Origin of the sequence: Rufibacter psychrotolerans (genome assembly GCF_016924645.1) — a bacterium.
Taxonomy (GTDB): Bacteria; Bacteroidota; Bacteroidia; order Cytophagales; family Hymenobacteraceae; genus Nibribacter; species Nibribacter psychrotolerans.
Map to the genome: position 1 here is coordinate 173,014 of NZ_JAFFJV010000003.1, position 115,343 is coordinate 288,356.

At 54.0% G+C, this 115,343-nt stretch carries 96 protein-coding genes, 1 tRNA gene and 1 pseudogene (1 of these 98 running past the window's edge); 47 read left to right on the forward strand and 51 right to left on the reverse strand.

Annotated features, from left to right (window positions below):
• Nucleotides 1-520: 520 nt before the first annotated feature.
• From JT718_RS03570 to JT718_RS03580, 3 genes are all read left to right on the forward strand, one after another.
• On the forward strand, nucleotides 521-1,354 hold the full coding sequence (locus JT718_RS03570; RefSeq protein WP_205500497.1) for a DUF8692 domain-containing protein: 834 nt from the start codon (nucleotides 521-523) through the stop codon (nucleotides 1,352-1,354).
• Nucleotides 1,355-1,534: 180 nt separating this feature from the next.
• A complete protein-coding gene (locus JT718_RS03575) occupies nucleotides 1,535-1,996 on the forward strand; it encodes a GNAT family N-acetyltransferase (RefSeq protein WP_205500498.1) in 462 nt (153 codons plus the stop codon).
• 72 nt (nucleotides 1,997-2,068) lie between these two features.
• The gene (locus JT718_RS03580; RefSeq protein ID WP_205500499.1) at nucleotides 2,069-2,644 is read left to right on the forward strand and encodes a DUF4252 domain-containing protein; all 576 of its coding nucleotides are present in this window, start codon (nucleotides 2,069-2,071) and stop codon (nucleotides 2,642-2,644) included.
• Between the two features lie 131 nt (nucleotides 2,645-2,775).
• Here the strand turns inward: JT718_RS03580 and JT718_RS03585 are convergent, their stop codons facing one another.
• Together JT718_RS03585 and JT718_RS03590 are read right to left on the reverse strand one after the other, a co-directional pair.
• On the reverse strand, nucleotides 2,776-5,685 hold the full coding sequence (locus JT718_RS03585) for a CHASE domain-containing protein (RefSeq protein ID WP_205500500.1): 2,910 nt from the start codon (nucleotides 5,683-5,685) through the stop codon (nucleotides 2,776-2,778).
• 119 nt (nucleotides 5,686-5,804) lie between these two features.
• Nucleotides 5,805-7,154 (reverse strand): FAD-dependent oxidoreductase, encoded by a 1,350-nt coding sequence (locus JT718_RS03590; RefSeq protein WP_205500501.1) that lies wholly within the window; start codon nucleotides 7,152-7,154, stop codon nucleotides 5,805-5,807.
• 106 nt (nucleotides 7,155-7,260) lie between these two features.
• Between JT718_RS03590 and JT718_RS03595 the strand changes: the two genes are divergently transcribed.
• On the forward strand, nucleotides 7,261-7,764 hold the full coding sequence (locus JT718_RS03595; protein WP_205500502.1) for a methylated-DNA--[protein]-cysteine S-methyltransferase: 504 nt from the start codon (nucleotides 7,261-7,263) through the stop codon (nucleotides 7,762-7,764).
• Nucleotides 7,765-8,028: 264 nt separating this feature from the next.
• Here JT718_RS03595 and JT718_RS03600 read toward each other — a convergent pair whose 3' ends face one another.
• The 4 genes from JT718_RS03600 to JT718_RS03615 form a co-directional block, all read right to left on the reverse strand.
• On the reverse strand, nucleotides 8,029-8,649 hold the full coding sequence (locus JT718_RS03600) for an alpha-ketoglutarate-dependent dioxygenase AlkB family protein (protein WP_205500503.1): 621 nt from the start codon (nucleotides 8,647-8,649) through the stop codon (nucleotides 8,029-8,031).
• Nucleotides 8,650-8,673: 24 nt separating this feature from the next.
• On the reverse strand, nucleotides 8,674-9,972 hold the full coding sequence (locus JT718_RS03605) for a cation:proton antiporter (RefSeq protein WP_205500504.1): 1,299 nt from the start codon (nucleotides 9,970-9,972) through the stop codon (nucleotides 8,674-8,676).
• Nucleotides 9,973-10,222: 250 nt separating this feature from the next.
• Nucleotides 10,223-11,494, reverse strand: a complete 1,272-nt coding sequence (kynU, locus tag JT718_RS03610; RefSeq protein WP_205500505.1) for a kynureninase — start codon at nucleotides 11,492-11,494, stop codon at nucleotides 10,223-10,225.
• Nucleotides 11,495-11,638: 144 nt separating this feature from the next.
• Nucleotides 11,639-12,688: an amidohydrolase family protein gene (locus JT718_RS03615; protein ID WP_205500506.1), complete on the reverse strand. Its 1,050-nt coding sequence runs from the start codon at nucleotides 12,686-12,688 to the stop codon at nucleotides 11,639-11,641.
• A 225-nt stretch (nucleotides 12,689-12,913) separates the two neighbouring features.
• Here JT718_RS03615 and JT718_RS03620 point away from each other — a divergent pair, with 225 nt between their 5' ends.
• From JT718_RS03620 to JT718_RS03630, 3 genes are all read left to right on the forward strand, one after another.
• Nucleotides 12,914-13,306 carry a RidA family protein gene (locus tag JT718_RS03620; protein WP_205500507.1) on the forward strand — a complete coding sequence of 131 codons (393 nt, stop codon included), beginning with the start codon at nucleotides 12,914-12,916 and terminating at the stop codon, nucleotides 13,304-13,306.
• A gap of 214 nt (nucleotides 13,307-13,520) precedes the next feature.
• The gene (locus JT718_RS03625) at nucleotides 13,521-14,378 is read left to right on the forward strand and encodes an SDR family oxidoreductase (protein WP_205500508.1); all 858 of its coding nucleotides are present in this window, start codon (nucleotides 13,521-13,523) and stop codon (nucleotides 14,376-14,378) included.
• 62 nt (nucleotides 14,379-14,440) lie between these two features.
• Nucleotides 14,441-15,172, forward strand: coding sequence for a YebC/PmpR family DNA-binding transcriptional regulator (locus JT718_RS03630; protein ID WP_205500509.1), 732 nt, complete (start codon nucleotides 14,441-14,443; stop codon nucleotides 15,170-15,172).
• A gap of 109 nt (nucleotides 15,173-15,281) precedes the next feature.
• Here JT718_RS03630 and JT718_RS03635 read toward each other — a convergent pair whose 3' ends face one another.
• Both JT718_RS03635 and JT718_RS03640 read right to left on the reverse strand, forming a co-directional pair.
• On the reverse strand, nucleotides 15,282-19,835 hold the full coding sequence (locus JT718_RS03635) for an alpha-amylase family protein (protein WP_205500510.1): 4,554 nt from the start codon (nucleotides 19,833-19,835) through the stop codon (nucleotides 15,282-15,284).
• A 441-nt stretch (nucleotides 19,836-20,276) separates the two neighbouring features.
• Nucleotides 20,277-20,804 carry a 3-hydroxyanthranilate 3,4-dioxygenase gene (locus tag JT718_RS03640; protein ID WP_205500511.1) on the reverse strand — a complete coding sequence of 176 codons (528 nt, stop codon included), beginning with the start codon at nucleotides 20,802-20,804 and terminating at the stop codon, nucleotides 20,277-20,279.
• Nucleotides 20,805-21,138: 334 nt separating this feature from the next.
• On the opposite strand from JT718_RS03640, the gene JT718_RS03645 reads away from it, so the two are divergent.
• From JT718_RS03645 to JT718_RS03660, 4 genes are all read left to right on the forward strand, one after another.
• Nucleotides 21,139-21,927: an SDR family oxidoreductase gene (locus JT718_RS03645; RefSeq protein WP_205500512.1), complete on the forward strand. Its 789-nt coding sequence runs from the start codon at nucleotides 21,139-21,141 to the stop codon at nucleotides 21,925-21,927.
• A 35-nt stretch (nucleotides 21,928-21,962) separates the two neighbouring features.
• Entirely contained in the window at nucleotides 21,963-22,400 is a 438-nt protein-coding gene (locus JT718_RS03650) for a hypothetical protein (RefSeq protein ID WP_205500513.1), read from the forward strand.
• Nucleotides 22,401-22,438: 38 nt separating this feature from the next.
• Nucleotides 22,439-23,881, forward strand: a complete 1,443-nt coding sequence (locus JT718_RS03655) for an aldehyde dehydrogenase (protein WP_205500514.1) — start codon at nucleotides 22,439-22,441, stop codon at nucleotides 23,879-23,881.
• Nucleotides 23,882-24,353: 472 nt separating this feature from the next.
• Nucleotides 24,354-26,552 (forward strand): S9 family peptidase, encoded by a 2,199-nt coding sequence (locus tag JT718_RS03660; protein ID WP_240336897.1) that lies wholly within the window; start codon nucleotides 24,354-24,356, stop codon nucleotides 26,550-26,552.
• 495 nt (nucleotides 26,553-27,047) lie between these two features.
• Here JT718_RS03660 and JT718_RS03665 read toward each other — a convergent pair whose 3' ends face one another.
• The 4 genes from JT718_RS03665 to glmM form a co-directional block, all read right to left on the reverse strand.
• The gene (locus JT718_RS03665) at nucleotides 27,048-28,010 is read right to left on the reverse strand and encodes an L-threonylcarbamoyladenylate synthase (protein WP_205500515.1); all 963 of its coding nucleotides are present in this window, start codon (nucleotides 28,008-28,010) and stop codon (nucleotides 27,048-27,050) included.
• Between the two features lie 176 nt (nucleotides 28,011-28,186).
• On the reverse strand, nucleotides 28,187-28,642 hold the full coding sequence (locus tag JT718_RS03670; RefSeq protein WP_205500516.1) for a hypothetical protein: 456 nt from the start codon (nucleotides 28,640-28,642) through the stop codon (nucleotides 28,187-28,189).
• Between the two features lie 20 nt (nucleotides 28,643-28,662).
• Complete coding sequence (locus JT718_RS03675; protein WP_205500517.1) at nucleotides 28,663-29,805, reverse strand: cysteine desulfurase family protein; 1,143 nt, start codon at nucleotides 29,803-29,805, stop codon at nucleotides 28,663-28,665.
• Between the two features lie 173 nt (nucleotides 29,806-29,978).
• A complete protein-coding gene (gene glmM, locus JT718_RS03680; protein ID WP_205500518.1) occupies nucleotides 29,979-31,373 on the reverse strand; it encodes a phosphoglucosamine mutase in 1,395 nt (464 codons plus the stop codon).
• Between the two features lie 543 nt (nucleotides 31,374-31,916).
• Between glmM and mazG the strand changes: the two genes are divergently transcribed.
• The 8 genes from mazG to JT718_RS03720 all read left to right on the forward strand — a co-directional run bounded on the left by mazG (nucleotide 31,917) and on the right by JT718_RS03720 (nucleotide 38,729).
• Entirely contained in the window at nucleotides 31,917-32,729 is an 813-nt protein-coding gene (gene mazG / locus JT718_RS03685; protein ID WP_205500519.1) for a nucleoside triphosphate pyrophosphohydrolase, read from the forward strand.
• A 267-nt stretch (nucleotides 32,730-32,996) separates the two neighbouring features.
• Nucleotides 32,997-33,854: a MotA/TolQ/ExbB proton channel family protein gene (locus JT718_RS03690; protein ID WP_205500520.1), complete on the forward strand. Its 858-nt coding sequence runs from the start codon at nucleotides 32,997-32,999 to the stop codon at nucleotides 33,852-33,854.
• Between the two features lie 30 nt (nucleotides 33,855-33,884).
• On the forward strand, nucleotides 33,885-34,490 hold the full coding sequence (locus JT718_RS03695) for an ExbD/TolR family protein (RefSeq protein ID WP_205500521.1): 606 nt from the start codon (nucleotides 33,885-33,887) through the stop codon (nucleotides 34,488-34,490).
• Nucleotides 34,491-34,505: 15 nt separating this feature from the next.
• Nucleotides 34,506-35,042 (forward strand): ExbD/TolR family protein, encoded by a 537-nt coding sequence (locus JT718_RS03700; RefSeq protein WP_205500522.1) that lies wholly within the window; start codon nucleotides 34,506-34,508, stop codon nucleotides 35,040-35,042.
• Nucleotides 35,042-35,866: an energy transducer TonB gene (locus JT718_RS03705; RefSeq protein WP_205500523.1), complete on the forward strand. Its 825-nt coding sequence runs from the start codon at nucleotides 35,042-35,044 to the stop codon at nucleotides 35,864-35,866. Before JT718_RS03700 ends, JT718_RS03705 begins: the two co-directional genes overlap by 1 nt.
• A 134-nt stretch (nucleotides 35,867-36,000) precedes the next feature.
• Nucleotides 36,001-36,258 (forward strand): hypothetical protein, encoded by a 258-nt coding sequence (locus JT718_RS03710; RefSeq protein WP_205500524.1) that lies wholly within the window; start codon nucleotides 36,001-36,003, stop codon nucleotides 36,256-36,258.
• Between the two features lie 34 nt (nucleotides 36,259-36,292).
• On the forward strand, nucleotides 36,293-37,192 hold the full coding sequence (locus JT718_RS03715) for a PstS family phosphate ABC transporter substrate-binding protein (protein WP_240336899.1): 900 nt from the start codon (nucleotides 36,293-36,295) through the stop codon (nucleotides 37,190-37,192).
• 37 nt (nucleotides 37,193-37,229) lie between these two features.
• Nucleotides 37,230-38,729 carry a tetratricopeptide repeat protein gene (locus JT718_RS03720; RefSeq protein WP_205500526.1) on the forward strand — a complete coding sequence of 500 codons (1,500 nt, stop codon included), beginning with the start codon at nucleotides 37,230-37,232 and terminating at the stop codon, nucleotides 38,727-38,729.
• A 366-nt stretch (nucleotides 38,730-39,095) separates the two neighbouring features.
• On the opposite strand, the gene JT718_RS03725 is transcribed toward JT718_RS03720, so the two are convergent.
• The 13 genes from JT718_RS03725 to JT718_RS03785 all read right to left on the reverse strand — a co-directional run bounded on the left by JT718_RS03725 (nucleotide 39,096) and on the right by JT718_RS03785 (nucleotide 51,050).
• On the reverse strand, nucleotides 39,096-40,166 hold the full coding sequence (locus JT718_RS03725) for an RluA family pseudouridine synthase (RefSeq protein WP_205500527.1): 1,071 nt from the start codon (nucleotides 40,164-40,166) through the stop codon (nucleotides 39,096-39,098).
• Between the two features lie 91 nt (nucleotides 40,167-40,257).
• Nucleotides 40,258-40,866 (reverse strand): OmpH/Skp family outer membrane protein, encoded by a 609-nt coding sequence (locus JT718_RS03730; RefSeq protein WP_205500528.1) that lies wholly within the window; start codon nucleotides 40,864-40,866, stop codon nucleotides 40,258-40,260.
• A 20-nt stretch (nucleotides 40,867-40,886) separates the two neighbouring features.
• Nucleotides 40,887-41,567, reverse strand: coding sequence for an OmpH/Skp family outer membrane protein (locus tag JT718_RS03735; protein WP_205500529.1), 681 nt, complete (start codon nucleotides 41,565-41,567; stop codon nucleotides 40,887-40,889).
• Between the two features lie 29 nt (nucleotides 41,568-41,596).
• The gene (locus JT718_RS03740; RefSeq protein ID WP_205500530.1) at nucleotides 41,597-44,182 is read right to left on the reverse strand and encodes a BamA/OMP85 family outer membrane protein; all 2,586 of its coding nucleotides are present in this window, start codon (nucleotides 44,180-44,182) and stop codon (nucleotides 41,597-41,599) included.
• Nucleotides 44,182-44,934 carry an undecaprenyl pyrophosphate synthase gene (uppS, locus tag JT718_RS03745; RefSeq protein WP_205500531.1) on the reverse strand — a complete coding sequence of 251 codons (753 nt, stop codon included), beginning with the start codon at nucleotides 44,932-44,934 and terminating at the stop codon, nucleotides 44,182-44,184. The genes JT718_RS03740 and uppS overlap by 1 nt, the downstream gene beginning before the upstream one ends.
• 65 nt (nucleotides 44,935-44,999) lie before the next feature.
• A complete protein-coding gene (gene porG / locus JT718_RS03750) occupies nucleotides 45,000-45,779 on the reverse strand; it encodes a type IX secretion system protein PorG (protein WP_205500532.1) in 780 nt (259 codons plus the stop codon).
• Between the two features lie 27 nt (nucleotides 45,780-45,806).
• The gene (locus tag JT718_RS03755; RefSeq protein WP_317195468.1) at nucleotides 45,807-46,817 is read right to left on the reverse strand and encodes a DUF6089 family protein; all 1,011 of its coding nucleotides are present in this window, start codon (nucleotides 46,815-46,817) and stop codon (nucleotides 45,807-45,809) included.
• Nucleotides 46,818-46,897: 80 nt separating this feature from the next.
• The gene (locus tag JT718_RS03760; protein ID WP_205500534.1) at nucleotides 46,898-47,776 is read right to left on the reverse strand and encodes an NAD kinase; all 879 of its coding nucleotides are present in this window, start codon (nucleotides 47,774-47,776) and stop codon (nucleotides 46,898-46,900) included.
• A gap of 72 nt (nucleotides 47,777-47,848) precedes the next feature.
• Nucleotides 47,849-48,514, reverse strand: coding sequence for a CBS domain-containing protein (locus tag JT718_RS03765; RefSeq protein WP_205500535.1), 666 nt, complete (start codon nucleotides 48,512-48,514; stop codon nucleotides 47,849-47,851).
• Nucleotides 48,511-49,275, reverse strand: a complete 765-nt coding sequence (locus tag JT718_RS03770) for an alpha/beta fold hydrolase (protein WP_205500536.1) — start codon at nucleotides 49,273-49,275, stop codon at nucleotides 48,511-48,513. Before JT718_RS03770 ends, JT718_RS03765 begins: the two co-directional genes overlap by 4 nt.
• A gap of 36 nt (nucleotides 49,276-49,311) precedes the next feature.
• Nucleotides 49,312-49,887, reverse strand: coding sequence for an anthranilate synthase component II (locus JT718_RS03775; protein WP_205500668.1), 576 nt, complete (start codon nucleotides 49,885-49,887; stop codon nucleotides 49,312-49,314).
• 179 nt (nucleotides 49,888-50,066) lie between these two features.
• Nucleotides 50,067-50,576 carry a CvpA family protein gene (locus JT718_RS03780; protein WP_205500537.1) on the reverse strand — a complete coding sequence of 170 codons (510 nt, stop codon included), beginning with the start codon at nucleotides 50,574-50,576 and terminating at the stop codon, nucleotides 50,067-50,069.
• A gap of 12 nt (nucleotides 50,577-50,588) precedes the next feature.
• On the reverse strand, nucleotides 50,589-51,050 hold the full coding sequence (locus JT718_RS03785; protein ID WP_205500538.1) for a GatB/YqeY domain-containing protein: 462 nt from the start codon (nucleotides 51,048-51,050) through the stop codon (nucleotides 50,589-50,591).
• A gap of 117 nt (nucleotides 51,051-51,167) precedes the next feature.
• Here JT718_RS03785 and JT718_RS03790 point away from each other — a divergent pair, with 117 nt between their 5' ends.
• From JT718_RS03790 to JT718_RS03805, 4 genes are all read left to right on the forward strand, one after another.
• Nucleotides 51,168-51,884: a pyridoxine 5'-phosphate synthase gene (locus tag JT718_RS03790; protein ID WP_205500539.1), complete on the forward strand. Its 717-nt coding sequence runs from the start codon at nucleotides 51,168-51,170 to the stop codon at nucleotides 51,882-51,884.
• A 60-nt stretch (nucleotides 51,885-51,944) separates the two neighbouring features.
• A complete protein-coding gene (locus JT718_RS03795; protein WP_205500540.1) occupies nucleotides 51,945-52,523 on the forward strand; it encodes a PH domain-containing protein in 579 nt (192 codons plus the stop codon).
• Between the two features lie 39 nt (nucleotides 52,524-52,562).
• Nucleotides 52,563-53,330: an alpha/beta fold hydrolase gene (locus tag JT718_RS03800; RefSeq protein WP_205500541.1), complete on the forward strand. Its 768-nt coding sequence runs from the start codon at nucleotides 52,563-52,565 to the stop codon at nucleotides 53,328-53,330.
• A gap of 155 nt (nucleotides 53,331-53,485) precedes the next feature.
• Complete coding sequence (locus tag JT718_RS03805; protein WP_205500542.1) at nucleotides 53,486-54,205, forward strand: SAM-dependent methyltransferase; 720 nt, start codon at nucleotides 53,486-53,488, stop codon at nucleotides 54,203-54,205.
• Nucleotides 54,206-54,654: 449 nt separating this feature from the next.
• Here the strand turns inward: JT718_RS03805 and JT718_RS03810 are convergent, their stop codons facing one another.
• From JT718_RS03810 to JT718_RS03840, 7 genes are all read right to left on the reverse strand, one after another.
• Nucleotides 54,655-56,046, reverse strand: a complete 1,392-nt coding sequence (locus tag JT718_RS03810) for a murein hydrolase activator EnvC family protein (RefSeq protein ID WP_205500543.1) — start codon at nucleotides 56,044-56,046, stop codon at nucleotides 54,655-54,657.
• Complete coding sequence (gene lolB1, locus JT718_RS03815) at nucleotides 56,033-56,794, reverse strand: lipoprotein insertase outer membrane protein LolB1 (RefSeq protein ID WP_205500544.1); 762 nt, start codon at nucleotides 56,792-56,794, stop codon at nucleotides 56,033-56,035. The genes JT718_RS03810 and lolB1 overlap by 14 nt, the downstream gene beginning before the upstream one ends.
• Nucleotides 56,787-58,544 carry a tetratricopeptide repeat protein gene (locus JT718_RS03820; protein WP_205500545.1) on the reverse strand — a complete coding sequence of 586 codons (1,758 nt, stop codon included), beginning with the start codon at nucleotides 58,542-58,544 and terminating at the stop codon, nucleotides 56,787-56,789. The genes lolB1 and JT718_RS03820 overlap by 8 nt, the downstream gene beginning before the upstream one ends.
• Nucleotides 58,545-58,561: 17 nt before the next feature.
• Nucleotides 58,562-59,569: a sugar phosphate nucleotidyltransferase gene (locus tag JT718_RS03825; protein WP_205500546.1), complete on the reverse strand. Its 1,008-nt coding sequence runs from the start codon at nucleotides 59,567-59,569 to the stop codon at nucleotides 58,562-58,564.
• A gap of 122 nt (nucleotides 59,570-59,691) precedes the next feature.
• Entirely contained in the window at nucleotides 59,692-60,138 is a 447-nt protein-coding gene (gene dut, locus JT718_RS03830; RefSeq protein WP_205500547.1) for a dUTP diphosphatase, read from the reverse strand.
• Nucleotides 60,139-60,157: 19 nt separating this feature from the next.
• A complete protein-coding gene (locus JT718_RS03835; protein WP_205500548.1) occupies nucleotides 60,158-61,657 on the reverse strand; it encodes a lipopolysaccharide biosynthesis protein in 1,500 nt (499 codons plus the stop codon).
• A gap of 155 nt (nucleotides 61,658-61,812) precedes the next feature.
• Nucleotides 61,813-62,595 (reverse strand): enoyl-CoA hydratase/isomerase family protein, encoded by a 783-nt coding sequence (locus tag JT718_RS03840; RefSeq protein ID WP_205500549.1) that lies wholly within the window; start codon nucleotides 62,593-62,595, stop codon nucleotides 61,813-61,815.
• 236 nt (nucleotides 62,596-62,831) lie between these two features.
• Between JT718_RS03840 and JT718_RS03845 the strand changes: the two genes are divergently transcribed.
• Nucleotides 62,832-63,263, forward strand: coding sequence for a hypothetical protein (locus JT718_RS03845; RefSeq protein WP_205500550.1), 432 nt, complete (start codon nucleotides 62,832-62,834; stop codon nucleotides 63,261-63,263).
• Between the two features lie 244 nt (nucleotides 63,264-63,507).
• Here the strand turns inward: JT718_RS03845 and infB are convergent, their stop codons facing one another.
• The 5 genes from infB to JT718_RS03870 all read right to left on the reverse strand — a co-directional run bounded on the left by infB (nucleotide 63,508) and on the right by JT718_RS03870 (nucleotide 71,385).
• Nucleotides 63,508-66,753: a translation initiation factor IF-2 gene (infB, locus tag JT718_RS03850; RefSeq protein ID WP_205500551.1), complete on the reverse strand. Its 3,246-nt coding sequence runs from the start codon at nucleotides 66,751-66,753 to the stop codon at nucleotides 63,508-63,510.
• Between the two features lie 168 nt (nucleotides 66,754-66,921).
• Nucleotides 66,922-68,178 carry a transcription termination factor NusA gene (nusA, locus tag JT718_RS03855; protein WP_205500552.1) on the reverse strand — a complete coding sequence of 419 codons (1,257 nt, stop codon included), beginning with the start codon at nucleotides 68,176-68,178 and terminating at the stop codon, nucleotides 66,922-66,924.
• Nucleotides 68,179-68,185: 7 nt separating this feature from the next.
• Complete coding sequence (rimP, locus tag JT718_RS03860; protein ID WP_205500553.1) at nucleotides 68,186-68,659, reverse strand: ribosome maturation factor RimP; 474 nt, start codon at nucleotides 68,657-68,659, stop codon at nucleotides 68,186-68,188.
• 326 nt (nucleotides 68,660-68,985) lie between these two features.
• Complete coding sequence (gene feoB / locus JT718_RS03865) at nucleotides 68,986-71,148, reverse strand: ferrous iron transport protein B (RefSeq protein WP_205500554.1); 2,163 nt, start codon at nucleotides 71,146-71,148, stop codon at nucleotides 68,986-68,988.
• Nucleotides 71,149-71,151: 3 nt separating this feature from the next.
• Nucleotides 71,152-71,385 (reverse strand): FeoA family protein, encoded by a 234-nt coding sequence (locus JT718_RS03870; protein WP_205500555.1) that lies wholly within the window; start codon nucleotides 71,383-71,385, stop codon nucleotides 71,152-71,154.
• Between the two features lie 166 nt (nucleotides 71,386-71,551).
• Between JT718_RS03870 and JT718_RS03875 the strand changes: the two genes are divergently transcribed.
• Nucleotides 71,552-72,301, forward strand: coding sequence for a Bax inhibitor-1/YccA family protein (locus JT718_RS03875; protein ID WP_205500556.1), 750 nt, complete (start codon nucleotides 71,552-71,554; stop codon nucleotides 72,299-72,301).
• A 297-nt stretch (nucleotides 72,302-72,598) separates the two neighbouring features.
• Here the strand turns inward: JT718_RS03875 and JT718_RS03880 are convergent, their stop codons facing one another.
• Complete coding sequence (locus JT718_RS03880; RefSeq protein WP_205500557.1) at nucleotides 72,599-75,070, reverse strand: bifunctional UDP-N-acetylmuramoyl-tripeptide:D-alanyl-D-alanine ligase/alanine racemase; 2,472 nt, start codon at nucleotides 75,068-75,070, stop codon at nucleotides 72,599-72,601.
• Nucleotides 75,071-75,305: 235 nt separating this feature from the next.
• Here JT718_RS03880 and JT718_RS20700 point away from each other — a divergent pair, with 235 nt between their 5' ends.
• On the forward strand, nucleotides 75,306-76,211 hold the full coding sequence (locus tag JT718_RS20700; RefSeq protein WP_205500558.1) for an EamA family transporter: 906 nt from the start codon (nucleotides 75,306-75,308) through the stop codon (nucleotides 76,209-76,211).
• 77 nt (nucleotides 76,212-76,288) lie between these two features.
• Complete coding sequence (locus JT718_RS03890) at nucleotides 76,289-76,756, forward strand: hypothetical protein (protein ID WP_205500559.1); 468 nt, start codon at nucleotides 76,289-76,291, stop codon at nucleotides 76,754-76,756.
• 111 nt (nucleotides 76,757-76,867) lie between these two features.
• Here JT718_RS03890 and gloA2 read toward each other — a convergent pair whose 3' ends face one another.
• The 3 genes from gloA2 to JT718_RS03905 all read right to left on the reverse strand — a co-directional run bounded on the left by gloA2 (nucleotide 76,868) and on the right by JT718_RS03905 (nucleotide 80,982).
• Nucleotides 76,868-77,257, reverse strand: coding sequence for an SMU1112c/YaeR family gloxylase I-like metalloprotein (gloA2, locus tag JT718_RS03895; RefSeq protein ID WP_205500560.1), 390 nt, complete (start codon nucleotides 77,255-77,257; stop codon nucleotides 76,868-76,870).
• 39 nt (nucleotides 77,258-77,296) lie between these two features.
• The gene (locus tag JT718_RS03900; protein WP_205500561.1) at nucleotides 77,297-79,927 is read right to left on the reverse strand and encodes a DUF5686 and carboxypeptidase regulatory-like domain-containing protein; all 2,631 of its coding nucleotides are present in this window, start codon (nucleotides 79,925-79,927) and stop codon (nucleotides 77,297-77,299) included.
• 191 nt (nucleotides 79,928-80,118) lie between these two features.
• A complete protein-coding gene (locus tag JT718_RS03905; RefSeq protein ID WP_240336902.1) occupies nucleotides 80,119-80,982 on the reverse strand; it encodes a DMT family transporter in 864 nt (287 codons plus the stop codon).
• Between the two features lie 167 nt (nucleotides 80,983-81,149).
• Between JT718_RS03905 and JT718_RS03910 the strand changes: the two genes are divergently transcribed.
• Nucleotides 81,150-81,635: a regulatory protein RecX gene (locus JT718_RS03910; RefSeq protein WP_205500562.1), complete on the forward strand. Its 486-nt coding sequence runs from the start codon at nucleotides 81,150-81,152 to the stop codon at nucleotides 81,633-81,635.
• A 378-nt stretch (nucleotides 81,636-82,013) separates the two neighbouring features.
• On the opposite strand, the gene JT718_RS03915 is transcribed toward JT718_RS03910, so the two are convergent.
• Complete coding sequence (locus JT718_RS03915; RefSeq protein WP_205500563.1) at nucleotides 82,014-82,652, reverse strand: DUF4230 domain-containing protein; 639 nt, start codon at nucleotides 82,650-82,652, stop codon at nucleotides 82,014-82,016.
• Nucleotides 82,653-82,807: 155 nt separating this feature from the next.
• Here JT718_RS03915 and JT718_RS03920 point away from each other — a divergent pair, with 155 nt between their 5' ends.
• Together JT718_RS03920 and JT718_RS03925 are read left to right on the forward strand one after the other, a co-directional pair.
• Nucleotides 82,808-83,941: a glycosyltransferase family 39 protein gene (locus JT718_RS03920; protein ID WP_205500564.1), complete on the forward strand. Its 1,134-nt coding sequence runs from the start codon at nucleotides 82,808-82,810 to the stop codon at nucleotides 83,939-83,941.
• Complete coding sequence (locus tag JT718_RS03925; RefSeq protein ID WP_205500565.1) at nucleotides 83,931-85,136, forward strand: hypothetical protein; 1,206 nt, start codon at nucleotides 83,931-83,933, stop codon at nucleotides 85,134-85,136. Before JT718_RS03920 ends, JT718_RS03925 begins: the two co-directional genes overlap by 11 nt.
• Here the strand turns inward: JT718_RS03925 and JT718_RS03930 are convergent.
• The 3 genes from JT718_RS03930 to JT718_RS03940 form a co-directional block, all read right to left on the reverse strand.
• Nucleotides 85,133-86,050, reverse strand: coding sequence for a 1-aminocyclopropane-1-carboxylate deaminase/D-cysteine desulfhydrase (locus JT718_RS03930; protein ID WP_317195470.1), 918 nt, complete (start codon nucleotides 86,048-86,050; stop codon nucleotides 85,133-85,135). The two genes, JT718_RS03925 and JT718_RS03930, sit on opposite strands and share 4 nt — an antisense overlap.
• A gap of 9 nt (nucleotides 86,051-86,059) precedes the next feature.
• Entirely contained in the window at nucleotides 86,060-86,860 is an 801-nt protein-coding gene (locus JT718_RS03935; RefSeq protein WP_205500566.1) for a cation efflux transmembrane domain-containing protein, read from the reverse strand.
• A gap of 119 nt (nucleotides 86,861-86,979) precedes the next feature.
• The gene (locus JT718_RS03940; RefSeq protein ID WP_205500567.1) at nucleotides 86,980-89,400 is read right to left on the reverse strand and encodes a YfhO family protein; all 2,421 of its coding nucleotides are present in this window, start codon (nucleotides 89,398-89,400) and stop codon (nucleotides 86,980-86,982) included.
• Here JT718_RS03940 and JT718_RS20830 point away from each other — a divergent pair.
• Nucleotides 89,372-89,449: pseudogene (locus JT718_RS20830) on the forward strand (hypothetical protein); the annotation flags it as partial. The gene JT718_RS03940 and the pseudogene JT718_RS20830 overlap by 29 nt on opposite strands.
• A gap of 12 nt (nucleotides 89,450-89,461) precedes the next feature.
• Here JT718_RS20830 and JT718_RS03945 read toward each other — a convergent pair.
• Both JT718_RS03945 and JT718_RS03950 read right to left on the reverse strand, forming a co-directional pair.
• On the reverse strand, nucleotides 89,462-89,758 hold the full coding sequence (locus JT718_RS03945) for a DUF4834 family protein (RefSeq protein WP_205500568.1): 297 nt from the start codon (nucleotides 89,756-89,758) through the stop codon (nucleotides 89,462-89,464).
• Entirely contained in the window at nucleotides 89,758-90,528 is a 771-nt protein-coding gene (locus JT718_RS03950) for an FkbM family methyltransferase (protein WP_205500569.1), read from the reverse strand. Before JT718_RS03950 ends, JT718_RS03945 begins: the two co-directional genes overlap by 1 nt.
• A gap of 403 nt (nucleotides 90,529-90,931) precedes the next feature.
• Here JT718_RS03950 and JT718_RS03955 point away from each other — a divergent pair, with 403 nt between their 5' ends.
• The 8 genes from JT718_RS03955 (at nucleotide 90,932) to JT718_RS03990 (ending at nucleotide 98,433) form a co-directional block, all read left to right on the forward strand.
• Entirely contained in the window at nucleotides 90,932-92,041 is a 1,110-nt protein-coding gene (locus JT718_RS03955) for an acyloxyacyl hydrolase (protein ID WP_205500570.1), read from the forward strand.
• A gap of 179 nt (nucleotides 92,042-92,220) precedes the next feature.
• Nucleotides 92,221-93,063, forward strand: coding sequence for a GIY-YIG nuclease family protein (locus tag JT718_RS03960; protein ID WP_205500571.1), 843 nt, complete (start codon nucleotides 92,221-92,223; stop codon nucleotides 93,061-93,063).
• A 156-nt stretch (nucleotides 93,064-93,219) separates the two neighbouring features.
• On the forward strand, nucleotides 93,220-93,450 hold the full coding sequence (locus JT718_RS03965) for a helix-turn-helix transcriptional regulator (protein ID WP_205500572.1): 231 nt from the start codon (nucleotides 93,220-93,222) through the stop codon (nucleotides 93,448-93,450).
• On the forward strand, nucleotides 93,437-93,775 hold the full coding sequence (locus JT718_RS03970; RefSeq protein WP_205500573.1) for a HipA N-terminal domain-containing protein: 339 nt from the start codon (nucleotides 93,437-93,439) through the stop codon (nucleotides 93,773-93,775). Before JT718_RS03965 ends, JT718_RS03970 begins: the two co-directional genes overlap by 14 nt.
• Nucleotides 93,776-93,896: 121 nt before the next feature.
• Nucleotides 93,897-94,724 carry a HipA domain-containing protein gene (locus JT718_RS03975; RefSeq protein ID WP_240336903.1) on the forward strand — a complete coding sequence of 276 codons (828 nt, stop codon included), beginning with the start codon at nucleotides 93,897-93,899 and terminating at the stop codon, nucleotides 94,722-94,724.
• Nucleotides 94,725-94,747: 23 nt separating this feature from the next.
• Nucleotides 94,748-96,298, forward strand: a complete 1,551-nt coding sequence (locus JT718_RS03980) for a glucuronyl esterase domain-containing protein (protein ID WP_205500575.1) — start codon at nucleotides 94,748-94,750, stop codon at nucleotides 96,296-96,298.
• Nucleotides 96,299-96,561: 263 nt separating this feature from the next.
• Complete coding sequence (locus tag JT718_RS03985) at nucleotides 96,562-97,629, forward strand: serine hydrolase domain-containing protein (protein ID WP_317195471.1); 1,068 nt, start codon at nucleotides 96,562-96,564, stop codon at nucleotides 97,627-97,629.
• Between the two features lie 291 nt (nucleotides 97,630-97,920).
• A complete protein-coding gene (locus tag JT718_RS03990) occupies nucleotides 97,921-98,433 on the forward strand; it encodes a GNAT family N-acetyltransferase (protein ID WP_205500577.1) in 513 nt (170 codons plus the stop codon).
• Between the two features lie 341 nt (nucleotides 98,434-98,774).
• Here JT718_RS03990 and JT718_RS03995 read toward each other — a convergent pair whose 3' ends face one another.
• Nucleotides 98,775-99,602, reverse strand: a complete 828-nt coding sequence (locus tag JT718_RS03995) for a hypothetical protein (protein ID WP_205500578.1) — start codon at nucleotides 99,600-99,602, stop codon at nucleotides 98,775-98,777.
• 144 nt (nucleotides 99,603-99,746) lie between these two features.
• Nucleotides 99,747-99,819: transfer RNA gene (locus JT718_RS04000), tRNA-Gly, on the reverse strand.
• 980 nt (nucleotides 99,820-100,799) lie between these two features.
• Here JT718_RS04000 and JT718_RS04005 point away from each other — a divergent pair.
• The 6 genes from JT718_RS04005 (at nucleotide 100,800) to carB (ending at nucleotide 111,275) form a co-directional block, all read left to right on the forward strand.
• Nucleotides 100,800-102,755 (forward strand): LTA synthase family protein, encoded by a 1,956-nt coding sequence (locus tag JT718_RS04005; protein ID WP_205500579.1) that lies wholly within the window; start codon nucleotides 100,800-100,802, stop codon nucleotides 102,753-102,755.
• Between the two features lie 154 nt (nucleotides 102,756-102,909).
• On the forward strand, nucleotides 102,910-103,116 hold the full coding sequence (locus JT718_RS04010) for a hypothetical protein (RefSeq protein ID WP_205500580.1): 207 nt from the start codon (nucleotides 102,910-102,912) through the stop codon (nucleotides 103,114-103,116).
• A gap of 271 nt (nucleotides 103,117-103,387) precedes the next feature.
• A complete protein-coding gene (locus JT718_RS04015) occupies nucleotides 103,388-103,846 on the forward strand; it encodes a MarR family winged helix-turn-helix transcriptional regulator (RefSeq protein WP_205500581.1) in 459 nt (152 codons plus the stop codon).
• A gap of 56 nt (nucleotides 103,847-103,902) precedes the next feature.
• Nucleotides 103,903-105,021, forward strand: a complete 1,119-nt coding sequence (locus JT718_RS04020) for an alkene reductase (protein ID WP_205500582.1) — start codon at nucleotides 103,903-103,905, stop codon at nucleotides 105,019-105,021.
• A gap of 200 nt (nucleotides 105,022-105,221) precedes the next feature.
• Nucleotides 105,222-108,170, forward strand: coding sequence for an ATP-dependent DNA helicase (locus tag JT718_RS04025; RefSeq protein ID WP_205500583.1), 2,949 nt, complete (start codon nucleotides 105,222-105,224; stop codon nucleotides 108,168-108,170).
• 291 nt (nucleotides 108,171-108,461) lie between these two features.
• Nucleotides 108,462-111,275 carry a carbamoyl-phosphate synthase large subunit gene (gene carB, locus JT718_RS04030; RefSeq protein ID WP_205500584.1) on the forward strand — a complete coding sequence of 938 codons (2,814 nt, stop codon included), beginning with the start codon at nucleotides 108,462-108,464 and terminating at the stop codon, nucleotides 111,273-111,275.
• A 596-nt stretch (nucleotides 111,276-111,871) separates the two neighbouring features.
• On the opposite strand, the gene JT718_RS04035 is transcribed toward carB, so the two are convergent.
• Both JT718_RS04035 and JT718_RS04040 read right to left on the reverse strand, forming a co-directional pair.
• Nucleotides 111,872-113,233, reverse strand: coding sequence for an alanine/glycine:cation symporter family protein (locus tag JT718_RS04035; RefSeq protein WP_374729150.1), 1,362 nt, complete (start codon nucleotides 113,231-113,233; stop codon nucleotides 111,872-111,874).
• 185 nt (nucleotides 113,234-113,418) lie between these two features.
• Nucleotides 113,419-113,820 (reverse strand): thiol-disulfide oxidoreductase DCC family protein, encoded by a 402-nt coding sequence (locus JT718_RS04040; protein WP_205500585.1) that lies wholly within the window; start codon nucleotides 113,818-113,820, stop codon nucleotides 113,419-113,421.
• Nucleotides 113,821-114,021: 201 nt separating this feature from the next.
• On the opposite strand from JT718_RS04040, the gene JT718_RS04045 reads away from it, so the two are divergent.
• Entirely contained in the window at nucleotides 114,022-114,435 is a 414-nt protein-coding gene (locus JT718_RS04045) for a hypothetical protein (RefSeq protein WP_205500586.1), read from the forward strand.
• A gap of 102 nt (nucleotides 114,436-114,537) precedes the next feature.
• Nucleotides 114,538-115,343, forward strand: the 5' portion of a protein-coding gene (locus JT718_RS04050) for an HTTM domain-containing protein (RefSeq protein ID WP_205500587.1). 694 nt of this gene lie beyond the right edge of the window; only the first 806 of its 1,500 coding nucleotides appear in the window; the start codon lies at nucleotides 114,538-114,540; the stop codon falls past the right edge of the window.

The window sequence follows — 115,343 nt, forward strand, 5'->3', positions numbered from 1 at the left end:
TACTTAAAGAACAAACTAGTCTTGTTTATAAAGCCAGGCCAGAAACCCTGAGCAAACCACCGCTCCCTTTTACTCTCCCCCGCCACTTTGTATCAAAACAGCTGCCCTGCTCTATTGTAGCACTCTCCTATCTTTTTTCATATAATGAAAATTGCATTCTTCTTTCTCTTTCAAGGCTTGGCAAACTATACCCAGCGCTTCATCTGACATAACTCCAGAATGCTGACTATTATTTAATTCAATTAAACTACCTTTTACACCTGCAAAGAGCCACACCAGACTATTTAAGATTATATTCTTTCCCGAATAAACAGAACCATCCCGGACAAATAGGCTTTTGCTTAAACATAGACTTTCTCCTATATCTTACCCTCTAACTTCAAGTAGGAAAAGTCGTTACCGTAGTATTATATTTATAATATTATTTCATTAAGTTATACCATATTTTTATTCTCCCCCGTTTGGGGAAGGCTATTCCCATAGCGGTTTGTGATCAATTCATTTTATAAAAAGCACCTCTATGAAAAGTTTCTACAAGTTGAAGTCCTACATGGCGCTGAGATTCCTGATTCTGGCTCTACTGGCATTGTTGGTCCTGAATCTGGCCTCTATTTTCATAGAGTATTACTTAAATGAATACACGCACTCCTCTATCACGGCCACGTACACGTTCAAACGCTACGTAACAGAGCTTTTCAACTTTGATGGCGAGCGCAACCTGCCTACCTATTTCTCTACCATGAACCTGTTGATAAGCGCAGTGATCCTGTTTGCCATTGGCAGGCATTTGAAAAGGAGCCATCACCTCACGTATCACAAGCAATGGTTCCTGATGGGCTGGATCTTTGTCTGGCTGGGCGTAGATGAACTCATCTCCATCCATGAATTGCTGGTAAAACCCAGCCGGTCTTTCCTGAAGACATCCCTGCAGCAAGACAACCTGGGGCTGCTGAATTTTGGCTGGTTTGTGCCTTATATTCTGCTGTTCGGCCTTATTGGGCTCTACCTGGTCAAGTTTGTCCTGTCTCTGCCCAGGAAAACGCTGGTCAACTTTGTGGCCGCCGGCGCCATCTTCCTGTTTGGGGCGGTTGGCATGGAGATGGTGGGGGGCCTTTTCATCGCCAACCAGGGCGATGGATTTAGCCTGGCCTATAAGCTGCTGACCTCCTTTGAGGAGATGTTAGAGATGCTGGGCATTATTTTCTTCATCTACTCGCTGGTGAGGTACATAGAGACGCAACAGGAACTGAAGGATCTGGCAATTGTGGCCATTTACGTCAACCCAGAAGAAGAGAAAGCTCCGGCGCCCGTGGCCCGGCAGGAGGAAGCCCTGGCCATCGCCGACGCTTCCTGACCAGTTTCACTGCCAACCTTTTTCCGGCGCAGTTGCCTGCGGCATCGGCCAAGCCATACATCAGACGGAACGGAACGGAGGGGACTAACCTGCCCTGTTCCTTCCCCTCTCTGTATGCCCGCAGGCCACAGGGCACAGCTTTACCAGAAAAGAATCCATCCACCCAACCACTTTTTCGCCATGCCATTCACCACTCCCAGCCCTGAGGTAAACCCAGAGGGGTACTTGCTGAGCTTTGACCCAGATTTACTGCAACTTGACGTTATCCATGACTTTCTGAGCCAGGCGTACTGGTCTGAAGGCATCCCCAAGGCAACGGTGGCCCGGGCCCTTAAGAGTTCGTTGTGCGTGGGCGTCTACTTTGCCCGGGAGCAGGTGGCGTTTGCCCGCCTGGTAACCGATTACACCACCTTCGGGTATCTGTGCGATGTCTTTGTGCTGGAACCCCACCGCGGAAAAGGCTTGGCCAAGTGGATGGTGCAGGCCCTGCAGACCCACCCCGAGCTCCAGGAACTACGCCGCTGGATGCTGGCCACCACCAACGCGCACCCGCTGTACGAGCAACGGGGCTTTAAACCGCTTACCCAGCCAGAGCGGTTCATGCAGCTGCACACACCCAACGTGTACCGCAGGCGTTCGTAGGCCAGGCCCAAGCGCCACCTTAAGCGTTTTTAAGCCCTTTCCCGTAAAAGGGCTTAAAAACAAGAATTAAGTATGCAACACCTACCAACGTCTCGTTTCCGCACACCCCTGCTGCAGCGGCTGCTGTTTTTCATAGGAATGGTTGTTTTAGGCACTGCCCAGGCCTGCAGCAGCACCAGCAAACTGCCGCCGGCCCAGAGCTCCACTGAGTTTTACCAGAAGTACAAGGCGGAGGCAGGCTTTAAGGGCACTACCATTCCGGTGGGCTTGGTGACCCGGCTTTTCGCGAAGGAGATCCAGGACACCACCGTGCGGGCGGCGCTTTCCAACATTACCTCTGTGAGGGCCCTCACCTTCACCCCCACCGACCGCAAAGCCCGGCGCCTGCTGGAGAACGGCCTCACCCAGGAACTGGACCAGGTACTGCAGAAAGAGAACTACACCGCGGTTCCGTTCCTGACCGAAACGCCTGGTGCCCTGCAGTTCAAGATGCGCCAGGCCAATGACCAGGTCCAGGAGATTGTAGGGTATCGAAAGTACGGCAACAACTTCCTGATGCTGCAGATCAACGGCCGTTTCACCCGCGACCAGGTGCAGCAACTGCTCCAGAAGGTTGACCCAGATGTGTTCTTACCGCTGCTGGAATAGACCAGCCGTTTTATATAAAAAGAGCCCGTTTTTGCGGCAGTTTGGCTAAAACACCGCAAAAACGGGCTCTTTTGTTATTATGGATAAGTACTTCTCCCCAAGTTTCTCCTGCAGGAAATCAACCTAAACGCTTACTGCTCAACCGCGGTGTCTAGCACGGGAGGGGCCACGGCGGTTTTCTCGGTTTTGAAGTACACCGTGAAGGTGGTGCCTTGGCCGGGCGTACTGTTCACCTCAATGCGGCCGCCGTTGTTCTCAATGATTCGCTTGACAATGTAGAGCCCAATGCCCGTGCCTTCCACGTGCGAGTGGAACCGGCGGAACATGGTGAAGAGCTTTCCCTGCTGGTCCTGGCGGATGCCCAGGCCGTTGTCCTCTACGGTGAGCACCACGTACTCCTCCTGCCGCTGCGAGGTTACCCGCACCTGCAAGGTCCGGTCTGGGTCGCGGTACTTCACGGCGTTGGAAACCAGGTTGTACAGAATGCTCCTCAGGTTCTTGCGGGCGTAGCGGATTTGCTGCACCTTGAACCGTGCGTCAATGGTAGCCCCAGCCTCCCTGATCATGGGCGCAATGTCTTCCTCCACGCCGGCCAGCACCTCGGCAAAGGTGAGCACCTCGGCCTGCGCCTCCAGGTCCTTTTGCACCTTCGTGATCTCGGTCAGGTCCTGGATGGTGCCCTTGAGCTTGGCAATGGAAGAGGCCACCATCTGGAGCAGCAGGAATTCCTCGCTTTCCTCTTTGCCCTGCACCGTTTCCTGCAGGGCGGTGGTAAGCCCCTCCAGGTTGGCCAGCGGCGACCGCAGGTCATGGGAAGCGGTGTAGACGAAGTTGTCCAGGTCATTGTTGATCCTGATGAGCTCCTGGTTCTTCTCGTTCAGCTCTTCGTTGATGGTGGAAAGCTGCCGGCGGCTGACTACCTGTTCAGTTACCTCCACCGCAAACATCAGCACCGACTCCACCTCGCCCCTGCTGTTGCGGATGGGCTCATACACAATGTTGAAGAACCGTGGCGCAGCGCTTTCCGCCGGGGAATCATAAAACTGCACGGGCACCTCCTGCCCCACAAACGGCTCGCCGGTTTCTTCAATTTGCTTGATAATGGCCTGGAACGGCTCCCGCTGAGAGGCCGGTAGCGTGTCGGTCGCGATGGTTCCTACCTGGGCTTTGCCGTCATAGAGCCTGCTCAGGTAAGAGTTGACCAGGGTGTACTCCAGGTCCCGGGTTCTTACCAGCCCCACAATGGCGGGCACCTGCATGAAGATTTTTTGCAGGGTCTCGGCGCTTTCTTTGAGCCTAATCTCCATCTCAATGCGGTCACTGATGTCAATGGCAGAGCCAATGTAGCCCAGGAACTGCTCTTCGGCATTGAACCGGGGCGAGCCGGTGGTCACTACCCAGCGGTACTCTCCGTTGCCACGCTTAAGCCGGTACTCCACCTTGAATTCCTGCTGGGCCTGCTGGGCCGCCGAGTACACCTTACTGGCCGCTTCCCGGTCTTCTGGGTGGCAAAACTGCAGCCAGCCCAGCCCCAGGTTATCTTCCAGGCCGGAGCCGGTAAACTGGAGCCATTGGCGGTTTACGTACGTGCACTCATTTTCCTGGTCGGTGAGCCAGATCATTACCGGGGCACTGTCGGCCATGTTGCGGAAGCGGGCCTCGCTCTCCAGCAGCGCCTGCTGGGCCTTTTTCTCCTCGGTAATGTCCCGCACCTCCAGAATGTGGCCCACCACCTGCCCGCCCTGCTTCACAAAGCGGGTGGCGCAGGCCACCGGAATCCGGTTCCCGTTCCGGCAGAGGAAAACATCTTCAAAGAGAAAGGCCTTTTGCGAGGCCAGTTCTGGCGCCAGGTTGCCGGGGGCTTTGTTTTGGTGCACCAACTCATATAGGGGCATGCTGTTAAGCTCCGCCAGGGAGTACCCCAACAGGCGCTCTCCCGCCGGGTTCTGGAAAGTGCAGCGCCCCTGCTCGTCTAGCATGAACAGGCCTGCGGTGGTGTTTCTGGTGATGAGTTCGGTTAACTGGTTAGAGCGCAGGTAGCGCTGCAGCGACCACACCACAAAGAAGATCAGCAAGCTGATGATGATGCCGGCCAGCAAGATGAGGTGGTGCTGGTCTAGCCCGGCGCTTTCAGTGAAGGCCTTGGTGGCTTTGTACTGCAGGGTCCAGGTGCGGCCCGCAATGCGCACCACGTCATTGGACACCAGCACACTGTCTGCACTTTCCGCCTGCTCCAGTTTGGCGTTGTTTCTGTACAGCAGCGCCTCTTCCTTCACGTGCTTACCGTCATAGATGGAGATGCTGATGTCTGAGTAGTCTTTCCCAATGGTGTTGGTGAACAGATCGGCCGCCCTGAACGGGGCGTACACAAAGCCCATGAGCTTGCTTCTGCGCTCCAGCAGGTCTACCGGGTCCTGGCCGCCGTGGTACACGGGAATGTAAATCAACAAGCCCGGCTGCACGTCCTTTTGCCCCTCCTGCACCAGCGTTACCTTGGCCGTCATGGCCGGTTCGTTGTTGTCCCGGGCGGCTTCCATGGCCTCGCGCCGGGTGGGCTCATTGAACATGTCAAATCCTATGGCCCGCCGGTTTTTCACGTCCAGGGGCTCCAGGAAAATAATGGAGGAGTATTCAGTGCGGGGCCCCGGGGGAGTTACCTTGAAGTCGGGGAACCCTTCGGCGCGCATGCGGTCCTCCAGGGCGGGCACCTGCTCTGGACTGACCATGGCCGCGAAGCCAATTCCCTGCACGCCGGGGTAGTTGCTTCCTACCTGCAGCGTGGCCAGGTACCGTTTGAAGTCATCGCGGGTAACTGAGTCTGAGGCCGCGTACAGGCCGCTTGCTCCCTTCAAGATCTGCAGGTAATAGCCCATGCGCCGCTCCAGCGTGCTCTTGATCTGCACCTTCGCGATCTCAAACTGCTGGGCATCCTCGGCCTTGTCTGTGGTCTTGGACACGTAGTAGGCGTACAACGTAATCCCCAGCACCAGCACAAAGGACCCAATGGCCAGGTAATAGTCTTTTAAGCGGGAAAATATCATGTGTGGTTCATTCACTAAATGCCGTGCATTGCTCAGGCAAGGCCATACCTCTTGGCCAGAAAGTGCACCTGCATGGGGGAGGCTGCCGGTTTACTTTCTGGAATATCACCAAAGGCCTGCTAGGCTAGCTGCGCCTGCAGCAATTGCTGCACCTCTGGTTTGTTGTAATCTTCTTCGGTCTGGATATACTCCATTAACTGGCGCATGATCTCCTCTTGCCGCCTTCCGTTGGCCAGTGCCTCGGCATACGGCAAATCGGGTGAAAAGGTGACCATGGAATATAAAGGAAGCCAATTATCTGGATATTGCGCCGAGATTTTTGCCTCTATTTTCTTCTGCAGCAAAAACCGCGGATCGGCCACCTTGTCACGCATCTCAATAAAGTTATAAACCGCCAGATCTGCAATAGCATCGGTGTTGGGTTTGCGCAATTCTTGGAAGGTCTGGAAGATGGTTTCCCAGTCGCCGGGGTGTTTTTCCAGCAGGCCCCGCAGCACGGTGCAGTCCTCAAAACCGGCGTTCATGCCCTGCCCGTAGAAAGGCACAATGGCATGGGCCGCATCGCCCAGCAGCAAGATGTTGCCGTTGTGGTGCCAGGGCAGGCACTTGATGGTGACCAGTGAGCCGGTGGGGTTCTCAAAAAACTCATTCTCCAGGTCGGGCATCAGGGCGGCGGCGTCTGGGAAAGTCTCCCGGAAGAACTGCTGCACCTGCGCCGGGGTTTGCAGCGACTGGAAGGAGGGCTCCCCCTCATAGGGGAAGAACAGCGTGCAGGTAAAGGAGCCGTCCAGGTTGGGCAGGGCAATCATCATGTACTGTCCCCGGGGCCAGATGTGCAGCGCATTCTTCTCCAGCTGCCACTCACCGCCGGCGGTGGGCGGAATGGTCAATTCTTTGTAGCCGTAGTCCAGGTAGCTCTGCTCATAGTTGAACCGGTCTGTCTTCTGCAGGGAGAGCCGCACCATAGAATATGCTCCGTCGGCGGCAAATACCACGTCTGGGTTGATCTGGTACGCCTGGCCGGAGGGGTTGTCCAGCAGGGTGACCCGGTTGGTGGCCACCTCTACCTCCAGCACCTGCTGCTGAAAGTGCAGCGAGATGCCCGGCTCGGCTTCGGCCAGGTCCAGCAGGGCCTGGTTGAGCCCGCCCCTGGACACCGAGTAGATGGCCTGGCCCTCTTTCCCGTAGGGCTGAAACGACAGGTTGCCGCCTTTGTCATGCATGACCCGCCGGTACATGGGAATGGCCACTTTCCTGATTTCCGCGGCAATGCCAATGGTTTCCAGGGCGCGCCAGCCTCGGTCGCTCAAGGCCAGGTTGATGGACCGGCCGCCCTCTATATCGGTGCGGCGCAGGTCTGGCCGCCGCTCATACACATCCACCCGGTATCCTTGCTTGGCGAGGTACAAAGACAGCAGGCAGCCTACCAGGCCCCCGCCCATCACACTGAGTTGGGTGGTTTTCTCCATGTATTGAGTGAAAATTCTTGTCTGGGGCGGTTAAAAAAGGCGCCGGTTACTGCTTTCTACGGAAAGAAGCGGTAAACTTGGTTAATTTTCATGAAAAAGCCTTGCCATGCCTACTCCTTCGCCGCTCTTTGTGCTGCATGTCGCCACGCCCTTGGGCACCATGCAGCTCAGCTCCACGGAAAGCCACCTGTTTAAGGCCTGTTTTCTGGAAACCGGCCCCGAAACGGACAGCCCCGCCCCATCCGACTGCCTGCGCCAGGCCGCCACGCAGCTGAACGAGTACTTCGCGGGCCAGCGCCAGACGTTTGAGGTCCCCCTCTACCCCCAGGGCACCCCTTTTCAGCAGCAGGTGTGGCAAGCCCTGCAGCGCATTCCCGCCGGCCAAACCGACCATTACCTGGCCTTGGCGAAGCGCATGGGCAACGCCGGCGCAGTGCGGGCTGTGGGCGTGGCCAACGGCGCTAACCCCTGGATGATCCTGGTGCCCTGCCACCGCGTGGTGGGCGCCCAAGGCCAACTGGTAGGCTACGCCGGCGGCCTGTGGCGCAAGCAATGGCTCCTGCAGCACGAAGCCAAAATGAGCGGCACGTACCAGATGGGACTTTTTTGATTTGGAGATTTGCAGATTTGGAAATTTGGAGATGGAGGGATGTGAAGAAGTAGGGATGTGAAGATTTGGAAATGTGCAGATGCTTTTTGTATCCATGGCGCGGAAGTTACTTCCGTGCCTTTTATAGCATCCGGAAGGCACGGAAGTAACTTCCGCGCCATAGATGGCCATAGAAGCCATAGGAGGACCTCATCTCCACATTTCTAGATTTTCAAATTTACAAATCTCCCAATCTTTAAATTTCCAAATCTTCAAATCTCCAAATCATGAATAGATAAACCGGAACGTGAGGTTGATTCTGGGTTGCTGTGGTTTGGTGGTTTTGGGGAGTTGGTGGTGCCAGAAGTGCTGGGTGGGGCCGGCCATGAGCAACAGGCTGCCCGAAGGTAAAACCAGTTGGTGTTTCAATTCTTTTTGCTGCCGGTGCCGGAAGGCGAACGTGCGCTCCTGCCCCAGACTGAGCGAGGCGATGATGGAGTTCTGTCCCAGTTCTGGCTCATCGTCGGCGTGCCAGCCCATGCTGTCTTGCCCGTGCCGGTACAGGTTCAGCAAAACGCTGTTGAAGGCGGCTCCGGTTGCAGATTCCAGGCGGGTCCTCAGCTCCGTCAATTCCGGGAGCCACGGCAGGGGCTGCCAGGTGAGGCCGGAGTACGTGTAGGCCTTGCCGGCATCGGCGTACCAAGCGGTGAGGCGGGGTTGGTCTACCTGGCGGCCAAACATCCTGATCTTTTCCTGGCGCCAGGCAACGTTCACATCCAGCGCCTGCTGTAAAGCGGACCGGTCCTCTTTCGGGATAAACTCAGGGAGCAGGTATACCTCTGCGTCTGGCAGGGGCAGCCGAAAGCCCCCAAACCGCTCCAAGAATTCTGGGGAGAGTTGCTGCATTGCTTTGGTTTACGGTTACGCCCTTCAGGCCGCAGCCTCGCCGGGCTTTTTCTCTCCCAGGTCCTGGCTGGCTTTGTCTGGTTCTATGAAATGGTGCGGCTTGCGGGTACGGTCAAGATGGCGCATGACGGGCGTGGCCAACACCCCGTGCACAAAAATAGAAAGCAGGATGGTGAAACCCACCACCGCCCACATTTCCTGCGGATTCTCAAACGAGGCCTCGCTCAACCCGAAAGCCAGGTAGAAGATAGAACCGATGCCCCTGATCCCGAAGAAGCTGATGGCCCATTTTTCGCGGGTTCTCACCGGCACCCCTAACAGGCCAATGTAGCCGGCCAGGGGCCGCACCACCAGCACAAACCCCAGGCTTACCAATGCGCCTTGCCACGTAAGGGCATCTAAAAGCCCCCGGGCTATGCTACCGCCCACCAGTATCAACACCACCACTACCAACAGCCGCTCAATCTGATCAGTGAAGTCATGCAACTCGCGGTGGTACTTTTCATCTTTTTCCTGGTTTTTGATGGTGAGCCCCGCCACAAACACGGCAATAAAGCCGTAGCCGTGCACCATCTCAGTGAGGCCGTACACCAGCAAGGTAGCCGAGATGGCCACAAAGCCGTCGTTGGTTTTAGGGATCTTGCCTTTTTTGGGCAGTTCAAACAAAAGAAAGCTCAAACCACGCCCCAGCAGGTAGCCCACCGCCACGCCTAACCCAATGCGGTACAGCAGGTCATAGGACAGCCAATGGGTGAGCCAGTTTTCAGGAGCCAGCCCTTTGGTGGCCAGGGCCACGGCCAGCCAGGTAAACGGAAAGGCCATGCCATCGTTCAGGCCCGCCTCGGCGGTGAGGGAAAAGCGAGGAGCATCTTCCACTTCCTGGCTGGGCGGGCCCACCTGCACATCAGAAGCCAAGACGGGGTCTGTAGGGGCCAGGGCAGCGGCCAGCAGCACCGCCGAGGCCACCGGAAAGCCCAGGAACTCCCACCCCATCCAGGCCAGAACGCCAATGCACAGCAGCATGGTCCAGCTTACCAGCCGGAGGGGCACCAGCCAGCTGTAGAAGGAAAACCGGCGGTTAATCTTAATGCCCGTGCCCATAAGCGTGACAATGACGCACAGCTCAGAAAGGCGTAGGGCCAGTTCGTTCTCGCGGAGCGGGTCTGGCTCTGGGAGGCCCAGCGGCAGTTTATACAGCAAGTAACCCACTGCCACAAACAGGATGGTGTAGGAGAAGGGCACTTCTTTGAGCCAGGTGGGCAACCAGGTCATGGCCAGCGCGGCGGCCCCAATGACCACGAACGAGATCAGGTAGGCATCCATGGGCGCGGCGCTTTACGGAAAAGGAGAAACATAGGCATCGTATAAATACCCATGTTCATACGAAAAAACGACTACTGGTTTCTACCTTATTTTCCAGAAAATAGCAGGAAACCAGCAGAATAAGCAAGCCCTCTCTGCCAACGGGTCCAGACACGCAGGCAGAGAGGGCTCATTGCCTTGAACGCTCCTGTTTCAGGGCTGTTTCCTGAAAAACTGCCCTGAAACGGAGCTTCGGCTGGCGGCGCAGCCGTTATTGGGTGAAGTGCGCCGCCAGGAACTGCCCAAACCGGTACACGTCTTCAAAGGTGTTGTACAGCGGCGTGGGCGCCACGCGGATCACATTGGGTTCGCGCCAGTCCAGGATAAAGCCGTTGGCCATGAGCGTCTCAAACAACTGCCGTCCGTTCTGGTGCACCAGTAGGGACAATTGGCACCCTCGGGCCGAAGGCTCCTGCGGCGTGATCACTTCCAGGGCTTCCTTGGGCTGGTTCAGTTCTTTGATCAGGAACTCCAGGTAGCCGGTGAGTTGCTCGCTCTTGGTCCGCAGCCGGTCCATGCCGGCCTCGTCAAAAATCTGCAGCGAGGCTTTGTGCACGGCCATGGGCAGGATCTGGCTGTTGGAGAGTTGCCAGCCTTCGGCCCCGGCCATGGGAAGAAAGCCTTTCTGCATCTGGAACCGCACGCGCTGGTCATGGCCCCACCACCCGGCAAAGCGGGGCAGGTCTGCATTCTGCGCGTGGCGCTCGTGCACAAACACCCCAGACGTTCCGCCCGGCCCCGAGTTCAGGTATTTATAGGTGCACCACACGGCAAAGTCCACGCCCCAGTCGTGGAGGCGCAGAGGCACGTTGCCGGCGGCGTGGGCCAGGTCAAACCCGCAGGTGGCCCCCACCGCATGCGCCGCCTGCGTGATGGCCGCCATATCAAACACCTGCCCCGTGTAGTAATGCAGGCCGCCCATGAGCACCAAGGCAAGCTGATCGCCGTTCTCCTCAATGGCCTGCAGAATGTCCTCGGTACGCCAGGTGTGCTCGCCGGGGCGCGGGGCAATCTCAATAATGGCGTCTTCGGGCGCGTAGCCGTGAAACTTCACCTGGCTCTCCAGGGCGTACTGGTCTGAGGGGAAAGCCCCGGCCTCAGTTAAAATTTTGTAACGCTGGCCCTGCGGCCGATAGAACGAAACCAGCATGAGGTGCAGGTTCACGGTGAGTTGGTTCATGACCACCACCTCCAGGGGCTTGGCGCCCACCAGCCGCGCGGTAGGCTCGGCCAGGGTGGCATGGTACGTAAACCAGGGGTCGTCGCCCACAAAGTGGCCTTCCACGCCCAGCTCGGCCCATTTAGTCATTTCGGCCTCTACTGCCGCGCGGGCCGCCTTGGGCTGCAGGCCCAGCGAGTTGCCGCAGAGGTACACGGTGTCTTGCCCCTTGTGCTGCGGAATGTGGAAATGCTCCCGGAAATAGCGGAGTTCATCTGCGTGGTCTTGCTCCTGGGCGAAGGCGAGGGTATTATGAAACTGCATGAAAGCGATGTAAAAAGTAAAGAGTGGTTGCGGGACTAAATTACCTAACAGGCGTTAGAGAACCATAATTATTTTCCCCATGCCGAGGCTGGGGTTCCCCGTTGGTTTCAAGGCCGATTTCTGAAAAAGAGGCGCAAAACAGGCTTAGTGAGCGCACGTGCTGGATATCTGGGACAAGAACCGCTCTTTGCCCAGGCCCAGCCACTGCAGGGCCGAGCCGCCCAGCAAGAGTTCCTTCACCTCCGGCGAGTAGTCCATGGATTCAATGAGCTTGCCCGGCTCCAGCTCGCCCAGCGGGAAAGGATAGTCTGAGCCCAGGGCTATCTTCTCGGGCCCGAACTGCTTCACTACGTAATCCAGGGTATTCTTGCAGTGCACCAGCGAGTCTATCCAGAACTTGCCCACGTAGTTTTCGGGCGGCACTGGGTTGTCTACGGCGCAAAGGTCGGGGCGCACGTCAAAGCCGTGCTGAATGCGGCCCAAGGTGAACGGAAAAGATCCGCCACCGTGCGCGAAGGCCAGCCGCAGATGGGGTAGGCGCTCCAACACGCCCCCAAAGATGAGCGAACAAATGGCGCGGGAGGTTTCGGCGGGCATGCTCACCAGCCAGGGCAGCCAGTACTTGCGCATCTTCTTTTCGCCCATCATGTCCCAAGGGTGCACAAAGATGGCGGCACCCAGGTCGGCGGCGGCCTCAAAGATGGGGAACAGTGCCGCATCGTCCAGGTTCATGTCGTTCACGTTGGAGCCAATCTGCACGCCGGCCAGCCCCAGCTCTTTCATGCAGCGCTCCAGCTCTTTGATGGCTAACGTGGTGTCTTGCATGGGCAGGGTGCCCAGGCCCACAAACCGGTCTGGGTAAGCGGCCACCACCCCAGCAATATGGTCGTTCAGGATCTTGGACAGATCCCAGGTGTGTTCGGGCTTGGCCCAGTAGCTGAACATAACGGGCACCGTGCTCAAGACCTGCACGTGCACGCCGTGTTGGGCACACTCGCGCAGGCGCACGGCGGGGTCCCAGCTGTTGTCCTGGATTTCGCGGAAGAAGCGGTCGTCCAGCATCATGCGGGCGCAGCAGGGCTTGTGGTGCTCCAGCCGGATAAACCCACCGTAGCCGTAGCGTTCCCGCAGGTCGGGCCACTTCTCCGGCAGAATGTGGGTGTGGATGTCTATTTTCAACGGGTGCGGCGCCATGGAAGCTGTCTGGTAAAACCTTCTGCTGCCCAACTTACGAAAACTCCCGCACATAGGCTGCCTAAAAGCCCAAACTCCGTTTTACGCCCGGTTTCGCCCAAACAGGCCCAAAACGGCAAACGGCACCCACTTACAGAAATGCCCCTGTATTTAGCACGCGTTTGCTGGCAGATTTGCCGCGGGTTCTGTAATCTTGCCTTGCATCATTCCAAACCCAAGCAAACCATGACTCGGCAATTATTCTCCTCCGGCGCTCCCTGGGAAGACAGCATTGGCTACTCCCGCGCGGTAAAAGTGGGTCCTATCATTGAAGTGGCTGGCACCACCGCCGTGGAAAACGGCCAAGTAGTGGCCCCGCATGACGCCTACGCCCAAACCAAATACATTCTGCAGAAGATTGAGCGGGTCTTGCAAGAGGCCGGTGCCTCGCTGGAGCAGGTTACCCGCACCCGTATGTTCGTGACGGACATCAGCCAATGGCAGGAAATTGGCCGCGCCCACGGCGAGTTTTTCAAAGCTATAAAACCGGTCACCACCATGGTAGAGGTAACTGCCCTCATTGACCCGGCCCTGGTGGTAGAGATTGAGGCTACCGCCTACTGCCCTGCGCCGGTTTAGGGGCTGATTTTGCCGAAACTGGCCCTAAACGCCGCTCTCCGCGACCAGCCCGCCAGATCTGCCCGGCCGGCGCAGGCTGCTTGCTTTTCGGCTACAACACCGGCTGGACTTTGAAAGATTGGCAAACCCTTGCGGGCCTATTTGCTAAAAAGGCAAAAAACAGGTAGATTAGACTACGGAGAAACCTCTTCACCCCCCAAACCTCTCCCGCTCTATGAAAACTGTCCTTGTTTTAGGAAGCACCGGCAGCCTGGGGTCCAGTATCCTGGAAGTGCTTCGGCAGCAGGGCTACCGGGTTCGCGCCACGGCCCGCACGCCCCTGAAAGCCGAACAGCTACAGCCCTCGGTTGATGAGGTGGTGGTCTGCGACCCTACCCAGCCCGACACGCTCTCGCCGGCCCTGGTGCGGGGAGTGACGTACATCATTTCTGCCCTGGGCAAGAGCCTCAGCCTTCAAGATACCAGCCGCACCTCTTTCTATGAGGTCAACGTGAAGGGCAACCTGAACGTGCTGGAGCTGGCCCAGCAGCACGGGCAAGTGGCCAAGTTTGTGTACGTGGGGGCGTTCAGCGGCGAAAGGCACCCCCGGGTAGATTACTTCAAAGCCCATGAGACCTTTGCCCGAGCCCTGCAGCAGAGCGGTATTCCGGCCACCATCATCAAACCCCCGGCCCTTTTCTCGGCGTTTCTGGACTTGCTGCCCATGGCCCGCAAGGGCCGGTTGGCGGCGCTGGGCCAGGGAGACCGCATCACCAACCCCATTCATGAACTGGAGGTAGCCGAAGCTTGCGTGCAGGCCCTCACCAATCCGGCTGCGGTGCTTGAGCTGGGCGGCCCGGTGACGTATTCCCGGCTGGAGCTGGTGCAACTGCTTGGCAAAGCGGTGGGCAAGCCGGGGGCAATCCGCAGGGTGCCGTACTGGCTGGCGCACTCGTTTCTGCCCATGGTGCGTCTGGTGAACCGTTCGCTCTATGAGAAAGCCGCCTTCTTTGTGGAAGTCACCAAGCAAGACTGCGTGGCTCCCGCCAAAGGCCGGCGCCGGCTGGAAGATTATTTAGCCGAACATGTGTAGCAACCTGCTTGGGGCATCCGCCGTTTTTCCCGATATTTGCCTACTTCGTTTAGACTAACCACATGGGAAGAGCATTTGAATTCCGGAAAGCCCGGAAAATGAAACGCTGGGACAGGATGTCCAAGCAGTTCACCCGCATAGGGAAAGAGATTGTGATGGCCGTGAAATCTGGAGGCCCAGACCCCACCACCAACGCTCGTTTGCGGGTGTGTATCCAGAACGCCAAAGGGGTGAACATGCCCAAAGACCGCGTGGATGCCGCCATTAAACGCGCCCAGGGCAAAGACGAAGCCGATTACCAGGAAGTAGTATATGAGGGCTACGGCCCGCACGGCGTGGCTGTTCTGGTAGAAACCGCTACCGACAACGTGAACCGTACCGTGGCCAACGTGCGCATGCACTTTAACCGCACCGGCGGCGAGCTGGGCCGCACCGGCCAGTTTGACTTTATCTTTGAGCGCAAAGGCGTGTTCCACCTGGATGCCGAGGGCCTGGACATGGAAGAACTGGAGCTGGACCTGATTGACTTCGGGCTGGAGAGCATTGACAAAGACGAAGAGGAAAACGAGATCATCATCCAAACCTCGTTCGCTGATTTCGGGGCCATGCAGAAAGCCCTGGAAGAGCGCGGCCTCAACGTGAAAAGCTCAGAACTGCAGCGCTACCCCACCGTTCTGAAGGAGCTGACGCCCGAGCAGCAAGAAGACATGGAAAAACTCATCGACCGCCTGGAGGAAGACGATGACGTGCAAGCCGTGTTCCACAACATGAAAGAAGACGCTGGCGACGAATAAGCCTGTTTTAGGCTTACATTCTCAAAATAGCCGTTAAACGCACAAAAAAGACAGCCCCTGCTTTCTTTGGAGAAAGCAGGGGCTGTCTTTTTTGTGCGTTTCAAGATCTCTATTCTACCAAAAGCTTCCTCACTGTTCTGGTATCTCCGCTACTAATGTGCAGATAATAGACACCTTTGGTCAGCGCTCCCCCAAACTGCAACCTGTACACATCACTGCCCCCTTCATGAAGTACATCCTGGGCGAACACCTCCTGCCCAAGGCCGTTGAAAAGGCGGATGGAGTAGGCACCTGCCAACTGACTGTTCATATGTAATGTCAGGTTACCGCCTTTCACTGGGTTGGGATAGAGCTTGATTTCTCGTAGATTATCAAACTTCGCGTACACAGTCTTGCTGTATTTGAAATGACCGCTATTCTCAATGGATTTGACACGGTAGTAATTACTTCCATTGTGGGGCTTTCTATCCAGTAAACGGTAAGTATACGCATCATTGTTAGTGCCGGCTCGGGCTGATACTTCTCCAACTACCTCAAAGTTTCTACCATCAGCGGAACGCTCTACCTCATAGCGGTCCATCTCGCTCTCTGAGTACACCATCCACTCTATTTGTACCACCTGTTCTTTTTGGTAAGCTTTTACTTTAGCGATAGTAACGGGCAAAGTGCCCGGATTGAGTAATACCATAAACCTACTCTCTAAGCTAGAGGCTGGACCATCTGTCACTGTGAATGGCACTGAGGTAACTTCCTCTACGCCTATGGGAGTAACACTTCCGGTAAGTTTATCCACCAAGGTAATCTGAAGGGCAGGTGAAAGGTTTTCTGCCTGGAACTTGAGTACATAGTTATTGGAAGGCAACTGAAACAGGCGCAACGGCAGTGTATCTACCTTAGCACTCAAAGCTGGCCGTCCTTCAATACTGAGGTTTGTTTTACTCCTAAGAATAGAGAGGTTTTCTTGCAGGTTAGCTACTTTCAACGCATCATCGCTCCCCACAGCCGCATCATTCCTGTCAGAGAAGTAGGCTACAGCGCCATCCAGCACTTTCCCTCCATCTGCAGGGGCCGCAAACAATGCCATGTTGAATCTCTGCGGGGTGTTTTCGGCCGGAGGGCCTTCAGAGGCTGCACTAACCTTATGGCTCTCCTGAAGCGAGAAGGAGGGAGAGGTTACGGTCCTTTTGGTTCTGAGCAAGAAGGCCTGCCCCATCTGTATGTTATCCTGCCCCGCTCCTCCCAGAAAATCAGCACTGATGCTCTTGGTGCCATCTGCTTTCACGCTCACAAATGCCCCCTTCTCACCCGCCTTGGGCTCCATATAGGTGTAGTAATCTTCAAAAGAGGCAGAATTAGAGCCGTGCGCCGCAGCCCAGTCTAAAGGAGCTACATAAGGATTGGTCACTAAACTTAGTCGTTGGCTGCCCACCTCCCCGCCGCTGCTTTCTAGGCCAGCAAAGCTATAGTCACCTACCACCAATGGGCCAGTGGCAGTTAGTTTAGTGTTACTGGAGGCACCTGAGGTTAGGTTCTCTTGCTTACGGTCGCCCCGCACATATGCTAAGTACCCCTGCGAAACAGATAAAGTCATGGCATTGGTGTTGGGAACTGGTTCCCAGGTTTGTTTCGCGACATTGAAGGTATAAACTGAAGCCTCACCAATGGCATCAAAGCCCTGGCTTGTGCTTTGCCCTGCCCCCCCAGTGATGTGCATGCCTAATCCCGGAACATTGGCTCCCCCATTCTGCCACGTGTCATACAAGGTACCTCCGGTGACGGAAGCTCCCAACAACCGATATGCTTGATTATTGTTAGCTGGTATGAAACGCTCTACCAGCACGTTGCCTACCACATTACCTCCTGAGGCTACCGGGGCTACTATGGCCGAAGTTCCTTCCTCTGATTTCAGCACTAAGTGTCCGTTAGTAGAAAGGGTGCCGGTATTTACTGTTAACTGCCCGGTTAGCGCCAAAGCACCTCCTAAAGACACACCTGCGGCATTCCCGATAGTTAAGTCCCTGATGGTGTTACCCAGAAAAGTATTCGCTGCAATCATTTGTGGCTCAGTTCCCAGCAATTCAACCTTGCCGTTTTGCGCATCTATGGTCCCGCTATTTTGAAGAGCACCGAATACTTTAAGTGAAGCGTTTTGCAAAGTCACCGAAGCCCCCTCTTCCACTATAAAGCTTTTCACCACCAGGTCTGCGGCAATGATAGGTGAGGGTGAAGAATACGCCGGAATAACAACATTCGTATTCTGATCAGGAGACTTTCCTTCTTCCCAGTTTCCGCAGTCCGTAACATCTGTAGTGCCTTTATTGCCCGTCCAGATGGCTACCCTGGTACTGGCCTCTGCATCTGCAGAGCGCGTGTCTAAAGTAGCTGGTGCCGTATAGGTGGCATTTACCCAAACTTTTTGCCCCCATTGCGTTGCGGTAGAATTCCGGACTTTCATAACAAGCCAACCTGTAGCAGCCGGAGCGTAATTTAAGGTTACCGGAGCACTGGAAGTAGACACACCCGCTGCCTCCCCTACCCTGCTCCCTTGCAAGTTCCACAAAGAAACTGTCACATTACGGTCATTAAACTCAGGATACACCTTCACGATTACCGGCTTACCTGCCTCCACAAAGATCTTTCCGGCTACGCGTTGGTTAGTGCTGTTGTCGGGCAAACGGCCACCTTGGCCTAATGACTGGCAGTGACTATCTCCTAGGTCGTCGGCCATTTCCCACTCCTGCGTTGTTTCTCTATTACGCGGGGGGGCGTAGGTAGCCAGATAGTTGTAGATGTCCTGCACAGAATTAAAAGTCACGCCCGCCGGGGCCGGGGCCCAGATAGAGTACCCATGCCCTCTGGCTCCGGCAATAACATGGCCTACCGGCGCAGTTTTAATCAGCACCCTGGAATCGTTGTAAACCTCTGTGGTGGAAATTCCGTGGGCTCCTGAGTAATCGTACAACAGCTTGCCATTCCAGGAAGGATCTACCGTCACATACACTTCCTGATCCTGGGAGTTATCTCCTACGGAGGCGTAGGCATCTGTAATGCCTATGATGGCTTTGCCTTTTCGTTCAATTACCAAATGATCTCCAGCGTGTCCCTTCCCATAGTGCGGATTACCGCTATCCGTGGGCACTGCGTACTCACCATCTTTGAAGCCCAGTTTCTGGTGCGCTTGCAATAGATTCAACAAATCAGTGCGGGTGGGTAAGTCTGCAGTATTGGTGGGGTCATGGGACCAGCGCTTTCCGGTAGTGCCTACATCAAAAAAGTCTTCAAAGTAGAAGGATGGATTTCCGTCTACGGCAACGGCTACCGCGTATGCAGCCGCTAACCTAGGCTCGCGCGGGTCCAGGTGTTTTCCGTTCCCTCCTACTTCATCCCCAATATTCCAACCGCCTTCCTCCCCTAAATTTCCCTGGAAGTTTCCGTTACCCTGTAGTTTAGGCCTGAACGTATCATGGCTGTTCACGAAGGGCACAGTACGGTATACCCGCTTGCCCCCGTAATCATGGTAGCGCTCTCCTTGCTGTTCTCCCGGAATAGCTTGCATGTTATAGCCGCCGTTGCCAAGGACCATGCTGTAAAGCCCCCCGTTAGGTCCATACCCCCTCAGCGCGAAGTCAAAAGTACCCGTATGTTTCTCATTGCCGCTCTTCACAGCGTTGACATAGTTGTCTATGGCCCCTTTGTCGCCAATCCACTCACCCACGTTGAACATGTCTTCGCCCCCCTTTACCCAAGCAGGAAGAAGGTACTTGGTGTTGTAGATGTAGTCTTCCTGTACCTCTATTGGAAAATGCTTGACGGCATCCCAGCGCCAGCCATCACTACCCGTCTGCTTTTTGAACCACATGATCCATTCCCGTCCTTTGTCTCGCATGTAGTTTTCTCTCTGCGCCGGGTTGTAGTATGGCCTAATAACATTACCTAATGTGGCGCTTCCCAGCGTTGGGATGTTGCTGCTTTGCCCATATGCCTGGTGTTGGTAGGAAATATCCGGCCCAAACAATGGGTTGTACAAATCGCCCTCAATGGTGTTATTGAATTGATTAGGATGGAAATTAGGGTAGTTCTTGGCCCATCTTCCGCTTCTAGTCCAGTAATCATCCTGCGAATCATCAATCAAAGGAGTCGCATAGCTGGTAAACCTAAAGTTTTTATATCCACCATTACTGCGCATGGACATCTCAGCAGGGTCTTGCCCGCCTGCTCCATTGTTGGCCCCGGCTCCGTCATTGTGGTTTAAAACCACATCTTGAATCACCTCAATGCCGTTGGCGTGCATCACGGCAATCATGCGTAGCAACTCATCTTTAGATCCCACCCTGGTACGCACGGTTACTCCATCACCGCCTTTCTGAAACTTATCCCCCAGGTCATATACGTCAAAGGGACTGTATCCTACGCTGCCAGTACTGGCATTCTTGTACACCGGAGGAATCCAGACTGCATCAAAGCCGGCCGCTTTCAACCTTGGAGCTAGTTCAGTCAGGTAATTAGCCCACCCATTTGGGAAGTTACTGTTCCAATAATCCCACCAGTAGGCTTGAAAAATCGTTTTCTTAACTCGCTGCTGCGCCTGTGCCCATGGCAAGACAAACAGAAGCAGAAAGAAAATAAAAAGTCTTATCAACTTAGGAGTAGGTGTCCAATTCATACACAAGAGCCTAGTTATAGTGAATATATTTTAGATTTAGACAGGTTACACCTTCTATTCAGAACAGATGAGTACAATTTTAAATTAAATTTAAACAAAAAATAAGCTTAGTAGGGCACACTTTTTAAATTTATTTTAAGCGAAAATCGATTTCCTTTGTGCATCTAACAAAAAACACAACTTGAATCATTAGGAAAATACCATATAAAGAAACAAAAGAGGTACTCTGCATAACTAGTCCAATGTTAGCAGGTACCACTTAAAACAAAAGCAATCATTATGATGAGAGAAGAGGAGTAAGCAGAGGCCTGTTGTAAACTCAAAGACAATTGGGCTGCCCCCCAAGAACCAGTATTAAAAAGATAGCCTAACATAAAAGGGCCGCTTTTTTAGAAAGCGGCCCTTTTATGTTAGGCTCAAATATAGCAAGCCTTTGGATTTCTACTGCACCGGAGCCGGTTTGGCCAAGACCTCGCCGCAGTTGGAGCAGGTGCGTTTCTCCTCAGATTCCCAGAAGGCATTCATCACCACCGGCAGTTGCCCCACGATGTCTGAAACCGGGATAAACTCTTCATACAGCTTGGTGTTGCAGTTCTCGCAGTACCACTGGAAACCGTCCATTTCGCTTTCGTTGCGGTAGCGCTCCATCACCAGACCCACGGTATTGGGGCCGCGACGCGGGGAGTGCGGCACGTTGGGCGGCAGCAGGAAAATATCGCCTTCCTGGATGTGGATATCTTTGAACTCGCCGTTGTCGATGACCTTGAGTACGATGTCGCCTTCCAGTTGGAAGAAGAACTCCTCGCCGTTGTTGATGTGGTAGTCTTTGCGGGAATTGGGGCCGCCCACCACCATCACAATGAAATCTTTGTTGTCTTTGTACACCTGTTGATTGCCCACCGGCGGCTTGAGCAGGTGGCGGTGTTCGTCTATCCATTTCTTGAAATTGAAGGCAGGTTGTAAGGCCATGGTTCTAGCGGTTGAGTAAAGAAAATATCTTCGGCGTTAGCCCTGAGACTGCTCCAAGGTACGAAACCTGATGCACAAAAGATAGATGCCGTTCTGGAGCCCTTTTCTAAAAAGCAGGCCCGAAACGGGAAGTGTAAAGCAGAGAAACACGAGCCCTCTTCCGGTCATCCTAAAAGGATTTTGTTCGCGAACTTAGGAGCGTTTTCGGCGGCGCTTCTGCCGCTGGCCCACAAGATCTTTCCAAGATGACAGCCGGACAGGAAGCAGATCATCCCATAATTTCCTAATTTGTCTACGCATGACTCAGAACTTAAGACTCAGAACTCCCCCCATCATGGATTTAAATTTACAGCACAAGCACGCCGTGGTATGCGGTAGCACGCAGGGCATAGGAAAAGCCGTGGCGCTGGAGTTGGCGCAGTTGGGCGCTACCGTCACGCTGGTGGCCCGCAACGAGGAACGCCTGCAGGAAACCTTGCAAGAACTGTCTACCCAGGCAAGTCAGCAGCACTCCTATGTAGTCGCCGATTTCACCCAGCCCCAGGAAGTACAGCAACGCATAGAAGCGCACCTGAAGCAAGTTGGTCAGGCGCACATTCTGGTGAACAACACCGGCGGACCAGCGGGCGGACCAGCCCTTGATGCCGCCGTAGAGGAGTTTGAAAAAGCCTTCGCGGCGCACCTCATCAGCAGCCACGTGCTGGTGCAGGCCGTGACGCCGTACATGAAGGAAGCGCAGTACGGGCGCATCATCAACATCATCTCCACCTCGGTAAAACAGCCGATCAAAGGGTTGGGCGTGTCCAACACCATCCGGGGAGCCGTGGCTAACTGGGCGAAGACTCTTTCCTTTGAGTTGGCTCCGTTTGGGATCACCGTGAACAATGTGCTGCCCGGCGCCACTGTCACGGCTCGGCACCACTCCCTGATTGAAATCCGCATGCAGAAAACCGGCTTGAGCCGTCAGGAAATTGAGAAAGAAATCCTGGCCGGCATCCCGGCCAATCGCTTCGCGGAGCCCGAGGAAGTGGCGGCCGCCGCAGCGTTTCTGGCCTCGCCGGCCGCCGGGTACATCAACGGCATCAACGTGCCGGTAGACGGCGGAAGGTTAGGCAACCTCTAACAAGAAAGAAGAAAAAGACCCTTAAATCCACGGCAGTGAAACAGCAGAAACTCAACTTCTACTTAAGCCTGTACCAAGCCGTTGGGTTTTCCCTCGCTTCCATCGTTTTGACCATTCTTTTCATAAGAGAGGGAGGCATGGCCATACTGGTCCTCTTCTTCATGGCGCTGCTTTTTCTGCCGTTTCTGTTGCTGTCCATCTCAGAACTGCTCAAACCTTTGCTGGGGAGCCAGAACCTCAAGCTGTGCATCTACCTCTCGCTGGCCTTTCTGGTGATTCCCGCTCTGGCGTTACCCATCTTCTTTGAGCTGGGTGGATTTCTGATCGCGTTGTTCAGCCTTTCCTTCGCCGGATTGGTCTGGCTGCTGAAAGACTGGCACCATAAACTATTAGCAATGAATATCTTGGGAGGCCTGGTCCTTTCGTCTATTCTTCTGTATCTTTTTTGGAGTATCGCCCACTACATGAGCTGAACTTTCACAATTGCTGCCTAAAAACGAACCGAAGCCCTATGCTCCACCTCCAGAACTACATCAACAGAGCTTTTGTCGCTCCTGCTTCCGGCTCTTATCTGCCCAACATCAATCCGGCTACCGGCGAGGTGTATTCCCAGATTCCTGATTCTGACGAGCGTGACGTACAGGCAGCCGTAGAAGCGGCGCAGGCAGCGTTCCCGGCTTGGTCTGCCCTATCTGCTGAGAAACGGGGCCGTTTTCTGATAAAGCTCTCCGAACTGATCGACCAGAATTTGGAGCGCCTCGCCGAGGCCGAGACCACGGACAACGGCAAACCGCTCTCCCTCTCCAGAACCGTGGACATCCCGAGGGCCAGCAGCAACCTGTATTTCTTTGGGACGGGCGTGCAGCACTTCGCCTCCGAGGCCCACACCATGGAAGGCGTGGCCGTGAACTACACCGTGCGCAAACCGTTGGGCGTGGTGGCTTGCATTTCCCCGTGGAACCTACCGCTTTACCTGTTCACCTGGAAGATTGCCCCTGCCCTGGCCGCCGGAAACTGCGTGGTGGCCAAACCCTCTGAGATTACTCCCTACACCGCCCATCTGCTGGCCGAACTCTGTCTGGAGGCCGGACTTCCCGCGGGTGTGCTGAACATCGTGCACGGCACCGGCCCCAAAGTAGGCGCGGTCCTATGCGAGCACCCTGAGGTAAAAGCCATCTCGTTCACCGGCGGCACCCAAACCGGCAAAGTCATAGCCCGTACGGCGGCCCCCATGTTCAAGAAACTGTCTTTGGAACTGGGCGGCAAGAACGCCACCGTCATTTTCGCGGATTGTGACTTTGAGCGCACCGTGAACACCGCCGTGCAGGCCGCCTTCTCCAACCAGGGCCAGATTTGCCTCTGCGGCTCGCGCATCCTGGTGGAGCGCTCGCTGTATGACCGTTTCAAGGCCGCTTTTCTGGAAAGGGTCGAAAACCTGACCGTAGGCGACCCAATGGAGGTTGGTTCTAAAATGGGCGCCCTCGTTTCTAAGCCACATTTGCAGAAAGTGCTCCAATACATCGCCTTGGCGCAGGAAGAAGGCGGCACGCTGCTTACCGGCGGGGAACGGGTGCATTTAGAAGGTAGGTGTGCCGAGGGTTATTTTCTGCAACCCACCGTCTTTGAAGGCCTTCCCCACACCTGCCGCACCAACACCGAGGAAATCTTCGGGCCGGTGGTCACGCTCCTGCCCTTTGACACTGAGGAAGAAGCGCTTACCTACGCCAACTACACCCAATACGGCTTGGCCGCCTCCGTCTGGACCCAGGACCTCACCCGCGCCCACCGGTTGGCGCACGCGCTGCAAGCGGGTATTGTATGGGTGAACACCTGGCTGCTTCGGGATTTGCGCACGCCCTTTGGCGGCATGAAGCAAAGCGGCGTAGGCCGGGAAGGCGGCTGGGAAGCGTTACGGTTCTTCACCGAGCCGCAGAATGTGTGCGTGAAGCTGTAAGAAGCAGGATTTTCAAGATTTAGGTGATTTTCAGGATGCGCAGTGGCGGAGACACTCGTAGGAGATGCGCACATTACGAGGTCAAGCAGTAGTCCTGAGTCTTGAGTGCTAAGTCCTGAGTTTAAATAGTAGAAGAGAACTGGCGCGAGACTGAAGTCTCGTGCCCTGGGATAAAGCGAGTCTCCAGACTCGCTGGAAACCACCAACCGGAACTCGGGAGTCCGGAGACTCCATTCATCCTGCGGCACGAGTCTGGAGACTCGCGCCAGTTCATAACCAGAATAGACCTCAGTTGCGGCAACTAAGTTGCCTCAAAAGACCTCGTAGTGTGCGCAGCTCCTACGAGTGTCTCCACCGACTCCGGTTTAAAGTCCCTTTTCCCAAAATCAGCCTTAAAACGAACGTCTTTCTGGCTACTCCCGATCCAAAATAAATGCCTAATTTTAAGGCTACGAACTTTCAAACCAACCTAATGAAACATAGAATGAACCGCTGGTTTGTGGCGGCTTCCTGTCTTTTTTTGGCAGTGACCGCACAGGCGCAGCAAAAGCGTGACTTTGACTTAGATGACATTTTCCGGAAGGGCACGTTCCAGGCCCGCTCCGTTTATGGCGTGAACTGGATGCGAAACGGCCAGTTTTACTCCTCGCAAGTAGCCGACCAAGCCCACCAGGCCGTGGATATTGTGCAGGTAGACGTGACTACCGGTCAGCCGGTGAGCACCATTCTGGAGGGCGAAGACCTGAAAGTAAACGGCCAAACGCTGGAGTATGATGATTATAGCTTCAGCGCGGATGAGACTAAAATTCTGTTTGAAACGGAACACGAGCCTATTTACCGCCGCAGCAGCAAAGGTCATTTCTACGTGTATGATCGTGCCAGCAAAAAACTGCAGAAGCTGAGCCAGGGCGGCAAACAGTCGTACGCCACCTTCTCACCGGATAACAAGTACGTGGCTTTCGTGCGCGACAACAACCTGTTTTACGTGGACCTGTCCACCATGCAGGAGCGCCAGATCACCACTGACGGCAAGTGGAACTTCATCATCAACGGCGGCACTGACTGGGTGTACGAAGAGGAATTCGGGTTTGCGCAGGCCTTCCTCTGGTCGCCGCAGGGCAATCAGATCGCGTTCTACAAGTTTGATGAGAGCCAGGTACCCGAGTACAACATGCAGATCTGGGGCCCGCTGTATCCACAAGATTATAAATTCAAGTACCCCAAGGCCGGCGAGAAAAACGCCACCGTGGCCATCTACACCTTCGACCTGGGCTCCGGTAAAACCGTGAAAATGGAAACCGGCACCGAGCCAGACCAGTACATCCCGCGCATCAACTGGACCAATACGCCTAATCTGCTTTCTATTCGGAGAATGAACCGTTTGCAGAACACCCTGGAGATTCTGCACGCCAACACGCAGACCGGCCAGAGCAAAGTGGTGCTGAAAGAGACCGACAAAGCCTACATTGACATCACCGATGACCTGACCTACCTGGCTAACGGCAAGCAGTTTGTGCACAGCTCAGAGAAAGACGGGTTCAACCACCTGTACCTGTATGACATGAACGGCAAACTGGTGCGCCAGATCACCAAGGGCAAGTGGGAGGTAAGCAATTTCTATGGCGTAGATGAGAAAAACGGAACGGTGTACTTCACCTCCACCGAGGTTTCGCCGCTGGAGCGCCATCTGTACAGCATCGGGTTGAACGGTAAGAACAAGAAAAGCCTTACTCCTGCCCGTGGTACGCACACCATCAACCTGAGCCGCGATTTTAAATACTACCTGGACTACTACTCCACCATCACCACACCGCAAGTGGTGAGCCTGCATACTTCAGACGGAAAGCAGATCAAGGTGTTGGAAAGCAACGAGAACCTGAAGAACACGTTGGCAACCTACAACATGCCTAAGCCCGAATTCTTCCAGTTCAAGACCTCGGAGAACGTGACCCTGAACGGCTACACCATCAAACCCGTTGATTTTGACCCGAACAAGAAATACCCGGTGCTCATGTTCCAATACAGCGGGCCGGGCAGCCAGGAAGTGGTAGACAGCTGGAGAGGCCGCAATTACCTGTGGCATAGTTATCTTACCAAACAAGGTTACATCATTGCCGTGATTGATAACCGGGGTACCGGCGGACGCGGCGCTGATTTCAAGAAAATGACCTACGGCAACCTGGGCCACTATGAAGTTATTGACCAGATTGAAGGCGCGAAGCACTTAGGCAACCTACCTTACGTGGACAAAAGCCGCATAGGAATCTGGGGCTGGAGCTTCGGGGGATACATGAGCTCGCTGGCCATCACCAAAGGCGCCGATGTGTTCAAAGCGGCCATCGCGGTGGCTCCGGTGATTAACTGGCGTTTCTATGATACCATCTACACCGAGCGTTTCCTGAAATTGCCACAGGATAACGCCAAAGGTTACGACGACAACTCCCCGATCACCCACGCGAACAAACTACGCGGCAAGTACCTGCTCATCCACGGCACCGGCGATGACAACGTGCATTTCCAGAATTCCATTGAGATGACCAATGCCCTAGTGAAAGCCAACATTCCGTTTGAGAGCGCCTACTACCCTAACCGGAACCACGGCATCAGCGGCGGCAACACCAGCATCCACCTGTTCACCAAAATGACCGAGTTTATTCAGCGCAACTTGTAGTCTGAACTTACATTAGAATAGAAACGCCAGCCTTTTTGAAGGGTTGGCGTTTTTGTTTTGGGCTTGCTTTTAGGAATTTGGCCTGGAAACAGGATTGGCAGAGACACTCGTAGGAGCAGCGCACGCTACGAGGTATTTGGGATTGGCAATATTGTGGCAGGAGAAATAAAAACTCCTACGCTGGCGCGAGCTTGCAGCTCGTGTCCGCACGTATTGCTGCTCCTCTTCTGCCTGCTATTCGATATCCAGGTATTTCTATCCATCCCAATAGAAACGCTTCTCCTGTTTGTCATCTTGGAAAGATCTTGTGGGCGAACTAAAAAGACGTTGAAAAACGACTCCACCGCTTGTTCACAAGATCCTTTCAGGATGACAAATGAGAGAATGCGTGCGGACACGAGCTGCAAGCTCGCGCCAGCGGAAAAATGCAGTAGAAAGCTCTTCATACGTTTAGAAGCTGGTTTTCTAAAACCAGCTTCTAAACGTGGCTAGCCTCTACCCTTGAAAACTCGCCCGCTGCAGACGGTCATTGATGGCGAGGCCTAAGCCACTTTCCGGCATCGGCTCTGCCAGAATCAGGTCAATGGGTTGAGCATCCAAGGTGCGCAAGGCGGAGAACAGGTTGCGGGCGGCTTCGCTCAGATCACCGGAAGTGGAAAGTTGGATCTGCTGTTCACGTGGAACTTCAGGAAAACTTTGCTGCAGCGAAATCACTCCAACTCGGCCTGGGTCTACTTTTTGCAGGTTTTCAGGAATAGAGCCCAATAACATCTTTTTGCGGGGCGAATAGTGACTGCTCAGCATGCCGGGCGCCGCTGGATTAGAGGCCGAGGTTTTGATGCGGGCCTTGGAGATGTGCACCACTTCTTGCAGTTCCTCCAAAGCCAAACCGCCCAAACGCAGCACTTCCACCTCATCGCCCTCAATCCGGAGGATGGTGGATTCAATGCCTACCTCGCAGGCCCCGCCGTCCAAGATATAAGGGATACGCTCGCCTAACTGGTCCTGCACGTGCTGAGCCGTGGTAGGGCTCACGTACCCGAACGGATTAGCACTAGGGGCCGCCACCGGGAAAGGCAGCTGCCGCAGCAACTCCAGCGTAAGCGGATGACGAGGAATGCGCACGCCCACCGAGTCATGCCCCGAGGTCACCAACAATGGAATATGCTCGGCTTTCGGTAAAATCAAGGTCAGGGGACCGGGCCAGAACCGCTCGGCAAGTTTGTAGGCCACGTCCGGAACCTCGCGGGCAATGTTGCTGATCTCTGACACGGAATGCGTGTGCACAATGAGCGGGTCAAAGGCGGGCCGGTTCTTGGCCTCAAAAATCTTCACCACGGCGGCCTCGTCAAAGGCGTTGGCGGCCAGTCCGTACACAGTTTCCGTTGGGATAGCGACTAACTCGCCTTGGGTAAGATAAGAAGCGGCCTGCTGTAAATCTCTGCCGATGTCTGCCATGATCTGTCAAATGATGCTGCAAAGCTACTACGATGCGCGCTGATTTTAGGCCATGCGTAGGTTAAGTTTCTGTTTACCGCTTGTTTTTCTAAGAACAGCCCGTAAACAGAAGCGCCCGGCCTGGGAGCACGGGCGCTTCTGTTCTATTTGGTGGTGCTGAGCAGGTAGCACCGTTGTTAGTATACCCGATTGTCCTTCTCGGCTTTACGGTCCAGCAGGGTGCCTACCAATAGCCCAAAGCCCACGCCCAGGGGTATGCCTAGTGCAATATTGCCGAAAACAAGCCCCCAGGGCAGACCGAAGCTAATGCCCAACGGCATCCATAGCAGCTTATAAAACCCTTTGGCCACCAGGTTGAAACGCTGGCTTACCTCCGTCTTAAGGGCACTCATCTGTTTTTGCAGCAGGCCAAACTCATCGCTCTTGGGGGCTGGGGTGGCGGGCAGCAGCGCAACCACGTCCTCTATCATGCGCTGCACCGCTTCTACCTCTTGCTCGGTTGCTTCTACGGAAGAAAGTTTTGCCACAAGGTTGCGCAGAGCCGGAACCTGGTAATTGCTTAGCTCCTGCTCAGAATAGGCTTGGGTTCTGGTCTGGATTTCCTGAGTGATTTTCTGCTGCCAAACGTCCATGAGGCGTGTAGAGAGTTGAGCTACACAGCCTCTTTCTGGTACAGTTTGGCCAGGGTAGCCACGGCGTAATCAATCTCCTCAGCGGTGTTGTATTTGCTGAACGAGAAGCGCACGTTGCCCCGCTCCATGTCTGAGCCAATGGCCCGCAGCACGTGCGAACCCAGGTCCACGCCACTGGTGCAGGCGCTTCCGCCCGAGGCGGAGATCTTGGAAATGTCCAGGTTGAAGAGCAGCATCTCGTTCATCTCAGATACTGGCAAACTCACGTTCAGCACCGTGTACAGGCTCTTGTCGGCCTCGGCCGAGAGGCCGTTGAACTGCACGTCTTCCACCTGCTCGCGCAGTTTGGCAATCATGCGGTCTTTCAGGCTTTGGATGTGGCGGTGGTGCTCGTCCATGTCGCGGTAGGCGATTTCCAGGGCTTTGGCCAACCCGATGATGCCGTACACGTTCTCGGTGCCGCCGCGCATGTTGCGCTCCTGCGACCCGCCCTGGATCAGCGGGGGGATTTTCACCGAAGAATCAACGTAGATAAAGCCCACGCCTTTGGGCCCGTGGAACTTATGCGCCGATCCTACCAGAAAATTCACGGCCAGGGTCTGCACATCATGGCGGTAGTGCCCCATAGTCTGCACCGTGTCTGAGTGGAAGATGGCGTTGTACCGCTTGCAGATCTCGGCAATGGCCTGAATGTCGTTGAGGTTGCCCAGTTCATTGTTGGCGTGCATCACTGATACGAAGGTGCGCGGCTGCGCGGCCAGCGTTTCTTCCAGGTGCTGCAGGTCCAGCACGCCGTTGGCATCAACGCGCAGCAGGGTCAGTTCAAGCTCACCGTTTCTCTCCAGCGCCTCCAGCGAGTGCAGCACCGCGTGGTGCTCCAACGGAGATGTGATGGCGTGCTTTAGGCCCAGGCTGCGGATGGTGCTGGTGATGGCCAGGTTGTCGGCCTCGGTACCGCCCGAGGTGAAGAAAATCTCAGACGGGGAAGCATTAATCAACCCTGCCACTGTTTTACGGGCGCCTTCAATGGCGGCCCGCACCTGCCTGCCGTGTGCGTGTATAGAGGATGGGTTTCCGTAGTGCTCCAGCATGAAGGGAGCCATTGCCTCAAAAACTTCTTTATCCAGGGGCGTGGTAGCCGCGTTATCTAAATATACACGCATGTGAATTCTTACTTTTTACAACAACAACAGGTGAAACAGGTCTGGTTCATATTCTACAGGCTTTCCTCAGGTAGGGACTGGGTAGGCAAAGGAAACTCCGCTCTGGGCGAGAGGGATTTGGTAAACCTGTTTAGGGCCCATTTTACGCAAAACAGGCCCTAAACAGGAGGGTTCTACTCTGCTTTCTCAGAGATAATCTCTTTAATATCGCCGATGATTTTGTTGGCCAGGTGGTCGGCGGTAGAGAGGCTGTCTGACTCGGCGTAAATCCGGATGATGGGCTCAGTGTTGGACTTGCGCAGGTGCACCCACTCCTTGTCAAACTCAATCTTAACGCCGTCAATGGTATTGATGGGCTGCTTGGCGTACTGCTTCTGTACCTTGGCCAGCACATCATCTACGTTGATGTCTTTGGTGAGCTCTATCTTGTTCTTGGAGATGTAGTAGTTGGGGTACTGCGCCCGCAGGCGGGTCATGCTCAGGCCAGATTTTGCCAGGTGGGTCAGGAACAGGGCAATTCCCACCAGGGCATCGCGGCCGTAGTGCAGTTCTGGGTAAATGATGCCGCCGTTGCCTTCGCCCCCAATGATGGCGTTCTGGGCTTTCATCATGTTCACCACGTTCACCTCGCCCACGGCGGCGGCAAAGTACTGGCCTCCTGCTTTCTCGGTGACATCACGCAGGGCGCGGGTAGAAGACAGGTTAGACACGGTGTTGCCCACCTGGTTCTGCAGCACGTAGTCTGACACGGCCACCAAAGTATACTCCTCGCCAAACATGGTGCCGTCTTCGTTCACAAGGGCCAGGCGGTCTACGTCTGGGTCTACCACAATGCCCAGGTCATACTTGCCTTTTTCCAGGACGCGGGCAATCTCGCCCAGGTTCTCGGGCAGGGGCTCCGGGTTGTGGGCAAAGTGTCCGGTGGGGTCGCAGTGGAGCTTCTCAATCTGCGTGACGCCCAAGGCCTCCAGGAGCAGGGGCACCGAGATTCCTCCGCTGGAGTTCACGGCGTCTACCACTACCTTGAAGTTTCTGGCTTTGATAGCCTCCACGTCTACCAGGGGCAGGTCCAGGATGGCTTTGATGTGTTTCTTCAGGAATTTATCGCTCTGGGTGTATTTGCCCAGTTTGGTAACCTCGGCAAACTGAAAGGCTTCTTTCTCGGCCAGTTCCAGTACTAGTTTGCCTTCGGTGTCATTGATGAACTCTCCTTTTTGGTTAAGGAGTTTCAGCGCATTCCATTGCTTGGGGTTATGGCTGGCGGTAAGAATGATGCCCCCGCCGGCTTTCTTGGCAGGCACGGCCATTTCTACGGTGGGCGTGGTAGACAGTCCTAAATCAATTACGTTAATGCCCAACCCCTGCAGGGTGGCAGCCACCAGGCGGCTTACCATTTCGCCGGACAGGCGGGCATCACGGCCTATTACTATGGTGTCATTGTTGGTGGTTTGCAGTACCCAGGTCCCAAATGCCGCAGCAAACTTTACTACATCCACGGGGGTGAGGGCCTCTCCTACTTCGCCGCCAATTGTTCCTCTAATTCCTGAAATTGATTTTATAAGTGCCACTGATTCCAAATTTTAAAGATGCAAAAGTAGCAAAAAGGAGTTAACTCAATGCACCTGCGGCACAAAGCTTCGTTCTCCCGGGCTTTCTAGGCTGGGCAGGCACCCCGCTCGCGCTACCATTTTACCCGGGCATTGGCCCCTGAGAGCAGGTTTCTGGCCCACCGGAACGGGCCCATTTAAGCGGAGGCCAATCCTTTGACATAAACAGAAAACGCGTTTTTTCGGCTATTTTTCCAAAACACTCGTAAAACGCCTGCAAATGAATCTGCCTATCCTGCTGGCGGCAGGAAAATTTCTTATATTTTTTCAAAGTGGTTTATGGAATCTGGGCGGGGCGTGCATCTTAGGGTAAAATCGCTCTCCGTTGGGACAAGGTCCTGGCCCAGAACGTACCCGTTTTCAGGGTGTTTTCCCGAAAACACCCTGAAAACGGGTTGGCGACAATCCCTTTAGAGAGGGTAGGTTTCAGTCATTTGTGTTACCAAACCATTAAGAAAAGATGCATAACACATAAAATGTTAGCATTACGTTTATCTTTGCATAATGGAGAACCCTGTAATTCCCCCTTACAAGCGCCAGGACCAGCTCAACGCCTTTAACCGTTTGCTGGACATTCTGGATGATCTTCGCGAGAAATGCCCCTGGGACCGGAAACAAACCATGGAAAGCCTGCGCCACCTCACCATTGAGGAAACGTACGAGCTTTCTGAGGCCATCCTGACCCAGGACATGCCCGAGATCAGGAAAGAACTGGGCGATGTGATGTTACACCTGCTCTTTTATGCCAAGATTGCTTCTGAACAAGGGGCGTTTGACATTGCAGAGGTGCTCAACAGCCAATGCGACAAGTTAATCTTCCGGCACCCGCACATCTACGGGGAAACCAAGGCCGACACGGAGGAAGAGGTGAAAAAGAACTGGGAAAGTTTAAAGCTCAGAGAAGGCAATAAATCTGTGCTGAGCGGCGTTCCTTCATCGCTCCCGTCCATGGTGAAAGCCATGCGAATTCAAGAGAAGGCCCGCGGTGTAGGTTTTGACTGGGATGAACCGTCAAAAGTATGGGAGAAAGTAGAAGAGGAACTGGCTGAGTTCAAGGCTGAGTTTGACAAACCCACCTTAACCGAGGCGGAAAAAGAGAAAGCCACGGCAGAACTGGGCGACGTATTTTTCTCCCTCATCAACTTTGCCCGTTTTCTTGACCTCAACCCAGAAGAAGCGCTGGAGAAGACCAACCTCAAGTTCATCAAACGGTTCCAGTACCTTGAGCAGGCAGCTGCTGCCCAGGGGAAAAAACTCAATGAGATGACCCTGGCTCAGATGGACGTCTTTTGGAACGAAGCAAAGGCCCAACGTTAAGCCAATGTTTGATTATTCAGAATATTGACTATCTTTGATAACGCCTTGTACTTTTACAATAAATTTTCAAAGTTTATTTGATATTTTGCATTTAAATACCTAGGCTTGTATTTAGGTTGTTCCCAAACTTGACAACTCCCTTGCTGAATAACTGCATACAGGGGAATTATTCAGGCAGAAAGAACATTTAACACATTAACAACCAATTATTTATTTTCAACAACTAACACAGTAACACAAACAACTAAACCTAAATTTTAAGAACCGATGGAAAAAAAGAGTGCACCTGCAACTGCAAAACCAGTACAGAAAAGTGAAGGCAAAGCAGGCTCAATGTTTGCAAGCATCGTAATTCCAATAGCAATTATCGCTGCTGTATGTATTTATCTGTTTATTCTTGGTAACCCGGCCAACTTTGAGGGCGGCGACAATGCAAACCACCCACTACCCGGCAACTATCTGGGCCAGGTATACAAAGGGGGCTTCATTGTACCTATCTTGATTGCGATCAACATTCTGGTAATAACTTTCTCTATTGAGCGCTTCCTGACCATCAGCAAAGCCAAAGGTGGCAAAGGCCTTGAAGCTTTCGTACGCAGCGTGCGTCAGAAAATGAACGCCGGTGACGTGAACGGTGCTATCGCCATCTGCGATCAGCAAAAAGGGTCAGTAGGCAACGTGGTGAAAGCTGGTTTGTTGAAATACCAAGAAATGCACAACGAGCACGGCATGACCAAAGATCAGCGTATCCTGGCTATTCAGAAGGAAATTGAAGAAGCTACTGCTCTTGAATTGCCTATCCTGGAGAAAAACCTGGTAATCATCTCTACTATTGCTTCTACTTCTACCCTGGTAGGTCTTATTGGAACAGTATTGGGTATGATTAAAGCGTTCGCGGCTCTTGCAACGGCAAGTGGTGCACCAGATGCTACCCAGCTGGCAAACGGTATCTCTGAGGCCTTGATCAACACAGCCCTTGGTATTACTGGTTCAGCTATCGCTATTGTGGCTTACAACTACTTCACCAGCAAAATTGATGAGTTGACCTACAGCATTGATGAGGCTTCTTACAGCATCATCCAGACGTATGCCGCTCAGCACACTGAAAACAACAGAACTATCTAATTTGAACTTCTTACTTAGAAGGAAAACAAAATGCCAAAAGTAAAACCACATAGAAGCTCTCCATCCCTGGACATGACGCCCATGGTGGACTTGGCATTCCTTCTGGTAACGTTCTTCATGCTTATCTCGAAGTTCGCACCAGAAGAAGTGCTGGTGGTGGATACGCCGTCTGCAACCACAGAAATCAAAGCTCCCGATGCCAACGTTATCACTATTAGCATTGGTAACGACGAGCGGGTTTTCTTTGGAGTAGACGACAAAAACACTAAACTAAGATTGATTGATAAGATCAGCGAGAAATACGGAGTAGCTTTTACAGACGCTGAAAAGCAGACGTTCTCTACCCTGGGCTCCTTTGGAGTTCCTATTGCTCAGCTGAAGTCGTATCTGTCAATGAACCCCGAAGATATGAAGAAGGTAAACCAGCCCGGTATTCCAATTGATTCTACCAGAAACGAGTTAGGTGACTGGGTTCAGTTAGCCCGTTACTCAAACCCCCAGTCGGTGGTAGCTATCAAAGGAGACCAGACAGCCGGTTACCCCATCGCTGGCCGTGTGATTGAGATCTTACAGGATAAGAACATCAACCGTTTCAATCTTGTGACTGACATGGAAGCTAAACCTCGTAACCTATAACGAAAGGGAAAAGAAATGGCAGAAATACAACAGCAAGGCGGCGGCGACGAAGGCGGTAAAAAACGGGCCAAGAAATCGTCCACCAAAGTGGACATGACCCCTATGGTGGACTTGGGCTTCCTGTTACTTACTTTCTTCGTAATGACCACCACCCTGGCTAAGCCGCAGATCATGGAGATCAACATGCCGGTGAAGCCTAAAACCCAAGAGGAGCAGATGGAGTTGAAAGCTTCAAACGCTTTCACCATTCTTCTAGGATCAGATGACCGCATTTTTTTCTACCGTGGCCTGCACCAACCCAACGTAGGTATTATTCCTAACGTGGAAGAGAGCAACTGGTCAGCGAAAGGTATCAGAAAAACGGTGCTGGAGTCTACCCGTGCAAATCCAAACCTGGTAGTTCTGATCAAGGCAGATGAAACCTCTTCCTACAAGAATCTGGTAGATATCTTGGATGAAATGGCCATCACCTCAACTCAGAAGTATGCCATTGTACCGTTGGACAATGCAGATGCTACATTACTTAGAAACGCAGAGAAAGGAGGGCAATAATGGATAATGAACGTTTAGCAACCGCCTCTCTGGATGATATGGTCTTTGAAGGCCGTAACAAAGAGTATGGCGCCTACATGCTGCGTAGAATTTATACGAAGCACGTAAACCGGGCAATCGTTATTGCAATCATCTTGTTTGTTCTCTTCCTGAGCATTCCATTGATTCAATCAATGTTCAAAGAAGAGGAGGAAGTAGTGAAAGCTCCGGTTGTCAAAGTAGTGGACCTGGCCGCACCGCCTTCGGTAGAGAAAGTGGTACCACCGCCGCCCCCACCACCAGATGCCCCGCCACCCCCACCACCCGTACGTTCTACCGTTAAATTCACGCCTCCGGTAGTGAAGAAGGACGAAGAAGTGGTGAAAGAAGAAATTCCGGACGTGAAGGAGCTCCAGAAGACAGATGCAGGTACCGCCACCGTAAAAGGTGACCCAACTGCACCACCAACCCTGGAGGGCATTGAAAACGGTACTGGCCCTGCCGGTCCGGCCCAGGAGGTGTTTGAGGAGAAAGTTTACATTGCGGTAGAGAAAATGCCTGAGTTCCCCGGTGGACAAGCGGCCATGTTCAAATACCTCAGTGATAAATTCCGGATTCCGTCTGCCGCGCAGCGTGCCGGTGCCGAAGGAACCGTAGTTCTCAGCTTCGTGGTAGGCCCAACTGGCGAAATCACCAACATTGAAGTAATGAAAGGCCTTGGTTATGGTCTGGATGAAGAAGCCGTAAGAGTAATCAAGGGCATGCCTAAGTGGAGCCCAGGAGAGCAAAACGGCCGTAAGGTGTCTGTAAAATACACAGTTCCTTACCGCATCGTGATCAAATAATCAACCTTCAGGTTCTTTACCCTAAGAACTCCGAAGACAGACATTCAAAGAATGGACTGTCTTCGGAGTTCTTTTTTACCGCCCTTCTAATTTTTTCCGTACTATCTTTTGCAGCCACTTCAAAAGGAAAAGCTATGAATTACTCCAGAAGGCCTCAGCGCCAGCGCCAGGAAAGCACCTATGGCAACATCATGAAATATGTCTCTTTATTAATGGTGCTGCTATACTTTGGCTTTGGTTTATACGTTTTATTTTCCGGTCCTGAACGGATGCCTTTCCCTAAGGAATATAAAATAATTTTAGGCGGACTGCTCCTTTTCTATGGTTTTATTAGATTTGTGAGAGCGTACCAACAATATTTTAAAAAATCCAGACGCGATGAAGAAGTTTAAGCCCTTAACTTTTCTGATGACTGCCTGTGTAGCCATGGCTGCATTCTCCTGCGGTCAGTCTGGGAATACCCCCACTGAGACTACCACTATTGGCAATATCAAGATCAGTGCAGACGAGTCTTTCTCCCAGATTGTAGATGCCCAGGTTCAGACCTTTGAGGGTCTGTACAAATACGCCAACATAGAGGTGGTGTACAAGCCAGAGGTACAGGTGGTAAAAGACTTGCTGGAAGATACCATCCGGCTGGCCATTATGGCCCGGCAGCTCAATGACCAGGAGAAAGCCGCTTTTGAGAAACTGAAGATCACACCTCGCATACACAAGATTGCCGTTGACGGCATTGCGCTCATCCTTAACAAGGAAAATCAGGATACTACGCTTACCATGCAGCAGGTGCGCGACATCTTCACGGGCCAGACTACTTCCTGGCGACAGTTAGACCCCAACGCGCCGGAAGGCAAGATTACCATTGTGTTTGACAACAGCAGTTCCAGCACAGCCCGGTTCATCCAGGACTCCATTAACCAGAAAAAGCCCCTGCCGCCCAATACGTACGCTACTAACTCCAACTCTAGCCTGGTTGATTACGTAGCTCAGAACCGTAATGCCATTGGGGTAATTGGGGTAAACTGGATCAGTGACCGGCATGATAGTACCGCCATTAGCTTCCTAAAAAAGGTTAATGTGGTGGGTATCAGCGCCAACAACAATCCTACTTCAACAGATGATTACATTCAACCCTACCAAGGATATTTAGCCCAAGGAACTTATCCACTGCGTAGAGAGGTTTTCATCATAAGCAGGGAGGCACGGGCCGGACTTGGCACAGGTTTTGTATCTTTCGTGACAGGAGACAAAGGACAGCGAATAATCCTGAAATCTGGCTTGGTTCCTACCACAATGCCTGTGAGAATAGTAGGGTTTGCAGAGTAAATAAAACAAGTTTCACTAACACTAACAACCATAACCGATGATTAAGAACTGGAAGACGTATGGAGTTTTAGCGGCCGCTTTCTTTTCCGCCGCCGGAGCTTCAGCATACAGCACTGGGCTGCGTTCTGGTAAGATTGAAGAAGCACGTTTAGTTATACAGTCCCCCCAGGAGCAAGTAGCGCTTGCTTCTTACGCAGTACAAGATAACTCCCCCGCCGGCCTGGTAAAGCAAGGGAAAGCCGCGCTTGAGCAAAACAGAGTAGCCGAAGCGCAACAGCTGTTTGACAAAGCCCTGGCCGCCACCAAGAACAAAGACAACAACATCAAGCTACAGATTGGCGAAGCCTACGTAACCTCTGGCGTGAAGGACCTGTCGCAAGCCATCAAGCTTCTGGAAGAAGTGGTGAGCAAAGACACCAAAAACGCCAATGCGTACGTGCTTTTAGGCGATGCCTACCTGAACAACAAAACGGTAGACGGCGGTAAGGCCATGGCCAACTATGACAAGGCAATTGCAGTGGATGGCAAATTCGCGAAAGCGCACCTGCGTAAAGGCCAATTGTACGTGCAGTCCCGTAACTTTACTCAGGCAAAAGAAGCGTTAGATGCCGCTTTGGCCGCAGATCCTAACTATGCTCCTACTTATTTGGAGCTGGCGGAGCTGTACTACCGTGCCGAGCAGTTCCCTAAGAGCTCTGAGTACATCAAGAAGTATGTTTCAATGGCCGAAAACACGCCAGAAACACGTGCCAAGTACGCCTCTATCCTGTACCTGACCAAGGATTACACCAACGCAATGAACGAGATTCAGGCGGTGTTGAAGAGTGATCCTAACAACATTGCCATGAACCGTCTGCTGGCGTACACCTACCATGACACCAAGCAGTATGACAAAGCGTTGGAGGCAATGCAGGCGTATTTCACCAAGTTTGATGAAACCAAGCGTATTCCGTCTGACTACGAGTATTATGCTAACATCCTGGTAGAGAACAAAAAGCCACAGGAAGCGGTTGCCATCATTGAGCAAGGCAAGAAGCTAGACCCGAAGAACCCGTTGTACGATGATCTTTTGGCCAAGCAATACCTAAGCCTTAAAAACTATCCGAAGGCAATTGAGGCGTATAAATCTAAGTTCGCCGTTACTCCGCCAACTAACACTGATCTGTTCTACTACGGCTACACCCACGAGTTGAACGATGATCACAAGACCGCGGATAGCATCTATGCCATCATCACCAAGAACAACCCTACCTACGCGTACGGTCACTTCTGGAGAGCCCGGGCAAATGCGAACCTGGACCCTGAAACCAAAGAAGGCTTGGCGAAACCACACTATGAGGAATTCATCAAGCTGGCTTCAGGCGATAAAGAGAAATACAAGAAAGACCTGATTACGGCCAACAACTACCTTGGCTACTACTATTATCTGAAAAAGGATAAAGCGAACGCCACTAAGCACTGGCAAGAGGTAAAAACGTTAGACCCAACCAACGCTGATGCCGCTAATGGTCTTAATGGCTTGAAAGCCATGAAATAACCAAAATCAACCCATAAAAAAAGGCGCCACCTTCAAGTGGCGCCTTTTTTTATGCCCAATCCACAACGAGTTAACATCCATCAGGCACCAAGGGGAGATGAAACACTGCTAAGCACAAGTACACTCGCTACTCAGCAAGGCACCAAGTGCAATACTGTTTTTAGCCCATTTTACTGAAAGTAGCCTGAAAACAGGCTTCAGTAGATAGGCTCAGAATGGCAATCACAGCCAGATAAGTTTACAGGTAGCCGTTCACTATTTCCCCCAAAGCCAAAGGACATAAAACCCAAAGCTGTTCCAGAGCAGTAAGCTGAATCCAGCATTCCTGAAGGGACAACGGGTTTGGTGAAATAAAAAACAACACGATTATAAGCCAGCTCTGTTTTGTAAGACTTGCCCGTATTGCCGCCAGCGTTCTAAGCCTTCAGCAAAATCGGTGGGTAACTCAGACTCAAACTGGATGAACTGCTGGGTGGTGGGATGGATGAAGCCAAGGGACTTCGCATGGAGAGCCTGCCTTGGCAGCACATCGAACGTATTTTGCACGAAAGCCTTGTAAGAGCCCGTCTGCTGCCCTTTCAGAATCTTATCGCCTCCGTAGGTGGCATCATTAAAGAGCGGATGCCCCAAGTACTTCATATGCGCCCTAATCTGATGGGTACGCCCGGTCTCCAAGTTGCATTTGATAAGACTGCAGTAGGTAAACGATTCGAGCACCTCGTAATGAGTAACAGCCGGCTTGCCGAAATCGCCATCAGGATACACGGCCATTACCTTTCTGTCTTTCAGGCTGCGGCCAATGTGGCCCACAATAGTCCCTTTGGGCTTCTCTGGTACGCCCCACACAATGGCATAGTAGGTGCGCTCAATGCTGTGGTCAAAGAACTGGCGGGCAAGGTGCGCCATGGCCAGCTCTGTCTTGGCAATCACCAACAAGCCGGAGGTATCCTTGTCAATCCGGTGTACGAGTCCAGGTCTGATCTCTCCGTTCCGGGAGGTGGGTAGGTTCTGCAGGTAATACACCAAGCCGTTCACCAGGGTACCAGACCAATTGTTATAAGCAGGATGCACCACCATGCCCGCCGGCTTATTGATCATCATCAATTCCGCATCTTCATACACAATGTTGAGGGGGATGTTCTCCGGCACTACATCGGTATCACGGGGCGGCGTGGTCAGGGTGACGGTAATCACATCCAAGGGCTTTACTTTATAGCTTGCCTTGGTGGCGCTGCCGTTTACCCGCACAGATTCGGCTTTGATGGCGCCCTGCAGTTTGTTGCGGGTCACGTTGGGCAGGCGGTCCATCAGAAACTTATCTAGCCGCAGCAAGGCCTGCCCCTTGTCTACCTGTATGCGGTGGTGCTCATATAGCTCATCTGAGTCAGCACTGGCTACATCATCAAACTCATCCTCTCTTGGGTCAGATAATTGCATGGCGTTTTAGGCTCATTTTTCAAGATTCGGCACAAAAATAAAAAGCCGGTGACGATAACGCCACCGGCTTTTCTACTAAAGGCCTGAAACCTTATTTTTTCTTTTTAGCTGGAGTTGAAGAAGAAACAGACGGTTTGGCAGCAGGAGCTGCAGAAGCAGCCGGTGTGCCAGTGGCGCCCTTAGGAGCAGGAGTAACGCCCAGGTCTTTCAACACCAGTTCAGTGAAAGTGTTTCCATCTTCGGGACCATACAGCAAAGCTTCGGCGGTGAAGATGTGGGTGTATCCGTTCTCTTTGGCCACTTTGTCAATTGACTTCTGAATTTTGTTCATCACAGGCTCCAGAGCGGCTTGCTCTTTCTTCTGAAGGGAAGCATCCGCGTTGCGCTGGAACTCTTCAATAGAGGCCTGCAGGGTAGTTAACTCTTTTTCTCTATCGGCACGAACCACATCAGTCATGGTAGGGGCACCTTTCTTGTAGGCCTCTACTTTCTCCTGATAAGATTTGTACTTGTTCTGAAGTTCTTTCTCTAACTGGCTGCTGTGCGCTTTCAGATCAGACTCAATCTGGCGGCTCTCAGGCAGTTGGCTAATGATGTAATTGGCGTTGGTATAGCCAACCTTAACGGTTCCTGTCTGGGCAAAAGAAGCTACGCTTACTAACAAGAAAGCGGCTACCAACAGAGATTTCAATTTGTTCATTGTAAGTTACTTAGGTTTGTTTAGTTGTTTTTCTTTTTTACTGGCGTTGTCTGGCGCTTGGGCTCAGCTTTTCTGTTTGTAGGATTGGCTGGCGTGGTGGCTCCCTCAGGAAGCGGCGGCACATCTGCCGGGCTGTCTACAATAGCATCTGCCGGGCGGGCACCTGCCGTATTCTGCTCCTTGGAGGCCAATCCTAACTCTTCCAGCACAAACTCTGTGTAATCATGGCGCGGATCTGTGTACAACATCACCACATCGCCAGACTTATCAAACATAAAGTTCAAGCCACGTTGCCTAACAATCTTTTCTACAGCTTCAAACAGTTGGTCCTGCGCAGGCCTGATGAGTTCTTGGCGTCTTTTGAACAAAGCGCCCTCAAAACCAAACATCTTGCGCTGGAACTCTCTTATCTGGCTGTCTTTCCGGTTTATCTCTTCCTGTCGCTTCGCCTTCATGTCAGGCGTAAGCAGGATCTCCTCAGCCTGATAACTCTTTTGGAGCTTATCAAGTTCCGCCCGCATATTTTCTATTTCCTTCTGCCAGGACTCAGACAGCTTTTCCACTTCGGCCTGGGCATTGGCATAAGCGGGCATTTTCTGCAAGATAAAACCAGAATCAATATAGCCAAAGCGCTGTGCAGTGACTTCCTTCCCAAACAGGAGGAAAATTAGCATCAACAGAAAGCACCCTAACTTTTTCATCTCATTACCTTAGTCAAAAACTGTTCCAATTATCTTATTTGCTGGCCTATGATAAAGTGGAACTGTCCGCCACTAGCCCCAGGCAAGCCCGGCACTTTATCAAGTCCCCATCCGTAGTCAAAGCCCAACAAACCGAAGGCCGCCATAAATACCCTGGCTCCTACCCCTACAGAACGATACAGCTTGAATGGATCGTATTCGCGGTAGCTTCCGAAGTTATTGCCGGCCTCAGCAAAACCAAGAACAAAGATGGTGGCAGCCGGGTTCAAAGAGATAGGGTAGCGCAGTTCTGCCACGTATTTGTTGAAGGCAATACCACCTGCGGCGTTAGGCGAGATACTCTCGTCTTCGTAACCTCTCAAGCCAATATAGTCTGTGGCCACAATGAAGGAACCACCCCCTAAACCAGAGCCACCCAGCTTGAAGCGCTCAAACGGCCCAATCTCTTTGCCGGAGCCATACGTACCAATGAACCCGAAGTGTGCCCTGGTGTTAAGCACCAGCTTGCCGTCTCCGCTCAAAGAATGGAACCACGAAGCATCAAACATCCATTTGTGGAACTCAATCCACTGGAAGGTGTTCACGTTGCTCTTGAACAGGGAGTAAGGCGGAGTAAACGTTACGTTCAGCCCAATGGAAGAACCAGAGCGGGTGTACGTTGGGTTGTCAATGCTTGACCGGGCAAAAGAGGTGATGAACGAGATATTGTTCGCATCCCTGATCCGATCGGCCTCAGCGTATCCTCTGAAGATGGTAGAGCCATTGCTCATGTTATACCTGAAGTAAGAGATGGAGTTACTTAAGGTAAAGTAGTCATCTGGCCAACGCAATCTTCTACCTAGGTTCACGCTCGCTCCTGAGATGTCAATAAACGCATCTTTGATCTGCCCAAACTCATCCTGCTCATTGAAGCGCTGGATGGACTTGCTCAAGCTCACCGTCAAGGAATTTGGTCTGCGACCGCCTAACCAAGGCTCTGTGAAAGAAAGCGAGTACGATTGGTATCTCTTCCCGTTCGCCTGAATGTTCAGGGCCAGGCGCTGCCCATCACCGGAAGGCACCGGACGCCACTGCTTCCAGTCGGTGGCTTTGCGCAGCGAGAAGTTGTTCAGCACCAACCCCACAGTACCTACGGCACCCAGGCCACCACCCCAACCACCAGATAAGGTAATCTGGTCGTTTGGCCGTTCCTCCACGGTGTACTGGATGTCTACCGTTCCGTTCTCTGGATTAGGAATAGGGTTCATCCCGATTTTCTCCGGGTCAAAGTACCCCAGGTTGGAAAGCTCGCGCTGTGACCGGATCAAGGCTGAACGGCTGAAGTTCTGGCCTGGCAGGGTACGCAGTTCCCGCAGAATCACGTGGTCGCTGGTCTTGGTGTTTCCAGAAACCGTGATAGCATTGATGGTAGCTTGGGAACCCTCGCTGAGGCGCATTTCAATGTCAATAGAGTCACCCACTACGGCCACTTCAACGGGCTCAATCTGGAAGAACAGGTAACCATCGTCCATGTAGAGCGAGGTAATGTCATTGCCGTTAGGGTTGTAGTTTAGTCGCTTGTCTAGTTCTTCTCTGTTGTAGATATCACCTTTGTCCAGACCCAGGATGCGAGACAGGTAGGCATCATCGTAGAGGTAGTTCCCGCTCCAGGTAATGTTACGGTAGTAGTAGCGTCTTCCTTCATCTACCACCAATTTAACTCCAATCCGGTCATCGCTGATCTTGTAAATAGAGTCAGAGACAATGCTGGCATCGCGGTAGCCTTCTTTGTTATAGAAGTCTATCAAAAGCTTTTTGTCTTCCTCGTACTCAGCTTTGTTAAACTTAGCCCCGGTGAAGATTTTGTAGAATTTCTTCTCTTTGGTTTTCTTCAGCTGACGCTTCAACTTGGTCTCACTGAAAGTCACCTCGTCTTCATCGTCCCCGAAAATGCCCGAAAAGAAGCCGGCAATGCCCGTCTTCTCTATCTTATCTGTGGCAGGGTTGATTCTTTCAATGTCCAGCTCCCCAATGCGTACCTTCTCCCCCTTGTTCACTCTGATCTCAAGGGAAACGCTGTTGGCAATGACTGAATCAGGAATCTGCCTGATCACTACCTGGGTATTCAGATACCCTTTGTCCTGAAAGAACTTCTGCACCGTGGTGCGGGTAGAGTTGAGCACGGCATCGGTGACTACCCTACCTTTGTTGAGGGCAATCTTTTTCTGCAAGTCCTCAGCCTGCGACTTGGTTGTGCCGGCAAAATCAAATCTTGACAGGCGAGGGCGCTCCGTCAAGAAGAAATCCAGGTAGATCTTATCTCCTTCAATTTTGGTGGCACGCACATCCACGCCGCCCAAGATACCCTGGTCCCACAGTTTTTGGATGGCCCGGGCAATGGCATCACCGGGCACATCAATCTGATCTCCTACCCTTAACCCGGTAAGGGAAATAAGCGTAGTAGGGTCCAGGAATTTGGCACCACTTACGGTGATGCCTCCAATTTCGTATTTCCGGGGATTGGCGTAGTCAACGGATGCTGCGGCATTGCCACTTCCAACACCCAGTCTAATTTGTGCTGTGGCAGTTATACCAGAGGTCACTAAGAGGCATAACAGCCAAAAGTACTTACTCATTAAGAATGTGCTTTTTGTAATTGTTCGCTTGTTTTCCCAAAACGACGTTCACGTTGCTGGAAAGCAAGTATGGCTTCGTAAAGATGTTCTTTTCTGAAATCTGGCCATAATAAGTCTGTAATATAGAGCTCCGTGTAGGCCAGTTGCCAAAGTAAGAAATTGCTGATTCGCTGTTCGCCACTGGTTCTGATCAGAAGTTCCGGGTCTGGCATACCCGCGGTAGTCAGACAATTCTGGATAACGGTTTCATTGATGGCAGCAGGCTCCAGCGTTCCCGCTTTCACCATTTCGGCCATTTTCTGCATGGCGTTCACCAGTTCCCATCTGCCGCTATAGCTCAAGGCCAGCACCAGGGTCATGCGGGTGTTCTGGCTGGTAATCTCAATGGCTTCTTCCAATTGCTTTCTACAGGCCACCGGCAAAGCCGATGTATCACCAATAGACTGCAACCTGATATTATTCTTGTTTAACGTTTCGGTTTCCTTACGAATTGTACTCACCAACAATTGCATAAGGGCATCTACCTCATACTTAGGCCTGGACCAGTTTTCAGTAGAGAAAGCGTAGAGAGTCAAAAATTTAACGCCAAGCTCAGCAGCTCCTTCCACCGTGTCGCGCACAGCGGTAATGGCGTTCTGGTGGCCAAAGATCCTAAGGTTCCCCTTCTTCTTTGCCCATCTTCCATTTCCGTCCATGATAACGGCAATATGTTGGGGCAAATTGCCTATGTCTATCTTTTCCTTGAGGCTCATTAAAAAAAAATTTCAATGCAATTTAGGAAAAGGTTAGGACTTTTCACTTACTGTTCTTGAGCCGGCTATTTTCTGGAAGGTTTTATGGGGCAGTTGATCTTGTAGAAAGTGTAGGAAATGCTCACCCCATTGTAGAAGTATAAGTCCCGGTCATACTTGTTCATCACTTGCTCATTCTGAGAACTAAGGTTATCAAACTCATCGGTGAGCAGCACCCGCACGCCGGCTTCAAAGCCCAGGTTCCAGTGCTCAGACAAGGCATACTTCACCCCTGCCCCTACCGGCACCGCCAGCGTGACGGCAGTTCTGTAGGCCTCGTTCTTGCCGCTCCCGGCCGGATAGATGATTTCTGGATTCACGGCGGTAGTTTTGTTGTTATAGAGTACCCCCGCCACGTTTACGGTGAAGTAAGGCGTCCATCTCACCTCGCGCCTGAAATCATAATAGTCCAGGAAGTTGTAATCAATACCACCGCTGAGTTCCAGAACACTGCTGGTGACGGCAGCCTTTCTATAGATAGCCAAAGGCAGATCTTTGGCGAAGGAAGAGGTTTTCTCTTGGGCATCTTCTGCCTTGATGCGCCCTACCAGCAAGCCCACCCGCCATGCCAGTGCATTGGAAATATCTTTCTTGAAGAACAGATTAAGTGCCGGCCTGTTGCTCTGGAGCCGGTAACGGGGGGCTACTTCTCCTTTGTAGACAATGCCTCCAATGCCAATGCCTAGCTCACTGGTAGACCTTGGTTGCCCCGTTTGTTGCTGAGCAGTAGCAGATAACGAAAAAAAAACACTCCCTATTTGTACTAATGTGCAAATAAGGAGTGTGCGTACTTTCTGTAAGATCATGTACTCAAAGTAAAAGGTGTTTCCGGATTAACGGAATTTCGGCCCTCTTCTTGTTGGCGCAAGGATATAATTTAGAGAAAAACCGGTAGAGATAAACCAGTCATCATCTGAAGTATCACCTCTTTGGTCACCTCTGGTGCCGTAACCTGCAATATTTCTGTACTGACCTACAGGCGTATTTTGGGTCATGATGGGGTAATTGCCAGCTCTTGCATTGTCAGCACTTCTATCTGAAAGAATTCGGGCAGCTTCGCTTGGCAGGTCCCCTTTATCTGCGTAGGTCGTGCTCACGTCATCCAGGTAGTCGGTGAAGGTTTTGCGCCAAGTGATTTCAAAGGCTACGTCCCAGGTTCTGGCAAGCTTGTACTTCACGCCCAGCCCGAAAGGAATGGCAAACTGCACTCTTTTGTATGGCTCTGGGTAGCCTTGGTTATTAGAGGCATACTGTCCCTCGGTGCCCAGGGGCTGTAATTCATACCATCCAGCGGCCAGCCTAGGGTCTCTGCCGTCATAGTACGCTTTAGGGTTGTGGTGGAACACGGCCACCCCAGCGAAGGCATACGGCGTGAAATCTGGACGGCGCAGGTAGGTTCTGCGGTTTTCAAACAGGTCCACAATTCCTAACAGGCTCAGCTCTTTGATGTCATTTCTGAAGCTCAGGTTACGCTTGTATCTTGGTTCGTTCTCAGGCTCAGAGAAATCGGCGCTTTTGCTGTCATCTCCCGTGATTCTTCCCCAGGACAGGGCTGCTCTACCATACACTCTGGGCGTAAACTTGCGGGTAAAGTGAACAGAGATGCTGGGACGGGTAGAACCAAGGCGTAAGCTTGTGAAATCTGACTCAGGGGTAACATCACCAAAATAGTTCATGGCGTTTAGGCTAACCCCTACGGAGTTATAAAGACTTCTTCTGGTAAACCGCTGCGCCTCTGCCTCCGGCAAGGCAATCAAAAAGAGAGTAAGCAAAAGAAAAGAAGTAGAGAAGAATTTTTTCATGCCATCAACTATTACTGAATTACGAATCATTTCAAGACGCATTTGTCCTACTGCGGACAAAATTATACCTTTTTTTTATACCACAACCAGGTATATAGGATTTTTTAATATTTTGATTTTACTTATCCATTCCTTTGGTCAAGTCCCCAATGCATTTTTGTCCTAAGCGTCGTCAGGAAGTTCACCTGGTTTAGCTTTATCAATCTTGCGTTAAAGTCCTCCCGCCTAACGGCCAGCTGGATGGTGGCATCCACCGGCCTAGACCTGGAATCCAATGACACAAGGTACCTGGTGCTTCGCCCTTCAATCTCAAATGAAATTACACTTTTATCTGAAACCACCAGGGGGCGCACGTTCAAATTATGTGGGCATACGGGAGAGATCACAAAATTGTTTGTCTGGGGCATCATCACCGGACCGCCGCACGACAGCGAATAACCCGTGGACCCAGTAGGGGTAGCCACTATCAAACCGTCTGCCCAATAGGAGTTTAGGTACTCCCCGTCAATGTAGGTGTGCACCGCAATCATGGAAGAAGTATCGCGCTTTAAAATTGAAAATTCATTCAATCCAAAGTTGATTCCCTCAAATACTTCCTGGTCACTGTCCAGGTGAATGAGGGACCTATCCTCCAGGGTGAAGTGCCCTTTCAGCAGCGAATCCACGGCAAACTCCAGCTGCGCATACGGAACGGAGGCCAGAAATCCCAGACGCCCCATGTTAATGCCCATAATAGGAATCTGCAAAGGCCCCACGTACGTCACCGCATCCAGCAGGGTGCCGTCTCCGCCCAGACTCAGCATGTAAGAAACCTCCTTCAGGTTGGTCTCCCGGTTGAAGACCTCTGTTTGGGCCGGAATTGGCATAACCGGCGCCATAGACTCCACAAAATGCTCTGCCACGGTCACGGTGATCCCTTCCCGGTGCAACAGATCAAATAGACGGCGCACAAAAGGAATCACTTCCTCCTTCACAGGTTTGCCGACTATTGCTATTTTCATGGTAGAATTGGCTCAAGTACAGCTACTACGCTCCTGCCGAAGCACGTGCGTACAGCCAGTAAATATATAGATTTAAATATTTAAATACCGCAAAAGCATGTCCAATCTGTCCTGGTCTTCAGGCGCCGTAGAGGTATCCTGGAACTGGGCAGTAATTTTGTAGCCAAACCGCTCCAGGGTGGCCACAATGCGGGTGAGGTCCATGGTGTTGATCTTTAAGGTGAGCTTCATCTTAAAGATGTCGGTCTCATCTGGCGAGACGTAGGCGCTCAGGATCTTGGCGTTGTTAGACTCCACCAGCCGGCTGATCTCACTCAGGGAGTAATCACGCTCGGCCATGCAGAGCACCAGAATGCCGCCTTGCCCCTGCAGGGCAGACATTTGCCCGAAGGCGGCTATGGTATCATTCACGGTGATCACGCCCAGGTATTCCTGCAAGTCATCCAGCACGGGCACCACCTGCACCTTGTTCTTGATGGCCAGTTCCATCACGTTGTAGAAGTGCTGGTTCTGCTGCACGTGCACGTGCTCAAAGTCAAAGGGAATATTTTCCAGCACCAGATCAGGGTTCTTGGCCTCCAGGACATTCTCCTCGGTCACCAGCCCCAGGTACTTCCTGTTCTTAACCACAGGCAGCTGGTTCAACCTAAACTCATCCATCCACCGTACGGCTTTCTCGCCGGTGTCGGTGAGTTTGAGGGGCGGCACCATCTGGTTTATCAGTTCTTCAGCTATCATACAGAAGCGGTCTTTATCAGAAATCTCTCTAAGATACTGTTAAAGGCGTCCGGATGTTCCATCATGGGGGCATGACAGCAATGATCAATAAAATGCAGTTCTGAATTCTGGATTAATCGGTTGAACTCATGCGCCACCATAGGCGGCGTAATGGTGTCGTTGAGGCCCCAGATGAGCAAGGTAGGCGCAGTGATCTTGCCCAGGTCTTTGCCCAGGTTGTTGCGTTGGGCAGACTTGGCAATGGAGATGATGCGGAGCACCTTGGGGTTGCTGTTGGTAATGTCAAACACCTCGTCTACCAGCTCCTGGGTAGCCACCGCCGGGTCATAGAAGGTGTAGGCCACCCGCTCTTTCACAAACTCATAGTTGCCGCGCTTAGGGAAGGAGCCGCCCATGGAGTCTTCAAACAGGCCAGAGCTGCCCGTCAGTACCAGGCGCTTCACGTGCTCGGGCCGCTTCAAGGCGAACTCCAGGGCCACGTGCCCGCCCAGTGAGTTACCCAGCAACGTAAGGTTGGTGAGGTTTTTATGGGCGATGAATTCTTCCACAAACTCCACCAAGCCCGGCACGCTGGCCTGGGGCAGAGGCATCTCGTACAGGGGCATCAGGGGAATAACCACCCGGTAATTCTTCTGGAAATAAGAAACCACACCTTGCCAGTTACTAAGCGCGCCAAACAGACCGTGCAGGAGCAAAAGCACTTCGCCCTTGCCTTCATCAATGTATTCGAACCCGCTTTCCTTCTTGATTTCCAAGTTCATGTGAGAAAAATCGCTTGTATTGATAGTAAGTAGAAACTAGTATAAGGATGTAATATTAGCAATATTCACCCAATTTCTGAGCATTTGCAGGCCATGTTGCGTCAGGGCAGCCTCTGGGTGAAACTGCAGCGCGTACAGGGGCAGGTGCGCGTGCCGGAACGCCATCAGCTCGCCCTCCTGGGTCTGGGCCAGGGGCACCAGGTCCTGGGGGGCACCCTGCACCACCAGCGAATGGTAGCGCACCACCGGAATCTTGGCGGGCAGCCCGGCAAAGAGCGGGTCTGGCTGACAGTAAATCTCAGAGATCTTGCCGTGCATCGGCCGGAGGCCTTTCACCACCACCGCCCCGAAGAACTGCCCCAGCGCCTGGTGCCCCAGGCAGATGCCCAGCATGGGCAAGCGGTCATGGTAATGCTGGATGACGGCGGGCATGACGCCGGCGTTTTCGGGGGTGCCCGGCCCCGGCGAAAGCACAATGCCCTCCAGCGGAAGGGCTTGTAGCTCTTGCAGGGTCACGTCATTCCTGCGCACCTCCACCTCTACCCCCAACTGCCTGAAATAATCATAGAGGTTGTAGGTAAACGAATCAAAATTATCTAACAGCAACAGCACAGAACAGGAACGCAAAGAAAGCGAAAAGGATATCCCTGTTTTTAGGCCTTTTCTGAGAAAACAGCCCTAAATCATGGGACAGAGAAGCCCAAGATAGGGCAAAAAACCAAAGGTCTGTTTTAGGCCGGTTTTGGGAGAAACCGGCCTAAAACAGCCTTGGACTAAGCTTTAAGAATACCTTACACGAAAGACTCCAGGGCCTCGCGGCCGAAGGGCACAATCCACTGCACAAACGCCCAGGCGCCGGGCGCGGCCTCCAGGTAGTACGGGTACACCTCAGACGCTTTCACGCTCTGGAAGGCAACGTCTAGCCCGGTGGCGTTGGCAAAGTACACCAGCAGGCAAATGGCGAACGCCCACTTGGCCGCCCCAATACCGGACCCAATCAGGTTGTCCATCATCCCGAACGGGGTAAGGTGCACACCTTTCTTCACCACCATGCCAATGGCCCGCACGGCAAAGCCGATGCCGATGAACACCAGCAGAAACGGCAAAAAGGGCAGAAAGCCGGCGCTGTCGCCCAGCCATTGGTGCACCGGCGGCGTCACCAGGCCCACCAGCTTCATCCCGAAAACCGATAAGATCACCAGGATCGCCAGCGAAGCGATCTCCAGGATCAATCCTTTGAAAAAACCCCGGAAGGCTCCGTAGGCCACCGGCAAAAGCAGAAAGAGGTCAAACGTGCTCACCCGTAGACAGTGTTAGGCGTTGGTGTTGTTTAACAGCGCGTTCACGGCGTTGGAAATGGCTTTGCCGTCGGCCTGGCCGGCCAATTCGCGGGAGGCCACGCCCATCACTTTGCCCATGTCTGAGGGTCCCAGGGCCCCCACGCGCTGGATGATCTCCAGCAGGCGCTCGCGCAGTTCGCCTTCGTCCAGTTGCTTGGGCAGGAACTCCTCAATCACGGCCAGTTCGGCCAGTTCAATCTCCTCCAGATCGGGGCGGGCCTGGGAGCGGTACACCTCCGCCGACTCGCGGCGCTGCTTGGCGGCCTTGGTCAGCAGTTTCAGCTCAGTGTCTGGGGTAAGGGCCTGCACGCCGCCTTTCTCGGTCTCGGCCAGCAGAATCTGTGATTTAATGCCGCGCAGGGCTTGCAGGCGGGTTTTATCTTTGGCCAGCATGGCTTGCTTAATGCCAGCCTCCACTTTTTCTTTTAAACTCATAGTTTTATCAAGGGTAAAGGTGCCGGGGCACCGGGGTCATAAATCAGTAGGCACGTGACGTCAAGTTTCTTTTATCTTTGCCCCATTCATCTGGAAAAACGCTAACGTAAGCATAACATGACGAAACTGAGCGTAAATATAAATAAAATAGCCACGCTACGGAACGCCCGCGGCGGCAACCGCCCAAATGTAGTACAGGCCGCCCTGGACTGCGAGCGCTTCGGGGCGCAGGGCATCACCGTGCACCCTCGGCCCGACGAGCGGCACATCCGGTTTCAGGACGTTTACGACCTCAAGGCCGTGGTCACCACCGAGTTCAACATTGAGGGCAACCCCACGCCAGACTTCATCAAACTGGTTCTGGCCGTGAAGCCCGAGCAGGTGACCCTGGTGCCCGACGCGCCGGACGCCATCACCTCCAACGCCGGCTGGGACACCCTCCAACACAAAGATTTTCTGGTAGACGTGATTGCCCAGTTCAAAGCCGAAGGCATCCGCACCTCCATCTTCGTGGACCCGATCAACGCGCAGGTGGAAGGCGCCGCCCTCACCGGCACCGACCGCATTGAGCTCTACACCGAGGCCTACGCGCACCAGTACCACGCCAATCGCGAAGCGGCCGTGAAACCCTACGCCGAGGCCGCCCGCGTAGCGAAAGAATGCGGCTTGGGCTTGAACGCCGGCCATGACCTGGACCTGGACAACCTCCGCTACCTGAAAGAGCAACTGCCTAACCTGGCCGAGGTTTCCATTGGCCACGCGCTCATCTGTGATGCCCTGTACTACGGCCTGGAGAACACCATTCAGCTGTACCTGCGCCAACTTAACTTCTGATGGGGCATCCTTTGTTTCTGGCCCTTTTCAGGAAAAACGGCTCCAAAACACCGCGCTGCCATGCTGGGCCTGCTGCTTAAAATAACGGCCCTGGTCATTGCGGCCCAGTTTGGGGTGCGGTTCCTGGCGTGGCTGTTCCGGCGGCAGCAGCGGGTGTTCTACCTTTCGCCCATGCGGCAGTTTAAGATGGTGTTCTGGTCTTTGCTGAGCTTTTGGCTGGGTGGCTCCATGCTGGGCCTGCTGCTGCGCAACCAAACCGACACGCCCCTGGAGAAAGGCATTGCCATTGCGCTGGGCTCGGTGCTGTTCCTGTTCGCGCTGCCTACCCTGCTGGTGCACGTGCAGTACTGGCGGCACGAGCGGGAGAACGCGCTGGAGCTGGAGAAAGAAACCAATGCCGCCTTGCTCCTGCAGCCCAGCGGCCGGTACCTGCTGGACCAGCGTTCCGTTAGGGAGATGGTGGAGACCCAAACACCTTCCCGGCGTTTTTTCTGGAGCTCTTACCGCTACCTGACGCTTACGCTCACAGACGGCCGGCAGGTGAAGATCACGTCTTTGCTCCTGGACCTGGACCAACTGAAAGCCCTTTGGCCGCGCGTGCCGTACCAAACCAGAACGAAATGGGTCTGTTTTCTGTAAAACAGACCTAAAACAACCCTCGCCTTCAACGCTCCAACTATGGAATTAAACTATAAAGTACTTGGCCAAGGCCACCCTTTGCTCATCTTACACGGCCTCTTCGGCACGCTGGACAACTGGCAGACCCTGGGCCGCGAGTTCTCCAAAACCTACCAGGTGTACCTCATTGACCTGCGCAACCACGGCCGCTCGCCGCACTCAGAGGAGTTCAGCTACCAGCTCATGACCGATGACCTGCTGGAGTTTGTAGAGCAGCACCAGTTACAGGACATCTACCTCATTGGGCATTCCATGGGCGGCAAGGTGGCCATGAACTTCGCGCTGCAGCACCCAGAGAAGATCGCCAAACTGCTGGTGGCCGACATTGCCCCCAAAGCCTACCCACCGCACCACGACGACATTATTGCCGGCTTCCGGTCCATTGACCTCAACGCCATCCAGAGCCGCCAGGAGGCCGATGACCAGCTCGCCCAAAAGGTGGAAGACATGGGCACCCGCCAGTTCCTGCTCAAGAATCTGTACCGCCAGGAAGACAACAGCTTTGCCTGGCGCCTGCACCTTGACGCCATTGAGCGCAACCTGCCCTACATCCTGGGCAACATTGCGTCTGACACGCCTTTCACCAAACCCACCCTGTTTCTGCGGGGCGCCAATTCGCGCTACATCAAACCAGAGCAGGACTTGCCGCAGATTCAGGCCCTGTTCCCCAATGCCCGGGTAGAAACCATTGAGAATGCCGGCCACTGGCTGCACGCCGAACAGCCGCAGCAGTTCTACCGCCTGACCATGGAATTTCTGCGGGGTTAAAGACTCATATTCACGTCAAGGCAGCTTGGCTTAAAACGATTATAGCGCCTGAACGAAGACCTTTACCGTTCGCCCACCAGATCCTGTCAGGATGACGAAGAGCGAAAAGCGGCCCACCTGTTTTGAGCCGCTTTTAGACAAACTACCGAAAAAACATGAGCACTCCCGCCAAAGGCACCCTTTTCCTGATTCCCACGGTCCTGGCCGAAGACACTGCCCAGGCGGTCATCTGCCGGCAGGTGGCCGAGGTCACCGCGCAGCTCAGGTATTTTCTGGTGGAGAATGCCCGCACCGCCCGCCGGTACATCAAATCCATTGCGCCCACCCAGACCATAGAGGAACTGCAGATCACGGTGATTGACAAGAACTCTTCTGATGCGGAACTGACGGCGGCCCTGAAGCCGCTGCTCGCCGGGCAAGACGCCGGCGTGATCTCAGAGGCTGGCTGTCCCGGCGTGGCCGATCCGGGGGCAGAGCTGGCCCGCTTGGCGCACCAGCACGGGGTAAAAGTAGTGCCCCTGGTGGGGCCCTCGGCAATTTTGATGGGCCTGATGGCCTCGGGCTTCAACGGGCAGTCGTTTGCGTTCCACGGGTACCTGCCCATTGAGAAGCGCGACCGCATTCAGGCCCTGAAAGCGTTAGAGAAGGAAATGGCACAGAAAGACCAGACGCAGATCTTCATGGAGACGCCCTACCGCAACCGGCAAATGGTGGAGGATCTGCTGGAACACCTCAGCAAAGACACCAAACTCTGCATCGCGGCCAGCATCACGGGCCCCAACGAGTTCATCAAAACCCGGCGCATCGCCGATTGGAAAGGCAACGTGCCCGACCTGCACAAGCAACCCGCGGTATTCCTGATCTATAAACGCTAAACCTTCCGCAGTTTTCGGGCTGTTTCTCTAAAAAGAAGCTAAGAACAGAGTTGTCTGACCCAGCAGTTAAGACAGGATAGGAAAAAGAATTGAAAAACAGATTGGCACTTGCGCTTTGGGGCTGATTCTCTGAAAACAGCCCCAAAGCGCAAGTTTATTTAGGGAATATCTTCAAAGCAGCAACTCCGCCGTTGGAGTCCGTTCCGCCGTGATTGGTGCTCTCACTTCCCCGCAATCACACAATCCATCGCCTGCTCCACGAAACCCTCCACCGTTCACTAGGTCCGTGAACTCCGCCGTTGTTGGTGTTCTCACCAACAACCGCTACTTCGCTGGCAACCTCGCGAGACTTGAGGCAAATCACAGGACATTGCCATTACAAATGAAATCGCCCTAATCAAGGGTATTTCACGCCCACTTTCCAGAAATCTGGCCCGAAACACCTTTTCTTATTTAGGCATGAGCCAGCCTTGCGGGTTCAGGTTGGTCTGGTTCTTCCAGATCTGGAACTGCAGTTCAGAGGTGCCCTCGGCATCGGTGTAAACGGTGCCTATGGTTTGCTTGGTGCTGATTTCCTGGCCTTCGGTCACGCTCACGGAGCGCAGCTTGGCGTACACCGTGAAGTATTCCCCGTGCTGCACCATCACAATGTTGTTCATACCCGGAATGGTGTGCACCGCCAGGACCTTACCACCGAAGATGGCGCGCACCTGCTCGTTGGCTCCGGTCTGGATGTCAATGCCGCGGTTCTCCACCACCACGCCCTTCAACACCGGGTGAGCCTGCCGCCCGAACCGCTGCGAGATAAACCCGCGCTCTACCGGCCAGGCAAAACGGCCTTTGTTACCGGCGAAGTTAGACGACAGCAAGGCGGCCTCGGGCGTGAGGGTCACGCGGTCGGTGCGGGAGACGGTGGTTTTGGCGGTACTTCCCGCATTGCCCGAAGCGGCGGGTTTTGGCGCTGGTTTACCGGCCTTGGCGGCAGCGGCGGCGGCTTCCCGGGCGGCTTTGGCCCTGGCAGCAGCTTCGGCGGCCCGAGCGGCGCGGGCAATCTCTTCCCGCACAATGGCCGCAATCAACTTATCTAACTGCCGCACGGCTTTCTGGCGCTGCTCTACCTCCTGCTTCAATGACTGCTCCTGCAAACTCAGCTGCTGAATCACCTGGTCTTGCTGGTCATGCATGGAGAGCAGGTTCTGGTTCTCTTTGAGCTGCACGTTCAGGAGACTCTTTTTCTGTTGCTTCTGCGACGAAAGCGTGTTCAGCTGGCCGTTCAGCTTTTGCTGCAGTGCCTCAATGGCGGCGGCTTGCTGCTTCCGGGCCTCGGTGTACTGCCGCAGGTACCGCATGCGGCGCATCATCTGGTTGAAGGAATCTGAGGCGAACAGGAACATGAGCTTGTTGTAGCTATTCGCGGTTTTGGAGGCGGCGTAGATGAGGCGGGAGTATTCTTTCTTGAGCTTCTGCAGATCGGTCTGCGCGTCGGCCACTTTTTCCTCCGTGGTACGCAAGTCGCGGTTCAGGTATTGTATCTCAGAGGAAATGTTGTTGATGACGCCTTTCTGCACCGTGATCTTTTCTTTGATCACGTTCAGTTGCCCCAGGGAGGCCTGCTTTTTCTGGGCAGTCTGCTGCAGGATGCGGTTGGCCTCCTGAATGCGCTTCAGGTTGGCGTTTTTCTCGCGCTCCAGCTGCGCTTTGCTCTTAACCGGCGCTTTTTTCCGGGCCGATGCCTTGGATGTGGTACGCGTGGTTTTCTTCTGCTGTGCCTCCGCAGTGCTTAAACCAATGAAGAAAAAGAATAAAAAAAGATAAAGTAGCCCCGCCCTATTTACGTTCATAGTTCGAAGGTACAGAAAAAGGAAAATCCAGGGAAGTTTCAGACGTGGAAACCTGTCTGTGCTTCACCGCCACCACGTTGGTCTTGGCGGCATTCCCCTCGGGTTGCTGGATGGAGAGCAGCAGCGCCATGGCAAAGGGGCGGCCGTTCACGTCCTCAAACTCCTGGTAATCTACGCTCATGTAGTCTTTGGTTTGCAGATTGCGCACCTCGGCCCGCTTGAGTTTATAGCGGGTGGTGTCTACATACTGGTCAATCTGCAGGTTGGAGCGCAGGGTACGCAGGTGCTGCATGGGTCCGTCCTGCTCCAGTTTCTCCCGTTTGGGGTCGCCGGGCACAAAATTCCCGATGATGATCTCCTGCAGGGTTTTAAAGTCCACGTCAACGTTGTAGCGCTGGCGCAGCATGTCATAAGAGCCCACCAGGTACTCGTCTTTGAGGCGGTTCACCACGTACACCGAGTCTGGGGTCACTTTGAGGCGGGCGGCCTCAAAGCCCAGGGCCTGCACCGAGGCCCAGATGACCTCGTCTTTCTTCATGCGCAGGGTAAGGTTGGCGCTGAGCTTGCTGTTCTCGCTCTGCACTTTCCCCTTGGCCGTGAAGTAGGTGTAATCTGTATTGAGCACGCTTACCTTGTTGAGGGTTTCCGGCGCCACCGGCCCAGAGGCGCCCGGGGTAGCCTTTTTTTGACATCCGGTAAGTACCAGTAAGCTTAACCCCAACGCGTAGATAATCTTGATGCTATTCATACAGTCTCTTGTCTTTGATCTTTTTGCTGATGGCCTCAGACGCGCCGCCCACCTGGTTGGCCCGCACCCACTGTTTCAACGCTAGTTCCCGCTGGCCCAGTTGGTAAAGCACATCGCCGTAGTGTTCAATAATGGTGGCGTCTGAAGAAGCAGCTACGGCTTTTTCCAGCAGGCGTTTCGCCTCGGGGTACTCTTTGAGCTTGTACAGCACCCAGGCATACGTATCCAGGTAGGTGGGATTATCGGGGTGCTGGGCCACCAGCGTACCGGCCATGGCTTTTGCCTTCTGCAGGTTATGCCCCCTTAAAGACAGGAAATAGCTGTAATTGTTGAGTGCGTGCGGATTGTTTGGGTCTAGCGCCAGAACGGCCTCGTACGCCTGGTCAGACAGGGCAAACTGCTCCAGGGAGTGGTAAGCGTCGCCCAGCTGCAGGTTGAACTGCAGCTGCAGTTCCAGGTTGTTTCCCGCCAGCCGCCGGCCGTATTCCAGCGCTTTGGTGGCTTTGGGGTAGTTCTTGTTGATGAGATGGGCCGTTCCGTTGTAAAACCAGAACATAGGCTGATTGGGGAAAAACTCCAGGGCCCGCTCTGAATGCGCAATCAGGGAGTCGTTCTGGTTCATCTCTCCGTCCAGCAGCACAATCTGCTGCCAGATTTTAAAGTGGTTGGGGTCCAGGGCCACCGCCTTGAGGTAACTATCGCGGGCCGGAAGCTTACGGTCTGCGTTCACGTAAATGTCGCCGGCCACGGCAAAGGCCTTGGCTTCGCGCGGGTGGGCCCGGGTGGTAAGTTCGGCTAGTTTAATGGCCTGGGCCGCTACTTTCTCGTTGGGCAACCGCCGGATGTAGTCTACCAAAATCTTTACCTTGGAGTCAATGTCCAGCACGGGGTTCCCGAAGGCAAGCTCCAGCTGGGCATCGGCCTCAGCGGTTTTGCCTTGCTGTTGCAGCAGGTCGGCGAGCATTAGGCGGCCATAGGCGTTATCGGGGGCTACCCGCAGGGCCTTCTCGGCCATTTTGGTGGCGTCGGCGATGCGCTTGTTGGCGGCCAGAATCTCGGCTTGGGCCAATAGGTAGCGGGCTTCCTCTGGGTTGGAGGAGATTAGGCTCTCTCCTTCCTTGAGGGCCTGCTCCAGCTTGTTTTGCTTGAGGTAGATCTGCTGTTTCTTGAAGGAAATCTCTTCAATGAGCCCGTATTTCTGTTCAATCTGCTCTAAGGTGCGCAGGGCATCGTCCAGGCGGTTTTTAGACAGGTAAAGGTCCGTGAGGTTGAAGAGGTACTGTTCGGTGTTGGGCAGCTCCTGGGTAAGGCGGGCGTATACCTTAATAGCATCATCGTACTGCTGCTGGTTGGTGTAGATCTGCGCCAGCAGCAGGTGGTAATACGGGTTGGAGGGCTCCAGCTCCAGGGCGGCCTTGGCAAACGGCAGGGCCCCGCGCACACTGCCCAGCAGCAGGCTGGTCTCTGCCAATTTGTAGTTCACCGCCGCGTTGGTGGGGCTTATGGCGTACGCCCGCTGGAAACGGTCCAGCGCTTTGTTGTATTCTTCCAGCATGAAGAACTTCATGCCTTCCAGAAAATAGGACTCACTTAGTTGCTGCTCCTGCGGGCTCAAGGTTAGCGAAGGCGCACCGGTCATTTCAGAAGGGGTGCTCTTCTCTTTCCTGCGCTCAGACTGGGCGAAGCTTTGCTCACTTACTACCACCATCCCGCACAAAGCGGCCACTATCGTGAGTCCTCTTTTCAACATAAAATTACTTTTGCAGTCTAGCCCCGCAGTACGTTATAGTCGCCTACGCTCAGGTCTGAAGGAACGCCTTCGTATACAACGAAGTTCCCTACCATTGAGTTGGAGATGAGGGCGTTATTCACCTTGCTGCTCTCCTGTACAATGCTGTTGCTGATCACTGAACCGGCTACCTGCGTGTTGTTTCCAATGGAAACGTGCGGACCTACCACCGAATTGTTCAGTACTACGTTTTCTCCCAGATAAACAGGCGGAATGATCACAGAGTTCGTTACTTGCGCAGAACTGGCCACTAAACCTTCCTCGTCTTTGATGTACTCCAGGTAGCGCTGGTTGGTGTACACGGTAGAGTCTTTGTTGCCGCAGTCCAGCCACTCAGAGATCTGGCCGGGGATGAACACCGAGCCTTTCGACTTCATGTTCTCCAGGGCGTTGGTGATCTGGTACTCGCCTTTGTCTTTGATGTCATTGTCCAGCAGGTACTGCAGCTCATCGCGCAGGTACTCGCCGTCTTTGAAGTAGTAGATCCCAATGATGGCCAGGTCAGACACAAACTCCTGCGGTTTTTCTACAAACTCAGTGATGTGGCCTTGCTCGTTCAGCTTCACCACGCCAAACGGACGCGGGTCTTCCACTTTCTGTACCCAGATGGTTCCCTCGGCAGAGGTGTCCAGCTTGAAATCGGCTTTGAACAGGGTATCGGCGAACGCCACCACCACGTTGCCCCGCAGGGCTTCTTTGGCGCAAAGGATGGCGTGGGCGGTGCCCAAGGGCTGGTCCTGGTAATGGATAGAGCCCACGGCCCCCACAGACTCAGCAATCTTCAACAGCTTTGCCTCTACTTCCTTCCCGAAGTTACCAATGATGAAGGCTACTTCTTCAATGGGCTCCTGGCACACCTTGGCAATGTCTTCCACCAAACGCTGCACAATTGGTTTCCCGGCAATGGGGACAAGTGGCTTAGGAACAGTAAGGGTGTGCGGACGCATGCGCTTGCCCATGCCAGCCATTGGTACAATAATTCTCATAGTGTCTCTTAAATAGGTTGCTTAAGTAAGGCCTCGTACGGTTTTAAGCCAATTTAGATATGGATGCTTCCCGTTTTAAGCCTATTTTTTCGAAAATAGAGTAAAAACCGAAAATATAAAATTTAAATTTTACCGGTACTTCCGTAACCGCCGGTGCCCCGTTGGGTTTCGGACAGTTCCTCTACCGGCTGCCAGGCCACCCGCTCATACCGGGCCACCACCATCTGGGCAATGCGCTCGCCGTCCTCAATCACGAAATCCGCGTCTGAGAGGTTCACCAGCAGGACCTTGATCTCACCGCGGTAATCGGCGTCAATGGTACCGGGCGTGTTCACAATGGAAATGCCGTGCTTGAAGGCCAGGCCGCTGCGGGGCCTGATCTGGGCTTCGTGGCCCTCGGGCAGTTCTATGCTGAGCCCCGTGGGCACCAGCGTGCGCTGCAGCGGCTTCAGGGTAACCGGCGCCTCCAGGTTGGCGCGCAGGTCTAACCCGGCAGAATGCTCAGTAGCGTAAGCAGGCAAGGGATGCTTGCCCAAATTGATGACTTTGACAGGAAGTGAGGTATTCATAGACAGCTAATATAAGGAATTATCTATTTACACGCCGCAGGGCAGGCTTCTCTATCGCCCATACCACCGCCACAAACACCAGGCAAAGCGCCAGGTGGTACGCCTGCCGCAACCAGAAATGCCCTATCTCCGGCGCGTTCGCCAGCCAGATGAGCCCCGTGGCCAGCAGCAGGTAGCCCAGAATGGCTTTGATAGGGTACGGCACCGGAAAAAACTTCTGCCCCAGCGCGTAACAGACCACCGACATGGCAAAGTAACACAGGAAGGCGGCGATGGCACTGCCCATGTAGCCCATGACCGGAATAAGCAGATAGTTGGCCACCACCGTGACAAGGGCCCCGAAGATGGTGATGTAGGTGCCGTAGTACGTTCTGTCGGTGAGTTTGAACCAGACCGTGAGGTTGTAGTACACGCCGTTGAACAGGTAGGCCAGCAAAAGCACCGGCACAATCTCCAGACCCGTGCGGTAGGCTTCCTGCCCCAGAAAATACTGGAAAAGGTCTAAGTTGGCGCTAATGCCCAGGTACGCCAGGGCACACACAATCACAAACCAGCGCATGACCACGGCAAACGTGGCCGGCGAGTTCTTCTCCTGCGACTGCGAGAAAAAGAACGGCTCCGCCGAGTACCGGAATGCTTGGATCATCAGGCTCATCATGATGGCCAGTTTATAGGTGGCCCCAAACACCCCCAGGGCCTGCTCATTGGTTACGCCCGGGTAAAACCCTTCGGGCAGCCAGTGTTCCAGCATGATCCGGGAGAGCATCTCATTGGTAGCCCCGGCCAGGCCCATGACCAGGATGGGGAACGCGTACACCATCATGGGCCACATCTCCCGCAGCCGTAGCCGGAACCGGAAATCAGCGAACTCGCGCCACAGCATGGGAATGAACAGCAGGTTGGCCACCATGTTCACTAAGAAAATATAACCAACTCCTAGCTCTGGGTCATAGATGGCCGAGATGAAGGGCCGCAGCGCCTCCAGGTACTTGCCCTGGTACACGTGCCGGCAGAACAGCAGGAAAAACAGGTTGCCCCCGATGACCAGGAAAATATTGGTCAGCCGGATGACGGCAAACCGGATGGCCTGGTTCTCCAGCCGCAACCGCGCAAACGGAATGGCCGAGACGGCATCTACCGCCATGGTAATGGCCAGCCAGATAATGTATTCTTCCTTGCCGGCGTATCCCAGCGCCGCCGCAATAGGTGCCGCGTACAGGACAATCCCTAAAGTTAGAAGAAGGCTGGACATCACCAGCAGCGTCTGCACCTTGCGGTACAGTTCCCGCCGGTCTACCCCGGGCTTGTTGGCGAACCTGAAAAAGGCCGTCTCCATGCCAAAGGTGTACACAATGTTCAGGAACGCGACAATGGCGTACAGTTTGGTCACCACCCCGTACTCTTCGCGCGCAAACACACCGGTATACAGGGGCACCAGCAGGTAATTCAAGGCCCGGCCCACAATACTGCTCAGGCCATACGCCGCGGTCTGGCCCAGCAGTTTTTTAGCGATACTCATAATTGGCTAATGGGGTATTCTCAATCAAAGGCTGCTCAGGAAACAACCTGCTATTTACAGCTACTCCCGTTTTAAGCCGGTTTTCTAAAAACCAAGCCCAAAACGGGAGCAGGCAGTGAACGTATGGCAGGGTCTACAGCAGCGTGCTAACTAATTTATTCTCCCTTGAACACGGGTTTGCGCTTCTCCAGGAACGCGGCAGTGCCTTCTTTGAAGTCATCTGACCCGCAGCACCGGCTAAAGGAGTTGGCCTCGGTCTGGTAGCCGTTTTCTTCTTTGTCATACCAGGCGTTCACGCAGTCTACAATCATGCCCACGGCCAGCGGAGCCTTGGCCACAATCTTCTGCATGATCTCCAGGCATTTGTCCAGGAGACCTTCGGGGGTGGTCACGTGGTTCACCAGCCCAAATTCCCGGGCCTCGGTCGCCGAGATCATATCGCCGGTCATCATAAGCTCCATGGCCCGGCCTTTGCCCACCAACTGCGTAAGGCGCTGGGTGCCGCCGTACCCTGGGATTAAGCCCAGGTTCACCTCGGGCTGCCCGAAACGGGCGTTCTCGCTGGCCACCCTGATGTGGCAGGCCATGGCCAGTTCGCATCCGCCGCCCAGGGCGAAGCCGTTTACGGCGGCAATCACGGGTTTGGGGCTTTCTTCAATCATGGAAAAGACATCCTGCCCGCGCTCCGCGAAACGGCGGCCGTTCACCTCGTTCAGCTCGGCTATTTCGGCAATGTCTGCCCCCGCCACAAATGCCTTCTCGCCGCTCCCCGTCAGAATGACTCCCCGCACCTCCGGATCATCGTACACTGCCTGCATGGCGGCATTTAGTTCCTTCACCGTCTCAATGTTAAGGGCGTTCATCTTGCTTGGTCTGTTCACCGTGATAAACAAGATACCGCCTTTGTTCTCCAGCAGAAGGTTGTTGTATTGGGTCATGTTTTCGTTGCTAATCGTCTGTTTCCTTAAAGATAAGAGGCGCAAATATAAAGAAATACCCCTAGAATGCTTCCTCCCTCGGGCGGCACAGAAAAATACTGCCTTCCACCATTTTATGCACCCTACTTTCTTAGGAAAGAGTATTCTTTTTCTCAACTTTACCCCTGCTGGTGAGGAACAGTTCCCCCGGGTTCCGCGTTACAGACAATATTCCCGTTTTCCTGCCTTAGTTCAAGATGATGAATATTTTCAGACCCGTGCTTTTCGCCATGGCCCTGCTGATGGTTGCGGCCAGCTTACCGGCCGAGGCGATGGCCCAGAAACCCCGGAAACCCAAGCGCGAAGCTAGTCGCCGCGGCCCAGACGGCCTTAAAAAAGGCGGGGTGCCCAACAGTAACGCCGACCGTAAGATGCTGCTTGACAGGCAAAAGGCGGTGGCCGAAGCAAAGTCCAGCGGCGGTATGTACAGCGGCCCTCGGTACTCCATGCCCGGTAACAAATATGAGACCGGGAAGGGCGGGTTTAGCCTGGGTACCTACAAAAACAAGGTAAAAGCCTCAAAGGTGAAAAAGAGGAAATCTAAAAGGCTGATAGACCAGGATAATCCAAACGGCCGGCTCTACCAGCAAAGCCTGAACAAGCGCAGCCGCAAGTTCCTGATCTTCTAACACAACTGCCCTTACAAAAGAGAGGCCCTTGCACTCACCTGCAAGGGCCTCTCTTTTGTGCAACGCCTCAGCCGGTTTCCGGCCTTTTCGGCCGCGCTTTCCCGGGGCCATGTTTCTGGCCTCTTTTCAGAAAAACAGGCTAAAAATGGAGTTCTTTCAAAGTACTAGTTTGGTAGCCCAAAACAAAAGCCCCACCTTTTCAGGCGGGGCTTTCTTATGCACTAGTTAATTTGCTTGTAACAGCTTACAGGGTACGTTTCACCTCACGCTCTTCGTAGGCCTCAATCACGTCGCCAATCTGCAGATCATTGAAGTTCTTGATGCTGATACCGCACTCGTAGCCTTGGCGTACCTCGGAGGCATCGTCTTTGAAGCGCTTCAGGGCCAGGATCTCGCCGGAGTGCACCACAATGCCGTCGCGCACCAAACGAATCTTGGAGTTTCTGGTAATGGTACCGTCGGTAACCATACAGCCGGCAATAGTACCCACCTTGGTGATCTTGAACACCTCGCGTACCTCTACGTTGGCTACTACCACTTCTTGTACGGTTGGCGCCAGCATACCCTCCATGGCGTCTTTCACCTCGTTGATGGCGTTGTAGATGATGGAGTACAGACGGATGTCTATCTGCTCCTGCTCGGCCAGACGGCGGGCGTTGGTGGAAGGACGAACCTGGAAACCAATGATGATCGCATCGGAGGCGGAAGCCAACAGTACGTCTGACTCGGAGATCTGCCCTACGCCTTTGCTCAGGATGTTTACCTGTACCTCTTCGGTAGACAGTTTCAGCAAGGAGTCAGAAAGCGCTTCAACCGAACCATCCACGTCACCGCGTACAATCACGTTCAGCTCCTTGAAGGTACCGATGGCCAGACGACGACCGATCTCATCCAGGGTGATGTGTTTCTTGGTACGCATGCTCTGCTCACGCTGCAACTGCTGGCGGCTTACGGCAATCTCGCGGGCTTCACGCTCCGTCTCCATTACCACAAACTTATCACCGGCCTGCGGCGCTCCGTCAATACCCAATACCTGAATTGGCATAGACGGACCAGCTTGCTTATGGCGACGGCCTAACACGTCAGTCATCGCTTTCACGCGACCATAGTGCGAGCCAGCCACCAGAATGTCCCCAATCTTCAGGGTTCCGGTCTGTACCAGTACGGTAGCCACGTATCCGCGGCCTTTGTCCAGGGCAGCTTCAATCACGGTACCCACGGCACGGCGGTCTGGGTTGGCTTTCAGATCCAGTAATTCAGCCTCCAGCAATACTTTCTCCAACAGCTCGTCAATACCTTGTCCGGTTTTGGCCGAGATCTCCTGGCTTTGGTATTTACCACCCCACTCTTCTACCAGTACGTTCAACTGGGCCAGTTCCTCACGAATCTTGTCTGGGTTGGCGGTTGGCTTATCCACTTTGTTGATGGCAATCACAATTGGTGAACCGGCTGCTTGCGCGTGGTTCAAGGCCTCTTTGGTTTGTGGCATCACGCTGTCGTCAGCGGCTACCACAATAATTACCACGTCGGTTACTTTGGCACCACGGGCACGCATGGCGGTAAAGGCCTCGTGACCCGGTGTATCCAGAAAGGTGATGTCTTTTCCGGCATCGGTGGTTACCTGGTAGGCACCAATGTGCTGGGTGATACCTCCGGCCTCACCGGCGGTTACCTTGGTTCTTCTGATGTAGTCCAGCAAAGAGGTTTTACCGTGGTCAACGTGACCCATGATGGTCACAATTGGCGCGCGCGGCTTCAGATCCTCTTCGGCATCTACCTCCTCAGCTCCTACATTTTCTTCTTCCTCAGCGGTGGCAAACTGTACGTCATAGCCAAACTCGTCGGCAATGATGGTGATGGCTTCGGCGTCAAGGCGCTGGTTGATGGACACGAACATGCCCAGGTTCATACAGGTCTTGATCACATCGTTCACGCTCACGTCCATCAGGGCGGCCAGGTCATTCGCTGACACGAACTCAGTCACGCGTAGAATCTTAGATTCCAGCTGTTCCTGCATTCTGCGCTCATCCGCCGCCTCGGCCACGGCCGAACGCTTCTCGCGGCGGTATTTGGCTCGGTTACCTTGGTTCCCGCCTTTGCCTCCGCTCAAGCGGGCCAGCGTAGCCTTAATCTGATCCTGGATTTCCTTATCGGTTAGTTCCGCACGCGGTGCAGTTGGTTGTCCTGGGCGATTGCCGCCCCCTGGGCGCTGGCCTGGGCCTCCGCCACCCGGACGGTTGCCCTGGTAGCCACCGCCGCCTGGACGGTTGCCTTGGCCTGGTCCGCCAGTACCACCTTGGCGGTTAGCGGCCTGACCGGTACCTAACGGACGGTTTCCACCGCCTCTTTCGCCGGCACGGTTGGCCTGGGGTTGATTGGCAGTATTTCCGCCGGCACCTGGGGCACCTGCTCTAGGCACCTCAATGCGCTTGCGTTTTTTCTTATCTCCGCCGCCTTGGCCTTGACCTGGCTGGCCTTGTCCGCCGGGTTGGTTTCCACGGCGGCGCTCATCTGAAGACGCCACCGGTTTACCGCCTTTGCCGCGACCACCGCTTACCGGCAGTTCAATTTTACCCAAAACGGTCAACCCTTTCAGTTGGTCTGCCTGGGCTTTGATAGTGGTTTGCTCTGGGGCAGCTGGTTCTGCTGGCTTGTCCTCTGCGGCGGCAGAAGCTGCCGGGGCAGGGGCCGGAGTAGAAGCAGCTACCGGAGTCGCAGGCGCAGGAGCCGGAGCAGCAGCTACTGGTGCTGCTGGGGCTGGGGCTTCTGCGGCTTTGGGTGTCTCAGCCGCGGGCGCTGGTGCCGCCGGAGCAGGGGCTGGCGTGGGCGCTGGGGCGGCTGGAGTTACTGGTTGGGCCGGAGCAACTGGCTTCTCAGCGGCAACTGGCGTTTCCGGAGCTTTGGCCGGTGCAGCGGCTTGTGGCGCTGGAGCAGCAGGTGCTTCTGGTTGGGCCGGAGCCTCTACCGGTTTGGCTGGCGCTGGCGCAGGAGCGGCGGCCTGGGGTGCCGCAGGTGCTGGAGCCGGGGCAGGCTTAGGAATAGGACGGCCTTTGGCGTCCAGGTCTATTTTGCCCAGGATCTTGATGCCCGGCAAGGAGGAGTTCCCCCCGGCAGCCTGAGCGGCTGGTGCAGGCGCGGGTGCCGCTGCCGGAGCAGGGGTTGCCGGCTTGGGTGCTTCTGGCTGGGGCCTTACCTGGTTTGACCGGATAAACACCTCTGGCTCTGGCTCAGGCTGACGCTTCGGCTCTGGCCGAGGCTCAGGCTCCACCGCCTTTTTCCCTGGAATGTTCAGCTCTGCCGCCTCGGCCTTGGCTTGCATGGAGGAGGCAAATACTTTTGACAGCATATTGAACTGCTCCGGGGTAATCTTTGAAGTAGGTTTATTCTCGATCTCAACCCCTTTTGCCTTCAGCGTATCCACCACGGTGGAAACACTGATGTTTAAGGTGGTTGCAACCTGCTTAAGCCTCATCGTTTTTTCTTCTGACATGTTCAAATATGCTGTTATAATTTACTTTTTGTGGTTACTTGTTTCTTACTCATTAAAAGGATGGGCGGCCATGACGACTACGCGTTTTTGCCTTAGTTTCCGGAAAATAGGCCTAAACGGCACCCACCCTCCGGTAAGGTCAAATAACCCGGCACATAAAGCGCACCACTAGTTGTTGCTTTCTTCTGAATCAAACTCTTGGCGGATGATGTTGAGCAGGTCTTCCACGGTCTCTTCCTCAAGCTCCGTTCTGCGCACCAGATCTTCCTTGCTGACGGCCATCACGCTGCGGGCTGTGTCCAGGCCAATGCGCTTCAGTTCGTCAATTACCCAGCCTTCAATCTCGTCAGAGAATTCTTCCAGGCTGATGTCTTCCTCAAACTCCTCGGTTTCACGGAACACGTCAATTTCTAAACCAACTAACTTGCTGGCCAATTTGATGTTCTGCCCGCCTTTGCCAATGGCCAAGGAAACCTGGTCTGGCTTCAGGAACACAGAGGCGCGGCCCGTTTCTTCGTTTATCTTGATGCTGCTGATCTTGGCTGGGCTCAGGGCCCGCTGGATGTACAGCTCCACGTTGTCTGTGTAGTTGATCACGTCAATGTTCTCGTTCTCCAGCTCCCGCACAATGGTGTGGATACGCGAACCTTTCATGCCCACGCAGGCCCCTACCGGGTCAATGCGGTCATCGTACGATTCCACGGCTACCTTGGCGCGCTCGCCGGGCTCCCGCACAATCTTCTTGATGGTGATGAGTCCGTCAGAAATCTCGGGCACCTCGTTCTCAAACAAACGCTCCAAGAACTGCGGAGAAGTACGGGAAAGGATGATTTTAGGATTTCCGTTGGTGATCTCAACGCGCTGAACCACAGCCCGCACCACGTCTCCTTTGCGGTAACGGTCTTTAGGGATCTGCTCAGATTTGGGAATAATCAGCTCGTTCTCCTCAGAATCCAGAATCAGGACCTCACGGTTCCATACCTGGTACACCTCGCCGGAGATAATCTCGCCCACCTGGTCTTTGTATTTCTGGTACAGCAGGTCTTTCTCCAGGTCTTTCACGCGCTGGATGAGGGTCTGGCGGGCAGTCAATACGGCACGGCGGCCGAAGTCCTCCAGCTTGATCAGCTCAGACACTTCTTCGCCTACCTCAAAGTCGGGCTCAATTTTACGGGCCTCAGAAAGGCTTATCTTATCATCATCCCAGATATCCTCTGAGTTATCGTCCACGATTTCGCGGTTCCGCCAAATCTCAAGATCGCCTTTCTCTACGTTCAGGATGATGTCAAAATTTTCATCAGTAGACCATTTCTTCCGGATCATGGTGCGGAACACGTCTTCCAAGATCCGCATCATGGTAGGGCGGTCAATATTCTTGAATTTAGCGAACTCCGCAAACGACTCGATCAATACTGAACTATCCATGTCTTTCTTATTTAAAAGAGATTACAATCTGCGCTTTCACAATATCACCGTAGGCCACGTGTACGGGCTCCAGCAACGCTTTCTTATGTTTCTGTTTTACTTCCTCGGCGAACAGGATGCCGTCTTCCAGCACGTCTCTGATCTCGCCGGTTTTCTCTGCGCCACCCGCAAAGGTGAGCTTCACGGTGCGTCCTAAGTTCTTTCTGTAGTGCCGCTCTGAGGTTAACGGAAAGTCAACGCCCGGCGAAGACACTTCAATGACGTAGGAGATTTCTTCCCCGTAGGTTTCCTCAATGCGCTTGGCCACCTTGCGACTGATGGTGGCACACTGGTCAATGGTAATGCCCTGGTCACCGTCGGCGAGGATGGTTACCTTGGGGCGCACCGGGGTATCAGACACCTTCACGCTCACAAGGAACAGGTCTGGTTCTGGCAGGGCCGCCTGGGCAAATTCCTCAATTACTTTTTCCTCTAAAGCCATTCGCAATCTGGGTAACAAATAAAAAGGGGGACTCTCTCGTCCCCTCCATTTCACTTTAATCGCACAAATTTACAAATAAATCCGCTGGAACACAAGTAACAGCGCATTTAGTGCGTTCTAAGTTATTGTAAAATAAAACTAAGGGAGAAAATTCCTGTTGCAGGCATTTCCTGGCAAGGCGCTTAGCGCTCCTTTGCCTATGAAATAACCTATATAGTGCGTAAATAGTTCAACAGCCTAGTACTTGCTTTAGCTTGGGGAAAGTAAAGCAAGGCTACCCGTTTTGGGCCTGTTTACGGAAAACAAGACCCAAAACGGGAGCTTCTTTAGGAAAACAACCGGAAGACCAGGAACGCCGAGGCGTAGGCCAGACCGGTCATGTAGAGCAGTTGCAGAATTGGCCATTTCCAGCCTTTGGTCTCGCGGTACACCACCGCAATGGTGCTCATGCACTGCATGGCGAAGACGTAGAAAATGAGCAGGGAGAAGGCGCGGGCCGGCGTGAAGAACGGTTGACCATTGGCGTCTTTTTCGGCCAACAGCTTTTCTTTCACAGTGGAAATATTCTCAGAATCGCCTACGCTGTAGATGGTGGAAATGGTACCCACAAACACCTCACGGGCGGCAAAAGAAGTCAATAACGCAATGCCCACTTTCCAGTCATAGCCCAGCGGACGGATGGCCGGCTCAATGAATTTCCCGAACTGCCCGGCGTAAGAGGCTTCCAGTTTCTGACCGGCCAAGTGCGCCTCGGCATCAGCTTCTTCTAAATTTAAAGTGGTGAGTTCTGCAGCAGCGCGTTCCTCAGCTTGCTCCATGGCATTGCCCGGACCGTACGAAGAAAGCACCCACAGAATCACCGAGATGGCCAGAATCACTTTACCTGCCTGGAACACGAATGCCTTCACCTTCTCTACAATGGTAAGGCCCACGTTTTTCCAGCGAGGCATCTTGTAGGTGGGGAACTCCATGATGAAGTAGCTGCGCTCCTTGGTTTTGAGTACCCACTTGAGCAACGCCGCCGACACAATGGCCGCCACAAACCCGATCAGGTACAAGCCCATGAGCACCAGGCCCTGCAGACTCAGAAAGCCCAACAAATATCTCTCCGGCACCACCAGGGCAATCATGACCGTATAGATGGGCAGACGCGCCGAGCAGCTCATGAGCGGCGTCACGAAGATGGTGATCATGCGGTCTTTCCAGTTGTCAATGGTGCGGGTAGCCATGATGGCCGGCACCGCGCAGGCCACGCCTGAGATCAACGGCACCACACTCTTCCCGTTCAGCCCGAACTTGCGCATAATCTTGTCCATCAGGAAGGTGACACGGGCCATGTAGCCGGTTTCCTCCAGAATGGCGATAAACGCAAACAAAATGGCAATCTGGGGCACAAACATGAGTACACCGCCCAATCCGGCCAGAATGCCTTCGGTGAGCAGATCTACCAAGGGCCCCTCGGCCTGGGAGTGAATCCAGTTGTTGAGCGAGGCGATGCCCAGGTCAATCATGTCCATGGGGTAGCTGGCCCATGCGAAAATAGCTTGGAAGATGACGAACAGCACCCCAAAGAAAATCAGGTACCCGAAGATCTTATGCGTGAGAATCTGGTCAATCTTGTTGCTGACCTGCTCGTTGTTTTCGGCGCGGGTCACGCGCATGGTGTCCAGCAACAGCTCATTGATGCGGGCGTACCGGTCAATGGTCTCGCTGGCTTGCAGTGCGTTGGAATGGAACCCATATTTCTTGACCAGCTCGCCGATGTATTCCTTATCGTCTTCAGACAGGAAAGAGAGTTTCTGGTATTGGTGGGCGTAGTGCCAGGCCAGGTAATCGTTGCTCAGTTCAAAGTAGTAGCGGATCTGGCGCACCATGGCCAGCAATTCATCGGGCACCTGAAAGAAGGAGCTTTTAGGCTTCTCCAGTTCCTGCGAAAGCACAATCTTGAGCGCCGCCAGACCACTACCGGTACGGGCATTCACTGGTATCACCGGCACGCCCAATTGCTTTTGCAGCTCGGCTACGTCAATCTTCACGCCGTGCTTCTCGGCTACGTCCAGCATGTTCAGCGCCAACACCGCCGGAATTTTGAGATCAGCGAGTTGAGTGAATAGCAGAAGATTGCGCTTTAGGTTAGAGGCATCGGCGGTGATGATGAGCACGTCTGGGTAAGACGCCGACTTCTTATCATGGAGCAGGTCAATGATGACCTTTTCGTCTAGAGACTTAGGATAAAGGCTGTAGGTACCGGGCAAGTCAATGACCTGCGCCTTGAGATTAGGAGTGAGTTGGCTGATACCGGTTTTCTTGTCAACGGTGACGCCCGGGAAGTTCCCTACCTTCTGGTTCAGTCCGGTTAAATGGTTGAACAACGATGATTTCCCCGAGTTAGGGTTCCCGATGAGGGCCACTTTGGCCACCTTGCGGGAGGAAGAAACGGAGGAGGTATGAGGAACGGAGGCGGGGGCCGGCGCAAGAACTTCAGACATAGACTAAGCCTTTAACTTGATGGTAGCAGCTTCGTCTAAACGCAAAGAAAGGGTGTAATCGTTCACAATAATGGTAATGGGGTCGCCAAGCGGGGCACGGCTGTTGAGTTTCACCTCTTCGCCGGGAATACAGCCCATCTCCAGCAGCTTCAAAGACATTTCGGGGTCAGTCAAACAACAGATGATGCCTGTCTCCCCTATCTTCAAATCCCGCACACTCTTTTGTTCCTGTTGCACCTGTCTTTACTTTATTTAGACTTGTTATAAACAGCCGCAAGGTACAAGGTGTTCCTTTTGATTCCAAAAAGAAGGCAAGGTTTTGCGCGCAAAGCGCCTGAACAGCACCCTATTGTTGTGATTTCAGCGCATTTTTGCTATATTTCGTAAAAACCAACAAAAAAACATGTCACTGTTCGCATCTAACAACCCTACCCTCAAAGAAGAGGCTTTCACCCAGGCAGCACTCCCGCACACGCAGGACGCCCCTGCCATGACCCTCACCGGCACCATTGGCAAATCTGCTATTCTCATGGGCATTGTGGTGGTCTTCGCGGTATTTGCGTGGGACCTGTTTAGCATGATGGGCGTTCCCCTGCCGTTCCTGATCACCATTCCGCTGGTGGGCGTGGCACTGGCGTTCCTGATCACCTTCAAAAAACACTGGGCCGGCTACGTGGCGCCTGTTTACTGCGCCCTGCAGGGACTGTTCCTGGGCGGCGTCTCGGGCCTCATGGAGCAGAAGTTCCCGGGCATCGCAAACCAGGCCATGCTGCTGACGTTCACCGTCTTTGGCGGAATGCTGCTCTTGTACAGCACCCGCGTGATCAGAGCTACCCAACGGTTTAAGTCCATTATTATCACCGCCACCTTCGGGATTTTCTGTTACTACATGGCGGCGTTTGTGCTGCAGTTCTTCGGCGTAGAGATGGCCCTGATTCACAGCAGCGGCACGGCAGGCATTATCTTCAGCGTGCTGGTGGTGATCATTGCGGCCATGAACCTGATCCTGGACTTTGACACCATTGAGCAAGGCGTGGACTACGGTGCTCCTAAATACATGGAATGGTACGCCGCCTTCGGGCTTGCCGTCACCCTGATCTGGCTGTACATTGAGATTCTGCGCCTGCTTTCTAAACTCAACAGCCGCAACTAACCGGCAACAGTAGGGGTTGGCATCCGTAAAGATTATAAATCACCCATTTACGATCATGCCAAAAACCAAGAAAGACCAGAAAAAAGAAGATCCGTGCTGGAAAGGCTATGAACAAGCCGGCATGAAGGACAAAGACGGCAAGAAAGTACCTAACTGCATCAAGAAAGACTAATCAGTTATTTGACATAAAAAAGCCCCGGCACTTGCCGGGGCTTTTTTCATGCTGTTTTAAGCCTGTTTTCAGGAAAACACCTTCAAAATACTTTCCCCAATTCACGCATTCTCTCATTCACAAACTCACTCATTGAAAAACACCCGCTTCACCCGCGTGCTTACGTTGGTGAGCAGTTCATACGGAATGGTGCCGATGCGGGCGGCCAGTTCCGTGAGCGGAAGTTCCTGGCCAAAGACCAGCACCTCGTCGCCGGCCCGCACGTCCAGGCCGGTCACGTCCACCATGCACATGTCCATGCAGACGTTCCCGATGATGGGGGCGCGCTGGCCGTTGATGAGCACCTCACCCACCCCGTTGCCGAAGCGGCGGTCATAGCCATCGGCGTAACCAATGGCAATGGTGGCGGTCTGCTTATCGGTGGCGGCCACGCCGCGGCGGCTGTAGCCTACGGTTTCGCCTGCTTTGACGTGCTTCACCTGTGATACCGTGGTTTTCAGTTGCCCCACGGTTTGCAGCGCGCTTTGCTCCGAGCCAGAGGATTCCACGCCGTACAGACCGATGCCCAGGCGCACCATGTCAAAGGCGTGCTCCTGCCCAAACCGGATGATACCCGCCGAGTTGAGGATATGCTTGACAACCGTGTAACCCAGTTCCTGCTCCACCCGCGCCGACATGCTTTTAAACCTGGAAATTTGCTCCTGTGTGAAATCATTGTACAGGGCTTCATCGGCGCCGGCCAGGTGACTGAACACACTTTCTACCCGCACGTGCGGCACTTGCGTGAGCACCTCCAGGGCTTCTTCCAGCTCAACGGCATCAAACCCGAGGCGGTGCATGCCCGTGTCCAGTTTCAGGTGAATGTGGGGCGTTTTAGCGCTGTTTTCCGGAAAATAGTCCAGAAACCGGTGCAGCAAATCCGGTGAGTAGATCTCGGGCTCCAGGGAGTACTGCTCCATCTTCAGGAAGCTGTCGGGGCTGGGGTTCATGACCATAATGGGCAGCGTGATGCCGTGCTCGCGCAGGGCTACCCCTTCATCGGCGTACGCCACGGCCAGGTAGTCCACGCGGTGGAACTGGAGCACATTGGCGATCTCGTAAGACCCGGCCCCGTAAGCGAAGGCTTTCACCATGACCATGATCTTGGTCTGGGCGGGCACTTTGCTGCGGTAGTAATTGAGGTTATGCACCAGCGCATCAAGGTTCACCTCCAGCACCGTGCCGTGCACTTGTTGCTGCAGGGCAGCCACAATCTTCTCAAACTGGAACACGCGCGCGCCTTTCACCAGAATGGTCTCCTGGCGGAAGGTCTCGGAGCGGAGCTGCCCCAGGAAAGAATCGGTGCCCAGGTAGAACTCGCTGCCGACCGGGAAAAGCGCCTGGTGGCGCGTGATGATGTCGCCGATGCCGATGACACGGTCCACGCCTCTTGACTTGATTTCCTGCGCCACCTGCTGGTAGAGGGCATGTTCTTCCACGCCGGCCTCCAGCAGGTCAGAGACAATGAGGGTCTTGCGGCCCCGGCGGGCCTGCTGGCCCAATACGTCCAGGGCGATGCGCAGACCGGCCAAATCATTGTTGTAGGTATCGTCAATGACGTAGCAGCCGTTGATGGCTTCCTTGCGCTCCAGGCGCATGGCCACCGGATGCAGGCGCTCAAACTTGGCGGCCAGTTCTTCAGGCTTCACGCCCACGTGCAGCAGCACGGCCAGGCAGTGCAGCGCGTTTTCCAGCGAGGCCTCGTCTGAGAAGGGCAGCACCAAATCCTGGCCCTTACCTTGGTAACGGAACCGGACCTTGGTCTTGCCGTGGTGCATCTCCAGCACCTTTATTCTTAGCTGAGCCTCGGCGTGCTCATGGAGGGTCCACGAAAAAGCGGGGATACCAGCGGCTTTTACGGCCTCATGCACCTGGGCCTGATCGGCGCAGTAAATCAGCTGCGCCACGTGGTCAAACAGTTTCAGTTTTTCTTCCAGCTTCTGGGCGTGGGAAGTGAAGCCTTCGTCGTGCGCCGGGCCCAGGTTGGTGAACACGCCAATGGTGGGCTGCAGCACACTGGCCAGGTGCTCCATCTCGCCGGGCTGGGAAATACCCGCCTCAAACACCCCCATGGTATGGCTCTCGTTGATCTGCCACACTGAGAGCGGCACGCCAATCTGGGAGTTATAGCTGCGGGGGCTCTTGACCACCCGCTCAGAGGCACTCAGCAGTTGCGCCAGCCACTCCTTGACAATGGTCTTGCCGTTGCTGCCTGTGATACCGATGACCGGAATGTTGAATTTGCGCCGGTGGTAGGCGGCCAGCCGCTGCAGGGCCTGCACGCTGCTGGTGACCAGCAGGAAATTGGCCTCGGGGTAAGATGTCAAGTCCATGAGGCCAGAGCCGTCTTCCACCACAAACTGCCGTACGCCGGCCTGGTAAAGCTCCGGCAGGTACTGGTGCCCGTCGTGGAATTCACCCCGAATGGCGAAAAACACCGAGGAAACGGCATTGGCAATCTTCCGGCTGTCGGTGAGCAGGTGCTGCACGGGGTAGGTGCCGTTGCACTGCACCAACATGCCCCCCGTTACCTGCGCAATCTCTTTGAAAGTAAACATGCTGTAGTTTGACTGGTAGTCAAAGATACAACAGAAGAAATACTTACCGGCCGCAAATTTCCCGCAAAAGGCCCATCTGCCGCCGGCGTTTTTGCGCTGTTTCCAGAAAAAGGGCCAGAAAACTGCCTCCAGCATTGCGAGGCCGGGGCACAGCCCTGCCCCGCAAACAGAAAAGGCCTGGTGTTAGGCCATACCGCCCGCAACGGCTACCTTTGTGTTTTTTAAACTTTTTCCTGTGAAATTCAACCGTTTCCACGGAGCCGCCATCAGCTCCTTCGTTATATGGGGGTTCATTCCCTTTCCGCTCAAAGCCTTAACCAACTTCCCCAGCAGCCAGATTCTGTACTTCCGGATTCTGGTGGCAGTGCTTACCTTGCTGGTGGTTTCGGGCACTACCCGCCGGGAGCAGTGGCGCCAAACCTATAAAAGGTTCAAGGCGGATACTCCCTTTGAAAAGCGCCGGTTTGTGCTCTACACCCTGCTAGGCGGCGCGCTGCTGACCATCAACTGGCTGGCCTTTATTTACGTGGTGAACCACGTAGACATTCAGACGGGCTCGTTTTCCTATCTGCTGTGCCCTATCCTTACTGCCACCTTGGGCTTCCTGATCCTGCACGAGCAGCTGCGGGTGCACCAATGGGTATCGGTGGGGTTGAGCCTGATGAGCTGTCTCCTGGTGGGCACCGATTCTTTGTACAACCTGCTGTTTGGCTTGCTCATTGCCGCTTCGTACGCCTTTTACCTGATCACGCAGCGGCTCCTGAAGGACTACGACAAGATTGTGCTGCTCACGCTGCAGTTGCTGCTGGCCTTTCTGTTCATCGGGCCAAGTTACCCCTGGTTTGTGGGCGAGGCGGCCCAGCCCATCACCGGCCACTTCATTGCCCAGATTGTGCTCCTGAGCTGGGTATTCACGGTGATTCCGCTGTTTCTGAACCTGTACGCCTTAAAAGAACTCAAATCGGCCACGGTGGGCGTGCTCATGTACCTCAACCCCATCATCAACTTTACCATGGCGTTTCTGTACTTCGGGGAGGTGGCCAGCGAGCAGAAGGTGTTGGCCTACGGGGTCATCTTCGCCTCGGTAGTCCTGTACAACCTGCCCCTGGGAAGGAAAAAGGACGCCGTGGCTTCGGCCTAATTTTATGGGAGGCAGTGCAACCGTTGGGGCAGTTTGGGGCTCTTCTAGGTAAAAGGCCAAAGAAACACTCCTGAGCCATGATGAAAAGCACCTGTATTACCCTGTTCACGGGCCTCCTGGTAGCGGGTTGTGCCCACACCGAGAGCCTGACCTCCACCGAAGGCCCCACCACCACGGCGCAGCAGCAGACCGAGGGGCTTGTGCTACCAATGCAGAAACCCGTTGCGGCCCTGGGGCTCACCCTCACCCTGCAGAAAGCCGATGACAGCCGCTGTCCCCTGAACGCGACGTGCATCAGGCAAGGCTCTGTGGTGACGCACCTGCGGGTGCAGGACGCCCAGGGCAATGCCGCCACTAAGATCCTGTACCTGGGCGATGCCCTCACGGCTCCCGAGGACCGGGGCGTGCGCGAGGCAGACACGGTGCTGGTGGCCCTGGGCAGCAAAAGTTACCGCTTAGTCCTGACGGAGGTGCAGCCGTACCCCAACACCTCTGACCCCAACCCCCCGGAGAAAACGGCGAAGGTGTCAGTAGCGACGCTATAAAGATTTTTTAGAGGGTTGTTTTGAATGGGAAAGCCCGCGGCAGAAGCTGCGGGTTTTGCTTTTTAGCCCGTTTCAGGCCCATTTTTCAGAAAACAGCCCCTAAACAGCCGCTTAAACCTCATAGAGTTCCAGGGGCAACCCGTCGGGGTCAGCGAAGAAGCAGAAGCGCTTGCCGGTGTGCTCGTCTACCCTTATTTCCTGCACTGCCACGCCCTGGTCCAGCAAACCCTGGCGGGCTTTTTCCACCTCTTCCACCGCAAAGGCCAGGTGGCGCAGGCCGGCCGCCTCGGGGTACGAGGGCCGCGCGGGTACCCGGGGGAAGGAGAACAGCTCCAGCACGTACTGGCCGTTCAGGGCCAAATCGGCTTTGTAGGAGTTCCGCTCGGCGCGGTAGATTTCCTGCTGCAGCGTAAGCCCCAGCACCTGCGTATAGAACGCCTTGGACACCGCGTAGTCTGAGCAGATAACGGCAATGTGGTGAATGCTTTTCAGTTGAATCATGGCACAAAGGTACGCATCCCGCCGGTGCAACGTGTACGGCTAGAAGCCGTAGCCCAGCCTGAGGCCGGAGCTTACCTTCTGCCGTTCTTGGAAACCGGTGTAAAAATCTACTCTGAACACTTTAAACAGGTGCTCCAGGCCCACGCCCAGCTCCAGGTAGTGCCCGGCGGCCGGGGTGTGCAGGTAATTGACGCTGGCTACCTCCTGCCACTTCAGTTTTCTGATCAAGGGGAGCTTGTTCAGGATAAAGCCATTGAAATGGTGGCTGTAGTGCGCCTCTACGTAGGTGCGCTGAGTGCTGTAGCGGTAATAGGGCAGCAGCTGGAAACCGCTGAAATCGCCCGACAAAATGGTGCGGTTGCCCGAGAAGTGCCGGAAATCCATGAAGTAGAGCTGGTCCTTGCGCCAGAACGTGCCCACGCTGGCCGAGTAGCTGCTGGTGCCCAGCAAGCCCAGGCTCAGGTCATCGCTCACGCCAAAGGAGACAAAGTCATAGTCCACATCGCTGCCCAGCAGCCCGGCAAAGCCCTTGCGGTACGTGAGCCGGAAGAGGGGCCATTTGGAGCCCAGGTTAATCTTACGGTCTGGGTGGGAGATGTACTCGGCCCCCGGCCGGTAAGACAAACTCACCGCCGCCGTGAGGGCCTGGTGGCGGGGAAAGGCCGTGCTACCCACCTCGGCGTTGTACGGGTCATTGGGGGTGAACGCCCTGGAGGCCCGGTCACGGGCCACGTACCCGGTGGTGTTGAAGAGCATCTCGCGTTGGGCAAACTCGGCCAGAAACGTGGCCGAAAGCCCGTTCACCAGTTCGCGGTTGTGCCACAGCCGCAGGTAGCCCTTCTGGTACAACTTGGCGTAGTTCTCTTCCAGCAGCAGGGTGTACACGGTGTTCACAAAGGGCGTAATGGGCTCCTCGGGGTTGAACTGGCTCACAAAGCGACCGCCCTCCAGCCCCACCGACCGCCGTCTTACCAGGTCATAGTTGTACGAGGCCGCGATCTTGGCCTGCGCCCTTTGGTTGCTGAACCCGTAGCGCAGCGTGGGGGCAATGGTGTAGCTGCGGCGGTCCTCAAACCGCTTGGTGTAGCTGATGCGCAGGTTGGCCACCAAACCCTCCACGGTGTTGTACTGCCAGATGCGCGTGATGGGCTCTATGTTGAAGCTGTTGCGCTCATAGGAGTTGCGGTACGAGTACCCCGACAGCAGCAGGTTGGCTACCGTGAGTTTGTTGTTCTCCTGGTCCAGGGAGTCTTTGTAGGGCTTGGATTCCTTGATCACCTGCAGGCTGTCTTTGGTGTGGTAGTCAGAGACCTCTTCTTCGGTGAGCGGCACCGGCCGCATCTGGGCCCAGTACGCGCTGTCACGAATGTTGGCGTTCTGTTCAATCAGGAGCACCTCTTTCTTCTTGAAGTATTCGGCCTCGGGCACGCCGGTGGCCGGCACGGCGTTGCGCTGCGCCCGGCGCTCTTTCCTGCTGAGTTTGGGGGTCGGCTCCGCCGAAAGGGTTGGCTGCGGGGGTTGAGGAGCCGCGGCTACCGGGGCAGGCGCCGGTGGCGGCTTCACAAAAGGGGCCGGTTTTACGCGGTATTTGCTGTAAACGGCCATAAAATAGCCGTTGCCCCTGAAGCCGTAGCCCTTCACGTCAAACGTGAACTTCTGCGACTGCAGCACCCATACGTTGCCGGGCGCGGGCGTGAACTGCTGCGTGATGCGCAACGTATCCACAAACTCTATCTGCTGGTCTTTGGTCACGTATAGGTTAAGGCTGTGCAGGCGCCAGGCCCCGTCTACAATGTACAGGTATCCCGCCACCACCGGATCGGTCTTGCGCTTGGGAATCACCCTGATGCGGTGAATCAAATGACCGTTGTTCTGGCTGCTGCCCACCAGCTCATACTTGTAGAAGAACATGGCGTTGTTGGCCAGCGGCGAGACAAACCCGCGCTCGTTCACGCCTTTGGCTTTGAGCAGGTTCTGGTAGAAATTCACGTTGAACTCAGAGGCCTGGTTGTAGCTGAACGCCCGGCTGTTGCCGCTCACCTTGGAGGAGATCATGCGCTCGCGGTATTTGTTGGGCTGCATGAAACTCAGCTCTGAGACCGACTCAGACAGGTACAGGATGCCCGGCTTGAGGCCGGCCGGCACTTTAATAAGGCCCAGCACCCGCTTGGGCACGTCAATGAGCCGCTGCAAGCCTTTTACGTACACCTGGGCGGTGTAGGCCTGCACTTCCTTGAGGTGGTAATCGCGCTTGGCAATGACCTGCTGCATGATGCCGTAAGCCGGGTCTTTGCCGCTGAGGCTCACCCGCACCTCGTTGAGGTTGTAGACATCGGGCAGGAGCTGCACGTTCAGCACCAACGCACTGGGGTTCTCCCCTTCGGGCACCTCAATTTCGCGGGTCTGGCTTTTGTAGCCCACGTACTGAAACACCACCGTGAACTTGCCCGGATCTACGGTAAGCTGGTAATCGCCGCGCTCATTGGTGGTAGAGCCCACGGTGGTGCCTTGCAGGTACACGGTGGCGAAGGCCAGCCCCTGCCCTTTCTCATCGGTGACCTTGCCTTTCAGCGTGCCGGCCTTGGCCTCTACGGCCAACAGACAAACGCACCAAACCAGCACCGCGGGCAGATACTTGTGGAGCAGCACAGTTATAAAAGCAGTGGGCATGGACAAGGAGTTTGGCAGCATAACGAAGGAGGCCTTGGTTCTGATATAGAAATCGACCTATATACCGTTTGGTTGTTCAGCTCTAATGCTTCTGATCGGCCCCAAAACCCGGGGAATTTACAGAGTGGGTTTCTTAAGAAAAAGCCCGCAGCTGTTTTAGGCCCGTTTTCAGGAAAATACCCCTAAAACCATCAGGAGGTTGCCAGCTTCGCCTCCTGCTCCCGAAGTTTCCGGCTGTAGAGCATGTTCAGCACCACGCCCAGCAGCACCAACGCAATGCCCAGGTAAGAATAGAAATGGAAGGTCTCCCCAAAGAACACAAACCCCAGCCCCAGGGCATACAGGATACCTATGTAGTTAAGGCTAGCCACGCGGGCCAGTTTCTCTACCTGGTAAGAACGGGTCATGAAGTACTGGCCCAGCTGCGTGAGAATGCCCGTGAGCACTAGCCAAACCCAATCATTGCCCCGCAGCGGCACCCACTCAAACAGGCAGAAAAGAAGTGAGAGCGGCAACGAAACCAGCGGGAAGTAAAACACGATGACCAGCGGGTGGTCGGTCTGGCTGAGCTTGCGCACCGAATTGTACGCCACCCCCGACAAGAACGCGCTGCCAATGCCAATGAGCAGGTAGTACCCCGAGATGCGCGTGTCAACGCCCTCAATCACCAGCACCCCGGCAAACGAAACCAAAAAGAACACCCATTGCCAGGGCATTACTTTTTCTTTGGCAATGAACACGCCCAGCAAGGCCGTGAAGATAGGCGCCAGGTACTGGATGGTCACCGCCCCCGCCAACGGAATATTCTGCAGGGTAGTGTAGAACAGGAGCAGCGAGAAGCCTCCGGCCAGCCCCCTAATAAAGAGTACGGCTTTACGGTTGCCCCACGGTGACACCCTGGCCCGCCGGATCATGGCGTAGCTCAGCAGCAGCGAGATGATGGACCGGAACAGCACCACCTCCATGGGCGGCAGGTGCGACAGAAACTTGACGCACACGTTCATGAGCGCGAAAAAGAACGTGGAAAGCAGCATGTACTGGACACCTTTGGTCATGGCGGTAAGCGGTAAGAAATGAGGCCGCAAAGGTCGGGCTTTTTACGGTAGCAAGTACGCTAACTGCTGGTTTTAGGGGCAGATACTTGCCTTGGCGCAAACTGTTTTTGCCTACTTTTGGTTAAAAGAATAGACCTGCCAAGGGAAATCTACTTAACCTATTGCCCGTGTTCCAGCCCAAGAAAAAGAAAGTCTACACCAAGAAAGAAGCGCTGCCCAAGATTGCCGCCTACTGCGCCTACCAGGAGCGCACCCAGAACGAGGTACGCGCCAAGCTGCTGGACTACGGCCTGGACCTGGAAGAGGCCGACGAACTGATAATCCTGCTTACCCAGGAAAAACTGCTGGATGAGGAGCGCTATGCCCAGGCTTTTGTGCGGGGCAAGTACGGCCTCAAGCGCTGGGGCCGCCGCAAAATCCAGTTGGGCCTCAAAGCCAAGGGCCTGTCTGATTACTGTATCCGGAAAGGCCTGCAGGAGATTGACCCTGAGGTGTACTGGAGCAACCTGCTCTACCTGCTGGAAAAGAAAAACGCCTCAGAAACGGAACGCAACCCCTTGGCCCGGCGGCAAAAGATCCACTACTTCCTGCAAAGCAAAGGCTATGAATTAGACCTCATCCAGGATGCATGGCGGGAACTGGGGCTTGGGTGATTCATGTGCTAATTTCTTAATGTGCTGTTTTCTGATTTGGGAATTTGAAGATGCGGAAATGTGAAGATGCTCCGTAGAATAGTTTGTGACTGTTTTCTGAGAAAAAGCCCTAGAACCGTCTAAGCCTTTCTGGCGCGAAACTGCAGTCCCTTGCCACTATGGCGCGGAAGTTACTTCCGTGCCTTTCTTTTGGAATTCCTTAGCAAACTCAGAGATACTTCCCGCGCAGTAACTAGAAAAAAGTACGCAGCAATCCCAATCTCTCTGCCTCCGCAGCGAGGGTAGTCAGGAGTCTACTCCACATCCGCAGGCACGAGTTACAAACTCGCGCCAGGTAAGAGCCAGGCAGGTTGCGGCTGAAAGGCTACTCAAAAAAGTCTATCTTCTCTTTTGCACTGGGGGGGCGGCCATGGTCTCGCGGGGCATGAGGTAGACGCGGCGGCCAGTCATGTTCTCCAGCATCGGCTTCAGGACCTTCTCGGCATTGAGGGAGGTTTGCTTCAGGATGCCGCTGCTGAGAGCCGCTTTTTTCACGTTCTCCTCGGCGTATTTGTAGCCTTCGTCCACCAGTTCGGCATCCTGGAAGTAGGTGTTCTCCTTGCTGAACACCTTGGATTGCGTATGGTCCACGCGGTAATAACAGATCTCCGGCGCGGGCAGGCTCACGTGCAGCACCGAGTCCCCGATGAACTGCAAGTCGCCCGGCTGTAGTTTTTGCAGGTCAATGCAGCCCACTGCCTCTCCGCCCACAATCAGGGCCACTTTGGAGTTGGGCAGAAAGCGGGAAACCTCCCTGGAATATTCCACCACGTCTTTGAAGTTGTAGCGCACCAGCTCCAGTTTACCCATCTCCTCTATTTTGGTGAGGATGGTGTTGTGCGTCACCTCCACGGCCGGTTCCTCCTGGGGGTTCAAGAAGTTCTTCACCGGAATGAGCAAAAAGCGCCAGGCCAGGCCAGCCACAATCAAAAACAAAACCCAGGGAATAAGCTTACGGAGCACAAACAGGATACGCATTGAGGAAAGGTTGATGTCTCTACGTATATGCGAAAACCCTGCCGAAAGTTACCAATCCTGTTTTTGGCCTGTTTTCAGGGGATTGGCAAAAGGGTAAGTCTGTCTGCAATAGCGTGAAAAGTTGTACCTTTGAAGCCCCGCAGCAGGAGGATTCTATGACAAAACTAAATGGCGCAAAAGCACTCCTAGCATTAGCTTGGCTTGTGTTACAGGTCCTGCTATATCAGCAGCATGGCGTTAAGGTGGTGTATGACAGCCATAGGTTCATCCTGTTTACCAATGAGATTCTGGCAGGACAGCCGGTCACCTATCCTCAGGTATGGCGCTACCTGGGCTATCCAGGATTTCTGCTACCATTCTTCTATGCGGGTCTTTCACTCAAGACCATTGTTTGGGCGCAAATGGCTGTTTCGGGCTTAGCATCTATGCTGCTGTATCGGGCTGCCAGGCAACTTACTAAGCACGAAGGCCTGGCCCTACTCACTGCCGCCCTCTTTGCCCTTAACCCAGACCTTCAGGCTTGGAATTGCTACATTCTCACCGATTCACTGTTCACCAGCCTTACTACCCTGTGTCTTTGCTTGCTGCTATTGCCTATGAACCGCTACCACTGGGGCGGGTTTGTTCTAGCACTACTTTGGGCAGTATTGGTGAGGCCCAACGGATTTGTTGTCTTACTGGCAGTAATGGGGTACTACCTCCTAAAATACAGACCTTATAGAACATGCAACAAGTGGGTCTTAGCGACAACAGGTGCTCTCCTGGCCTTGCTCTTCTATTGGGTACTGGATAGATTCCTACTCCAGGCTTTCACCCTTATGATCCCCTATGAGCGCGGCGACCTGATCTATGGCTATTACGAAATAGTGTTAAACAAGTATTATCAACCTCAAATGCCACCTTACACGCTTACCCCGCTGGGGCAGGTAGTATGGTTCCTTTGGGCTAATCCGCTTTACTTTGTAGGCATGGCGTTACTAAAGGGATTCTTCTTTTTCATCCATGCCAAACCCTATTACTCATTGGCGCATAATCTGCTCATTTTGGCATTTTTACTGCCCGTGTATGCCTTCGCCTGGCTTGGCTGGAGGCGCGCCCAACTTCCTACTCCGGTAAAAGCCTTACTACTTACACCCACGCTCATGCAGGTGGGTATCACCATGCTTACCATTGAGGACTGGGATGGGCGTTGGTTGTACCCTGTATTGCCCTCTATCCTACTTTTAGCGGCTCTGGGAGCAAGAACAACATTTCCCACCCTCTTCCACCGCGCGCACCTTGCCAGCTAAAATTATCAACCGTTTCCCAACTTGGTGGCTTGCAGGCTTGTCTGCTATTCCGGCCTTGATTTGGCTTCTGCTCCAGCATTACCTCTATCAAAGATCAGGCATTCAGATACCAGCCGATGCCGTGTTCCGGTATATCCCTTACGCCCAGGATGTTGCTCAAGGGCTTAACTATGACTTAGGGCAGGATATTCGCTATGCCGGCTATACATCTGTTATAGCGGGGTTTCTTAAGGCAGGTCTTCCATATGGGTATGTAGTGGGGCTACAGGTATTCCTTTCGCTGGCTGCCTTGCTCCTGGTCCAGCGTTTGGTGGCGGTTATTACCAACAGCTGGCTTTGCTCCCTTATAGCGGCGCTGCTGGTGGCTACCAGCCAGGACATACAGCAGTGGAACTTTTATGTTCTAACGGAATCTATTTTCACCAGCACCTGGGTCTTTTGCACCGCTATGCTGGTATTATGCCGGAATCGCACAGCCTGGGTGCTTGGTATTCCGCTCTGGCTGTTTGTGTGCCTGGTCAGGCCTAACGGGATTTTTATCATAGTGGCGGCAGCCGTTTATTTATTCGCCATCCGCTTCCAAACTTCCTCTGCGGTTCAGCGGCGGAAGATGCTGCTTGGAGTGGGCATAACGGCTATTTTGTTCTTTCTGCTCCTCAACCAATTGTTGGGACCTTTCACGTTGGTGGAAACGTATGCACGGGGCGAAATTATTTATGGCACGGCCTACTCCAACCTAACGCCACCAGGTTCTTCTATGTACAGGATTGAGCCTCCCAGCACGCTTCAGATGCCACCTACAACGGCATCTGCGCTTGGAAAACTCTTTTTGTTCTTCTGGCACAATCCTGTTTTCTTTTTAAAGCTGGCCTTAGTAAAGGGAGCCGTTTTCATCGCTTTCGCCAAACCTTACTTCTCCTCAGCGCACAATCTTTTTATCTTTCTAACTGTTTACCCCTGCTACCTGCTCAGTACTCAAGCCTTTAAAAACAAACGAAGCCGGGCAGTGGTGGTGGCCCTGTTCTCGCTTGTGGGCCTTCAAACGCTTATGGTAATGTTCACAGTAGAGGATTGGGACTGCCGATTTATGGCTCCTATTCTCCCGTTCATTTTCATGCTGGGTGCCATAGGACTTAAACAGACAGTAGGACGCCACTTCCCAGCCTGGGATAGAATTGATAGCCAAACAGATTAGCGAAGAAAATCTAACTCCAACCCATACCGCTGCGCGTAGCCGGCCCAGCCTTGTTGGCCGCCGGTGTGTACGGCTATTAGCCTTGCGCCTCTGGGGAAATACTCCTGCCTGAGCAGATCAAACACGCCGTATAGCATTTTGCCGGTGTAAACCGGGTCCAGCAGAATGCCGTGCTGTGCGTGAAAATCCTGGATAAAAGCCAGCAGCTCGGGCTTGTGTTTGGCGTAGCCGCCGAAGTGATAGCCTGTTTGCAGGTCCCAGTTGTGGTAGGTTAGTCCGCTGTACGCCTGTACCAGATCGGTCACGTCCTTTTGCAGGAACTCGCCGCCTTTGAGAGCCGGAAAGCCGATGATGTGGCCTTTGCCCGCGGCTCCAGCGATAATTCCAGCCAGGGTTCCGCCGGTGCCCGCAGCGACGCAGAGCACGTCCCAGGGCTCCGTCAGTTCAGACACAATCTCCGTGCAGCCCTTTACCGCCAGCAGGTTGGTGCCGCCTTCGGGGAGCAGGTAAGGTTTTGGGGCTGTTTTCAGGATTTCGGCCTGAAAATGCGGCTCGTGGCGGAGGCGGTAGTCAGAGCGGGAGAGATAGCGCAACTGCATGCCGCACTGGGTGGCAAAGTGCAGCGTGGGGTTAAGCGGAAGCGTTTCCTCACCCCGTATGTAGCCGATGGTACTAAAGCCAAATTCCCGACCGGCAGCGGCCACGGCGGCGATGTGGTTGGAGAAAGCCCCGCCGAAGGTCACCAGCGTCTCGCAGCCTTGCTCCCGCGCCGCCTGCAGGTTGTACTTCAGCTTCCGCCACTTATTGCCCGGGATGCCGGGGTGCAGCAAGTCCTCGCGCAGCACCCACAACTCCACTCCTTTCTGGGTGAGCAACGGATCTGTGATATGCTGTAAGAGCGAGATTTCCGGCACGGGCGACAGTTAGTTTTTGGCGAGGCTCAGGATCTGGAAGGCGCCGCGGGCTACCAGCAGGAAAACCAGCGTGCCCACCACCAGATCGGGCACCGCCGATTGGGTGACATACACCAGCGCACCGGCCAAGATCACGCCCATGTTGGCAATGACATCATTAGACGTGAAGATCATGCTGGCTTTCAGGTGGGCTCCCTTACCCTGGGATTTCCGCAGCAGGTACAAAGAAACGGAATTGCCCACCAGCGCGAAAGCAGAAACGCCCACCATGGTCCATAAATCGGGCAGGGCCTCGGCCCCCAGGTACCGGCGCACTACTTCGGCGAAGCCCAGCATGGCTATGGCCAATTGGAAATAGCCGCTCAGTTTGGCTATATTTTTCTGGCGGGCCAGGGTGCCGCTCACCACCCACAGGCTCAGGCCATAGACCAAGGCATCGGCGAGCATGTTCAGCGAATCAGCGATTAGGCCCATGGAGTTGGCCCAAAAACCGGCGGCCAGCTCAATCAGGAAGAAAGCCGCGTTGATGAAAAGCACCAGTTGCAACAGCTTCCGTTCCTCACCGGAAGTATCCAGAGCGGTCTCTGCTCTTTCAGAGTATTCGGTGGTGAGCAGGCGGGCACCTAAGCCCAGGGTGGACAGGGCGGAGGAAACGGGCCGTACCTCGCCGGTGTGCCAGATGTCTACCTGGCGGGTAGCCAGGTCAAAGGCCAGCCGTTTCACCGTGGCTTGCCCTTTCAACCTCGTCAGGACCTTCTGCTCTTCCTCGGCGCGTCCCATCTGCGCGATATAGAAGGTTGATTTCTGCATAGGCTTGTAACGGCCAATTGCACCGGTGCAGTACAAGGCAGGGCAAAAAAGAAGCTGCCGTTTTAGGCCCGTTTCCAGAGAAACAGCCCTAAAACGGCAGCTTTCAAAGTATTTTACATCTAAACGTCGGAAGGTCTGCGGCGGCGGAAGCCGTACGCCACGGCTCCAATCACGCCCGCAAACACCAGCAAGGAAGAAATGAGGGCCACGGTGTTGCCCAGGCTGTACTCGTTCGGTTCAAACTTAAACTCTACCACGTGGTTTCCGGCCGGCAGGTGCATGGCGCGCAGGATGTAGTTGGCCCGGAAATGGTCTACCGGTTTGCCATTCAGGTAGGCTTGCCAGCCATCGGCGTAATAGATCTCAGAGAACACGGCCACGCCCGGCTGGGCTACCACGGCGGTGTACTTGAGGTAGTTGGGCTGGTACTCCACCAGTTTAATGATAGAACCAGTGGTGGTATAGCGCTGCGGCTTCACGTTGGGGAACTTGGAAACGTCTACAATGGCTTCGTGCTTGGCGTCAATACCTTTGAGAGCGGCCAGTTCCTCGTCCGGTGAGTTCACGGCCCGCACTTCGTCCACGTACCAGGCGTTGCCCAGGTACCCCGGAATCAATTGAACCGGATTCTGCTCCTGCCCCGTAATGGCGTACTTGGCGTTGAGCATGTTCAGCACCTGGATGTTGCCTTGCGCAATGTGCTGCTCAATCACGTCCTGGTAGCGGCGCAGCTTGGCGCCGTGGTACCCGCCAATAGACTTATGGAAGTAAGACGTGCGGGCCTCGTTGAACGGATTGGCCACGTTGTACACACGGTAGCTTAGTTCTTTGTCCTGCAGGATGATCTGGTCGGCGCGGGTGGGCTGGAAGAAGGTGGCGCTGTAGTCTTTCTGGAAATCGTCGTTGTTGAGGTAGCGCTTGTCAACGGTCCAGAGGTCTACCAGAATCAGCAAGCCTATCACGGCAGTGGCCATGAAGGAGCTCATTTTCTTTCTGGTGTAGAAGTAGAGCGTACCGGCGGCCAGCAAAATAAACACCAAGGAACGGAAGGCATCGCCGCGCAGCATGGCCTCTCGGTCCTCACGGATGGCCTGAATGGGGTATTGGTACTGGGCCAGTTGCTCGTCTACGGCCCCCACGTAGTCAAACGTGCCGCTCAGAAGCACCAGCAGCAGGCAAAGTCCGCCGGTAGCGCCCAGGGCGATGAGGATTTTCTTGGGCAGGTTTTCAATGGGCTCGTTCTGGATCACGCGGCACAGCGCCAGCACCGCCAGCAAGGTCATGGTTACCTGGGCAATGACCAGGGCCATGCTCACCGCCCTGAACTTGTTGTAGCCCGGGAAGTAGTCAAACATGAAGTAGTTGAAGGCCTCAAAGTTCTTGCCCCAGCTCAGCATAAACGACAAGATGGTGGCGCTCAGGAGCCAGATCCAGAGGCGGCGCGGCGTTACCAGCAAGCCCAGCACAAACAGGAAGCAGACAATGGCGCCCATGTACACCGGACCGCCCACAAACGACTGATCGCCCCAGTAGAACGGCATGGTGGCATTCTGCAGCTGCGCCTCGGGCACGCCGCCCTGTGCTAATTGCTTGTAGGTTTCAGAGTCTTTCTCCAACGGCCCCTGGGAGGCTCCGCCGTAGAAGTTAGGCACCAACAGGGTCATGGTTTCGCCCACACCGTAGCTCCACTGGAAAGCGTATTCGCGGTCCAGGCCGGAACCTATTTCAGAGGCGTCTTTGCCCTGGGTCAGTTCAGAGGCTCCTCTGATAGAATATTTGCCGTACTCGGCAGTGGTATAGATTCGGCCGAAGCTCACGCCCGCCGCCAGGGCCGCGCCAAGAGCCAGGATGAGGGTACGCTTAAAGAAATCAGCGATTCTGCCTTCCTTGGCCCAGCTTACCAGCTCCACAATGCCAAAGATGAGCACGATGAGCAGCAGGTAGTAAGTAATTTGCAAGTGGTTGGTGCGGATGTGCATGGTTAACCCGAAGGTAAACAGCGCCGCCCCAATCAAGAGGTTTTTGCGGTAAGCGTACCACAGCCCCGCCAGCACCAGCGGCAGATAGGCAATGGCCAGGGATTTAGTATTGTGCCCGGCTTCCAGAATGGCGAAGTTGTACGACACGAAGGTATACGCGATGGCTCCTACCGCCGCCAGCATCGGCCGGAGGCCGAACACCACAAACATAATGTAGGCACACACCAGCGTGATGAAGATATTGGAAGCTACCAGCGGCAACCCGGCTGTGAAGAGCGAGTGCACGTACTGGAACAGATCACCGGAAAACTGTACGCTGATGAGGTAAGCCGGCATGCCGCTGAACATGGAGTTGGTCCAGAGGGCTTCCTCACCGGTGCGTTCCCGGTAATCGGCAATCTCTTTGGCACCGCCCTGGAACTGCACCACGTCGTGCTGCATCAGGCTTTTGCCGTCAAAAAAGATGGGCGAGAAATAGGCTACTACCAGCAGCAGAAAAAACAGAAGCACCAGCAGGTGCGGCAACACTTGGCGGTTGAAATCTAGTTTAGAAGAGGCCATGGGGTTTGATTGCAATAAAAAAGCCCGATGCGTTTGGCATCGGGCTTGAAAGATACTCAGTTTATTTCACTTCTTCATAATCTACGTACTCACCGCCGGGGAAGTCCTTGCGCGGTCGTTTGTCCTGGGGCACGTACTCCACCTTTACCTTACCGCCGCCAGCGGCCGATTGGCTGCGGCTCTGCTGCTGATACTGTTGGTAGTGCTGCTGCTGGTGGGGCTGGCCCTGAAAGGCGGCATACTCCTGGGCCTTGCGCATCTGCTTCTGGACAAACGTTTTGAGTAGGAAGCGGATGATGTACGGCATTAAGAACCGTAACAGGAACATCACCGCCAGCATGATCAGGAAAAATTTCACTAGGCGTTAGGGTTTGGTTTGAAATAAAAGTCGCCCCCCTGGTATTGGTCAATCTCCTGAGGGGTACAGGGAGATAACGTCTGGCCGCCGCGTAACGTGTACACGCCGTAGTCTAAACGGGTTAAAATCTCCACCACTGCCCGGCGGTTCTCGGCGCCGTTCAGCTCTGTCTGGATCAACGGCCGGTGGCGCTTTATAGTTTCCTGCAGGTGGGCAAACACCTGGTTTTCATAGCCTTCCACGTCGCATTTGATAAAATCCAGTCGGTCCAGATCAGCGAACAGTTCATCTGGCACGCGCATTTCCACCTGGTAGGTCTGGGCGTATTCTTCCTTGGCCGAGCTCGCGATTTTGGTCATGCCGTGGTGCACCAGCCCGTTGCGCACGGGCGTGCCCATCTCAATGGTGGTGTTCTCGCCGCCCAGCGCATAGGGCAACAGCGTGAGGTTGTCTACGCCGCTGGCCCGCACGTTGTCTCGCCAGATGCGCCCGAACAGTGGTACTGGCTCCACGGCCACCACTTTGCCGTTAGGCCCGGCCAGTCTGGACAGAAACGTGGAATAATAGCCCAGATTTGCGCCGATGTCTACACACGTAAACCCCGGACGGATGATTTTGCGCAGGAAGAACAGCTCTGGGTACTTGTCACGGCCCCGGCCCGAGCCCACCATGATGATGTACATCCGGCTGACCAGCCTGAGATAGCCCTCAAACCCGAGCGCCTTGACCAATAATTTGCGGAGAAGTTTCACGCGGTAAAGTTCAGCCATCTGGGGGAGAAAACAAAGGGTGCATTTTGGAGGTGTTTTTGGGAAAAAGGGCGGAAAACAGAAAAAGAGATACTACCCATTGCAAGACTTTCAATGAGACATGGAAGAACTTGGAATCCGGCCAACTGGAGCAGAACTCTGTATCTAGAAAGAGTAACCCCAAATGAGGAAAAAGAACCGCTGCCTTTCTTCAAAAAAAGCTTTGGCAGTTCCTTCCACCGGAAATTGCGTAGTAAGGTTAGAATCTTGTTTTTCAACTGCCACTCCGGCCGCATCTAAGCATTAGCCAATGTTCCTGCTGCTATTTGCCTTTTGTCTATTCCGGATTTGCGTTAGAGCGGGCAAGTGCCACCGGCTTTTTGCCAGGCATGCACCGGCACGGCTGTGGCTTGGCGCAGTTATTTTGGCGGCAGGCGCAACCCCCAACACTTTTGCCCAGGCAGATTCTGCCGCCGCCACAAGGCCTACCCCGAAGCAGGAAAAACCGCTTTTCTCCCTTGGAATAGGCGTGCAGCATGGCTTTATTTTCGCGCATTCTGTAGAGGTACAGAATACCAGGGGCGCACGGCCTACCGGCGTAGAAACCGTCCTCAGCTGGCAGCGCAATGATTCCGCCACTTTTTCCCTCTGCAACTGCTACCCCCGGCAAGGCCTGCTGCTGGCCTATTATGATTACGATGCCGGAGTATTGGGCAAGAGCGGAACCGCCGCTTATTTCCTGGAACCCACCTACCGGCTGGGAGGCCGGGTGCTTCTCTCCTTCAAAGGCGCAGCAGGGCTCTCCTACCTCACCAACCCGTACGATAGCGTTGACAACCCGGGCAACCAATCGTACAGTACCCGCGTGAGCGCCTATTTGCTGGTGGGTGTGGGTGCCTGGGTACGGCTATCGGAGCGATGGTGGCTAAACCCGAGTGTCAATTATCAGCACATTTCTAATGGAGGCTTTCGCCAACCCAACAAAGGCATTAACTGGCCCACGGCTGGCTTGGCGGTAAGTTACCAGCCCAACTTCCGCTCCTGGTATTCCGGTACGCGCACCACCGAAAAATACTGGCGAAACTACTCTCCCCGCTATGATGTAGCCTTGCTGGGCAACCTACGCCGTGGCACTGACGGAGCCGGTAACCGCAAGCGGTACCCGCTGGGCGGGCTGGCACTGCAGGCCGGCAGGCAGGTAGGACGCCTGAGCATGCTTACGCTGGGAGCCGAAGCCTACCATGACCAGGAGCTACAAGCCAGAATGCGAAGAGAAGGCCTTACGGCCAGCCCGGTGAAAGCGGGGCTGCTGTTGGGCCACGAGTTTTTGCTGGGCCGGTTTCTGTTCAGCCAGCGTCTGGGCGCATATGTGTTTGACCAAACGCCCTACTATGACCGCCTCTTCCACCGCTGGGGTTTGCAGTACCGCGTAAACCGCCACTTCAGTGCGGGCTTTCAGCTGCTGGCGCATCGGCAGGTAGCAGAATACATAGACTTCCGGTTGGCTTATACTTTTCAGAAGCGGTATGAATAAGTTTCTCCTCAGCAGTATTTAGGAATCAGGGAAGAAAACAAAGCAGTGCGTTTTGGAGGTGTTTTGGGGAAAAGGAGAGGGAAATCATGTATCAAGATACTTTTCTTTCCAACTCTATTCTACTACATTGAGTCTACTTCATGGCTTTGCAAACACAAAGCATTAATCCTGCAATACAAATGAACAGACCGCAAACCATTCAGATATTTTTACCTGATGGCTCTCCGAGGAGTGTGAAAATTGCTGAAATCACCAACAGAGTTGTTAAATCCATTCTGGTGCCGAGGAATAAAATAGACTATATTTCTAGTAGAGATGAATTAAGAAATGTTGGAGTTTATTTCTTATTTGGGGAGTCAGAGGACAAAGCGAAACCCATTGTATACATTGGGGAGGCAGAAGACTGTCTTGAACGCTTAAAACAACACAACAGGGGAAAGGAGTTTTGGAATTATGCTATTGTCATGGTCTCTAAGATAAATGCTTTCACAAAGTCACATACTAAATATTTGGAACATATTGCAATAGCACAGGCAAAGGAGGCAAACAGGTATGAAACCGAGAACTTCACAATTCCGAGCAAGCCATTTGTGACTGAATCAATGGAGGCAGATCTACTGGACAGTTTTGACACAATAAAAATTCTTCTTTCTACCCTCGGGTTTCCAGTATTCGAAAAAGTAAGTAAAGAACAAATAACTGCAAAAGAATTGCTTGTGCTTAATGGTAGAGATATTAAGGCTGAAGGGGATTTGATTGATGATGGGTTTGTAGTCTTCAAAGGTTCTCAAGCAAAAAAAGATACTGTACCATCCTGCCATGACTATCTAATTGACTTAAGAAACAAACTTCTTCAAAGCGAAATTATAAAAGAAGTAAATGGCAATTATTTGTTTACCCAGGACTATGTTTTCAACTCACCCAGCACAGCTGGAGGTGTAGTTTTAGGAAGATCCACAAATGGTTGGACAAAGTGGAAAAACAGGGACGGTAAAACTTTGGATGAATTAAAAAGGAAGTAGCTCCGCAATAGCAAAACGGTAGAATCAGAACTCACTATTAAATCCTACGCTATTTATACCCAAACGGGTATAAAATCCCACTCATACAACTCACTTTATACCCGATTGGGTATAAAAACAAAATAATTCCTATCTTTATACCTCAACGGGTATAAAATGAATAAAGGAGACTTACAAAGCTTCGTCAAAGACCGAAGAAAACGGCTGGGGCTTACCCAAGAAGAACTTTCTTACAAAGCTGGAGTAGGACTTCGGTTTATACGGGACTTGGAACAGGGCAAACCCACACTCCAGATGGATAAAGTAAACCAAGTGTTGAAACTGTTTGGCTATGAATTAGGGCCAGTATCAGTAAACCGGGAGAAGTTAGCCAATGAAGAGCGCTAGAATCTACATGCACCAACATTTGGCGGGCATCCTCACCGAAGACAGCGAGGGCTATCATTTCCAATACGACACTGCTTACCTGGAGCTTCCTGAGGCAGAACCTATTAGCTTAACGCTACCGCTCAGCTCCAAAGAGTACAGCAGCGCTCTATTGTTTCCTTTCTTTGATGGGTTGATTCCTGAAGGGTGGCTTTTAGACATCGCCGAGAAAAACTGGAAGCTCAACCCGCGTGACCGCATGGGTATTTTGTTAGCCACCTGCAGAGACTGCATTGGAGCTGTTTCTGTGATTGCTATTGAACAAGGAGAAGAAGATGGAGAGTAGACGTTGCTTATACTGCTATCAGGAGCTCCTCCAACAGGAGCAAACAGAGTACCACCCCAAATGCAGCAGAAGCATATTTGGTACTACAGTTCCACCAGAGCTTCCTTATACAGAGACAGATATGTTTGCCTTGGCGGAGCAAATCATCAGGAATCAAACCACCGTCACAGGTGTGCAGCCCAAGCTATCGCTCAGCATAGAAGAATTACGGGAAAATTTAACTTCCAGAAAATTTGCCATAGTAGGTTTATGGGGCGACTACATCTTAAAGCCTCAAACTCAATATTACCGCAACCTGCCAGAGATTGAAGATGTTACCATGCACCTGGCCAGATTAGCCAAAATAAAAACGGTCAATCACTCCCTCATCAGGTTAGCTTCAGGTCAGTTAGCCTATATCACCAAAAGGATAGACCGCGTGTCAGGGAAGAAGCTGCATATGGAAGACATGTGCCAATTGACAGAGCGGCTTACTGAGCAGAAGTACAAAGGATCTTATGAGCAGATTGCAAAAGTAATTTTGCGGCATGCGGCAAATCCCGGCTTTGACCTCATCAACTTCTATGAGCAGGTAGTCTTTAGTTTCCTCACCGGGAATAATGACATGCACCTGAAAAACTTCTCGCTCCTGAAAGACCAAAACCAGGAGTATCACCTCTGCCCCGCCTATGACTTAGTGGCCTCTGAACTGGTGGTGGAAGATGACCCGGAAGAATTAGCCTTAACGCTGAACGGGAAAAAAAGAAAACTGAAGCGAAAAGACTTTGAATTAGCCATGCAGGCTGCTGGTATTGAAGCACGGGCCGTGCAAAACATTTTTAAAAAGTTTGCCAAAGCAGTAGTCAGTTGGCACAGCTTTATTAACATCAGTTTTTTACCGGAAGATCTAAAAGCGAAGTACCATGAAATGCTTGAACTCAAGCTACGGCAGTTGGAAATTTCTGGTTAATTTATAGCATCAAAGATGCCCTCATGAAAAACCTCCTCTACCTCCTGCTTGCCTTCACCATTTCCTCCGCCACCGCGCAGCAGGCTACCACCAAAGCAACTACCAACCACCCCGCTCCGGTAAACTTCACCGCCGAGCAGGACCACCAGCACATGATGAGGCAGCTGGGCATCAAGGCGCTCAGGCCGGGGCCCAGCGGTGATCCTAAGTCCCCGAATGCGGCGAACTACGACGAGGCCAAGGCCAACCCGTACCCCAACCTGCCCGAGCTGCTCACCCTCAAAAACGGCAAGAAGGTGACCACTCCGGCCCAATGGTGGAACCAGCGGCGGCCCGAGATAGTGGAGGAGTTTGAGCGGGAGATTTTCGGCCGGATTCCCAAAAACGTGCCCAAAGTGACCTGGAAGACCCTGATCTCGGAGCGCGAGATGGTAGGCTGGATTCCGGTGAACGCCAAACAGCTGGTGGGTCAGGTAGACAACTCCCAGTACCCGTTGCTGGAGGTGAACATCAACATGACGGTGGTCACGCCCGCCAACGCCAAGGGCCCGGTACCGGTCCTGATGATGTTCGGGCGCAGCGCCTTGCCGGCCCCGGCGCAGCCGCCCAAAGAGAGCCTGGAGAAGATCAACGCGGCCATGAAGAAACTGCTGGTGGAGGCAGACCCCTCGCTGAAGGCCGTCTTTGAGCAGTACCCCGCCTACACGCCCATCGCCCCGCAAGGGCTCCCTCCGTTTGGTCCGCCCGCAGCCGGAGATCCGCCTCCCACGCACCAGTTATTAGCGGCCGGTTGGGGCTATGTATTGATAGAGCCCGGCAGCATCCAGGCCGATAATGGCGCGGGCCTCACCAAAGGCATCATTGGGCTGGTGAACAAAGGCCAGCCACGTAAACCCGACGACTGGGGTGCCCTGCGCGCCTGGGCCTGGGGTGCCTCCCGCGGACTGGACTACCTGGAGACCGACCCCACGGTAGATGCCAAGCGGGTGGGCATTGAGGGCGTGTCGCGGTTCGGGAAGGCGGCGCTGGTGGCGCAGGCGTTTGACCAGCGCTTCGCGGTGGGGCTCATCGGGTCTTCCGGCGAGGGCGGGGCCAAGCTGCACCGCCGTAACTTCGGCGAGGCCGTGGAAAGCCTCACCAGCAGCTACGAGTACCACTGGATGGCCGGCAACTTCCTCAAGTACGGTGCCTCTGAGGCTACCTTCGGTCCCAAGACCGCCAACGACCTGCCGGTGGACGCGCACCAGCTCATCGCCCTGTGCGCTCCCCGGCCCACCTTCATCAGCTACGGCATTCCCGAACAGGGCGATGCCAAGTGGCTGGACCAGCAGGGCAGTTACATGGCCACCGTGGCGGCCGGACCGGCGTTCAAGCTGCTGGGCGCCCGTGACCTGGGCGTGGGGCATGACTACAAAACCGCCAAAATGCCGGGCGTGAACGTGAGCCTGCTGGACGGGGAACTGGCCTGGCGCCAGCACGACGGCGGCCACACCGATGCCCCCAACTTCAAATACTTCATCCCCTGGGCCGATAGGATGCTGAAACAAAGGGCCGCCTCTGGGACAGGCCGTTAGCCAAAAATTTGGGGACAACGCGCCTCCCTTGCATAGCGGATATTTTCTTTCGTTGCGCTATCTTTATAGTCCGTTTTCTTGTTGGCAATTTCAGTATGGACTTTCTCAGAGTAAAATCGCTGTTTCTTAGATGCCTGGCCGCATCTGCTTTCTGTGTATTCCTGTTTTCTTGCCAGAAATCGGGAAAAGCGCATAAACTGTGGGGAAGCGATGAGGACGACAAGGAACCTGTGGCGATTCCGGCCTATTTTACAGAAGATAGCGTGAAACGGCTGGCCGTGAAGCTGGATTCTGTGTTCAAGCATTTCCACAAGCGCCGGGGCTTCAACGGCACCGTGCTGGTGACCAAGTATGATAAGGTCATCTACAAAGGGGCCTTCGGCTTCGCCGATTTCTTCCGGAAAGACACGCTCACTACCCAGACCGCTTTCCAGTTGGCCTCGGTCTCTAAGCAGTTCACGGCCATGGCCATCATGATGCTGCAGGAAGAGGAAAAGCTCAGCTATGAAGACAGCGTGCAGCAGTACATCCCAAATTTCCCGTATCACGGCATTACCATCCGGCAGTTGCTCACCCACCAAAGCGGGTTGTCTAACTACACCTATTTCAGCGACAAGCTGTGGCCCGACCGCAACAAGAACCTCACCAATGAGGATGTTCTCAACCTGATGGCTCAGCACCGGCCCAAGCCCTACTACCAGCCCAACACCCACTTTGACTACAGCAACACCGGCTACAGCCTGCTGGCCTCTATTGTGGAGAAAGTGTCTGAGCAGCCTTTCGCGGAGTTTCTGCGCGAGCGCATTTTTGAGCCGCTGGAGATGAAACATACTTTCACCTACAGCCCAGACGTAGCCACCCTCACCGGTCCCATTGCCACCGGCCACACCCGTTTCCGGCAGAAACGCACCACCGATTACCTGGACACCGTGCTGGGCGACAAGGGCATTTACTCTACCGTGGAAGACCTCTACAAATGGGACCAGGCGCTCTACACGCAGAAACTGGTGAAGCGTGAAACCCTGGAGGAAGCGTTTACGGGCGGTATTCTGAAAAAGAAGAAAAATCAGACAGAGGACTATGGGTTTGGCTGGCGCATCCGTTCGCTGGAGAACGGCGACACCGCCGTGTACCACGGGGGCCTGTGGCACGGCTTCTCTACTTACCTGCTGCGCAACCCCAAAGAGCACAGCGCCCTCATTATCTTGAGCAACCTGCCCAACGGTAGCTTCAGTTATTTGCAGGACATCCGGCAGTTCCTCTACCCGGCTCAACCAGACAGCGCCGCTACACAAAAGCCCCAAGGCACGCTGGCCCGGGCGCACCAATAGATTTGGCCTCCGGTTGTTTCCCGGTTTGGCATGCCAATCAGTATGGCTCCAGTTTAGGCAGAGGTCACACTTCCACCGCATTCTGGACCGCCCGTGGCTTGGGTAATCCTCCCCCGCCTGAACGCACCTTTTCTAAAAACCACGAGAGAAGTACTTACAGGGCTTCGCTACAAAGCATTCTATTTTTAATATATACAAACTTAAGTATCTAGTACCTTCGTCATAGATTTGGTGCGGTAACGCTCCCTGCCACGTTTCAGGAGTTGTACCAGCATGGTCTCCGATATACAGATGCGCGCAGAAACAATCACCACCCCCAGGCTCCTTTTACTTCCTTTCACCAAAGAAATCTGCACCGGTGTGCTGGGCGGCAACCATGAGGCTTTGGCACGCATAGGTATATCTCCTAGCGAAGGCTGGCCAGACGAGGAAACGTTAGACACACTCCCCAGAATCATGAAGAACCTGGAGTTGGTGGAGGAGCCCACCGGCTTTGAGTCCTGGATGATTGTGAAACAGGCAGGCAGGGTGCTCATTGGCGATGCCGGTTTTAAGGGCAGACCTAACGCGGCGGGAGAAATTGATCTAGGCTACGGCATTATTGCGTCTGAGCAAAACAAGGGCTACGGACTAGAGGCTGCCCAAGGCCTGGTCAATTGGGCCCGGTTACGCCCCGAAGTGAAAACCATCACCGCCAGGTGTGCCCTGGACAATATCGGTTCTGCCAGGATCCTGGAGAAAATGGATTTCCAGGAAATTACCCGAGACCAGGAAATGATCTATTGGGTTTTGCCGAAAGAGTAAGCTCCGGGCCAGCCTTCCCTCTTTAAGGGCTGTTTTATAAAAAATGGCTCAAAAAAAGGCAGACGCACGTTTGCACCTGCGTCTGTATCCAATAAGCGACAATCCAAGTTACTCGCTTACAGAACCAGCATAGCAATGGAGTGCGGCAGGCTCTTGGCATGGGTGGCCTTCCCGGGTTTGCGCCTACCTTCTCCAGTAACTCTGCGCTAGCTTTTTCAATAATGGTCAATAAACACCAAAGCCCATTGCGCATGGCCTCTGCCGCCAGCGTAATGGGCTTCTGAAACTATTTGGGTTAGGCTTCTAAGCTATTCTCAATAAAACAGCTGAGATCACGCTCCTTATCTTTTACCGGCTTTCCCTTGCCCCAAGCCTATCTGCACGCCCAAGGAGGGCACCACGGTGATACCAGAATAGCTTACCTGCTCCTGCTCCAGCAATTGATACGTGCCGTAGTTCTGGTAATACATTGACAGGGCGGGCAAGAGGTAAATGCGCCGGGCCCCTATTTTGGCGTTCACAAAGAAGCCGTACGATGGAAAGCTCTGCTTCTGGGTAAGGCCCTCCAATTGCACCACATCTCCGCCGCCCATTTTCCGGTACAGCCGGCCGGGCTCCAGGCCATACTCCAGAAACGTGTGGTTGTAGGCTACCCCGAAGGAAATGTTGCCAAACTCCTCATCGGGCCCGAAGGAGCGGCTGAACACCAGCGGCACCAGAATGTCCCTTCTCTCGGCTTTAAATTCCAGGATGGGCGCCAGTTTGTTCAGGAACAGTTTGTCCAGGATGCCGGAACTCTGCCCCGCGTACTGAAGGCCCACGCTGCCGTACCATCTTTGCTGGCTGTTGCCGGCCGTGCCCGCCACCGGACCCAGGAACTGGTACATGGCATCCAGCACGTGTACCCCCGAGGCGTATTTGTACCCCACGTCCAGTTTTGGAGCCAGGCCATAGCGCACGTAAAAATCGAAGGTAGGCCCCACCGGATCCAGGGAATAGGCAATGGCCGCCTGGGTGGCGACGCGCACCTGCTCCCCGTAGTACACCGAATCCCGGTTTGCTAAGGCCTCAATGGCAGATTCAGTGATGTCTTTGAGTTGGCTGATGGGCTCAGAAGCAATGTTTCCGCCGAAGTTGGCCCCTACCTTGAACTGACCTTGCGGCGTCACCCTGCCGGAGTGGATGACTGAACGAGGGGCAGTACAGCTGGCCAACGCTACCAGAAACACCAGTGAAAAAAGTCGCTGATAGCGAGAGAAGCAATGAAGGCCGCACGTACCCATCTTGGCAGGAGAATGACATTGAAAAACCAGAGCGAGAAACGGGATTCGAACCCGCGGCCCTCAGCTTGGGAAGCTGATGCTCTACCAACTGAGCTACTCTCGCTTGACTCAGGAAATTATAGCCAAATATAAGAGGGTTTTCCGTTTGCCGCAAGCCCTTCTCTTTCCTGCCTGGTGGCTGAAATTTGAAGCTGTGTCTGCATTGGCAACAACCTGTTTTCTGGTGTAGCTTTGGTTTAGGCAGGAAGTTCGGGAGCTGAAAGCTTGCATGGTTCCTCTTCTGGTAAGATACAGTTGTGGTGTTCTGTTGTTGAGGGTGAAGCGTTTCGGCGCTGTTTTTCGGGAATCAGCTTCAAAACGTCTTTGGGTTGATTGCTTGGTGCATGCAGTGGGGTGTTGCAGGCGCTTGTTGTGGTTTGTGCAGCTGTTTTCTGGTAATTGCTGGCGGGGTACCGGTTGTCTACTTACCTGGTCCTTGCTAAGATGGTGTCGCTGGCGTAGCAGTGGCTTGCCTATAGACTTATGAGCTGTGTTGTTCCATAGTTTCCCTTCGTGCGCTCACGGCCGCGGGGCCCCGTCTTTGCCCCTCGCACTGCCCTTGCGGCCCATCCTTGCAGTCTGTGCTTAGCTTCTGTTCTCCAGGGGCCACAAGCGAGGCGCTCGAGCCAAAGACTGGAATCGGGATCTTTCAGCTGGTGCGTTGCATAGCAGCGGTATCGCTAACCATTGCGCTAGAACTTTTCTTTTCTATGGCACGGATTTACTTCCGTGACTTTCTACACTATAGGAGCACGTGAGGCACGGAAGTAAATCCGCGCCATAGTTGCTAGACCTCACAGGTTTTGAAACCTGTGAGATCTCTCCGCTTAGCCCACTTTTCTAAGCCCGGATTTACTTCCGTGCCTTTCAATCTACCATGGTTCAAGTCTGTGACTTGGACCTACCATTACCGGCAGTTTGTAACTGCCGTGAGGCGAAAACCTCAAGAGAGGACGTATAGACATTAAACGTTGCTTTCCATTAGCAACTCTGTTGAGCAACTCTGCGGGAGGTTCCCTAATTTTGTGGTTCTTTCCTAAGAACATGATAAAATCTTTTCAGCCGAGAGCTTTCCGGCGGAGTGTGCACATAGCCATGCTGCTGGCGTTGGGGGTAGCCATGCTCCTGTATACCGTGTGCCGGCTTCTCTTTTACTTCTTCAACCGGGGCTTCTTCGCCGAGACATCTTTCTCTGACTTGCTGTACCTCATGTGGGGCGGGCTCAAGTTTGACCTGGCGGCTATCATCTACACCAACCTTTTGTTTCTGGTGCTCATGTTGCTGCCGTTCCGGTTCCGGCACCATCCGGTGTACCAGAAGGTGGTGAAATGGGTGTTTCTGGTCTTCAACGGCCTGGGGCTGGCGCTCAACTGCATTGACTTTATTTACTACCGCTTCACCCTGCGCCGCACTACCGGGAGCGTGGTGCGGGAATTTGGGAATGAAGATTGGGGTGGCTTCGCGTCCAGTTTCCTGGTCGATTTCTGGTACATTGCCCTGATCTGGATAGGCTTGGTGGCCTTGATGGCCTGGCTGTATAACCGAATTAAACTGGAGAAAGCGCCTACCTATAACCCGTGGTTTTATTACCCGTGGCACACCGTAGTGCTGGTGTTGACCATTGGCCTGAGCATTGCCGCCATGCGCGGGGGGTTTAGGCACAGCACCCGGCCCATCACGCTGAGCAACGCCGGCGAGTACGTGGAGCGGCCGCAGGAAATGTACATCGTGCTCAACACGCCTTTTTCCATCATCCGGACCATCAACAAGACCAGTTACCAGAAAGTGGCGTATTTCCCCGAGGAGCAGGTGGCGCAGCTGTACAACCCTATCCACCAGCCCCTGGATTCTGCCAGGTTCCGGAAAAAGAACGTGGTGGTGATCATTCTGGAAAGCTTTGGGAAAGAGGCGGTGGGCGGCTACAACAAGCACCTGGAGAACGGTACGTACACCGGTTTCACGCCGTTCCTGGACTCGCTCATGGGGCACAGCAAGGTGTACTGGAATTCCTTCGCCAACGGCCGAAAATCCATTGACGCGCTGCCCAGCGTGCTCACCAGCATTCCCAGCATTCAGGAGCCGTTTGTCTTGACGCAGTACGTGAGCAACAACCTGCCCAGCCTGCCGCGAACCTTGCGTTCCAAAGGGTACCATACGTCTTTCTTCCACGGGGCGCCCAACGGCTCCATGGGCTTTGACGCGTTCATGAACCTGATTGGCATAGAGCAGTACTACGGCATGACCGAGTACGGCAAACCCGAGGACTTTGACGGTATGTGGGGTATCTGGGACGAGGAGTTCCTGCAGTTCATGGCGGGCAAACTGAACACGTTCCAGGAGCCGTTCATGAGCGCGGTGTTCACTACGTCTTCGCACCACCCGTACAAGGTTCCGGAGCGCTACGCGGGCAAGTTCAAGAAAGGTCCGTTTGAGATCTTTGAGTGCATTGGGTACTCCGACATGGCTTTGCGCAAGTTCTTCCAGAAGGCCAGCCAGGCCGCCTGGTTCCAAAACACGCTCTTTGTGATCACCGCCGACCACTCCGCCACGCACACCTTCTACCCCGAGTACCAGACGGCCTGGGGCAACTTTGCCGTGCCTATCCTCTTCTACGCCCCCGGCGATGATGCCTTCAGAGGCGTGGAGCAGGACCGCGTGGTACAGCAACTAGACATCATGCCAACCGTGCTAGGCTATCTGGGCTACGACCAGCCGTACTTCTCCTTCGGCAAGAACATGCTCAACCCGCAGGAAGGCAACTTCGCCATCAGCTACCAGGGCGGCTACCAGTGGACTGAGGGCGACTACTTCCTGCAGTTTGACGGCACCAATACCTTAGGGCTGTTCAACTACAAGGAAGACAAGTTCCTGAAGAACAACCTAAAAGACAAAGAACCGGTCATCAGGGTAGCCATGGAAAACAAGCTCAAGGCGTTTATTCAGCAGTACAATAACCGCATGCTGGAGAATAAACTGCAGGTGACCAACAGCCCTGAGTAGCGCCTAGGACTTCCCCGTTTTTGAGCTATTCCCTGAAAAGAAGCCTGAAAACGGGGGCAACCCTGCTGAAAGCCCAGCGCAATTGCGCCCTATTTTCTTGCCAATTTTGCCAATTTCCCGTAGAGGAGAAAGACAAACCCACGTACCTACCGCTATGAAAAAGGAAATTACAATACTGCCAGGCCGCTCCTTCTGGAGAACAGGAGTATTTGCCGCCGTTACCAGCCTGTTTCTGCTGGGCGCGTGCGAGGCCAAACAGCCCGCCGACCAGGAAGCGAAGGACCGCGACGAGGCTACCACTGACATCACCGAGGATGCCGATCCAGACAGTACGGTAGAGTCGCCGGCTACTACCGGTTGAGTCACCTGGCCCGGGAGATTAGTTTAAATCGGTAAACCAGGTTTCCCGGGCAACACCGTACAGGCACGTCTAGTCGGGCTTCCAAGCAAGAGGCCAGAACTTTATTTTCGGCCATTTTAGGGCTATTTTCCCGAAAATACCCCAAAAATGGCTCAGCCATCTTGCCTAGGTAAACGCCCCTGGTTTTTAGGCATTCCTGAAACTATATGCCTACAATAGTTGTATATACAATAGAGCAACGTATATTTGCCGCATGAACGGCAGAAAGCCCATGAAATTAGAGGACGAATTGAAGCAGAAGACATTTGGCAGCCCGTACCGCCGCATGGTGGTGAACGTCATGTTCACGGGCAATTGGCTGCAGAAAGAGTTTGCCTGCCAGTTGAAGCAATATGGGTTGTCGTTGCAGCAGAACAACGTGTTGGGCATTTTACGCGGACAGTATCCTAATCCGGCCACGCTGGGCCTGATCCAGGAACGTATGCTGGACCGTGACTCCAATGCCACCCGCCTGGTAGACAAACTACTGGAGAAAGGCTTGGTGACCCGTTGCCAGTGCGCCGATAACCGCCGCAAGGTAGACATCGTGATCACCGAGAAAGGCCTGGAACTGCTGAAGCAGACTGACACCATTATGCAGAACCTGGAAGAGAAATACAGCCAGATTACCCCGGAAGAAGCCGTACAGATTGGCGAACTGATGGACAAATTAAGAGAACGAGAAGGTTAATATTTTTTTACCCATATAGTTGTATATACAACTTATGTTTACACAGAAATAAGATTATGAGCCAAATAGAAAATCAACCGTTGTTACAGCCTTATCAGAAAGGCGCTTTGCAACTGAACAACCGTTTAGTAATGGCCCCCATGACCCGCAGCCGGTCTAATAACCCCGAGAACGTGCCTACCGAGCTGAATGCCGAGTACTACGCTCAGCGCGCCAGCGCCGGCTTGATCATCTCAGAAGGCACGCCGGTGAGTCCGCAGGGCGTGGGCTACATCAACATCCCGGGCATTTACTCGGCCGCGCAGGTAGAAGGCTGGAAACTAGTGACCAAGGCCGTACACGAGAAAGGCGGAAAAATCTACGCGCAGCTGTGGCACGTGGGCCGTATGTCGCACCCAGATTTCCACAACGGTGCATTGCCAGTAGCTCCTTCGGCTGTTAACCCGAATGACCAGGCGTTTACTGAAGAAGGTTTCAAACCAACCGTGACGCCTAGAGCTCTGGAAACTGAGGAAATCAAAGCCATTGTGGAAGACTTCAAGAAAGCAGCTGCCAATGCCGTAGAAGCAGGTTTTGACGGTGTGGAAATCCACTCTTCCAACGGGTACCTGTTCCACCAGTTCTTCAGCCGCTGCTCTAACCAGCGCACCGATGAATACGGCGGAACCATTGAAAACCGCGCCCGCTTCTTCTTTGAAGTGCTGGATGCCGTGAAAGAAGTTATTGACCTGAGCCGCGTGGGTGTTCGCCTGAACCCCTCCATGCACGAGCAGTTCGGCATCACCGTGGATGAGGAAACCGCTCCTACGTTTGAGTACATCGTGAAGCGTCTGAACGACTACAACTTAGCGTATCTGCACCTGACTGAGGCTTCTCCTAAAGTAGCCGAGTTGCCTTACGCTATTAAGGAAATTGCCAAGCACTTCCGTCCGTTGTACAACGGCACCTTGATTATCAACGGCGGCTTCACGCAGGAGACTGGTAACAAAGTGTTAGCCGATGGCTTCGCTGATTTGGTAGCTTATGGCCGTCCGTTCATCGCGAACCCTGACCTGGTAGAGCGTTTCGCAGAAAATGCTGAGCTGAATGCCCCAGACTACAACACGTTCTACAGCAACACCGGCGAAGTAGGCTACACCGACTACCCTACCCTGGCTGAAGTTTCCGCTGCGTAACCAATTAAGAACAACACACAACTGCATATATAGAAAAGGGCCGCACGCTTTGTGCGGCTTTTTTCGTTTTAGGCCTACTTTCCCCAAAACACCCTCAAAACAAACCTCTTAAACTGCTTAGCATCCAGCACTATTTTGCGGCAAATTCCTTAGCATAGAGTACCTTTGTGGTTCTGCTTAGACGAGTGAACGAGGTCCTGATGAAAGCTGATTCCCCAACCTTTGCCATCCTGCATTTATTTGCCACCGGCCCTTATGGTTCCAAACATGGGTTGCTGCAGGTGGGTGTGCTGTCGTTGCAGAAAGGGAATGCGGTGCTGAAGGAGTGGTTTGTCAACCCTGAGGCAGAGTTTGGCCGCAGTGTGCAGAAACAGTCCAAAATCAGCAAGGAGCAGGCGAAGAGCGCTCCCACCTGGCAGGAACAGAAAGCCGAGGTGCAGGCCTACCTGAGTTCTTTCACGAACGTGTTTTTCTTCCACGAACGGCACGAGCAAACCTGGCTCAAACAATACATTCTGGCAGGCATGGCCTCGCCGCCCGTCTGCGCCGATCTAGCCGTGCTGTCCTCGTTCTTTCTGCCGCACCTCAACCTGATGGAGATAGGCGATGTGGTGGCCCGCTCCACCGCCGCCCAGAAAAAGCCGGCCTCTCAACCTATGCATGTGGCTTTGGCGGCCCTGCACACGCACCTCTTCCAACTGTTGGAGGTGCTATTGCAGAAAATCCCCAGCACGCCCGAGAATGAACCCGGTGAACCTACCCTCTTCATGCAGTTGTTAAAGCAGGTACTGGATTTAGGCGCCATCTTCATGGGCACCGCCTGGCGCACCTTGCTGCACGCCGCCGAGCACATAGAGACCTTGGAGCCGCTTGATTTGCACTGGCTTACGCCGCCTGCTACTACCCAGGTGCCGGTGTTGCCCTTCCATCTGCGGGAACTGCTCACCTCCTGGCTCCCCACCGTACCCGATGCGCCCACGGTAAAACCCCGCGTTGACATCGCCCAACCGTCTGACCAACTCATCCACGATGCCCTGCACGCCTGGTACAAGAAGCACGGCCTGCCTGAGCGGTACGCCCAGATGCAGTATTCCAAATTCTGCAACAAAGCCCTTACGGATAAAGGCACTTTTGTGGCCGAGGCCGGTACTGGCACCGGGAAAACCATGGGCTACCTCATGGCCGCCGCTGAACTGCTACGCCTGAACCCCGGCCGCAAGGTGGTGGTGGCCACGGCTACCAAAAACCTACAGGAACAAGTCATGCAGGGCGAAATTCCGCGGCTTCGGTTCAAGGGCGGTTTGCACGCGCATTTGCGGCCTGCCATCGTGAAAGGCAAGAATAACTATCTGTGCATCTCGGCGCTGCTGGATTTGTATGACGAGCTGGTGGTGCAGGAGAAAGGCACCATTCGGGAAGGGCTGAGTTGGCTTTACTTAGTGCTGCGCGTGCACCATACCCAAGGCGAGGTAGAAGAGATTCCGCACAACATCAGGGCCATTTTACCGGATACGTACCGATTGCTTTCCGAGGCGAATGCCCAGGAAGTCTGTGTGCCCAAACTGTGTCTGGAACCTGCCAAATGCACGTACGCCCGCCACATGGAGCAGGCCTACGCCGCTGATATCATCGTCACCAATCATCACAAGCTGCTGCAGCTGCCGCCCAAGCTTACAGACTTAATCAAGCACTGCATCATTGACGAGGCCGACCAGTTCCCCGATTTCGCCCGGAGTGCCCTGAGCATGAACTTCAGTTTGGCCGTGATGGAAGCCCGGCTGCTTCGCCCGTTATTAGGCAAAGACTACCGCAAAGGCTTCCTGGACATTGTGGCGGAAAAAGTAGCCCACCAGACAGATACCGAAACCGCCCAATTGGTGCTGGCCGAAATTGACTCCATCCACCGCGACTGCACCACCATCAGGGCCAGCGGCGAGTTGATTCAGGCCTTGCCCATTCAAGGGGAGCAGCGCTGGCAGGAGGAAGTCGCGTTGGTAGAAAACGGCCGCTGGACCAAAAGAGAATTCAGCGCCGATATTGAACAAGCCCTGCAGGAACTCCTAACGGCCGTTCAGTTTGTGGCAGGCAAGATAGACCGCATCCTCAAGCTCCTGAAAAAACCTGAGGACAAGACCTACAGCCGCCTGGAAACCTACAAAGAAAAAGCCGCCGAGTTCGCTGATTCGCTCATGAAAATCACCAGCGATTTCCCGGCCCGCAAGTGGATTCACGTGCTGGAGAAAAACGGTCAGAACTGGTCGGTGAGCAAGATGCCGTATTACCTGCAGGACGAGATGGACAAACTGCAGAACATCTACCCCAGCCTGCTGTTCACCTCGGCCACGCTGTACGTGGGCGGCAACACGCAGTACTTCAGGAATCAACTGGGCCGCCAAGAGCCGTTTGAACAGGAAGTCCGCTACCTCTCGCCGTTCAACTATGAGCAGCAGGAAAAGGTCCACGCCGTGGTGCCCGCGTTCATCCCGTGCTATGAGCACAAAATGCCGCAAGACCAGAAACAAGCCTGGCTGCAGACCTCCATGGAAACGCTGCTCAAGTGCATTGTGGCCCTGAACGGCCGTACCCTGGTCCTTTTCACCAGCCGCCGCGACATGGAAGATGCCTACCGCTGGCTGCACCCGCGCCTGCCTGCCTATGACATTGAACTTCTCAAACAGGAAGGCACCAGTCTATGGGAAATCAGAAGGTTCCGGCAGGAAGAGCATTCCGTTTTGCTGGGCCTAGACCGCATGTGGTCGGGCGTGGATTTTCCGGGCGTGACGCTCTCGCAGGTGATTGTGTTCCGGTTACCTAATCCGTCGTTGGGGAATCCATTGGTGGCGCACCGAAGAGAAGTGGAAGGTGGTTATTTCTGGAGCAAATTCTATTATCCGGCCAGTCAGCATAAACTGAGACAAGGTTTCGGGCGGTTGGTGCGGCGCGAGAAAGACAAAGGTGCGTTTGTGATTCTGGACTCTAGAGTACACCATACAGCCCGTATGCAGCACCTCAAAGATGAACTGCCCGTAGACATCACGCCTTTCCACGCCGGAGAAGAAATGGAAAACTGGCTCTTGAAGACGCTTTTACCAAAGCTGGAACTGGCCTCTGAGTGGGAGCGCCGTGGGGTTTCGTTTTCGCAATCATAATCGTTTCGGGCCTGCTTTCCGGAAAGTAGGCCTGAAACCACCTTCATTCGCCTCCAGATTCCTGTCTATCTCGGCTTACATAAAGCTACACGGTTCAGCTTTTTTCCTTTTTGAAGTTACGGGTGAACTCTCGCCGGCTCTCTTGATGTTCTGATTTGGTTTCTGAGTTCAAGCTGGTTTTCAATCAGTCCAGACAAAAAATTTGAATAATTCACCCGCCCAAGGCAGTTTATTAGTTGATTCTAAACTTTCTGCCTTAACTTTGGGCAATTTATACATACCGCTTTACTAATGCCGAAAGATAATTCCATTAAGTCAGTCTTAATCATTGGTTCCGGTCCCATCGTTATTGGGCAAGCCTGCGAATTCGACTACTCTGGCTCCCAAGCCGCCCGCTCCCTGCGCGAGGAGGGGATTGAGGTTACCCTCATCAACTCAAATCCCGCCACCATCATGACCGACTCCATCACCGCGGACAACGTGTACCTGAAGCCACTGGAGAAGAAGTCGATCATTGAGATTCTGGAGAAGCACCAAATTGACGCGGTACTCCCTACCATGGGTGGACAGACTGCGTTGAACTTGGCGATTGACTGCGAGAAAGCTGGTATTTGGAAAAAATACGGCGTGAAAATCATTGGCGTAGACATCAAAGCCATTGAGACCACGGAAGACCGTGAGAAATTCCGTCTGCTCATGCTGGACTTAGGCGTAGGTGTCTGCAAAGGTTCTACAGCGACTTCGTTCTTGGAAGGAAAAGAAATCGCTCAGGAAATCGGCTTCCCGCTCGTTATCCGTCCATCGTTCACCTTGGGTGGAACCGGTGGTGGCTTCGTGAACTCTCCGGAAGAGTTTGACGCCGCCCTTACCCGCGGTCTGCACGCCAGCCCTACCCACGAGGTACTGGTGGAGCAAAGCATTATGGGTTGGAAAGAGTACGAGTTGGAGCTGTTGCGCGATAACATCGGCAACGTGATCATCATCTGCTCTATTGAGAACTTTGACCCAATGGGTATCCACACCGGTGACTCTATCACGGTAGCGCCGGCCATGACCTTGCCAGACACCATCTACCAACAGATGCGTGACTTGGCTATCAAAATGATGGCGGGTATCGGGCAGTTCGCTGGTGGCTGTAACGTGCAGTTCTCGGTGAACCCTGATGATGACAGTATCATCGCCATTGAAATTAACCCCCGCGTGAGCCGTTCTTCGGCGCTGGCTTCTAAAGCCACCGGGTACCCAATTGCCAAAGTAGCCGCTAAACTGGCCATTGGCTATAACTTAGATGAACTGAAAAACTCCATCACCAAAACCACCTCGGCGTTCTTTGAGCCCGCGCTGGACTACGTGATTGTGAAAATACCGCGTTGGAACTTTGACAAGTTCAAAGGCGCCAACAAGAAACTGGGTCTGCAGATGAAGTCAGTGGGCGAGGTAATGGGCATTGGCCGTACCTTCCAGGAGGCGTTGCAGAAGGCTTGCCAAAGCTTAGAAATTAAGCGCAACGGCTTGGGTGCTGATGGCAAAGAGAAAACGAACTACGACCAGTTGATGGACAGCCTGGCCAACCCAAGCTGGGATCGTTTGTTCACCATCAAAGATGCCATGAAATTTGGTGTAGCCACCAGCACCATCCAGAAGGTAACCAAGATTGACCCTTGGTTCCTGCAGCAGATTGAAGAGCTGGAGCTGACCGAGCGTGAGGTGCTGAAATACACCATTGATACCATTCCGGTGGACTTGATGCGCTCTGCCAAAGTGAAAGGCTTCGCTGATAGACAGCTGGCGTACCTGCTGCGTTGCAAAGAAAGCGAAGTGCACGAGAAACGCACGAGCATGGGCATCAAGCGCGTGTTCAAGATGGTAGATACCTGCGCCGCCGAGTTTGAGGCTGTGACGCCTTATTACTATAGCACCTTTGACGGCGAGAACGAGAGCATCGTCACCGACCGCAAAAAAGTAGTGGTGTTGGGCTCTGGACCTAACCGCATCGGGCAAGGCATTGAGTTTGACTACTCTTGCGTGCACGGCGTACTAGCCGCCAGCGAGTGTGGTTATGAGACCATCATGATTAACTGTAACCCCGAGACAGTAAGTACAGACTCTGATATCTCTGACAAGCTGTACTTTGAGCCGGTGTTCTGGGAGCACATCTATGACATCATCCTGCACGAGAAACCGGAAGGCGTGATTGTACAGTTAGGTGGACAGACGGCCCTGAAACTAGCTGAGAAACTGACTCGCTACGGCATCAAGATTATGGGTACTACCTACGAGAGCCTTGACCTGGCCGAAGACCGTGGTGCTTTCTCTACCCTGCTGAAAGAAAACAACATCCCGTATCCTCCGTTCGCGAGCGTCACTTCTGCCGAGGAAGCGCTGGAAGTGTGCAAAGACCTGAAGTTCCCGCTGCTGGTGCGTCCTAGCTACGTATTGGGTGGCCAGAACATGAAGATCGTGATCAACGAGAAAGAGCTGGAAGCGCAGGTTCTGGACATCCTGAAAGACAGCCCGGGCAACCACGTACTCCTGGATCACTTCCTGGACCGCGCCATTGAGGCTGAGGCCGATGCCATCTGCGACGGTGAGAACGTGCACATCATTGGCATCATGGAGCACATTGAGCCAGCCGGTATCCACTCTGGTGACTCCTACGCCGTGCTGCCTCCATTTGACTTAGGCGAAGACGTGATCCGTCAGATTGAGGAGCACACGAAGAAAATCGCGCTGGCCCTGAATACCGTTGGTTTGATCAACATTCAGTTCGCCATCAAGAACGGAATTGTGTACATCATTGAAGCGAACCCTCGTGCCAGCCGTACCGTGCCGTTCATCGCCAAAGCGTACCAGGAGCCGTATGTAAACTACGCCACCAAGGTGATGCTGGGTGAGAAAAAGGTAACCGATTTCACCTTCAACCCGGTGAAAAACGGCTACGCTATCAAAGTGCCTGTATTCTCGCACAACAAGTTCCCGGAAGTAAACAAGGAGCTAGGCCCAGAAATGAAGTCTACGGGTGAAGCTATCTACTTCATTGACAGCCTGGAAGACGAGTACTTCACCAAAGTGTACTCAGAGCGCAACTTATATTTGAGTATGTAATTTCTGGTAGCTTGTAGCGCGTATCAAGTAGCACAACGTTTACTGATAAAGAAAAGGCTGCCCCAGTTGGGGCAGCCTTTTTGCGTTTTAGGGCTAATTTGAGAAAATCTCCTTGGAAACAGATGTGTGCTTTTTAAGCCGGTAAAGGGCAGGTACACTTGTTATGGTCCCCTCCTACCTTTACCCCCTTCGCTCGCCTCTGGCGAGTGTACGCTATGGGGCAGCCTCTGGCTGCTATGCGGATCAACTACAACCCTGCAAAGCGGCGAGACGCCGCTTGATAGCTCACACTCGCCAGAGGCGAGCGAGGAAAAAAGACCTCGGCAACGGCTTTACTGCGGATCTCCTGCCAAAGGAAATCTGCAAAGCCGTTTCGCTGCTTCAGGCAGCGAGGGTAGTCTGGAGACTACCCGGCACCGGCCGGCACGAGTGACGCTGCGCTTAACACTCGCGCCAGCGGGAACACTTTTGCAAAACAGTCAGCAATCAATAATTAGCGAAGGCAGGTCTTTCCAAGACCTCGTAGTGTCTGGAGGACCTACGAGTGTCTGCGCCAATACCGTTTCTTGGCCGTTTTGCCCAAAACACGCCCGAAACTAGGCCCGCTCTGCCTTCATCCGGCCAAAGTAATCCCGGGCGGCCGCCATTACTTTTGGTGACAGGAAGATAGCGCAGGTCATGGTGGGAATGGCCATGAGCGCGAAGGCGGTGTCTATCAGGTTGATGATGGAGGTAATGGTGACTACTGCCCCAATGATGATGGTGGCAATATAGAAGTAGTCGTAAAGGCGGCGGTACTTAAACCCGAACAGGTACGTGAAGCACTTGGAACCGTAATAGCAGTAGGAGAAAAGCGAGGTAAACGCGAAGATAAACACGCAGACAACCAGCAGGTATTTGCCTACAGTAGGCATGGCCTCGCCGAAGGCCTGCGCCGTCATACTCACCCCGTTGCCGGAGTTGGTTTCCCATACGCCGGTCACCAGAATGGCTAGTCCGGTCATGGTGCAGACAATGATGGTATCAATGAACGGTTCCAGCATGGCGACCAGCCCTTCACGCACCGGCTCAGTGGTCTGCGACTCGCCGTGCATCATGGCGGCGGTTCCAATGCCGGCCTCGTTGGAGAAGGAAGCCCGGCGGGCCCCCATGATGATGATTTGCATCACGGCCCCGCCCAGAACGGCATCGGCAGAGAAAGCATCGGTGAAGATCAGCCGGAACATGCTGGGTACCGCGGAAATGTTCACCCCAATGATGTACAGCACCGATCCGGTGTAGAGCACCACCATGAGCGGCACCAGCTTGGTGGCCACGCCGGCAATGCGTTTTAACCCGCCAAACATAATGATGGACACCGGAAACGCCAGGCCCAGTCCCATGAACAGGTTAGGCAGGAACGTTTCCTGGCCAATGAGGCCACTGGGCACCAGGACCACGTCGCGCACAATCTGGGTCAGCTGGTTTGACTGGAAAAGCGGCAACGTACCTATTAAACCGGCGGCGGCGAACAGGATAGACAAGGGCTTCCACTTAGGGCCTAAGCCTTCGGTGACCATGTACATGGGTCCGCCTTCCACCTCGCCGCGCTCGTTGCGGCCCCGGTACATGACAGACAGCGTACAGGTGAAGAATTTGGTAGCCATGCCTACAAACGCACTCACCCACATCCAGAACAGCACGCCGGGTCCGCCCATGGCAATGCCCACGGCTACCCCGCTGATGTTGCCCATGCCAATGGTAGAGGCCAGGGCGCTGGACATGGCCTGAAACGGACTGATCTGCCCCGGCGCGTTGGGGTCTACATACTTCCCGCTTAAGATCTCAATGGAGTGCCCCAGGTGCCTGAACGGCACAAACCGGCAGTAAAACATTAAGAAGAGACCTCCGCCCATCAGCAAGATCAGCAAAGGCATACCCCAGGCCAGACTGCTGGCCTCGGCAAGAAAAGATTCTATTATTTCCACAAACTTCAGTTATACGAACCTACAAACTTACGGTAGGAAACTGATAACTAGAAATTTAAGCAGGTGTTGCCGGCTCCTTCTCCCCCAAAAGCATTGATACTCTATAGGGTTACAGGTAAAAAGATGTTACGGGTGGCCTGGAGAAACTCCATGACAAATGGCTCTTGGGAGCGGCATTACAGGAAGCGGGCCTTCAGCTCGGGGGTGGGGAGCATGCAGCTTTCCTGCTGGCCAAACCACCGGTAGCGGTTGCGCGAAACCCAGTCATACAGCGGATCACGCAAGATTCTGGGCACCAGCCCGAAGGCATAGAGCAGCGACCAACCACCGTTCAGCCGGCGCACAATGCGCAGGGCGGCGGTTGACCGGGAGTAAAGCTTTCCGTCTTCCAGCAGCAACACGCTCCTGAACTGCTCTGTGGGCAGGCCATGTGCTTTGAGCATCTTCTGCCCCACCTCAGACTGCAGGGACGCGAAGTGGAAATGACCTTTGGGATCATGCCTGATCACGAACTGCACAAACCCGTTGCAGAGGTTGCAGACGCCGTCAAACAGGATAAGGGGGGAGGAAGGAAGCATAAGTGGTGAGGTTTGGGCAGAACCAGGAAATAAGTATTTGTACGAATCTCTTCCGTACTGGTACGTACGGGACAGGCCCTACAAGGCTACTTTATACCGTTTGGCGATAATTTTCAGCAAAATTACTGCACCTTTCTAAGAAAGGTGCGTAAAAGTGAACCTGAAAAGGATAACCAAACCATTCATTAACCTCTCAAAACTATGAAAAAAACGTTTGTAAACGTGTTCGCAGTTGCCGCATTTGTCGCAGCTTCGGCCCTGACGTCTTGTTCAGGCAGCAGTGAGACCACTACGGATACCACTACTACTGATATGAGCACCGAAACCGGTACTACCGGCACCACCAGTACCACCGGTACTACGGGCACTACTTCTGGCACCACCGGTACCACTTACGGCACTACCGGTACTACCACTGGTACTACTACCGGCACTACCACCGGGACTACTACTGGAACTACCGGCACCACAGGTACCACTACCGGCACTACCACTGGTACCACGGGTACAACCACCGGTACTACCGGAACAACAGGCACTACTACCGGGTCTACCACCGGCACTACTACTGGTACAACCGGTACCACTACCGGCACTACCACCACTGGCCGCTAGTAGTTTGAAATATGCGTTCTCCGGAACCGCACTGTATTGCAGAAAAGGCAAGGCCATGTGGTTTTGCCTTTTCTGTTTTCCACTCTTCACTTACGCTATGTTATGCATTTACTAAGACAGTATCTGGACCGCGTATTCTATACAGACACCCGGGCGCTCTCCCTCATGCGTATTTGGGTAGCCAGCGTATTGTTATTGGACATTTGCATCAGGGCCACAGACCTGGAGGCGCATTATTCCAACATGGGCGTTTTGCCTTTGCACGTGCTGCATGCCAATGCCTGGAACCAGTATTTCTTCTCGCTGCACGCCTTGAGTGGCATGTGGCAGTTTCAGGCGTTCCTTTTTGTTGTTGCGGGTGCGGCAGCCATCTGTCTGTTGCTGGGCTATCATACCCGGTGGGCCACGTTTGTTTCCTGGCTCCTGCTGCTCTCGCTCCAGAACCGCAACCCGCTCATTTCCCAGTCAGGCGACAGCCTGCTCAGAATGCTGCTGTTCTGGGGCATGTTCCTGCCCTGGCACCGGCATTACTCCTTAGACGCCCGCCGGTCGCCTGTCCTGGAAACCACCACCCGATATCTTAGCATGGCCTCAGCGGCTTATCTCTGCCAGGTGGCGTGGGTGTACGTGTTCACCGCCCTGCTGAAAAGCGGCCCCGACTGGACCACCGACGGAACCGCCCTGTACTACGCCCTCAGCCTGGACCAGATCCTGATGCCCGGCGGCCGTATCCTGTACCAGTACCCGCTTCTAATGAAGCAACTTACCCACATTACCTATTTCATGGAGCTGTGGCTGCCCTTTGTGCTGCTGATACCCTGGCGGAACACCTGGTTCAGGATGATTTTCTTTGTGGCCATTGTGGGCCTGCACATTGGTATTAGCCTCACCCTGTTTGTGGGTTTGTT

What these genes read in the sequence shown, in the direction of transcription:
- JT718_RS03670 (WP_205500516.1), bottom strand. Translation starts at nt 28,642, where the DNA reads ATGGACGTTTGGCAGCAGAAAATCACTCAGGAAATCCAGACCAGAACC.
- JT718_RS03640 (WP_205500511.1), bottom strand. Translation starts at nt 20,804, where the DNA reads ATGGCCTTACAACCTGCCTTCAATTTCAAGAAATGGATAGACGAACAC.
- uppS (WP_205500531.1), bottom strand. Translation starts at nt 44,934, where the DNA reads ATGAGCCTCAAGGAAAAGATAGACATAGGCAATTTGCCCCAACATATT.
- JT718_RS03575 (WP_205500498.1), top strand. Translation starts at nt 1,535, where the DNA reads ATGCCATTCACCACTCCCAGCCCTGAGGTAAACCCAGAGGGGTACTTG.
- JT718_RS03765 (WP_205500535.1), bottom strand. Translation starts at nt 48,514, where the DNA reads ATGATAGCTGAAGAACTGATAAACCAGATGGTGCCGCCCCTCAAACTC.
- JT718_RS04020 (WP_205500582.1), top strand. Translation starts at nt 103,903, where the DNA reads ATGAGCCAAATAGAAAATCAACCGTTGTTACAGCCTTATCAGAAAGGC.
- JT718_RS03735 (WP_205500529.1), bottom strand. Translation starts at nt 41,567, where the DNA reads ATGAAAAAGTTAGGGTGCTTTCTGTTGATGCTAATTTTCCTCCTGTTT.
- JT718_RS04010 (WP_205500580.1), top strand. Translation starts at nt 102,910, where the DNA reads ATGAAAAAGGAAATTACAATACTGCCAGGCCGCTCCTTCTGGAGAACA.
- JT718_RS04015 (WP_205500581.1), top strand. Translation starts at nt 103,388, where the DNA reads ATGAAATTAGAGGACGAATTGAAGCAGAAGACATTTGGCAGCCCGTAC.
- JT718_RS04045 (WP_205500586.1), top strand. Translation starts at nt 114,022, where the DNA reads ATGAAAAAAACGTTTGTAAACGTGTTCGCAGTTGCCGCATTTGTCGCA.
- JT718_RS03915 (WP_205500563.1), bottom strand. Translation starts at nt 82,652, where the DNA reads ATGCGTATCCTGTTTGTGCTCCGTAAGCTTATTCCCTGGGTTTTGTTT.
- JT718_RS03990 (WP_205500577.1), top strand. Translation starts at nt 97,921, where the DNA reads ATGCGCGCAGAAACAATCACCACCCCCAGGCTCCTTTTACTTCCTTTC.
- JT718_RS03730 (WP_205500528.1), bottom strand. Translation starts at nt 40,866, where the DNA reads ATGAACAAATTGAAATCTCTGTTGGTAGCCGCTTTCTTGTTAGTAAGC.
- JT718_RS03755 (WP_317195468.1), bottom strand. Translation starts at nt 46,817, where the DNA reads ATGCGTCTTGAAATGATTCGTAATTCAGTAATAGTTGATGGCATGAAA.
- JT718_RS03900 (WP_205500561.1), bottom strand. Translation starts at nt 79,927, where the DNA reads ATGCCCACTGCTTTTATAACTGTGCTGCTCCACAAGTATCTGCCCGCG.
- JT718_RS03625 (WP_205500508.1), top strand. Translation starts at nt 13,521, where the DNA reads ATGAAAACTGTCCTTGTTTTAGGAAGCACCGGCAGCCTGGGGTCCAGT.
- JT718_RS04005 (WP_205500579.1), top strand. Translation starts at nt 100,800, where the DNA reads ATGATAAAATCTTTTCAGCCGAGAGCTTTCCGGCGGAGTGTGCACATA.
- JT718_RS03845 (WP_205500550.1), top strand. Translation starts at nt 62,832, where the DNA reads ATGATGAATATTTTCAGACCCGTGCTTTTCGCCATGGCCCTGCTGATG.
- carB (WP_205500584.1), top strand. Translation starts at nt 108,462, where the DNA reads ATGCCGAAAGATAATTCCATTAAGTCAGTCTTAATCATTGGTTCCGGT.
- JT718_RS03695 (WP_205500521.1), top strand. Translation starts at nt 33,885, where the DNA reads ATGCCAAAAGTAAAACCACATAGAAGCTCTCCATCCCTGGACATGACG.
- feoB (WP_205500554.1), bottom strand. Translation starts at nt 71,148, where the DNA reads ATGTCTGAAGTTCTTGCGCCGGCCCCCGCCTCCGTTCCTCATACCTCC.
- JT718_RS03975 (WP_240336903.1), top strand. Translation starts at nt 93,897, where the DNA reads ATGTTTGCCTTGGCGGAGCAAATCATCAGGAATCAAACCACCGTCACA.
- mazG (WP_205500519.1), top strand. Translation starts at nt 31,917, where the DNA reads ATGGAGAACCCTGTAATTCCCCCTTACAAGCGCCAGGACCAGCTCAAC.
- JT718_RS03720 (WP_205500526.1), top strand. Translation starts at nt 37,230, where the DNA reads ATGATTAAGAACTGGAAGACGTATGGAGTTTTAGCGGCCGCTTTCTTT.
- JT718_RS03770 (WP_205500536.1), bottom strand. Translation starts at nt 49,275, where the DNA reads ATGAACTTGGAAATCAAGAAGGAAAGCGGGTTCGAATACATTGATGAA.
- JT718_RS03635 (WP_205500510.1), bottom strand. Translation starts at nt 19,835, where the DNA reads ATGAATTGGACACCTACTCCTAAGTTGATAAGACTTTTTATTTTCTTT.
- gloA2 (WP_205500560.1), bottom strand. Translation starts at nt 77,257, where the DNA reads ATGATTCAACTGAAAAGCATTCACCACATTGCCGTTATCTGCTCAGAC.
- JT718_RS03615 (WP_205500506.1), bottom strand. Translation starts at nt 12,688, where the DNA reads ATGGCGCCGCACCCGTTGAAAATAGACATCCACACCCACATTCTGCCG.
- JT718_RS03840 (WP_205500549.1), bottom strand. Translation starts at nt 62,595, where the DNA reads ATGACCCAATACAACAACCTTCTGCTGGAGAACAAAGGCGGTATCTTG.
- JT718_RS03890 (WP_205500559.1), top strand. Translation starts at nt 76,289, where the DNA reads ATGATGAAAAGCACCTGTATTACCCTGTTCACGGGCCTCCTGGTAGCG.
- JT718_RS03710 (WP_205500524.1), top strand. Translation starts at nt 36,001, where the DNA reads ATGAATTACTCCAGAAGGCCTCAGCGCCAGCGCCAGGAAAGCACCTAT.
- JT718_RS03760 (WP_205500534.1), bottom strand. Translation starts at nt 47,776, where the DNA reads ATGAAAATAGCAATAGTCGGCAAACCTGTGAAGGAGGAAGTGATTCCT.
- JT718_RS03645 (WP_205500512.1), top strand. Translation starts at nt 21,139, where the DNA reads ATGGATTTAAATTTACAGCACAAGCACGCCGTGGTATGCGGTAGCACG.
- JT718_RS03630 (WP_205500509.1), top strand. Translation starts at nt 14,441, where the DNA reads ATGGGAAGAGCATTTGAATTCCGGAAAGCCCGGAAAATGAAACGCTGG.
- JT718_RS03935 (WP_205500566.1), bottom strand. Translation starts at nt 86,860, where the DNA reads ATGCAGAAATCAACCTTCTATATCGCGCAGATGGGACGCGCCGAGGAA.
- JT718_RS03980 (WP_205500575.1), top strand. Translation starts at nt 94,748, where the DNA reads ATGAAAAACCTCCTCTACCTCCTGCTTGCCTTCACCATTTCCTCCGCC.
- JT718_RS03675 (WP_205500517.1), bottom strand. Translation starts at nt 29,805, where the DNA reads ATGCGTGTATATTTAGATAACGCGGCTACCACGCCCCTGGATAAAGAA.
- JT718_RS03805 (WP_205500542.1), top strand. Translation starts at nt 53,486, where the DNA reads ATGAGCACTCCCGCCAAAGGCACCCTTTTCCTGATTCCCACGGTCCTG.
- JT718_RS03585 (WP_205500500.1), bottom strand. Translation starts at nt 5,685, where the DNA reads ATGATATTTTCCCGCTTAAAAGACTATTACCTGGCCATTGGGTCCTTT.
- JT718_RS03570 (WP_205500497.1), top strand. Translation starts at nt 521, where the DNA reads ATGAAAAGTTTCTACAAGTTGAAGTCCTACATGGCGCTGAGATTCCTG.
- JT718_RS03665 (WP_205500515.1), bottom strand. Translation starts at nt 28,010, where the DNA reads ATGGCAGACATCGGCAGAGATTTACAGCAGGCCGCTTCTTATCTTACC.
- JT718_RS04025 (WP_205500583.1), top strand. Translation starts at nt 105,222, where the DNA reads ATGAAAGCTGATTCCCCAACCTTTGCCATCCTGCATTTATTTGCCACC.
- JT718_RS03740 (WP_205500530.1), bottom strand. Translation starts at nt 44,182, where the DNA reads ATGAGTAAGTACTTTTGGCTGTTATGCCTCTTAGTGACCTCTGGTATA.
- lolB1 (WP_205500544.1), bottom strand. Translation starts at nt 56,794, where the DNA reads ATGAATAGCATCAAGATTATCTACGCGTTGGGGTTAAGCTTACTGGTA.
- porG (WP_205500532.1), bottom strand. Translation starts at nt 45,779, where the DNA reads ATGATCTTACAGAAAGTACGCACACTCCTTATTTGCACATTAGTACAA.
- JT718_RS03810 (WP_205500543.1), bottom strand. Translation starts at nt 56,046, where the DNA reads ATGAACGTAAATAGGGCGGGGCTACTTTATCTTTTTTTATTCTTTTTC.
- JT718_RS03950 (WP_205500569.1), bottom strand. Translation starts at nt 90,528, where the DNA reads ATGGCTGAACTTTACCGCGTGAAACTTCTCCGCAAATTATTGGTCAAG.
- JT718_RS03690 (WP_205500520.1), top strand. Translation starts at nt 32,997, where the DNA reads ATGGAAAAAAAGAGTGCACCTGCAACTGCAAAACCAGTACAGAAAAGT.
- JT718_RS03790 (WP_205500539.1), top strand. Translation starts at nt 51,168, where the DNA reads ATGACGAAACTGAGCGTAAATATAAATAAAATAGCCACGCTACGGAAC.
- JT718_RS03660 (WP_240336897.1), top strand. Translation starts at nt 24,354, where the DNA reads ATGAAACATAGAATGAACCGCTGGTTTGTGGCGGCTTCCTGTCTTTTT.
- JT718_RS03580 (WP_205500499.1), top strand. Translation starts at nt 2,069, where the DNA reads ATGCAACACCTACCAACGTCTCGTTTCCGCACACCCCTGCTGCAGCGG.
- JT718_RS03590 (WP_205500501.1), bottom strand. Translation starts at nt 7,154, where the DNA reads ATGGAGAAAACCACCCAACTCAGTGTGATGGGCGGGGGCCTGGTAGGC.
- JT718_RS03605 (WP_205500504.1), bottom strand. Translation starts at nt 9,972, where the DNA reads ATGGATGCCTACCTGATCTCGTTCGTGGTCATTGGGGCCGCCGCGCTG.
- JT718_RS03940 (WP_205500567.1), bottom strand. Translation starts at nt 89,400, where the DNA reads ATGGCCTCTTCTAAACTAGATTTCAACCGCCAAGTGTTGCCGCACCTG.
- JT718_RS03700 (WP_205500522.1), top strand. Translation starts at nt 34,506, where the DNA reads ATGGCAGAAATACAACAGCAAGGCGGCGGCGACGAAGGCGGTAAAAAA.
- JT718_RS03795 (WP_205500540.1), top strand. Translation starts at nt 51,945, where the DNA reads ATGCTGGGCCTGCTGCTTAAAATAACGGCCCTGGTCATTGCGGCCCAG.
- kynU (WP_205500505.1), bottom strand. Translation starts at nt 11,494, where the DNA reads ATGCAGTTTCATAATACCCTCGCCTTCGCCCAGGAGCAAGACCACGCA.
- JT718_RS03725 (WP_205500527.1), bottom strand. Translation starts at nt 40,166, where the DNA reads ATGCAATTATCTGACCCAAGAGAGGATGAGTTTGATGATGTAGCCAGT.
- rimP (WP_205500553.1), bottom strand. Translation starts at nt 68,659, where the DNA reads ATGGCTTTAGAGGAAAAAGTAATTGAGGAATTTGCCCAGGCGGCCCTG.
- JT718_RS03655 (WP_205500514.1), top strand. Translation starts at nt 22,439, where the DNA reads ATGCTCCACCTCCAGAACTACATCAACAGAGCTTTTGTCGCTCCTGCT.
- JT718_RS03875 (WP_205500556.1), top strand. Translation starts at nt 71,552, where the DNA reads ATGTCACTGTTCGCATCTAACAACCCTACCCTCAAAGAAGAGGCTTTC.
- JT718_RS03595 (WP_205500502.1), top strand. Translation starts at nt 7,261, where the DNA reads ATGCCTACTCCTTCGCCGCTCTTTGTGCTGCATGTCGCCACGCCCTTG.
- JT718_RS03835 (WP_205500548.1), bottom strand. Translation starts at nt 61,657, where the DNA reads ATGAGTATCGCTAAAAAACTGCTGGGCCAGACCGCGGCGTATGGCCTG.
- JT718_RS03965 (WP_205500572.1), top strand. Translation starts at nt 93,220, where the DNA reads ATGAATAAAGGAGACTTACAAAGCTTCGTCAAAGACCGAAGAAAACGG.
- JT718_RS03880 (WP_205500557.1), bottom strand. Translation starts at nt 75,070, where the DNA reads ATGTTTACTTTCAAAGAGATTGCGCAGGTAACGGGGGGCATGTTGGTG.
- JT718_RS03600 (WP_205500503.1), bottom strand. Translation starts at nt 8,649, where the DNA reads ATGCAGCAACTCTCCCCAGAATTCTTGGAGCGGTTTGGGGGCTTTCGG.
- JT718_RS04040 (WP_205500585.1), bottom strand. Translation starts at nt 113,820, where the DNA reads ATGCTTCCTTCCTCCCCCCTTATCCTGTTTGACGGCGTCTGCAACCTC.
- dut (WP_205500547.1), bottom strand. Translation starts at nt 60,138, where the DNA reads ATGAATACCTCACTTCCTGTCAAAGTCATCAATTTGGGCAAGCATCCC.
- JT718_RS03705 (WP_205500523.1), top strand. Translation starts at nt 35,042, where the DNA reads ATGGATAATGAACGTTTAGCAACCGCCTCTCTGGATGATATGGTCTTT.
- infB (WP_205500551.1), bottom strand. Translation starts at nt 66,753, where the DNA reads ATGTCAGAAGAAAAAACGATGAGGCTTAAGCAGGTTGCAACCACCTTA.
- JT718_RS03920 (WP_205500564.1), top strand. Translation starts at nt 82,808, where the DNA reads ATGACAAAACTAAATGGCGCAAAAGCACTCCTAGCATTAGCTTGGCTT.
- JT718_RS03800 (WP_205500541.1), top strand. Translation starts at nt 52,563, where the DNA reads ATGGAATTAAACTATAAAGTACTTGGCCAAGGCCACCCTTTGCTCATC.
- JT718_RS03825 (WP_205500546.1), bottom strand. Translation starts at nt 59,569, where the DNA reads ATGAGAATTATTGTACCAATGGCTGGCATGGGCAAGCGCATGCGTCCG.
- JT718_RS03905 (WP_240336902.1), bottom strand. Translation starts at nt 80,982, where the DNA reads ATGACCAAAGGTGTCCAGTACATGCTGCTTTCCACGTTCTTTTTCGCG.
- JT718_RS03715 (WP_240336899.1), top strand. Translation starts at nt 36,293, where the DNA reads ATGGCTGCATTCTCCTGCGGTCAGTCTGGGAATACCCCCACTGAGACT.
- nusA (WP_205500552.1), bottom strand. Translation starts at nt 68,178, where the DNA reads ATGGATAGTTCAGTATTGATCGAGTCGTTTGCGGAGTTCGCTAAATTC.
- JT718_RS03970 (WP_205500573.1), top strand. Translation starts at nt 93,437, where the DNA reads ATGAAGAGCGCTAGAATCTACATGCACCAACATTTGGCGGGCATCCTC.
- JT718_RS03620 (WP_205500507.1), top strand. Translation starts at nt 12,914, where the DNA reads ATGACTCGGCAATTATTCTCCTCCGGCGCTCCCTGGGAAGACAGCATT.
- JT718_RS03960 (WP_205500571.1), top strand. Translation starts at nt 92,221, where the DNA reads ATGAACAGACCGCAAACCATTCAGATATTTTTACCTGATGGCTCTCCG.
- JT718_RS03820 (WP_205500545.1), bottom strand. Translation starts at nt 58,544, where the DNA reads ATGTTGAAAAGAGGACTCACGATAGTGGCCGCTTTGTGCGGGATGGTG.
- JT718_RS03785 (WP_205500538.1), bottom strand. Translation starts at nt 51,050, where the DNA reads ATGAGTTTAAAAGAAAAAGTGGAGGCTGGCATTAAGCAAGCCATGCTG.